The 115,343-nt window shown below is 49.4% G+C and carries 108 protein-coding genes and 1 pseudogene; 50 read left to right on the forward strand and 59 right to left on the reverse strand.

Annotated features, from left to right (window positions below; all coding sequences use genetic code 11):
- The 3 genes and pseudogenes from H6F93_RS12130 to H6F93_RS12140 form a co-directional block, all read left to right on the forward strand.
- Positions 1–315 (forward strand): annotated as a pseudogene (locus H6F93_RS12130) (photosystem II D2 protein (photosystem q(a) protein)); the annotation flags it as partial.
- Positions 316–322: 7 nt separating this feature from the next.
- Positions 323–1,684, forward strand: coding sequence for a photosystem II reaction center protein CP43 (gene psbC, locus H6F93_RS12135; protein ID WP_242042592.1), 1,362 nt, complete (start codon positions 323–325; stop codon positions 1,682–1,684).
- A 199-nt stretch (positions 1,685–1,883) separates the two neighbouring features.
- Positions 1,884–2,069 (forward strand): PCP reductase family protein, encoded by a 186-nt coding sequence (locus H6F93_RS12140; RefSeq protein WP_190643142.1) that lies wholly within the window; start codon positions 1,884–1,886, stop codon positions 2,067–2,069.
- A 10-nt stretch (positions 2,070–2,079) separates the two neighbouring features.
- Here the strand turns inward: H6F93_RS12140 and H6F93_RS12145 are convergent, their stop codons facing one another.
- The 3 genes from H6F93_RS12145 to H6F93_RS12155 form a co-directional block, all read right to left on the reverse strand.
- Positions 2,080–2,910 (reverse strand): SWIM zinc finger family protein, encoded by an 831-nt coding sequence (locus tag H6F93_RS12145; RefSeq protein WP_190681035.1) that lies wholly within the window; start codon positions 2,908–2,910, stop codon positions 2,080–2,082.
- An 84-nt stretch (positions 2,911–2,994) separates the two neighbouring features.
- Positions 2,995–4,326, reverse strand: a complete 1,332-nt coding sequence (locus tag H6F93_RS12150) for an ATP-binding protein (RefSeq protein ID WP_190643141.1) — start codon at positions 4,324–4,326, stop codon at positions 2,995–2,997.
- Entirely contained in the window at positions 4,323–6,845 is a 2,523-nt protein-coding gene (locus tag H6F93_RS12155; RefSeq protein ID WP_190681036.1) for a tellurite resistance TerB family protein, read from the reverse strand. The genes H6F93_RS12150 and H6F93_RS12155 overlap by 4 nt, the downstream gene beginning before the upstream one ends.
- An 84-nt stretch (positions 6,846–6,929) precedes the next feature.
- On the opposite strand from H6F93_RS12155, the gene lpdA reads away from it, so the two are divergent.
- The 5 genes from lpdA to H6F93_RS12180 all read left to right on the forward strand — a co-directional run bounded on the left by lpdA (position 6,930) and on the right by H6F93_RS12180 (position 10,040).
- Positions 6,930–8,363: a dihydrolipoyl dehydrogenase gene (gene lpdA, locus H6F93_RS12160; RefSeq protein WP_190681038.1), complete on the forward strand. Its 1,434-nt coding sequence runs from the start codon at positions 6,930–6,932 to the stop codon at positions 8,361–8,363.
- 5 nt (positions 8,364–8,368) lie between these two features.
- Positions 8,369–9,253, forward strand: a complete 885-nt coding sequence (trpC, locus tag H6F93_RS12165) for an indole-3-glycerol phosphate synthase TrpC (protein ID WP_190681040.1) — start codon at positions 8,369–8,371, stop codon at positions 9,251–9,253.
- Positions 9,254–9,321: 68 nt separating this feature from the next.
- Positions 9,322–9,588, forward strand: coding sequence for a DUF5340 domain-containing protein (locus H6F93_RS12170; protein ID WP_190643137.1), 267 nt, complete (start codon positions 9,322–9,324; stop codon positions 9,586–9,588).
- Positions 9,589–9,610: 22 nt separating this feature from the next.
- The gene (locus H6F93_RS35775) at positions 9,611–9,889 is read left to right on the forward strand and encodes a DUF2887 domain-containing protein (RefSeq protein ID WP_190681183.1); all 279 of its coding nucleotides are present in this window, start codon (positions 9,611–9,613) and stop codon (positions 9,887–9,889) included.
- A complete protein-coding gene (locus H6F93_RS12180) occupies positions 9,801–10,040 on the forward strand; it encodes a hypothetical protein (protein WP_190681043.1) in 240 nt (79 codons plus the stop codon). Before H6F93_RS35775 ends, H6F93_RS12180 begins: the two co-directional genes overlap by 89 nt.
- Positions 10,041–10,079: 39 nt before the next feature.
- On the opposite strand, the gene H6F93_RS12185 is transcribed toward H6F93_RS12180, so the two are convergent.
- Positions 10,080–10,943, reverse strand: a complete 864-nt coding sequence (locus tag H6F93_RS12185; RefSeq protein WP_190681045.1) for a fructosamine kinase family protein — start codon at positions 10,941–10,943, stop codon at positions 10,080–10,082.
- A 254-nt stretch (positions 10,944–11,197) separates the two neighbouring features.
- On the opposite strand from H6F93_RS12185, the gene H6F93_RS12190 reads away from it, so the two are divergent.
- The 3 genes from H6F93_RS12190 to H6F93_RS12200 all read left to right on the forward strand — a co-directional run bounded on the left by H6F93_RS12190 (position 11,198) and on the right by H6F93_RS12200 (position 15,877).
- Complete coding sequence (locus H6F93_RS12190) at positions 11,198–12,091, forward strand: DNA-methyltransferase (RefSeq protein ID WP_190681047.1); 894 nt, start codon at positions 11,198–11,200, stop codon at positions 12,089–12,091.
- A gap of 52 nt (positions 12,092–12,143) precedes the next feature.
- The gene (locus tag H6F93_RS12195; protein ID WP_190681048.1) at positions 12,144–13,610 is read left to right on the forward strand and encodes a type I secretion C-terminal target domain-containing protein; all 1,467 of its coding nucleotides are present in this window, start codon (positions 12,144–12,146) and stop codon (positions 13,608–13,610) included.
- A gap of 341 nt (positions 13,611–13,951) precedes the next feature.
- Positions 13,952–15,877, forward strand: a complete 1,926-nt coding sequence (locus H6F93_RS12200) for an FAD-dependent oxidoreductase (protein WP_347277285.1) — start codon at positions 13,952–13,954, stop codon at positions 15,875–15,877.
- 98 nt (positions 15,878–15,975) lie between these two features.
- Here H6F93_RS12200 and mutL read toward each other — a convergent pair whose 3' ends face one another.
- Positions 15,976–18,033: a DNA mismatch repair endonuclease MutL gene (mutL, locus tag H6F93_RS12205; RefSeq protein WP_242043418.1), complete on the reverse strand. Its 2,058-nt coding sequence runs from the start codon at positions 18,031–18,033 to the stop codon at positions 15,976–15,978.
- A gap of 249 nt (positions 18,034–18,282) precedes the next feature.
- Here mutL and H6F93_RS12215 point away from each other — a divergent pair, with 249 nt between their 5' ends.
- Positions 18,283–18,765 (forward strand): rhodanese-like domain-containing protein, encoded by a 483-nt coding sequence (locus H6F93_RS12215; RefSeq protein ID WP_190681050.1) that lies wholly within the window; start codon positions 18,283–18,285, stop codon positions 18,763–18,765.
- 293 nt (positions 18,766–19,058) lie between these two features.
- On the opposite strand, the gene H6F93_RS12220 is transcribed toward H6F93_RS12215, so the two are convergent.
- The 4 genes from H6F93_RS12220 to H6F93_RS12235 form a co-directional block, all read right to left on the reverse strand.
- On the reverse strand, positions 19,059–20,780 hold the full coding sequence (locus H6F93_RS12220; RefSeq protein WP_190681052.1) for a DUF3352 domain-containing protein: 1,722 nt from the start codon (positions 20,778–20,780) through the stop codon (positions 19,059–19,061).
- Positions 20,781–20,976: 196 nt separating this feature from the next.
- Complete coding sequence (locus tag H6F93_RS12225; RefSeq protein ID WP_190681054.1) at positions 20,977–21,552, reverse strand: GNAT family N-acetyltransferase; 576 nt, start codon at positions 21,550–21,552, stop codon at positions 20,977–20,979.
- 160 nt (positions 21,553–21,712) lie between these two features.
- Positions 21,713–23,440 (reverse strand): ABC transporter ATP-binding protein, encoded by a 1,728-nt coding sequence (locus H6F93_RS12230; RefSeq protein WP_190681056.1) that lies wholly within the window; start codon positions 23,438–23,440, stop codon positions 21,713–21,715.
- A 47-nt stretch (positions 23,441–23,487) separates the two neighbouring features.
- Positions 23,488–24,144 carry a phosphoribosyltransferase gene (locus tag H6F93_RS12235; RefSeq protein WP_190681058.1) on the reverse strand — a complete coding sequence of 219 codons (657 nt, stop codon included), beginning with the start codon at positions 24,142–24,144 and terminating at the stop codon, positions 23,488–23,490.
- A 535-nt stretch (positions 24,145–24,679) separates the two neighbouring features.
- Here H6F93_RS12235 and H6F93_RS12240 point away from each other — a divergent pair.
- Positions 24,680–25,435 carry a DUF502 domain-containing protein gene (locus H6F93_RS12240; RefSeq protein ID WP_190681061.1) on the forward strand — a complete coding sequence of 252 codons (756 nt, stop codon included), beginning with the start codon at positions 24,680–24,682 and terminating at the stop codon, positions 25,433–25,435.
- Between the two features lie 186 nt (positions 25,436–25,621).
- Positions 25,622–26,257: a transcription antitermination factor NusB gene (gene nusB, locus H6F93_RS12245; RefSeq protein ID WP_190681063.1), complete on the forward strand. Its 636-nt coding sequence runs from the start codon at positions 25,622–25,624 to the stop codon at positions 26,255–26,257.
- A 42-nt stretch (positions 26,258–26,299) separates the two neighbouring features.
- Here nusB and H6F93_RS12250 read toward each other — a convergent pair whose 3' ends face one another.
- The 4 genes from H6F93_RS12250 to H6F93_RS12265 all read right to left on the reverse strand — a co-directional run bounded on the left by H6F93_RS12250 (position 26,300) and on the right by H6F93_RS12265 (position 33,853).
- Positions 26,300–30,742, reverse strand: a complete 4,443-nt coding sequence (locus H6F93_RS12250) for a PAS domain S-box protein (protein WP_190681064.1) — start codon at positions 30,740–30,742, stop codon at positions 26,300–26,302.
- A 689-nt stretch (positions 30,743–31,431) separates the two neighbouring features.
- Positions 31,432–32,409 carry an alpha/beta fold hydrolase gene (locus H6F93_RS12255; protein ID WP_524537936.1) on the reverse strand — a complete coding sequence of 326 codons (978 nt, stop codon included), beginning with the start codon at positions 32,407–32,409 and terminating at the stop codon, positions 31,432–31,434.
- Positions 32,379–33,485: a phospho-N-acetylmuramoyl-pentapeptide-transferase gene (gene mraY, locus H6F93_RS12260; RefSeq protein ID WP_190681066.1), complete on the reverse strand. Its 1,107-nt coding sequence runs from the start codon at positions 33,483–33,485 to the stop codon at positions 32,379–32,381. Before mraY ends, H6F93_RS12255 begins: the two co-directional genes overlap by 31 nt.
- A 134-nt stretch (positions 33,486–33,619) precedes the next feature.
- Positions 33,620–33,853: a DUF3134 domain-containing protein gene (locus H6F93_RS12265; protein ID WP_190643121.1), complete on the reverse strand. Its 234-nt coding sequence runs from the start codon at positions 33,851–33,853 to the stop codon at positions 33,620–33,622.
- A gap of 420 nt (positions 33,854–34,273) precedes the next feature.
- On the opposite strand from H6F93_RS12265, the gene H6F93_RS12270 reads away from it, so the two are divergent.
- The 7 genes from H6F93_RS12270 to H6F93_RS12300 all read left to right on the forward strand — a co-directional run bounded on the left by H6F93_RS12270 (position 34,274) and on the right by H6F93_RS12300 (position 39,752).
- Complete coding sequence (locus tag H6F93_RS12270; RefSeq protein ID WP_190681068.1) at positions 34,274–34,858, forward strand: PAP/fibrillin family protein; 585 nt, start codon at positions 34,274–34,276, stop codon at positions 34,856–34,858.
- Between the two features lie 52 nt (positions 34,859–34,910).
- Positions 34,911–35,738, forward strand: coding sequence for a PD-(D/E)XK nuclease family protein (locus tag H6F93_RS12275; RefSeq protein ID WP_190681070.1), 828 nt, complete (start codon positions 34,911–34,913; stop codon positions 35,736–35,738).
- Positions 35,739–35,849: 111 nt separating this feature from the next.
- Positions 35,850–36,227, forward strand: a complete 378-nt coding sequence (locus H6F93_RS12280) for a rhodanese-like domain-containing protein (RefSeq protein WP_190643118.1) — start codon at positions 35,850–35,852, stop codon at positions 36,225–36,227.
- A gap of 120 nt (positions 36,228–36,347) precedes the next feature.
- Positions 36,348–36,986, forward strand: a complete 639-nt coding sequence (locus H6F93_RS12285) for a histidine phosphatase family protein (protein ID WP_190681072.1) — start codon at positions 36,348–36,350, stop codon at positions 36,984–36,986.
- Between the two features lie 110 nt (positions 36,987–37,096).
- Positions 37,097–38,149, forward strand: coding sequence for a glucokinase (locus H6F93_RS12290; protein ID WP_190681075.1), 1,053 nt, complete (start codon positions 37,097–37,099; stop codon positions 38,147–38,149).
- Positions 38,150–38,153: 4 nt separating this feature from the next.
- A complete protein-coding gene (locus tag H6F93_RS12295; protein WP_190681078.1) occupies positions 38,154–38,309 on the forward strand; it encodes a hypothetical protein in 156 nt (51 codons plus the stop codon).
- A 24-nt stretch (positions 38,310–38,333) separates the two neighbouring features.
- Positions 38,334–39,752, forward strand: coding sequence for an MATE family efflux transporter (locus H6F93_RS12300; RefSeq protein ID WP_199313663.1), 1,419 nt, complete (start codon positions 38,334–38,336; stop codon positions 39,750–39,752).
- Between the two features lie 208 nt (positions 39,753–39,960).
- On the opposite strand, the gene H6F93_RS12305 is transcribed toward H6F93_RS12300, so the two are convergent.
- A complete protein-coding gene (locus H6F93_RS12305; RefSeq protein WP_242043419.1) occupies positions 39,961–40,881 on the reverse strand; it encodes a LysR family transcriptional regulator in 921 nt (306 codons plus the stop codon).
- Between the two features lie 134 nt (positions 40,882–41,015).
- On the opposite strand from H6F93_RS12305, the gene H6F93_RS12310 reads away from it, so the two are divergent.
- Positions 41,016–41,507: a redox protein gene (locus tag H6F93_RS12310; protein ID WP_190681082.1), complete on the forward strand. Its 492-nt coding sequence runs from the start codon at positions 41,016–41,018 to the stop codon at positions 41,505–41,507.
- A gap of 217 nt (positions 41,508–41,724) precedes the next feature.
- Here the strand turns inward: H6F93_RS12310 and H6F93_RS12315 are convergent, their stop codons facing one another.
- Together H6F93_RS12315 and tmpT are read right to left on the reverse strand one after the other, a co-directional pair.
- Positions 41,725–42,285 (reverse strand): cysteine hydrolase family protein, encoded by a 561-nt coding sequence (locus H6F93_RS12315; RefSeq protein ID WP_190681193.1) that lies wholly within the window; start codon positions 42,283–42,285, stop codon positions 41,725–41,727.
- Between the two features lie 32 nt (positions 42,286–42,317).
- Positions 42,318–42,953: a thiopurine S-methyltransferase gene (gene tmpT / locus H6F93_RS12320; RefSeq protein ID WP_190681084.1), complete on the reverse strand. Its 636-nt coding sequence runs from the start codon at positions 42,951–42,953 to the stop codon at positions 42,318–42,320.
- Between the two features lie 564 nt (positions 42,954–43,517).
- On the opposite strand from tmpT, the gene H6F93_RS12325 reads away from it, so the two are divergent.
- Positions 43,518–44,261: a DUF8692 domain-containing protein gene (locus tag H6F93_RS12325; protein ID WP_190681086.1), complete on the forward strand. Its 744-nt coding sequence runs from the start codon at positions 43,518–43,520 to the stop codon at positions 44,259–44,261.
- A 311-nt stretch (positions 44,262–44,572) separates the two neighbouring features.
- Here the strand turns inward: H6F93_RS12325 and H6F93_RS12330 are convergent, their stop codons facing one another.
- The 4 genes from H6F93_RS12330 to H6F93_RS12345 form a co-directional block, all read right to left on the reverse strand.
- A complete protein-coding gene (locus tag H6F93_RS12330) occupies positions 44,573–44,812 on the reverse strand; it encodes a hypothetical protein (protein WP_190681088.1) in 240 nt (79 codons plus the stop codon).
- 240 nt (positions 44,813–45,052) lie between these two features.
- Positions 45,053–45,298, reverse strand: coding sequence for a hypothetical protein (locus tag H6F93_RS12335; RefSeq protein WP_190681091.1), 246 nt, complete (start codon positions 45,296–45,298; stop codon positions 45,053–45,055).
- A gap of 435 nt (positions 45,299–45,733) precedes the next feature.
- Positions 45,734–45,916, reverse strand: coding sequence for a type II toxin-antitoxin system HicA family toxin (locus tag H6F93_RS12340; RefSeq protein WP_242043420.1), 183 nt, complete (start codon positions 45,914–45,916; stop codon positions 45,734–45,736).
- 21 nt (positions 45,917–45,937) lie between these two features.
- The gene (locus H6F93_RS12345; protein ID WP_190643109.1) at positions 45,938–46,141 is read right to left on the reverse strand and encodes a type II toxin-antitoxin system HicB family antitoxin; all 204 of its coding nucleotides are present in this window, start codon (positions 46,139–46,141) and stop codon (positions 45,938–45,940) included.
- 120 nt (positions 46,142–46,261) lie between these two features.
- Between H6F93_RS12345 and H6F93_RS34640 the strand changes: the two genes are divergently transcribed.
- The gene (locus H6F93_RS34640; RefSeq protein WP_277882173.1) at positions 46,262–46,387 is read left to right on the forward strand and encodes a hypothetical protein; all 126 of its coding nucleotides are present in this window, start codon (positions 46,262–46,264) and stop codon (positions 46,385–46,387) included.
- Here H6F93_RS34640 and H6F93_RS12350 read toward each other — a convergent pair.
- The 3 genes from H6F93_RS12350 to H6F93_RS12360 form a co-directional block, all read right to left on the reverse strand.
- On the reverse strand, positions 46,379–46,588 hold the full coding sequence (locus tag H6F93_RS12350) for a YgiT-type zinc finger protein (RefSeq protein ID WP_199313664.1): 210 nt from the start codon (positions 46,586–46,588) through the stop codon (positions 46,379–46,381). The two genes, H6F93_RS34640 and H6F93_RS12350, sit on opposite strands and share 9 nt — an antisense overlap.
- Positions 46,589–46,704: 116 nt before the next feature.
- A complete protein-coding gene (gene arr / locus H6F93_RS35780; protein WP_524537939.1) occupies positions 46,705–47,175 on the reverse strand; it encodes an NAD(+)--rifampin ADP-ribosyltransferase in 471 nt (156 codons plus the stop codon).
- Between the two features lie 546 nt (positions 47,176–47,721).
- Positions 47,722–49,446: a DUF262 domain-containing protein gene (locus tag H6F93_RS12360; protein WP_190681095.1), complete on the reverse strand. Its 1,725-nt coding sequence runs from the start codon at positions 49,444–49,446 to the stop codon at positions 47,722–47,724.
- A gap of 589 nt (positions 49,447–50,035) precedes the next feature.
- On the opposite strand from H6F93_RS12360, the gene H6F93_RS12365 reads away from it, so the two are divergent.
- From H6F93_RS12365 to lepB, 5 genes are all read left to right on the forward strand, one after another.
- On the forward strand, positions 50,036–50,275 hold the full coding sequence (locus tag H6F93_RS12365; RefSeq protein WP_190681098.1) for a hypothetical protein: 240 nt from the start codon (positions 50,036–50,038) through the stop codon (positions 50,273–50,275).
- Positions 50,276–50,299: 24 nt separating this feature from the next.
- Positions 50,300–52,237 carry a S9 family peptidase gene (locus H6F93_RS12370; RefSeq protein ID WP_190681101.1) on the forward strand — a complete coding sequence of 646 codons (1,938 nt, stop codon included), beginning with the start codon at positions 50,300–50,302 and terminating at the stop codon, positions 52,235–52,237.
- A 316-nt stretch (positions 52,238–52,553) separates the two neighbouring features.
- Positions 52,554–53,405: an ABC transporter ATP-binding protein gene (locus H6F93_RS12375; RefSeq protein WP_190643101.1), complete on the forward strand. Its 852-nt coding sequence runs from the start codon at positions 52,554–52,556 to the stop codon at positions 53,403–53,405.
- A 65-nt stretch (positions 53,406–53,470) separates the two neighbouring features.
- Positions 53,471–53,965 (forward strand): SMC-Scp complex subunit ScpB, encoded by a 495-nt coding sequence (scpB, locus tag H6F93_RS12380; RefSeq protein WP_190643100.1) that lies wholly within the window; start codon positions 53,471–53,473, stop codon positions 53,963–53,965.
- Positions 53,966–53,997: 32 nt separating this feature from the next.
- Positions 53,998–54,537 (forward strand): signal peptidase I, encoded by a 540-nt coding sequence (lepB, locus tag H6F93_RS12385; protein ID WP_277882844.1) that lies wholly within the window; start codon positions 53,998–54,000, stop codon positions 54,535–54,537.
- A 362-nt stretch (positions 54,538–54,899) separates the two neighbouring features.
- On the opposite strand, the gene H6F93_RS12390 is transcribed toward lepB, so the two are convergent.
- Positions 54,900–56,087 carry an NAD(P)H-quinone oxidoreductase subunit H gene (locus H6F93_RS12390; protein ID WP_190643098.1) on the reverse strand — a complete coding sequence of 396 codons (1,188 nt, stop codon included), beginning with the start codon at positions 56,085–56,087 and terminating at the stop codon, positions 54,900–54,902.
- A gap of 283 nt (positions 56,088–56,370) precedes the next feature.
- Between H6F93_RS12390 and trxB the strand changes: the two genes are divergently transcribed.
- Positions 56,371–57,762: a thioredoxin-disulfide reductase gene (trxB, locus tag H6F93_RS12395; protein WP_190681106.1), complete on the forward strand. Its 1,392-nt coding sequence runs from the start codon at positions 56,371–56,373 to the stop codon at positions 57,760–57,762.
- 135 nt (positions 57,763–57,897) lie between these two features.
- Positions 57,898–58,209, forward strand: coding sequence for a hypothetical protein (locus tag H6F93_RS12400; protein WP_242043421.1), 312 nt, complete (start codon positions 57,898–57,900; stop codon positions 58,207–58,209).
- A gap of 122 nt (positions 58,210–58,331) precedes the next feature.
- Here the strand turns inward: H6F93_RS12400 and H6F93_RS12405 are convergent, their stop codons facing one another.
- Together H6F93_RS12405 and H6F93_RS12410 are read right to left on the reverse strand one after the other, a co-directional pair.
- Positions 58,332–58,928, reverse strand: coding sequence for a DUF4126 domain-containing protein (locus H6F93_RS12405; protein WP_190643096.1), 597 nt, complete (start codon positions 58,926–58,928; stop codon positions 58,332–58,334).
- A gap of 138 nt (positions 58,929–59,066) precedes the next feature.
- Positions 59,067–59,798, reverse strand: a complete 732-nt coding sequence (locus H6F93_RS12410; RefSeq protein WP_190643095.1) for a TVP38/TMEM64 family protein — start codon at positions 59,796–59,798, stop codon at positions 59,067–59,069.
- A gap of 651 nt (positions 59,799–60,449) precedes the next feature.
- On the opposite strand from H6F93_RS12410, the gene H6F93_RS12415 reads away from it, so the two are divergent.
- From H6F93_RS12415 to H6F93_RS12425, 3 genes are all read left to right on the forward strand, one after another.
- A complete protein-coding gene (locus H6F93_RS12415) occupies positions 60,450–61,613 on the forward strand; it encodes a septal ring lytic transglycosylase RlpA family protein (RefSeq protein ID WP_190681108.1) in 1,164 nt (387 codons plus the stop codon).
- A 254-nt stretch (positions 61,614–61,867) separates the two neighbouring features.
- Complete coding sequence (locus H6F93_RS12420; protein ID WP_199313665.1) at positions 61,868–63,484, forward strand: bifunctional pantoate--beta-alanine ligase/(d)CMP kinase; 1,617 nt, start codon at positions 61,868–61,870, stop codon at positions 63,482–63,484.
- Positions 63,485–64,113: 629 nt separating this feature from the next.
- Positions 64,114–66,480 (forward strand): Calx-beta domain-containing protein, encoded by a 2,367-nt coding sequence (locus H6F93_RS12425; RefSeq protein ID WP_190681110.1) that lies wholly within the window; start codon positions 64,114–64,116, stop codon positions 66,478–66,480.
- Between the two features lie 131 nt (positions 66,481–66,611).
- Here the strand turns inward: H6F93_RS12425 and H6F93_RS12430 are convergent, their stop codons facing one another.
- The 5 genes from H6F93_RS12430 to H6F93_RS12450 all read right to left on the reverse strand — a co-directional run bounded on the left by H6F93_RS12430 (position 66,612) and on the right by H6F93_RS12450 (position 71,484).
- Positions 66,612–66,809: a heavy metal transport/detoxification protein gene (locus tag H6F93_RS12430; protein ID WP_190643092.1), complete on the reverse strand. Its 198-nt coding sequence runs from the start codon at positions 66,807–66,809 to the stop codon at positions 66,612–66,614.
- Positions 66,810–66,922: 113 nt separating this feature from the next.
- Entirely contained in the window at positions 66,923–67,825 is a 903-nt protein-coding gene (locus H6F93_RS12435) for a hypothetical protein (RefSeq protein ID WP_190681112.1), read from the reverse strand.
- A gap of 61 nt (positions 67,826–67,886) precedes the next feature.
- Positions 67,887–69,419, reverse strand: a complete 1,533-nt coding sequence (locus tag H6F93_RS12440) for a DUF697 domain-containing protein (protein ID WP_524537937.1) — start codon at positions 69,417–69,419, stop codon at positions 67,887–67,889.
- A 319-nt stretch (positions 69,420–69,738) separates the two neighbouring features.
- A complete protein-coding gene (gene rpsU, locus H6F93_RS12445; protein ID WP_190643090.1) occupies positions 69,739–69,918 on the reverse strand; it encodes a 30S ribosomal protein S21 in 180 nt (59 codons plus the stop codon).
- A gap of 285 nt (positions 69,919–70,203) precedes the next feature.
- Positions 70,204–71,484 (reverse strand): Sll1247 family protein, encoded by a 1,281-nt coding sequence (locus tag H6F93_RS12450; RefSeq protein WP_190643089.1) that lies wholly within the window; start codon positions 71,482–71,484, stop codon positions 70,204–70,206.
- An 858-nt stretch (positions 71,485–72,342) separates the two neighbouring features.
- On the opposite strand from H6F93_RS12450, the gene H6F93_RS12455 reads away from it, so the two are divergent.
- Positions 72,343–73,494 (forward strand): pyridoxal-phosphate-dependent aminotransferase family protein, encoded by a 1,152-nt coding sequence (locus H6F93_RS12455; RefSeq protein ID WP_190681114.1) that lies wholly within the window; start codon positions 72,343–72,345, stop codon positions 73,492–73,494.
- 201 nt (positions 73,495–73,695) lie between these two features.
- Here H6F93_RS12455 and H6F93_RS12460 read toward each other — a convergent pair whose 3' ends face one another.
- The 5 genes from H6F93_RS12460 to H6F93_RS12480 form a co-directional block, all read right to left on the reverse strand.
- Positions 73,696–73,893: a DUF2949 domain-containing protein gene (locus H6F93_RS12460; protein ID WP_190643087.1), complete on the reverse strand. Its 198-nt coding sequence runs from the start codon at positions 73,891–73,893 to the stop codon at positions 73,696–73,698.
- A 507-nt stretch (positions 73,894–74,400) separates the two neighbouring features.
- Positions 74,401–74,967 carry a DUF192 domain-containing protein gene (locus tag H6F93_RS12465; RefSeq protein WP_242043423.1) on the reverse strand — a complete coding sequence of 189 codons (567 nt, stop codon included), beginning with the start codon at positions 74,965–74,967 and terminating at the stop codon, positions 74,401–74,403.
- Positions 74,968–75,663: a response regulator transcription factor NblR gene (gene nblR / locus H6F93_RS12470; protein ID WP_190643086.1), complete on the reverse strand. Its 696-nt coding sequence runs from the start codon at positions 75,661–75,663 to the stop codon at positions 74,968–74,970.
- A 72-nt stretch (positions 75,664–75,735) separates the two neighbouring features.
- Positions 75,736–76,656, reverse strand: coding sequence for an NAD(+) kinase (locus tag H6F93_RS12475; protein WP_190643085.1), 921 nt, complete (start codon positions 76,654–76,656; stop codon positions 75,736–75,738).
- Between the two features lie 22 nt (positions 76,657–76,678).
- Positions 76,679–76,918 carry a hypothetical protein gene (locus H6F93_RS12480; RefSeq protein WP_206755726.1) on the reverse strand — a complete coding sequence of 80 codons (240 nt, stop codon included), beginning with the start codon at positions 76,916–76,918 and terminating at the stop codon, positions 76,679–76,681.
- Between the two features lie 71 nt (positions 76,919–76,989).
- Here H6F93_RS12480 and H6F93_RS12485 point away from each other — a divergent pair, with 71 nt between their 5' ends.
- The 4 genes from H6F93_RS12485 (at position 76,990) to H6F93_RS12500 (ending at position 79,603) form a co-directional block, all read left to right on the forward strand.
- The gene (locus H6F93_RS12485) at positions 76,990–77,538 is read left to right on the forward strand and encodes a LeuD/DmdB family oxidoreductase small subunit (RefSeq protein WP_190643083.1); all 549 of its coding nucleotides are present in this window, start codon (positions 76,990–76,992) and stop codon (positions 77,536–77,538) included.
- 220 nt (positions 77,539–77,758) lie between these two features.
- Positions 77,759–78,550 (forward strand): LmeA family phospholipid-binding protein, encoded by a 792-nt coding sequence (locus tag H6F93_RS12490; protein ID WP_190681116.1) that lies wholly within the window; start codon positions 77,759–77,761, stop codon positions 78,548–78,550.
- Positions 78,551–78,567: 17 nt separating this feature from the next.
- A complete protein-coding gene (locus H6F93_RS12495) occupies positions 78,568–79,218 on the forward strand; it encodes a MotA/TolQ/ExbB proton channel family protein (protein ID WP_190681117.1) in 651 nt (216 codons plus the stop codon).
- On the forward strand, positions 79,202–79,603 hold the full coding sequence (locus H6F93_RS12500) for an ExbD/TolR family protein (protein ID WP_190681119.1): 402 nt from the start codon (positions 79,202–79,204) through the stop codon (positions 79,601–79,603). Before H6F93_RS12495 ends, H6F93_RS12500 begins: the two co-directional genes overlap by 17 nt.
- 34 nt (positions 79,604–79,637) lie before the next feature.
- On the opposite strand, the gene tsaE is transcribed toward H6F93_RS12500, so the two are convergent.
- Both tsaE and H6F93_RS12510 read right to left on the reverse strand, forming a co-directional pair.
- A complete protein-coding gene (gene tsaE / locus H6F93_RS12505; protein ID WP_190681122.1) occupies positions 79,638–80,120 on the reverse strand; it encodes a tRNA (adenosine(37)-N6)-threonylcarbamoyltransferase complex ATPase subunit type 1 TsaE in 483 nt (160 codons plus the stop codon).
- Positions 80,121–80,270: 150 nt separating this feature from the next.
- Positions 80,271–80,495: a Calvin cycle protein CP12 gene (locus H6F93_RS12510; RefSeq protein WP_190643078.1), complete on the reverse strand. Its 225-nt coding sequence runs from the start codon at positions 80,493–80,495 to the stop codon at positions 80,271–80,273.
- Between the two features lie 467 nt (positions 80,496–80,962).
- On the opposite strand from H6F93_RS12510, the gene H6F93_RS12515 reads away from it, so the two are divergent.
- Positions 80,963–82,207, forward strand: coding sequence for an FIST signal transduction protein (locus H6F93_RS12515; protein ID WP_190681130.1), 1,245 nt, complete (start codon positions 80,963–80,965; stop codon positions 82,205–82,207).
- Here the strand turns inward: H6F93_RS12515 and H6F93_RS12520 are convergent.
- A complete protein-coding gene (locus H6F93_RS12520) occupies positions 82,204–83,322 on the reverse strand; it encodes a metallophosphoesterase family protein (protein WP_190681132.1) in 1,119 nt (372 codons plus the stop codon). The genes H6F93_RS12515 and H6F93_RS12520 overlap by 4 nt on opposite strands.
- A 375-nt stretch (positions 83,323–83,697) precedes the next feature.
- On the opposite strand from H6F93_RS12520, the gene trmB reads away from it, so the two are divergent.
- Complete coding sequence (gene trmB / locus H6F93_RS12525) at positions 83,698–84,330, forward strand: tRNA (guanosine(46)-N7)-methyltransferase TrmB (RefSeq protein ID WP_190681133.1); 633 nt, start codon at positions 83,698–83,700, stop codon at positions 84,328–84,330.
- A gap of 11 nt (positions 84,331–84,341) precedes the next feature.
- On the opposite strand, the gene H6F93_RS12530 is transcribed toward trmB, so the two are convergent.
- Both H6F93_RS12530 and eno read right to left on the reverse strand, forming a co-directional pair.
- Complete coding sequence (locus tag H6F93_RS12530) at positions 84,342–85,856, reverse strand: dolichyl-phosphate-mannose--protein mannosyltransferase (RefSeq protein WP_190681135.1); 1,515 nt, start codon at positions 85,854–85,856, stop codon at positions 84,342–84,344.
- A gap of 183 nt (positions 85,857–86,039) precedes the next feature.
- Complete coding sequence (gene eno, locus H6F93_RS12535) at positions 86,040–87,332, reverse strand: phosphopyruvate hydratase (RefSeq protein WP_190681136.1); 1,293 nt, start codon at positions 87,330–87,332, stop codon at positions 86,040–86,042.
- Between the two features lie 200 nt (positions 87,333–87,532).
- On the opposite strand from eno, the gene gloA reads away from it, so the two are divergent.
- Complete coding sequence (gene gloA, locus H6F93_RS12540; protein WP_242043424.1) at positions 87,533–87,970, forward strand: lactoylglutathione lyase; 438 nt, start codon at positions 87,533–87,535, stop codon at positions 87,968–87,970.
- A 203-nt stretch (positions 87,971–88,173) separates the two neighbouring features.
- Here gloA and hpsU read toward each other — a convergent pair whose 3' ends face one another.
- The 4 genes from hpsU to H6F93_RS12560 form a co-directional block, all read right to left on the reverse strand.
- A complete protein-coding gene (gene hpsU / locus H6F93_RS12545) occupies positions 88,174–88,923 on the reverse strand; it encodes a hormogonium polysaccharide biosynthesis acetyltransferase HpsU (protein ID WP_524537938.1) in 750 nt (249 codons plus the stop codon).
- On the reverse strand, positions 88,889–89,818 hold the full coding sequence (locus H6F93_RS12550; protein ID WP_190643071.1) for a glycosyltransferase family 2 protein: 930 nt from the start codon (positions 89,816–89,818) through the stop codon (positions 88,889–88,891). The genes hpsU and H6F93_RS12550 overlap by 35 nt, the downstream gene beginning before the upstream one ends.
- A gap of 155 nt (positions 89,819–89,973) precedes the next feature.
- Positions 89,974–90,927, reverse strand: coding sequence for a glycosyltransferase family 2 protein (locus H6F93_RS12555; RefSeq protein ID WP_190681140.1), 954 nt, complete (start codon positions 90,925–90,927; stop codon positions 89,974–89,976).
- A 309-nt stretch (positions 90,928–91,236) separates the two neighbouring features.
- Positions 91,237–91,989 (reverse strand): hypothetical protein, encoded by a 753-nt coding sequence (locus tag H6F93_RS12560; RefSeq protein WP_190681142.1) that lies wholly within the window; start codon positions 91,987–91,989, stop codon positions 91,237–91,239.
- Positions 91,990–92,213: 224 nt separating this feature from the next.
- Here H6F93_RS12560 and cobU point away from each other — a divergent pair, with 224 nt between their 5' ends.
- Positions 92,214–92,804, forward strand: a complete 591-nt coding sequence (gene cobU, locus H6F93_RS12565) for a bifunctional adenosylcobinamide kinase/adenosylcobinamide-phosphate guanylyltransferase (RefSeq protein ID WP_190681143.1) — start codon at positions 92,214–92,216, stop codon at positions 92,802–92,804.
- Between the two features lie 103 nt (positions 92,805–92,907).
- Positions 92,908–93,351, forward strand: coding sequence for a hypothetical protein (locus tag H6F93_RS12570; RefSeq protein ID WP_190681145.1), 444 nt, complete (start codon positions 92,908–92,910; stop codon positions 93,349–93,351).
- Positions 93,352–93,359: 8 nt separating this feature from the next.
- On the opposite strand, the gene ftsE is transcribed toward H6F93_RS12570, so the two are convergent.
- The 10 genes from ftsE to H6F93_RS12620 form a co-directional block, all read right to left on the reverse strand.
- Positions 93,360–94,136 carry a cell division ATP-binding protein FtsE gene (ftsE, locus tag H6F93_RS12575; RefSeq protein WP_190681147.1) on the reverse strand — a complete coding sequence of 259 codons (777 nt, stop codon included), beginning with the start codon at positions 94,134–94,136 and terminating at the stop codon, positions 93,360–93,362.
- A 191-nt stretch (positions 94,137–94,327) separates the two neighbouring features.
- Entirely contained in the window at positions 94,328–95,029 is a 702-nt protein-coding gene (nth, locus tag H6F93_RS12580) for an endonuclease III (protein ID WP_190681149.1), read from the reverse strand.
- Between the two features lie 106 nt (positions 95,030–95,135).
- Positions 95,136–96,227 carry an RIP metalloprotease RseP gene (gene rseP / locus H6F93_RS12585; protein ID WP_190681151.1) on the reverse strand — a complete coding sequence of 364 codons (1,092 nt, stop codon included), beginning with the start codon at positions 96,225–96,227 and terminating at the stop codon, positions 95,136–95,138.
- Positions 96,228–96,328: 101 nt separating this feature from the next.
- Positions 96,329–97,948 carry a response regulator gene (locus H6F93_RS12590; RefSeq protein WP_190681153.1) on the reverse strand — a complete coding sequence of 540 codons (1,620 nt, stop codon included), beginning with the start codon at positions 97,946–97,948 and terminating at the stop codon, positions 96,329–96,331.
- Positions 97,949–98,117: 169 nt separating this feature from the next.
- On the reverse strand, positions 98,118–98,573 hold the full coding sequence (locus H6F93_RS12595) for a response regulator (RefSeq protein WP_190681155.1): 456 nt from the start codon (positions 98,571–98,573) through the stop codon (positions 98,118–98,120).
- Positions 98,573–100,594, reverse strand: coding sequence for a DUF4118 domain-containing protein (locus H6F93_RS12600; RefSeq protein ID WP_206755727.1), 2,022 nt, complete (start codon positions 100,592–100,594; stop codon positions 98,573–98,575). Before H6F93_RS12600 ends, H6F93_RS12595 begins: the two co-directional genes overlap by 1 nt.
- A gap of 375 nt (positions 100,595–100,969) precedes the next feature.
- A complete protein-coding gene (locus H6F93_RS12605) occupies positions 100,970–102,988 on the reverse strand; it encodes a ribonuclease catalytic domain-containing protein (RefSeq protein WP_190681160.1) in 2,019 nt (672 codons plus the stop codon).
- 93 nt (positions 102,989–103,081) lie between these two features.
- Positions 103,082–103,297, reverse strand: a complete 216-nt coding sequence (rpsR, locus tag H6F93_RS12610) for a 30S ribosomal protein S18 (RefSeq protein WP_190643059.1) — start codon at positions 103,295–103,297, stop codon at positions 103,082–103,084.
- A 61-nt stretch (positions 103,298–103,358) separates the two neighbouring features.
- Positions 103,359–103,547: a 50S ribosomal protein L33 gene (gene rpmG / locus H6F93_RS12615; RefSeq protein WP_190643058.1), complete on the reverse strand. Its 189-nt coding sequence runs from the start codon at positions 103,545–103,547 to the stop codon at positions 103,359–103,361.
- A gap of 48 nt (positions 103,548–103,595) precedes the next feature.
- Positions 103,596–104,135 (reverse strand): RDD family protein, encoded by a 540-nt coding sequence (locus tag H6F93_RS12620; protein WP_190643057.1) that lies wholly within the window; start codon positions 104,133–104,135, stop codon positions 103,596–103,598.
- Between the two features lie 282 nt (positions 104,136–104,417).
- Here H6F93_RS12620 and H6F93_RS12625 point away from each other — a divergent pair, with 282 nt between their 5' ends.
- From H6F93_RS12625 to H6F93_RS12650, 6 genes are all read left to right on the forward strand, one after another.
- Entirely contained in the window at positions 104,418–105,683 is a 1,266-nt protein-coding gene (locus H6F93_RS12625) for a molybdopterin molybdotransferase MoeA (RefSeq protein WP_190681161.1), read from the forward strand.
- A 221-nt stretch (positions 105,684–105,904) separates the two neighbouring features.
- Positions 105,905–106,573: a hypothetical protein gene (locus H6F93_RS12630; protein ID WP_190681163.1), complete on the forward strand. Its 669-nt coding sequence runs from the start codon at positions 105,905–105,907 to the stop codon at positions 106,571–106,573.
- Between the two features lie 74 nt (positions 106,574–106,647).
- Entirely contained in the window at positions 106,648–106,908 is a 261-nt protein-coding gene (locus H6F93_RS12635) for a BolA family protein (RefSeq protein ID WP_190643054.1), read from the forward strand.
- 66 nt (positions 106,909–106,974) lie between these two features.
- Positions 106,975–107,298 carry a Grx4 family monothiol glutaredoxin gene (gene grxD, locus H6F93_RS12640; protein ID WP_190643053.1) on the forward strand — a complete coding sequence of 108 codons (324 nt, stop codon included), beginning with the start codon at positions 106,975–106,977 and terminating at the stop codon, positions 107,296–107,298.
- Between the two features lie 142 nt (positions 107,299–107,440).
- Positions 107,441–108,103 carry a hypothetical protein gene (locus H6F93_RS12645; protein WP_190681165.1) on the forward strand — a complete coding sequence of 221 codons (663 nt, stop codon included), beginning with the start codon at positions 107,441–107,443 and terminating at the stop codon, positions 108,101–108,103.
- Between the two features lie 127 nt (positions 108,104–108,230).
- Positions 108,231–109,202 (forward strand): M48 family metallopeptidase, encoded by a 972-nt coding sequence (locus H6F93_RS12650; RefSeq protein ID WP_190681167.1) that lies wholly within the window; start codon positions 108,231–108,233, stop codon positions 109,200–109,202.
- Between the two features lie 7 nt (positions 109,203–109,209).
- Here H6F93_RS12650 and H6F93_RS12655 read toward each other — a convergent pair whose 3' ends face one another.
- From H6F93_RS12655 to trpS, 4 genes are all read right to left on the reverse strand, one after another.
- A complete protein-coding gene (locus H6F93_RS12655; protein WP_190681169.1) occupies positions 109,210–110,667 on the reverse strand; it encodes a carotenoid oxygenase family protein in 1,458 nt (485 codons plus the stop codon).
- A 49-nt stretch (positions 110,668–110,716) separates the two neighbouring features.
- Positions 110,717–112,924, reverse strand: a complete 2,208-nt coding sequence (locus H6F93_RS12660; protein ID WP_190681171.1) for an ATP-binding protein — start codon at positions 112,922–112,924, stop codon at positions 110,717–110,719.
- A 386-nt stretch (positions 112,925–113,310) separates the two neighbouring features.
- The gene (locus H6F93_RS12665) at positions 113,311–114,255 is read right to left on the reverse strand and encodes a methylenetetrahydrofolate reductase (RefSeq protein WP_190643048.1); all 945 of its coding nucleotides are present in this window, start codon (positions 114,253–114,255) and stop codon (positions 113,311–113,313) included.
- 71 nt (positions 114,256–114,326) lie between these two features.
- Positions 114,327–115,337 carry a tryptophan--tRNA ligase gene (gene trpS, locus H6F93_RS12670; protein ID WP_190643047.1) on the reverse strand — a complete coding sequence of 337 codons (1,011 nt, stop codon included), beginning with the start codon at positions 115,335–115,337 and terminating at the stop codon, positions 114,327–114,329.
- Positions 115,338–115,343: the final 6 nt, after the last annotated feature.

A 115,343-nucleotide genomic window follows, 5' to 3' on the forward strand; every position in this document is an offset into this window, starting at 1 on the left:
GCGAACCGCTTCTGGTCGCAGATTTTCGGGATTGCCTTCTCGAACAAGCGCTGGTTGCACTTCTTCATGCTGTTTGTGCCGGTCACAGGCTTGTGGATGAGTGCCGTTGGCGTCGTTGGCTTAGGCTTGAACCTGCGGGCATATGACTTCGTGTCGCAGGAGATTCGGGCGGCGGAAGACCCTGAGTTTGAGACGTTCTACACCAAGAACATTCTGCTCAACGAGGGCATCCGCGCTTGGATGGCTCCTCAAGACCAGCCTCATGAACACTTCACTTTCCCTGAGGAGGTACTACCACGTGGTAACGCTCTCTAGTAATTCAATGGTTGCAGGCGGCCGCGACCAGGAATCCTCCGGTTTCGCCTGGTGGGCTGGTAATGCTCGTCTGATCAACCTTTCCGGTAAACTGCTTGGTGCACATGTTGCCCACTCAGGTCTGATCGTCTTTTGGGCTGGAGCAATGACTCTGTTTGAGGTTGCTCACTTTGTTCCCGAAAAGCCCATGTATGAGCAGGGATTGATCCTGCTGCCTCACCTGGCTACCCTTGGTTGGGGAGTTGGTGCAGGTGGTGAAGTAATTGATACCTTCCCTTACTTTGTGGTTGGTGTTCTGCACCTTATTTCTTCTGCAGTTCTAGGTCTAGGCGGCATCTACCATGCCGTTCGTGGTCCTGAAACTTTGGAAGATTACTCAGCCTTCTTTGGCTACGACTGGAAAGACAAGAACAAGATGACCACCATCTTGGGTATTCACTTGGTTCTACTAGGAATCGGTGCTTTCCTGCTCGTGCTGAAGGCAATGTTCTTCGGTGGCTTGTATGACACTTGGGCACCCGGTGGTGGTGATGTCCGCGTAGTTACAAACCCAACCTTGAACCCCGCTGTGATCTTTGGCTATCTGCTTAAGTCTCCTTTTGGTGGCGAAGGCTGGATTGTCAGTGTCAACAACTTGGAAGACATCGTTGGTGGTCACATCTGGGTTGGTTTCACTTGCATCTTTGGTGGAATCTGGCACATCCTGACCAAGCCTTTTGCTTGGGCACGTCGTGCTTTCATCTGGTCGGGTGAAGCTTACCTGTCTTACAGCCTTGGTGCGCTAGCTCTGATGGGCTTCATTGCTTCCACGATGGTTTGGTACAACAACACTGCTTACCCCAGTGAGTTCTACGGTCCCACAGGTCCCGAAGCTTCTCAGGCTCAAGCACTCACCTTCTTGGTGCGTGACCAGCGCTTGGGTGCAAACGTTGGTTCTGCTCAAGGCCCCACTGGTCTAGGTAAGTACCTGATGCGCTCTCCTACTGGAGAAATCATCTTTGGTGGTGAAACGATGCGCTTCTGGGACTTCCAAGGTCCCTGGTTGGAGCCACTACGTGGACCTAACGGTTTGGACCTAGACAAGATCAAGAATGACATTCAGCCTTGGCAAGCTCGTCGTGCGGCTGAATACATGACCCATGCTCCTTTGGGTTCACTCAACTCGGTGGGCGGCGTTGCGACCGAAATTAACTCGGTCAACTTCGTCTCTCCTCGTGCATGGTTGTCAACTTCTCACTTTGTCCTCGGTTTCTTCTTCTTAGTAGGTCACCTGTGGCATGCAGGTCGCGCTCGTGCGGCTGCGGCAGGTTTCGAGAAGGGTATCGATCGGGAAACTGAGCCTGTACTCTCCATGCCTGAACTTGACTAGTTTTAAGCTAGGTTCCGGTTAATAAAAAAGCTCCTGCCTTGGCAGGAGCTTTTTTATTAGCTTGGATTGGGGTAAGGCTGGCGAGCTAAACTTCTTAACCATTTGCTGGATTTAAGCCGCTGTAGAATTAGGCAGAAGTTTTTACTGAAGTAGTGGGCAATTAACGAGTTACCCACTGCTAGAGGCTCAAATTATTAATATGGCTAATTCTGATTTAACGGATGCTTTGGAGTGGACTCCTGAGGCAGAGACAAAACTCAAAAATATTCCTTTCTTTGTTCGGGCACAGGCGCGACAGCGAATTGAGGCAATGGCAAGAGAAGCTGATTTAGAAACGGTAACGGCGGAGTTGGTTGAACAAGCTCGAATTGAGTTTGGACAGTAGGTAATTCAAGCTAGGAGTCCTGATTGTTGCTGGTCATGGCAGCAATAACGGCTTGCTGTCCGACTTTTTCATAGAGTGTTTTGAGGTATTCGGCGATCGCTTGCCCTCCTCCACCTGCCCCGCTCCCTTCCTTCAACGGAATTGGGCCAAGAATGTCTAACACTGTGTTGCTGCTGGGCGGCGGTGCAATTACGACAAGAGAAGATTCTAGCTGGTCGTTGTACTGCCAAAATTGCTGCAAGTTGAGGGTTTGGGAATCGGACGCTTGAGTAGTTGATTCGTCTATCTCAGCGGGAGTGTCGTCGGTGCTGGTGCTGCGGGTTTGGCGCAGGGCGGTGATGATTTCTTCTTTAGTGCGGCCTCGAAGCTGAAATAGGACAAAGGGATCTTCGCTGAAGCGATCGCCCAACAGATAATAAACCGCCCCAATGTGCTTACAGGGATTAGCTGGATCAGGACAAGAACATTTGCTGTGAATGTCAAACTTGGTCAGCGGGAACAAGCTCAACCCGTTTGAGGTAAACACTTCCTCAATGTTTTGCGGCATCTCACCTGCCAGCAGCTTGGCTGAGAAAATTGCCCGTTGAGCCATCGATTCAATCACATACTGCCACTGCTCATCATCAAACGGATCGAGGGAAAGCGAAACCTTGTAAGGTTCGGGTGCTGTTCCCTGGACACGGGCAAACACCTTTGCACCACGAAACTCAATTTCTAGTACATTTCCTTCACGGGCATAGTTGCGGGCACGGGCGAGGCGGCGTACCCAGCCAAAGGATTCCAGCACATCAACCCATCGCTGGGCCCACCATTCGCGGCTTGGTTGAGAATCCGTCATCATAATGTCTTACCTTAAGTTTCAGAAGGGGCTTGGCATTGCCAAGCCCTTACAGGAGCGCTAATTTGCTTTGTATGGTTTCTTCCTCTAAAGCCTAAAAGATGCCAGATCGTCATCTTCGGCCGATATGACTACTTTGCCATTTCCCTGAATTTGAGCGGTAAGCAGGTCAGGATTTGCTTCAGTGGTGATGTTGACCTGAGCAACGAGATCGGTCCAGGTGATCTGTTTGTTCTGATCCAAAACGGACAGCAGATCGATGAAGGCTTTAACTGTGTTGCGGGGAGTTCGGAAGTAAGCATCACCGATGCGCTGAGAGCAGTGTGCCATAAATGCTTGAATTCCTGCATCGGGAAGAAGGTACTGACCGGGATCGCCAGAAGCAAACACATGACGAATTTTACTCAGCAGCACGAATAAATCTTCGGGGCTGAGGTTGCCCAAGCGCAGGACGGGGTTGTTGTAGTCCACCAAGCCATTCACCGCAAAAGTATTTTCTGCTAAACGAGACTGCAAAGCAGGGTAGCTGTACAGCCCCCGTCGGGTATCCATGAGAAAGTCAGGAGTGCCGCCTAGCATGAAGCCTAAGCCAACTGAAGTTCCCTGGAGGCAGTCGTTGAGGATGCGGAGAATCTGTTCGTAGTTGCTTCTTCGGGCTTGCGTGTTAGCGAGTTTGTAGAGGTTGACCAATTCATCCAGACAGATCAGGAAGCCTGAGTAGCCTGCTAGCCGAACAAGCTGGGTAAAGAGCTTAAGCTGGTCGTAAACGTTGGCATCGTCAACAATAGTTCTTACGCCGAGGGCACTGCGGGCATCGGTACGGGTGGTGTATTCGCCGCGCAGCCAGCGGATGGCACTAGCTTTGAGAGCTTCGTCGCCGCTGTCGTGACCTCGCCAGTAGGCGGCAATCACTTCTGCAAAGTCGTAGCCGCCAACCATTTCTGATAGGTGAGCTAGCCGTTCTCGAATCACCTCTTCGGGGTCAATGTCGCGATCGCGCCCTTCACTGATGGCTGAGGTCACAAACCGCTCGACCACGCTGGGCAATGCGCCACCGTCGGGCTTAGTACGAGTGGACAGGTTTTGCATCAGTTCGGCATAGAGCGATCGCGCCTGTCCTGAGGTGGCGTGAAGACGGCGATCGGGAGTCAGGTCAGCGTGGGCGGTCACCAGTTTTTTTTCTAAAGCGATCGCCCTCACCAGTGACAGAAAAAAGGTTTTGCCGGAACCATATTCACCAATCACAAAACGGATGGCAGAACCTCCTTCAGCAATCCGATCGAGATCTCGAATCACGGCTTTGGTTTCCTCGACCCGCCCGACCTGAATCAAATGCTGTCCACGACGCGGCACCACGCCAGCCTGCAAAGACTGAATCACGGTGTCGCGGTCTTTGGCTTTGATCAATCCATTGGTCATGCAAGTAGTTTCCGTAACACGTCTGAATTCACTTCGACTGGGTCATCTCCTTCAGTTACTGCTTCGTCACACCGATCGAAGGCTGCCTCATTGATGACTTCTAGCGCCCCATCTAACATCAAATCAAGCTGAGCGGCGATCGCTTCCAGTTCTTCCCGTTGCCAATGCGCTTGCTTCTGCAAAGTAAACAACAGTTCTGAATGAGCCTGATCTAAACCTGCAACTTGAATGATGGGTGTTGCTAGTTCAGAGGATTTGGACGATTTGGATTTAGAGGACTTGCGGCGTTGAGTCGTTTTGGAGTGAGGACGATCAGTTTTCGTCGTGGAGGGAGAAGGCGATTTGGCAGATGGGGAAACCTCTTCATCGACAAAGATGTCTGCCAAAATGCTAGAAATTTCCTGCGACTCTGTCAGCTTGGATTGTACCAGGGACATATCGAGGGCGAGTTCTTGTTTTTTAGAATTTCCTTTCGGCGGAGCAGGAATTTTGTGCCCCTGGGTGGGAGTAGCTTTGCGAACGGTGACAGGTTCACTAGCGGGCTGAGATGAAAGAGGGGAAGGTGTGCTACCACTTGTGCTAACCGCATGAATATCGCTATACAGCGTTTGAGAATCAAGCTCTAGCTGTTTATAAATTTTCTCCAGAACCTGAACTTCTTGGGGAGTCGCCTGTCCGTCAGCGGTAGCGACCTGGACGACAAATTGAGCAAACTCTTGACGCTGGGCTGGCTTTAGTTTTGCAATTCGCGCTTTGAGTCCTCGCAGATTTGATTCGTGTAAAAGCAGATGCAGGTGGGCGCTGAGGCGCGATCGCTCCCATTCCTCAACTGCTACTACTGACGCTAAGTGAGTTTCCAAATACTGCTGTTCGATTGCATTGGGAGTTTCGTCACCACTGGCAGCGGCGATCGCCAACTGCATCAACAACGTTGCCTCAACGTATTCCTCTGACAAACCATCGGACAGCTCTAACTCATCTGAATTGTCAGAGTCAGGTATTCGGCGAAAAAGGGCAAAGCTATTCTTCAATGTTGGCAGTGTGCCAGTCAACTGAGGATCGGGTTCAATGCCATAGCCCAGACGAGTTAGCGTATTGGCTAATCCATTCGCCTCAGTTTTGGTGAGTTTTTCGGGATTGCTGCCTGACCAATGTTTCAGCACCTCTTTGCCCGAAACGACCGCAACTTGAGTTTTAGGCTGAGCAAAGTTCTTATCCAGCCAGGTTCGCAGGTTTTGGAGAACATCGCCCCCATAAAGGGGCAAAAGATCGGCTGGAAGGAGAGCGATCGCCGCCGCTGCCTTCTGTGCATCAGGATTGCGGGCGAGAAAGCGACTGAGCGGGTCAAGTTCCTTACGGCATTGCAGCATCACTTCCCCAATCTGTGTGACTTTAGCGGTGAAGCGGCTGATGTCGGGAAGGTCGCCCACAGGAATCTCAAGCGATCGCCCAAACGACGGATTTGACGGAAAGTAACTTGTTTTTAGCTTAGTTTTACCGGGTTTGAGCTTGATTCCCTCCCCAAAGTTTTGCTGATAGCGCAGTTGAAACAGCGTCTTAAATTCATCTGTACAGCGAGTTGCCGCAGTCGGGAGGGCATTGTTTGCTAGACGAGTGTACCAGGCGATCGCCCACTCCGCCGGAAGTGGCTGTCCCTGTTTCACCTTTTGCCCTAGGCCAATCTGTAGCGCAAACGGCTTTGCCGCCATTGGATCAATCAGCTCTTCTGGCAATTCGGAGGAGCGAATAAAACGACAAATTTCCAGGAAGGTTTCTGTCTTGTTTGCAAAAGACCAGTTTTCGCGCGGATTGCCATAGATATCTCGTAACCGCTTCACCTCAGCTACAATCTGCTCAAATTCCGGCAAATCCTCTGGTGCGATGGTAGGGCGCTCATCGAGCAGATCATGCAGTACTCGTCGCTCTAGCCCGTAGAAAAATAGCCAAACGTAAGTGCCGTAGACTTTGGGGGCGTTTCGTCCTTCTGACAGCCATTTTAGGTAAGCCGCTCGTTCAACCGCTTCCAGTTGGGTGTAGGACGTGCTGTATTTTTTAGGAACCCTTTCATAGTCAGGCTTCCTGCTTTTTGCTCTCAGCATTGGGCGAATAAGGCTTGGCTCCACTCCGTAGCGCCCAATCATAGGCAAGCTATCTCCGACATACACCATGCCCGGAATTCTATAGCCTGCTACCTCTACCGTTTCACCAGGCGACACCCAGCAGTTCTTAGAAGTTGAAACTTCATCTCGCAAACTGGTTGGAAGCTCGCCAAACTCAATGGTTGCGTCTAGCAAATCGAGCATTTGCTCAACTTCGTGACGTTGAGGTCTCGCAGCACTCCTTCGCTGACGCGGATTTTCAGCAGGCGTGTTGAGCTGCTTTTGCCGATTTGCAAGTGAGTTGGGTAAGGAAATTCCTAGCTTGTCGAGCAGTTCCCAAAAGGGGTGAAATTCCATCAGGATATAGAAGATGCCATATTTTGACCAGTGTACCGTCTTATGCTTTGTGCCGTTAACCAAGAGCTGGGTGTTGTCTAATTGACCGACTCCAGTTGAGAATTAAATAGGATACTTGATACAGCGCGACTGGACGGAGAGACGGAAGTGAGTCATGGATTTGATTACGACTTGGTGATTATTGGCGCAGGTGTGGGGGGACATGGAGCCGCCGTGCACGCCGTTAGCTGTGGGCTAAAGACTGCCATTGTAGAAATGGCGGAAATGGGCGGCACCTGTGTAAACCGGGGCTGTATTCCGTCTAAAGCGCTGTTGGCGGCTTCGGGACGGGTGCGCGAGTTGCGAAATGCCCACCACCTCAAGGCACTGGGCATTCAGGTTGAGCAGGTGTCGTTTGAGCGGGAGGCGATCGCTGACCACGCCAACAACTTGGTGAGCAAAATTCGCGGTGATATGACCAACAGCCTCAAGCGTCTGAGCGTAGATGTGATCTATGGCCGGGGTAAGCTGGCTGGAAATCAGAAGGTGGCGATCGCCACTCCCGAAGGCGAAAAAGTTGTCACTGCTCAAGACATTATTCTCTCCCCTGGCTCCGTGCCCTTTGTGCCATCCGGAATTGAGCTAGATGGCAAAACCGTTTTCACCAGTGACGATGGCTTAAAGCTCGACTGGTTGCCTTCCTGGGTGGCGATCGTAGGCAGCGGCTACATCGGGCTGGAATTTTCCGACATTTACACTGCCCTGGGTAGCGAGATTACGCTGATTGAAGCACTCGATCAGCTCATGCCAGGGTTCGATCCTGACATTGCCAAACTGGCTCAACGGGTGTTGATTACTCCTCGCGATATCGAGACAAAAGTGGGGCTGCTAGCAAAGAAAGTAACGCCGGGATCACCTGTCGTAATTGAGCTAGCAGATGCCAAAACCAAAGAAGTCGTAGAAGTTTTGGAAGTGGATGCTTGTCTGGTGGCAACTGGACGAATCCCTGCCACGCAAGATTTGGGCTTGGAGTCCGTTGGGATTGAACCCGATCGCCGAGGATTCATCAGCGTTAATGATCAGATGGCGGTTCTCTCAGAGGGTCAACCCTTGCCGCATCTGTGGGCAATCGGTGATTCGACCGGCAAGATGATGCTAGCTCACGCTGCCTCGGCTCAAGGAGTCGTTGCCGTAGAAAACATTTGTGGACGTTCTCGTGAGGTCGATTACCGCAGCATTCCCGCCGCCGCCTTTACCCATCCCGAAATTAGCTTTGTCGGCTTGACAGAACCCGCCGCCAAGGAACTCGGCAAGGCGGAAGGGTTTGAGGTAGGGACGGTACGCTCCTACTTCAAAGGAAATTCTAAGGCGATCGCCGAAGGTGAAACGGACGGTTTAGCTAAAGTTATTTATCGTCAAGATACGGGCGAGGTGCTAGGCGCACACATTCTGGGCTTCCATGCCTCTGACCTGATTCAGGAAGCCGCCAACGCGATCGCCAAACGCCAATCCGTTCACGACTTGGCCTTCTTGGTTCACACTCATCCCACACTCTCGGAAGTGCTGGATGAGGCCTACAAACGCGCGATCGCCACTCATTAAGAAACATGCAAATTCGTCGTCGTCCTCCCAATCCCGCAGTTGCCGTCCAAAGTCTGCGCTATCAGGTTACTGTGCCTGATGCGGCTCCTCGCCATATCTTGGAGGAAATTGTCTGGCACAAGGAAGCTGAAGTTGACCAGATGCGCGAACGCCTGCCGCTGGTCAAACTTCAGCAGCAGGTAAAAGCCGCTCCTCCACCCCATGATTTTGTCGCAGCGTTGCGCCAGGGCAAAACTCAACCTGCACTGATCGCTGAGGTTAAAAAAGCATCACCCAGTAGAGGCGTGATTCGGGAAGATTTTGACCCGGTGGCGATCGCACAGTCCTATCAGCAAGGTGGCGCAGCCTGCATCTCTGTCCTGACTGACCAAAAATTCTTCCAGGGCAACTTTGACTATTTGCAGGAAATTCGAGCCGCAGTTGATGTGCCGCTGCTATGCAAAGATTTTGTGATTTACCCTTACCAGATCTATATGGCAAGGGCACAAGGAGCGGATGCGGTTTTGCTGATTGCCGCTATTCTTTCAGACAAAGATCTGCAATATTTTCTTAAAATCACCAATGCCTTGGGAATGACTGCCCTGATCGAAGTTCACACTTTAGCCGAAATGGGTCGCGTGTTAGCCTTACAGGGCGTTACCCTAGTGGGTATCAACAACCGAAATTTAGAAGATTTCTCTGTTGACTTGCAGACGACTCGCCAAATTATGGCGGCAAAGCTTCCAGTGCTAAAAGAGCGTGGCATTTTGACGGTCAGCGAATCGGGCTTGCACACGTTTGCAGACCTGAAGCTGGTTGGTCAAGCAGGGGCTAACGCAATTTTAGTAGGTGAGTCTCTGGTGAAGCAGGCTGATCCCGCTGGGGCGATCGCCACCCTATTCTCTGAGTAACTTGCCCTGACAAGACGTTTTACTCAGCGTATCAACATACGTTAAACCGTTATTTGGACTGAGCTTAAATGGAGCCGATCCCTCTTCCCTCGCACATTCACTACGAATTACTGTTGCAGCTCTTAGAACGCCAAACCGTGTTTGCTGTCGGTCAACGTAACCCGCAGCAAGAGCAAGTCCATGAACTGATCATCACTCTGCGAAAGGCGCTTTCTCAGCAAAAGCAGCTAGAGGAAAGCTGTCGGCGAACTGACCTACCCATCGAATATCGCTGGTCATTAAACAACTCTAAGTCTGAGGCAGCTACCCCTTCAGATTTACTGAAACCGCAGTAACCAGGGCACGAGAACTGATTCTCTGTTCTACCGTCTGTTTCAGCGATCGCCCAGTATCTTCTTTGAGCTAATTGGGCAAACCGCTAGCGAAGCTAAGAACTATGGGTTTCGCTCTGTGGAGATCAAGCAGACCGCTTTCCGCATTGACGGGGTGCTGCTACCCACCGGTACCACTAAGTGCCCCGTCTACAGACTGGAAGGAGATTCGGACAATGCTAGGACTAGACATCATAAAACACAGCAGAGCCTACCAGGAAGCTGTACAAGAAGGACGACAGGAAGGACGACAGGAAATTGTTGAAAATTTGCTCAAAGCTAGGTTTGGAAGTTTGGATAAGGAATTGACTAGCGTTGTACAAGTCGTAATCAACCTACTGCCTGAAAAATTTACGCCGCTCCTGGTTCAGCTATCCCGTGAAGAATTGCTCAATCGTTTTGGACGGAAGCCATAGGCGCGGTACCGAGAAACCTGTATAGATACAGCTACGGAATTACCCAAGTAGTGAGGCGATCATGCGATTTGCTTGACCTTCGTAGCTGCCACCAAACTGATTGAAGTGATTGAGGATGTGGTATAGGTTATAGAGCGTTTTGCGTCGTTCGTAGCCTGGCTCCAGCGGAAATGCTTTGTCGTAAGCGCGGTAAAACTCATTGGGGAAGCCACCAAACAGTTCAGTCATGGCGAGGTCTACTTCACGATCGCCAAAATAGGTTGCCGGGTCAAGAATTACAGGCTCTTCTAGCTGCGTCACTGCTGCGTTACCCGACCACAAATCACCATGAACTAGAGATGATTGGGGATTGTGCCCTGCAAGGAGTTCTGGGATCGCTGCCAGCAATCGCTCTTTGTTAGGGAAATTGCCGCCTCGCCGCTCTGCAAGCTGAAACTGATAGCCAATCCGCTGCTGTACAAAAAATTCTGTCCAGTCGGTCGTCCAAGGGTTGACCTGAGGCATAAAGCCGATTGTGTTTTGCTGCTCCCACCCAAAGCCGCGATCGCTGCTCACTCGATGCATTGCTGCCAAATTGCGTCCCATTTCTTCCCAAGCTCGATGGGTGCCATAACCCAGATCGAGCCATTCCAGCACAATGTAAGCCGAGCCGTCTACCGTTCCCCAGCATATGGGTTTAGGCACTCGAATTGTTTTAGTGCTAGCAATCTGCTTTAGCCCCAACGCCTCCGCCTCGAACATGGCAATCCGGGTTGCTTGGTTGATTTTGACAAAGTAGGACTGACTGCCACTGGTCAGTGCATACGCCTGATTTACGCTGCCACCGCCAACTGGACGGCGTTGTGGCTCCTGGAAGGTTTTCCCAGTTGTTTGGCTGATCTGTTCAGCAATGCGGTTCCACATGGGGGCGTTGGGGATTAGGGGTTAGGGATTAGATCGATTAGAACCTGACTACTACTCGACAGCACCAGATGTCGATCAATTTGATTCGCCTAAATTCATTACTTTTTGCGCTGTTCAATCGTATCGCTAATCCTCATTCCGACGATCCTGAACGACTCTGTGATTTGAATCGCTGCGCTGACGGTATGACTACTCAAACCAGGATTGCTCCGATAGAATCTACAGCAGTCGCAGACAGATTAAACTCGTAACCAATGAAGCAACAGTTAAATCCTCTCACTCAGGGGTTTCAACTGCACTACTCGCATCTGCATGGACAGCTCTATCAAGGCGATTCTATTGATTGGCTAAGATCCCTTGATGCTGAAAGCGCTGACTTGATTTTTGCCGATCCGCCCTACAACATCAAAAAAGCGGATTGGGACAATTTTGAAACTCAGGAACAGTACATCAAATGGTCGCTGCAATGGATTGGTGAAGCTTCCCGCATTCTCAAGCCAACGGGTTCTCTCTACATCTGTGGCTTTTCTGAAATTCTGGCTGATCTCAAGTATCCGGCTTCTAGATACTTCAAAGGGTGCCGCTGGTTGATTTGGCACTATAAGAATAAGGCGAATCTGGGCAAGGATTGGGGGCGATCGCACGAGAGCATTATTCACTTTCGCAAATCAGAAGCGGTTCGGCTCAACCTCGACGATATCCGCATTCCCTACGGCGCACACACGTTGAAATATCCTTCACATCCGCAAGCAGTGACCAGCGCGTATGGCAAGGGCACAACCAAAAAGCGTGATAACTGGATGCCGAACCCAAAAGGGGCAAAGCCCAAAGATGTGCTCGAAATTCCGACGACCTGTAACGGCATGGGAGAAACAACTCCCCATCCCACCCAAAAGCCTGAAGAGCTACTTAGAAAATTTGTGCTTGCGTCATCCAATCCTGGAGATCTAGTCATTGATCCATTTTCGGGATCAGGCACAACGCTTGTGGTGGCGGAACAGCTCAACCGTCGCTGGATGGGATGTGACCTGAATCTGGAATACAACGATTGGGCAGTCAAGCGAATCGAAAATGTGCGCCGAATGACGCAAGCGGAATGGATTGAGTGCGATCGCAAAAATTCAGCCAGAAGAGAATCTATCCGCTGAACCTAAAGATTTTTTAAGCCAAAATAATGGCGATCGTTTTTTCCAGAGCATCATGAATTTAACTTTAGTTTGGACAGCGGTAGCAGACCCTCGTGGTGTGAATGGAACTTCTGAAACTGTAGAGTTTTCTCCTAAGGGCAATTTGATTGTCTCTGGTGGTGGAGACGGCAAACTGAGGCTCTGGCGAGCTAGCACTGGCAAGCTGATTCGGGAAATGGTTTATCAGACTGGCTCCTCAGCCAATAAGCGCGGAGAAGTCGAGGCTGTTTACTTTTCTGCCGATGGTCGGCAAATTGCCGCATCTGGCAACAGCGCTGGGGTCAAAATTTATCGCACTAGTAACGGCAAACTGCTGAAATCACTGGGTGGCAGAGGGGCAGATGGAATTGCTTACTCGCCCGACGGCAGGTATTTTGTAGCTCCCGATCGGGAGGATGTCAGAGTCTACAATGCTGGCAATTTAAAGCTGCGCCACGAAGACCGAATTGAACATGGTCGAGAGATCAATTCGATCGACTTCACTCGCGGCAGCAGGCTGGTCGTAACGGGTGCTGCTGACCAGACCGTGAAGGTTTCTGTTGCAGCCAATGGTCGATTGTTACGCACGATTAGGGCGGCTCGTGGAGAAGGATCGATCAAATCAGTCCGGGTTTCACCCAATGGTCGGTTGATGGCAACGGCAAACAGCAGAGAGAATGTCGTTAAAATCTTTGACTTTGGCACAGGCAAATTGCTACGAGAGTTAAGGCATCGCACATTGGTAGAAGCGGTCGCCTTCTCTCCAGATGGTAGATATTTGGCAACGGGTAGTGGCGGTGGTGATAGATTGCCACCTGGTGAGACAGGCTTCAGGCTATATCGAGTTTCAGATTTTAAGCTGCTAGCCAGAATTCCTGGACACACTCGCGGCGTTGAGTACATTGATTTTTCAGCGGATGGTCGGCACGTTGTAACAGCCAGTGAAGACGGCAGGATCAAGCTGTGGCGATTGTCATCCTCGCGCGCAACTGCATCCCCTCGTGCGGAAACAGTTGTTGCCAGGACAGATAATTCAATTAGAGCATTAGAGATCGAGGGATCAACGGGGGATGATGTTTTAACAGGGGCAGCGTTGGGCGATCGCCTCACCAGTAAAGCAGGCAACGATATTCTCAAAGGCGGGGATGGAGCCGACGAACTGATTGGTGGGGAAGGCAACAATACGCTGATCGGCGGGTTAGACCGCGATTTATTGCAGGGTGGAGTTGGGCGCGATCGCTTCGTCTACTACAGCACCGCTGAACGAGGTGACACTATCATCGACTTCGACCCCGCTGAAGATGTAATCAATTTGAGAAGAGCCTTAGTTGAAGAGGATTACTCTAGCTCAACTTCCTTTAATGACCTGATTCAGCTTCAGCAAAATGGAGCAGACACCGTTGTGCGAATTGACCTGGATGGCTCAGGCACCTCCAAACTGCTCAACATCTTGCAGAATACGATCGCAACTGATCTCAATCCTCAAAACTTTGTTTTGTAAAGTGGAATGTTGGCGGCGAGGGATTCGGAAGTAGAAGATAAAAACTTAAAACCTGAAGACCAGAACCCGGAGTTTCAGGCTCAGAGTTTGGCATTTCAAGCTCTGAGTTTGAAACTTCCAGTTCAGAACCCGAAGCTTCTAGGTTGGAACAAGAACACTTTAGGTCAGAACAAGAACGTTCCTGTTCAAAGTGAGGCACTTCCAGATGAAAACAAGAACGTTCCTATCCAAAATGAAAATGCTCCAGTTCAAAACGAGAACATTTCCTTTCCCCCGACCAAAGTTGACAGCCTACCCGCAAAGCGTGCTAAAAACCTTGCGGTGACGTATAGGAAATCGACGTGAAACGATCCTCTTCAAAGCGGATTTTGGGAGCTACCTTAGGCTTTCTTGTCATAGCAAGCATCGCAGGTTTCTTGCTAGGGTTTCCTCAACGCTTTCAGAGCCAATCTGACTCCGATCCAAGCGACGTTCAACCCACTCCTGCCTCAGACGTTTCGTCCTCTAATCCAGCAAATGGTAGACCACAGCTAAACCCACTTCCAACCGCTGAGGCGGTGTGGGAATGTGAAGTGGTCGTCGTGGGTGGTTCCCTGGGTGGGGTGGCAGCAGCGGCTCATGCAATGCAGTCGGGCGCAACCACTTGCCTGATTGAACTTGCTCCTTGGTTGGGCGGACAGATTAGCGCTCAAGCTGTTTCTGCGATTGATGAATCGCTAACCATGCGGGCAGAGCAAAATTTTTCCCAAAGCTGGTTTAAGTTCAAGGATTTGATTGAACAGCAGCCGGTCACGTTGCCCGAATGGACAAATCTGCCGCAGCCGCAAAAAGTTGCAGACATCAATCGCTGTTGGGTGGGGACGCTCTGTTTTCCGCCCAGGGCAGGCGCTATGGCGGCAGAGCAGTTGCTTCAAAGCTCCATGCAGCAGGCTCCGGGTAGCCGCTGGCAGACTTCTACAGCTTTTAAGGGAGCGGAGTTTGATCAGACGGGAACAGAAATCACCGCTATCTATGCGGTGCAGCGAGTTTCCGAAGATTCTCGTTATGTTCCCCAGGGGCGATTCTCGCAAGAGATCGCGGACTGGTATTCCTGGTCAGACAGTGAGGCATTTAGCAAAATTCCGTTGCGGCTCCAAGCACCAGCAGGGAAGCGGCTGATCGTAATTGATGCTACTGATACGGGAGAATTGGTTGGCTGGGCGGATATTCCCCATCGGCTGGGATCTGAGGCACGGGCAACTACTGGGGAGGCGAATGCTTCTGAGCGAGACAATCCAGCCTGTACCCAGGCGTTTACCTATCCGTTTGCGATCGCCCTTCACGATGATCAGGGTGAAAGTTTGCGATCGCTAGCTCAAGTGCAACCAGAATATTCCCGTGAAGAACACCGCCGGGAGTTTGCTCTGGAAGGGTTTCCAGTCTTTTCGGGACGCAGTTTTTTTCACTATCGCCGGATTGTTAGCACGACGCGCAACGATCCTTTCACCACAACGCCTGCCCCCGGTGACATCACAATGGTCAACTGGAATCGGGGCAACGATTGGACGTGGATGAATCCGCCTTTGATCTTGACTGACGCGGAACTGGATGGCTCTGGGCAACGCCAAAACTGGTTGGGAGGAATTTCGCCGATCGCCCTCAAACACGCTGAAAATCACGCTTTATTATTTGCCCAATGGCTGATGGAAACGCAGTCTCAGCCTGACTTTCCGCTAGCGTACCTGTCAGGAGCGGATGCCCCAATGGGCACTGTTTCGGGGTTGAGTATGGTGCCTTACATTCGCGAAGGTCGCCGGATTTTAGGGCGACAGGCTTATGGTCAGGATGAATTTATGATGCGCGAGTCTGATTTGAGAATGGACCAGGCGGGTGGGCGTGAGTTTGGGGAGACGGCGATCGCCATCACTCATTACGACATTGATATTCACGGTTGCCGCTACCGCAACTGGGAACCTTCCTGGGAAGCAGGCAGCGCTCCCGCCCGCGAATTTAAGGTGCGACCAGTCGTGATTCCGCTGGAGAGCTTAATTCCGCAAGGTGTAGACAATTTGATCATTGGCAGCAAGGGCATTGCCGTTACCCACATTGTCAATGCCCTTACCCGCATTCATCACAGCGAATGGAGCATTGGTGCTGCTGCTGGATCAACTGCTGGTTGGCTTGTCACTCAGGCGCAACCGACCCTCACCCCTGCCCAAATCCCTCAACAGCACATGCCAGAACTTCAGCAGCATTTTCTCGATCAGGGGTTGCGGTTGGACTGGTAGGGGCGTGGCATTCGGGCAAGGATTTTCGGTCTACTCCAGGGTCTACTTGCCGAATGCTACGCCCTTACAGAGGATATTCGCTACTGTTCAAACGCCCTCTAAATCCCATGGCTCTTGCCAATGACCCAATGCCGCCGAAAGAACCGCGACAGGCTCGATTCTTCCAGGGAAAGGTAGATCGGGCGACCGTGGGGGCAGGTGCGCGGATGGCGGGTCTGCTGCCACTGGTCTAGGAGCGTCTGCATTTCGGTGAGGCCGAGGGGAGTGCCGTTGCGAATAGCGGTGCGGCAAGCGGTGGCAACCAGGGCAGATTCTAAATTGCCGCCCAGACTTAGCTCAATCAATGCTTCTGCACGGTCTTCTCTCAGGGCTAATGGCTCTGGTGCAGTGCGAACAGCCCAAAGATTTTCGCCAAATAGCTCGACTTCTAGCTGAAGTCGCTGAAGTTGCTCCCGTTGAAGCTTAGAAAGCTGGTTCAAAATCACGGGTGGCTCCAGGGGCACAAGCTGCCAGCGATCGCACAGCCGTTCATACAGCACCCGCTCGTGGGCAATGTGCTGTTCGATCAGCCACATGCCGCTGGGATGCTCGGCAAGGATGTACATGTTGTGGACTTGGGCGATCGCTTTGAGGGGGGTGAGGGGTTGGGATTGGGGAGTTGGGGTTGGGGATTGGGGGTTGGAGTTGTAAGCGCCTTGGGCTTCGGCTGTTTTGAGGAGATTTGTGACTCGTTGGGAATGGGCGGTTTCAGCGAGGGCGTTGGGAGTGAGGGTGAGGGTTTGAGCGATCGCCTCGGTCACGATTTCCTGCCATTGGGTCATCTGGTGCAGGTAAATTTCTGATTTGGCGGGGTGGCGGTTCCAGTCGATCTGCTCAGGGGCGACTTGAAGGTGCAAAAAACAAACGGGATGGCGATCGCGCGGCAGGGTTCTGCGGAATGCTGCCAAAATAGTCTGCTCTAGCTCTGCCACTTTGACGACTCGCCCGTTAATTGCCACTTTCACCCAGTCGGGACGGTGACGATGACAGCGATCGGGGAGTCCGAGCAGGAGGAGGGAGGAGAGGCTAGGGGCTGGGGGCTGGGGGCTAGGGGTTAGAGCGGAAGTTTGAGATTTGAGATTTGAGGTTTGGATAGCGGGTTTGGGGGTGAGAACGGGAACGTTCTTGTTCTCACCTAGAATGTCCTCGTTTTGAACTAGAACATTCTTGTTTTGAACTGGAACGTTCTTGTTTTGACCTAGAATGTTCTCACTTTGAACTGGAACGTTCTCATTTTGGATAGGAATGTTCTTGTTTTGACCTAGAAGTTCCGGGGTCTGAACTGGAAAGTCCGAGCTCAGAGCTTGAAGTGCCGAGTTCTGAACCTGAAACTCCGGGTTCTGGTCTTCGGGTTCTAAGTTTTTATCTTCTACTTCTGAATCCCTAGCCCCTAGCCCCCAGCCCCCAAGCCCTTCTTCCGCCCCTCTAACCCCTTCAAACTCGCTCTCTCTTAAATCTCCAGGCTGCACTTCTCTTAAAAACTGCGGCAGGATTTGCTGAGGGCTGTGATTTGCCCAAATGGAGAACCAGGGACGGTCACTCTGCTCGACTTGCCAGGTGATGTGGGGGTGGCAAAGGGCAATGTGCTGAATTGTGGTTTGAACGGCGCGAAGCTGTTGGGCAGGGGTGGGCAATCCCTGGCGACGGGTGGGGATAGTTTTGAACAGGTCGCTGACGGTGACAATAGTGCCGGGGGCGATCGCTACAGCTTCAACCTGCACGGGTTCTCCCTGTGTGTCATAAGCAATTCGCCAGCCCGAATTTGCCTCGGCTCGGCGGCTGCAAATGTCTAAAGAGGCAAGTTGGGATAGGCTGTGCAGCGCTTCACCTCGAAAGCCCAGACTGTGGATTTGCCAGAGGTCTTGGCGATCGCGAATTTTGCTGGTGCTATGAGGGGTCGCTGCCTGCTGCAAGTCGGCTAGCTCCATCCCAGTACCGTTATCTGCAACTCGAACTCGCCATTGCTCAAGCCAAAGTGAGACTGTAATTCGGGTTGCCCCAGCATCGATTGCATTTTCGGCTAGCTCTCGCACAACCGCAGCTAAGGAGTCAATTACCTCTCCAGCCGCAATCAGATGCACAACCTCTGTTGGTAAAGTTTGAATTCTGGATGTCATGAATCCAGTTTAGGTCGGCAGATCTAATTCAGTGAATGCGAGCTGATCTACCAGACTCTACTATCTAAAGTGAGAAGCCCAAAATTCTTTGAGCCCATTTTTTAGGCGGTCAAATCTGAATACTTCAGAATGGGTTGTGCCTAAAGAAAGATTCTGGTGGGCGTTCTCCCTCAGGGGGGACGGTCACTTTTAATTGGCTTGTTAGGTTGCTGTAAGAAACATCTTTGAAAAAAGAGAGGTTAATTTTTTATGGCAGACTTACAAGACGCTATTGCAAACGCTAAAGATAAACTTCCAGATGTAACACCTACCCCCCCTGGCTTTCATCCCCAAGCAACCGCAACCGAGTTAAAAGGACGGTTGCAGTGGGGCGAACCTGCTTTGACCATCGTTGATGTGCGCGATCGCGATTCTTTTAACGCTTGCCGCATCATGGGCGCAATCACCATGCAAATGGATGCGCTAGCAGACAGAGCAGAATCTAGTCTGGAGCATAGCCGTGACATTTACATATATGGCGCGAATGATCAAGAAACGGCTGCCGCTGCTAACGCTTTGCGTCAAGCTGGGTTCCAAAAGGTTGCCGAACTGCAGGGCGGCATGGATGCCTGGACAGAAATTGGTGGACCAGTTGAAGGAACTGGCACTGACGATCACCCCGTTAGCTCAGGTGAATACAACGTTGTCTCGCGCATCGCTGAGTTCACCGAAGAGCGGAAAAAGGAAGGCTAGGAACTAGGGCACTGCCTTAAAGATTAGATCTCCGATTTCTTCAAAAAGTCGGAGATCTTTGCTTATTACAAGACATTCTCTTGTCTTTAGCCCTGTTTACGAGGCAGAGCCTTACTAGCGCATCAAGCTTAGAATGTTGGGTTCCGCTGCGCTTCACCCAACCTACATAACCTGCATATAGTAGACCTGTAGGTTGGGTGGAGCAGGGCGAAACCCAACACTTGAGAGTTGCTGCGCCACTACTGTGGGCGTTCCCAGTTTTACTCGGGAATGAGGTTAAGAGGCTCAAGCAATCATTTCAACCGAACGAAGACGGCTCCACGCCGCAAGTTAGCTTCGCTGCCATAGCTGCTGACGGTGAGCGATCGCACATGATCAAAAAACGATTTGCCTGCCAGTTCTGCTAGCTTCACGATTGGGAAACGTTGCTCGACCAGTTCGTGGACAGACTGCCAGTTGAGATAAAGGTAGCCGTCGTTTGCGTCTGCGAGAGGAGCGATCGCCTGCTGAAACTCTGAGTCATTGAGTAAAGGATTTTCGGTTGCCTGAAGTACTTGGTTCATCGCCTCTACGGAGGTCGCAAAAATTTCGTAGTTCCCCACGGTTGTGTGGATTCCCTGCACTTCTGCACTCAAGGTGACGGCTTCTGCATCGCGATTGCGCTTACGAGTAGGGCGACTGGCGGCAGTGGTTGTAAGTTTTGTCCAGGCGGAAGTTTGCTGGTCGCCTAGAGTCAGAGTGCCAAGGCTGAGCCCTTGTTGCTGGGCGATCGCATCCAGGTGATCAACCGCTTCTGCTGCACCATCCGCCTTCTTTGCAACAAAAACCCAGTCGGGTTGCGGCTGGTCAGCGCGAGGCAACAGACCTAACGCATATTCATCCTTCACCCAGCTAAACATCTCTTCTGGCAGGTCAATTCCCCACTGGGCTTGTAGTTCAGCAAGGGGCTGATTGATCAAATTAGATAGCCGATCGTAAGCCGTTACGCCGTTAGACAGTTCATTCCAAAACTGCTGCAAATCAGTCCCCGCTGCTGTGAGTGGACTGGTTGCAGGAATGAAATCTAACGCACCGACGGGTTTCGACAAAGCAGGTTTAGCAGGCGTTAGCTTCTCACCCGGTGAAGTTAACAGTGCGGTTTCCGCCAACAATCCTTGACGATCTAGCTCTAGTGCCACGACCAAGTCTTCGTAGGGAGAAACGGTTTCGGTAGTGCGTTCCCCGTCTAGCCACTGCGACAGTTGGGGCAAGTTGACAAACGCTAGACCAATTTGACTATCGGGCAACCGTTGTAATGCCTGCTGGTAAGACTTGCTGTTGCTCAGACTCAATCCAGGAGCCTGAACATTATTAATTGCAGCTCGCAGAACTTTGGGATGGTTGGCGAAAAGGACGAAGCGATCGCCTACTACAGCCGTGGCAAGGGAGGGTTGGGGGTCAGGGGTTGGGGATTGAGGGTTAGGGGTTGGGGAAGGTTGGCTGTAGATTAACTTGATTCCAGCGTATTGCTCGAAGACTAAATCCATTCCAGCGATCGCCCGTTTTTGCCAGAAAAGCTGAAGGAATTCTCGCGATCGCTCTGGGTCTTGAGTGGCGATCGCCACGAGATATCCAACTTGCGCTCCGTTTTCGTCGTCCCGGTCAAAGTCGGGCGTAGTGACGGCAAAGGTGACTTCGTCGCCGAGCCAGGGCTGAACGTCTTGCTCGTAGTCTAAGCCCGTGCTGGTGAGCAAGCTGTTTTTAAGCTGATTGATTTCTGTCCGTGCCCGTCTGCGCTCTGACTGGGGGGCGATCGTCAGCCGAAAAGATTCCAGGCGATCGGGTTTGACCAGCAGCGACACCATTAGGGGCGACTGCTTGGGCACAAACATTGCCGCCGCCGGACTTGCTTGCCCTCCGCCCTGCAACAGCGACAGCGGACTGTGTGCCGCGATCCAAAAGAATCCGCCAACGGCGACCAGCAGCAGCACCAGCACACTACCAGCCAGAGCATAGAAAAAAGTACGAAGCTTCATGGGGGCATTTAATGGACAGGGCGATTTGAGGCATTCTCCAGGTAAAACAACCTGTGTCAGACACCGAGATGCCAAGACTTAGTTTAGTACGGCAACCTGCCCCAAATCTAAAATGGCTGGCTCTAAGAAAACCTTTGTCTTACAACTGCCATGTGCCGCAAAATCAACCTCAACTGGGCAAGGCAAAATTAAACCGCTAACTCCTACTTCTACTGCCGCCGCGAACCAGTGATTTCGCCATCAAAATATCGGGTTTCCCCAATCCGTTCGCGTCTGGCACCACTCCCATGATGACGAAACCGCACTCTTGGTAAAACTCATAGGGATGCCCCTTCAAATTCTGAATGCGGGCGATGTGATCTAACACGTTTGGGTAAAGGTTAACGCCTGCCAAAGTGGTCATGTCATCCTCATCGTCAGTGCCTACCCACAACGTTAACCCGCCTCGTTCTTTGGCGCGTTCTGCTAAGTCGGTGACGAGCGATCGCCCAATTCCCTGCCCTTGATACGCTGCGTCAACCACTAAGGGATGCAGTTCCCACACCTTGCCGTCATACTGCTCAATTCCCCCAATCCAGCCCAGCACCTTGCCCGATTGATCTACTGCAATTCGGCTAATTCGATCCTCCCCAAACGATTCCCTTACTTCTGTTAGGGCGCTATCTAGATCTGTCCAGGCAGTTTTCCAGTGCTGTCTAAATCCTTCAATTAGAAGTGTGGCGGTTTGGGCGATCGCCTCTTCTGCATCAGGCTGTAAATCAATAATTTCCATCCCGTCGTAGAACCAATAGCTAAAAGAATTAATCCTGTAAGCCCAACCGAACTGTGAATAGTGATTGCGAAAATGATGGATACGAATCGTTTAGTATTAGCCGTTGTATACATCTCAATGCTCCGACAGAGCAGTTCAACGGAGCAAGGGCAATCATGATCTACCTCTCAAACTGCTGGGCGTAGAAGCGGGCGTAGCGATCGCCCTTCTCCAACAACTCCCCATGCGTTCCTGATTCTACGACTCGCCCCTTTTCCAGTACCAGGATGCGATCGGCCCGGCGAACGGTGGCGAGGCGGTGAGCAATAATGAAGACCGTGCGATCGCGCATCAATCGTTCTAGAGCTTCCTGCACCAAGGCTTCAGATTCAGAATCCAGGGCAGAGGTCGCTTCGTCTAGGATCAGGATTTGAGGATTAAGTAAGACGGCACGAGCGATCGCCACTCGTTGTCGTTGTCCGCCTGACAGGTTTACGCCTCGTTCCCCAACCCAGGTTTGGTAGCCATCGGGAAATTGAGTGATGAACTGGTGGGCATTGGCAACTTTGGCAGCTTCCTGAACGGCTTTGAGGTCAAACTGGGGCTGACCAAAGGCAATGTTTTGGGCGATGGTGCCAGAAAAGAGGATGGTTTCCTGCGGCACAATGCCAATTTGACGGCGCAGACTGCGAAGCGTGACATCGCGGATGTCCGTGCCGTCGATCAGGATTTGTCCGACTTGGGGTTCGTAGAAGCGAGGCAGCAGATTTACTAACGTCGTTTTACCTGCACCAGAGGTGCCAACCAGGGCGATCGCTTCTCCTGGAAATGCCAGTAGGCTCAATTGCTGCAACACGGGCTGATCAGGTTTGTAGCTGAAGCTGACGTTGCGGTATTCCACCTTGCCGGTGACGGGAGGAAGGGCGATCGCGCCTGGTTTTTCGACTACCGCAGGGCGGAGGGCTAGCAGTTCAAAGATGCGATCGGAGGAAGCTTCCCCTTGCTTAAATTCGTTGTAGTTGTCGGTTAGGTGGGCGATCGGATCGATCAGCATGGCAACCGCAAACACGTAGCTGCCAAATTCTTCGCCTGTGAGGTTGTTCTGGGAAATTTGCCAGCCGCCCAACAATAGCAGCAGCAGCACGCTGAGGGCATACAGGAAACCCACAACCGGATATTGCACTGCTTTTAGCCAGGCAGCAGCGTATTTTGCCCGTCGATTTTTTTCAGCTTCCTGAGCAAAGCGCTCAATTTCATATTCCTCAGCGGCAAAGGCGCGAATCAATCGAATGCCGCTGAACACCTCAGTCAACTGAGAGGATAGATCTGAGATCAGGGTTTGGCTGCGGCGAGAGAAGACTAGCATTCGTTCGCCAAACCAACTGATCAACACACCCATGAGCGGCACGACAACCAAACTGGCGAGGGTAAGCTGCCAGTTGAGGTAAATCATGTAGCCGAAGACGGCAATAAGTTGCAAAACGCAGGGTGTGAAGTCATGAAAAATTTTGTTGACGACTTCTCCAACGCGATCGATGTCTTCGGTGAGGCGATAAGCCAAATCTCCCGTTTGAGAAGTTTCAAAGTAGCTAAGGCTCAGGGTTTGCAAGTGAGCGTAGACTCGCTTTCGCAGGTCAAGGGCGATCGCCAATGCCGCCTTCGCCATCTGAGAGTCTTGCCCGTATTGAGCAATTTTCTGCACTAAGAAAATGCCTGCCAGGACTCCGGAGAGCCGAGCGAGGGAGGGTACATTTCCCTGCACCAGAAAGCCCAAGGCTTCACCTGCTAGCCATGCCAAAATAGGCCAGCAGGCAGTAAACACCAGGGTGCAAAGTAGGGCTTGAGCGATCGCCCGCCAGTGGGGACGCAGGTAAGGCAACAGTTGCCAATAGCTAGAGCGAGTCTTCAACCGAGTAACCCAAACAGAATTGCGAAAACAGGAATGGGTTTAGGCTATCAGCTTTTGGTTGAACCAACTGCACATTTTAATTTGAGCAAGTTACCCACTTCTGCATCGCTTACTTGTGGGAAGCTTTCATACCAGAGCCCAACGCTGTAGAAAGGCTCTGGTGTCATTGCACAGACAACCTGGTCAACTTCAGCCTCCATATCGTGGCAGGTTTCAGCCGCGGCAACGGGTATAGCGACCACCAGACGAGCCGGATCTTGATGTCGAATAGCCATGATGGCCGCTCTCATGGTGGCTCCAGTTGCCAGTCCGTCGTCTACCACGATGACGGTAGCTCCATGCAAATTCAGAGGAGGGCGATCGCCCCGATACAGCTTTTCTCGCCGCTCCAATTCTCGCTGCTCACGTACGGTCGTCTTGTGGATTGCTGCCTCAAACAAACGGTGGTTTCGCACCACATCAGGATTGAGGACTCGTACACCACCCGAGGCGATCGCCCCCATAGCCAATTCCTCTTGCCCAGGTACGCCCAGCTTGCGGACTAACCACACGTCCAGGGGAGCGTTTAGCGCTTTTGCAATCTCAAAAGCAACGGGCACCCCACCTCGTGGCAAGGCTAAAACCAGCACATCTGAGCGATCTACATACTCTTTAAGCTGCTCTGCCAACAGTTGTCCTGCTGCAGTGCGATCTTTGAATAGCATTGTCTTTATCCCAACACTGCCTTCATTTTAGAAACCTGAAAGCCTCCTCTCCTCTGGCTAACGACTGAATACAGAGACAGGAATATCGAGTAAGACAAACCGTTTTGAAGATTACGCAACCTCAGGGGATCAAACGGGAATGTTAAATGGGATACTAATTCTTTAGTCAGTTGCTTTAGGAGATCGCCTCACTCTGAACCTTCTGTAAATCAGAAATAGACTGCTTGTAATGAGCGAAAATAGCAGAATCCTACTTCATGCTCATCAAAGAATCTTAGCTGTAAGAAATCCAATGAAGTCGTGTAAAGTTGGCTTTAGAGGTTGAAACATTTCTTTACAAGCCTTACAAATAGAGAGTGTGGTAATCCTGCCCAATCATTTTTAGTCAAAATGTGTAGCCTGGAGGCATGGGATCAAATACGGTGACTGGAGTTTCTGTACAAGCGCGGACTGTCTCAGCGATCCCCTGATGAGGTGGAGTTTGTGAAGGCAGCAGCGTTATTTTCCCGAACAGCCAAAGGAGAGTGGGCTATCTGTGATCCAACGCTTCAAACAAGACCTGAAAAATGACCTGATTGCAGGTTTGCTGGTGGTAATTCCGCTGGCGACTACAATTTGGCTAACCATCACCGTTGCAACTTGGGTGATCAATTTTTTGACGCAGATCCCCAAGCAGGTCAATCCCTTTAATGACCTCAACCCAATTTTAGGAAATCTGCTGAATCTGGTAGTTGGACTGGCTGTGCCGCTGCTTTGCATTCTGCTGATTGGCTTGATGGCGCGCAATATCGCTGGACGCTGGCTGCTCGATTTTGGGGAGCGGTTGTTGCAGGCGATTCCGCTGGCAGGTTCGGTTTATAAGACGCTAAAGCAACTGCTGGAAACGCTGCTCAAGGACACAAACGGCAAGTTTCGGCGGGTGATTTTGGTGGAATATCCTCGGCGTGGAATATGGGCGATCGCCTTCGTCACAGGCACTCTCAGTCCGCAAATTCAGCCTCAGTTTTCGGAGACAATGCTGAGCGTCTTTATTCCCACGACTCCAAACCCAACGACGGGTTGGTATGCGATTGTTCCAGAGCGAGACGCGGTTAATCTCTCGATGTCGATTGAAGATGCCTTCAAAGTCGTCATCTCAGGCGGAATTGTTGGACCTGGCTCATCTAGCGCCGCTCTTCCCCCTGCAAACTTTGAAGAGCGAAAGCTGGAACCTGTGCTGGAGCCGTTACCTGAGATGAAGCAAGAGGTGAAACGGCAAACCTATTCCGTGCTTCCCTCTGAGGAAGACTAGGGATGAGTAGGTTGGGTGGAGCTTGGCGAAACCCAACACTACCAGGAATTGTGCCTTGTTGGGTTCCGCTGTGCTACACCCAACCTACGGTTTTTCTCGACGTGCTAGTAAGTTGGGTTTTATGCCTCAACCCAACCTACAATCTTTCTGATTAGACTTTTATTGAACCTTGCTAATTAATTTGCTATGCAAGCCCGCCGAATTGCCCGTGAACTGGCTCTCTTGAGCATTAGCCAACTTTCTGCCAAGCAGGAGCGCCTGCAAGCCCAGCAGTTGCAAAGTATTGTCTTAGCGGCGGTACGCACGCTGACCACAGAACTCCATGATTTGCTAGAAACCGCGTCAGCAGAGCTAAAGCGGAGTAGCGATCGCCTCCTCTCTAGTGAAACGCGGACGAGCGACTTGCAAAGTGCAAAGGTAATGGTGAATGAGTCCATTGATTTGACGCAGACTGCAATCAATCGTCTGGGTGCAGCAGTTGAGCTACCCGAATTTATTCAGCTTGCCAATCAGCAAGAAGTTAGAGCTTATGCGATGGAGCTGTTGAGCAACGTGCAGGCTCATCGTGAGGAGATTGACCAGCGGTTAGGAGAAGCGATGGTTTCGTGGCAGGTCAACCGTCTACCTCGAATTGATCGGGATATTTTGCGAATTGCGTTGACCGAAATGCTGTTTTTGGGGGTGCCCGATCGCGTTGCGATCAACGAGGCGGTTGAGTTGGCAAAGCGTTACAGCGGTGAAGAGGGTTATCGGTTTGTCAACGGTGTGCTGCGGCGAGTGAGTGAGCAGGCTAAGGATGAGCCGCTGGTTGAGACAGAGTAGCTCTTATAGGCTCGATATTCACCTTGATATTCATCTTGATATTCACAAAGCGCAGAGGCAAAAGGTATTGCGTCCCTGGGCTTTTGCTTGATAGAGCGCTCCGTCGGAAATAGCAACCAGGGCATCTGGCAAGACCTGCTGCACAGGAACGGTAGTAGCAATTCCAATGCTGACAGTGAGGTAGGGGGAAACGGGCGATCGCCTATGTTCAAGCTGGAGTTGTTGAACTCTTGATTGAATGAATTCGGCAATCTGGACAGCTCCCTCAGCGGTGGTATTGGGCAGAATGACAGCAAATTCTTCACCCCCGTAGCGAGATACCAGATCGCCAGGACGTTTTAAGATTTCGGCGATCGCTTGGGCAATTTGGCGAAGGCACTGATCCCCAGCAATGTGTCCATAGGTGTCGTTGTAGAGCTTGAAGTAATCGATATCGCATAGCAAGAGTGACAGTGAGGCTTCTTCGCGGGTCAGCCGATTCCACTCACGCTGGAGGTGTTCGTCAAAACCGCGACGATTGGCAATTTGGGTTAGTCCATCCAAATTGGCAAGATGGTGTAGCTCTCGATTTGCCTCTTCTAGCGCCAGGATAATTTGTTTGCGATCGCTGATATCTTGTCCAATCCCGATGTTGCTGCCATCAGACAGCTTTACATTGGCCCAGGTTGTCTCAATCACTCTGCCCGATCGCGTGCGAATTCTAAAGTCTCTCCAACGGCGATCAGCTAGCTGAATAGAATCCATCACCTGCTGACGATATTCTGGGTCAGGATAGAATTCTGCCATTGGGTTATGACGTTCTCTTAATTCTTCAACGCTCCAGCCTAAGACCGTTTCAAACTCATGATTTGCCCAAATTAGCTGACCCTCAGCCGAGAAAAACGTCAGCATGACGGGTACATTATCGAAAATGGTGCGGAGCATTTCTTGCTGTTTCAGCAAAGTCTCTTCTATAGCTTTTTGCTCAGTTACATCTTCTGAGATGCCAACGTGCCGGAGGAGGTGACCCTGCTGATCAAAAATTGGAAAAGTCCGGGCAAAAATCCAATGAACAGAGTCATCCGGTTTGACAATTCGATATTCCTTTGAAGTTCGCTGTCCTAGCTGCTGCTCAGACAGGGTTGCTAAGACAAGCTCACGGTCATCTGGGTGAACCAAGTTTATCCAGCCTTGAGGTTCGCTGTAGAGGCGCTCGCGACTACTACCATAAATCTCCTCAAAGGCAGAGCTAGTATAAAGGGTTTGAGTTGCATCAGCGGTTTCAACAAAGAAAACATCGTGGATATTCTCTGTGATTTCGCGAAACTGTTTTTCGCTTTCTTGAAGTGCCAGATCAAGCTGCTTGCGTTTAGTGATGTCGGTTGCAACGGTCGTCACAACCCAAGAATTTGTTGCCTCATCCCAACGAGAAGACAGATTGGATGAGATCCAGCGGAGTCTTCCATCTGGGTGGAGAAATCGATATTCTGCTGTAGCTACCCGTTCAGCAGTAATTTCTTCAAACAAAGGAACCAGGATATTTTCTTGATCCTCAGGGTCTACGTTTGCCGCCCATAGGTCAGGGTTTGCCATTAACTCCTGATTGCTGTAGCCAAAAATCGCTTCGCAGCCCAAAGAGATGTAATCGTATTTCCAGGTTTTGTCAGGAAATACGCGAAAACTGGTGATTGAGGCGATCGCGCTATCAATTAGGTCGCTAAGTTTGGTTTGGGTTGCTTGTAGGGCAAGTTCAAGCTGCTTGCGATTGGTAATGTCAATCTCAATAGAAGTGACAATCCAGGAATCAGTCGTTTCATCGCGCTGTGAGGTAAAGCTCACCGCAATCCAGCGGAGGTTCCCGGCTTTGTCTCGAAAGCGATATTCTGCTTGAGAGGAACGTTCAGCAAAAATGTCTTCAAACAATGGTGCCAGCACAGTTTCCCAATCTTCTGGCACAACTTCTGAGTAGAAGAGGTCAGGGTTTGCCATAATTTCCTGCTGGGTGTAGCCATAGACTGCCTCACAGCTTTGGGAAATGTAATCGCATTGCCAGGTACGGTCGGCAAAGATGCGAAACTGCATGATTGAGGCGATCGCACACTTGAGGATATTGTTTACATTGGTTTCAGAAGCTTGCAGGGCGAGTTCAAGCTGTTTGCGCTCTGTGATGTCAGTGTCTACTGCCGTTACCCTCCAGTAATCTGCTTCATGGCGGGCAATAGCTGTGCTGCGAATCCAGCGCAATGAACCATCTTTATGCTGAAAGCGATATTCTTTGTGAGCGATCTGCTTGGTAAATAAAGCGTCAAAAGCCGGAATGATTACCGTTTGCTGATCTTCTAGCGGAACGCGGGAGATCCAGAGGGTGTGATTTGCCATCAGTTCTGCTGGAGTGTAGCCAAAGATCGTTTCACAGCCTGCGGAAAAGTAATCATACTGCCAGGTTCGGTCAGGAAATAGGCGAAAGCTGAGGATCGAGGCGATCGCACTATTGAGAATGCTACCTAGTTTTGCTTCAGAAGCTTGCAGCGCTAACTCAAGCTGTTTACGTTCAGTAATGTCTTCGATTACGCAAATTGCATAAAGGGGAGTTTCTGCTTCGTCGCGCAGGAGAGATACAGTTACGTTTGTCCAACAAACATGTTTGTCCTTACAGATGTATCGCTTCTCCAGTGAAAAAGCTGGAATTTCACCTGTCATTAATTGCTGGAAATGTTCTAGCGTTTTGTCTAGATCATCGGGATAGGTAACTTCGTGAAAAGTTAGCTCTAGAAGTTCTGCTTTGGAGTAGCCTAAAATTTCGCAATACCGCGAGTTTGCGTTGAGATATTTTCCCGTCAACGATATTTCACCAATTCCAACGGCTGCTTGCTCAAAGATCGCGCGAAAGCGAATTACATTTTCTCGAATGATGGCTTCGGTCTGTTTGCGATCGGTAATATCTAAAACCGTACCAAACAGCTTAACCACATTTCCCCGGTCATTGAGGGTGACTTCTCCTCTGGCTTCTACATAGCGAATTGAGCCGTCGGGTCGAATGATTCGGTGATCGATTTGATAGGGCGCTCCTTCGGCAAGGGTGCGATTGTCGGCTTGTTGAACTTTTTCTAAATCGTCTGGGTGAATAAACTGCTGGAGCATTTCAGCCCGTGTTGGTCTGGGTTGGTTGGGGTCAAGCCCAAAGATGCGAAACAGTTCTTCTGACCAACTGCCGCTGAAGTTTTCGATATCAACTTCCCAACTGCCGACGTGAACCACTCGCTGAGCCGCAAGTAGGGCCGTTTCACTCTGGCGCAGTTTTGTTTCTGCCAGTTTGCGATCGCTCACGTCAGCAATAAATCCAATTACCCTGACCAATTCTCCAGAGCTATCGGTAAAAAATCGGCTTTTGTCTTCGATCCAGATGTACGTTCCGTCTTGACGGCGAATTTGGTATTCCGCCAGGTAAGAATCGTCCTGGGCGATCGCATTCTCAATTTCAGACCGCAAAATCTCGGGATGTTCTGGGTCGAGCAGTTCCATCCAACCATCCAGGGTTTGTGGCATCTCGGCAATGGTGTAGCCCAAAATTTCTTTTGTGTTGGGCCCCCAAGTAATGCGTTCAGCATTAATATCCCATTCATACAGGATTTGCCCGCTGGCTTGACCTGCTGCTTCGTAGCGGGTTCTCCATTCAGTTAACTCTGTGAGGTACTGTTGCTGAAGCGTAAATCGTTCTTGTAAGAGTCTTTCAACCAGTTTGCGATCGCTAATGTTGCGCCGAATTGCTAAAACGCAGGCTTGACCATCCAGGTCCATCACCTCGGCGGAAAGCAGGATAGTTTTCGTTTCTCCAGACGCAGTTTTGATGTTGAATTCGAGGTTGTCAACGGTGCCTGCTCGCTCAAGCTGCTCTTTGAAAAGCGATCGCTCTTCTGGAGATTGCCAAAAGTTGAGTTCTGTTGTGGTGCGTCCAACCGTTTCCTCATGGCTGAAGCCGTAAAAATCCAGGAAGCTATCGTTTACTTCTACAATCCGCCCTTCTGCCAGAGTCGTAATCGTCATCGGGTCAGGGCTATATTGAAAAACTTTAGTAAATTTGGTTTCTGACTCCTGAAGGGCAGCTTTAACCTCCTCAAAAGAGTTTTGCAACCGCTGCGCCATCTGGTTGAAAGCCTGAGCCATCGTCTCCAGTTCGCGGATTTGAAGACGGGTGGGAATCTGCTGGTCTTCGCCATCAGCGATCGCTTTTGACGCTTTGCTGAGCTGCACAATGGGTTTAACCACCAGGCAGGCAAAGACCAGGCTGAGGGCGATCGCTCCTACTAAAGTAATCAAACCAAGCAGTAGAGCAGTAAAGAGGTCAATTTGCTGATTACTGCTCCAGGAGAGAAAATAAATTGTCCCCGTTGCCGTCATGATCCCCAGCACGAAGGGTGCTACTAAAACAAGCTGAAGGGGCACTTGGTAGTGACGTAGTTTAGATTGCCAACTCTGAGAACCGGCACGGAGACTAACGATTGGCATTGGTGATTCCCCGGAATCAGGCAAGGTTACTATTTTGAGGTAGATAGCAATTGCACCTATTGCGATTCATTCATTTTCAGCTGACCGCGCTCCTCACCTGTATCTATCGCAATCCTAAACGGGTTGTAGAAGCACACTCTGGGTAATTGCTCTGGCTACTGAAAGAATTGCACCACGGAATTAGTCAATCGGCCGCTCAAGGTTGCTATGGTTATTATGCTTTGCCAACCCCTTTGACCAATGTTTGAATTATCTAGGATTTGTACACAGCTCAATTCATACTCACCCCATCATGCCATTGGGTCTTAAGTGTTAAGAAACTTCAGTTATATTTGGTAACACATCGTTTATGACTTGCAATAAAAATTAAGAGCAGATGTATAACGCAACACAAAATTTTTATTGATGGCCGTTCTATTCGATCGCGGATTTTATGAGTTAAAAGCTTCGTTTGGGTTATGCAAAAGTTGATCTGACTAAACCGTTACTAACAGTTTGCTCAACAAATAATGCTTCAGTATATACGAGGATGTTTGAGAAGTAGGTAATGCCTTGCGTGAGTCGAAGCATTCGTCCAGCAATATTTGGAATAACGAAAAATCGTTGCTCAAAGGATTTTCCCCTACGAATCTCTCGGACAGATTAAGGCTTTTCAAATACTCTCTAAAGCTCCGACAGGTGCAATTTGCTTACTTGCCGATCGCTTCCGCTTCGCTCCCAAGACTCTGAATAAAAGGGGCGATCGCTTCAACAAATTCTGTAGTTGATTCGTAAGGCAACACGTTACGACCTGCTAGCTGAATGCCTTGAGCATGAGGTAGCCGTTTCAGGTAGTCTGCCATGCGCTGCTCTGGTGTTTCTGCTTGTCCAGAGCGGCTGATGCTGGAGGCGGTGTTGCCAATGACGACCAGGGTGGGTTGAGTGAGGTGAGCGATCGCCTGCTCGTAATTTTTACGCCAAAAACCTGCCAAAAATGAAAAAACAGCGTGGCGGCTCTCCGGATCTTTTGCCCCAGCAATTAGCTCATCCAGCCATTCTGCATCGACTGCATCGGCAGTGGCAAAAAGTTGTTTGGTGGAAAAAGAACGCAAAAACTCGCGCCGTCGAGCATAGCGATAAAAAGCATTACCTAGCGGTGAGTCAAATAGATTCCAGCTTAATTTTTGCTGCCAGGGTGAGGTTGCCTGAGTCATCACTTTCCAGGCAGGTGGGCCAGCCAAAATCAGCCCCCGAACCAGGTTAGACGAATTGGACTGAGGTGAAGCCTGTAATTGGGTGAGGGCGATCGCCACTGGCAGCAGCGCCCCTTGGACTACCACTACCACGGGTTGCTGTACCACCGTTTGCAAAAAGTGCTGAAGCTGAGCTGCCCAATCTTCAGGTGTGTAGGCGACGTGGGGCAGAGCGCTTTCCCCGCAGCCCAGCAGATCAGGCAGGTACAGCGAATTGGGCTGACCCTCAAACCAGCTTTGGCAGAACCGATCCCAAAAGCGTCGGGACAGACCCACCCCAATCGGATGAATTAGCAATAACGGAATTTGTCCAGCATCAACTCCCGCCCTACGAGTCTGAACTTCATAGGCACAGCGGAAGCCTTGCCAGTCATAATACTGAGTTGATGCTGGGGTAATTACCTTCATCCAAAAACCGGGTATAGCACCAGACACAACATTGCCAGGATGCCACCAATCGTGTAGAACCAGGCAACAATCTGTGTCTCTGACCAGCCCGTCAGTTCTAAATGGTGATGGAGTGGAGCCATTTTGAGCAGACGTTTGCCGATGCCGTTTGCATCTTTGGTGGCTTTGTAGTAGCTAACCTGAGCAATGACTGAAAGGGTTTCGACAAAGAAAATGCCGCTAAGAATGAGTAACCCTAGCAAATTGTTGCTGAGCAGAGCGACGGATGCGAGTGCGCCCCCCAATGCCAGAGAGCCTGTGTCGCCCATAAATACACTGGCAGGATTGCGGTTGTAGGACAGGAAGCCGAGACAGCTACCGCTCATGCAGGCACAAAACACCATCAGTGCGGGAGAAGTTGGAGCCGCTAATACGCCTAGCCCCAATAGAGCGATCGCACCTGTGCCAGCCGCCAGTCCATCTAACCCATCGGTGAGATTGGTGGCATTACTTTCGGCAACGAGCGCAAACCAGCCCAAGGGAAACAGCAAAAAGCCCAACGGCAAAGAAAATCCGAAGGGCAGCGCTAGGTTTGTGATGCTAAAGGGTTGGCTCCACAGCAGCCAGAGGCAAAACAGACCGCCAAAGCCGATTTGCAAAGCGAGCTTGAGCTTGGGAGAAATGCCTTTGTTGGAGCGGCGACGTAAAATTTGCCAATCGTCGAGCCAACCAATTGCCGCATAGGAGAGAGTGAGTGCAGAGACAGCGACGACTTCCGAGGCAAAGCCTGACCAGAGCAGGGCGATCGCCACCCCAACGGGGACAAAGAAGATGCCGCCCATCGTTGGCGTTCCCGCCTTTTTCAAATGGGCTTGAGGTCCATCTTCACGAATGACCTGCCCTGCCTTTAGTTGTCGTAAGAGCGGAATCGCCCAGTATCCGAGGGCTGCGGTTGCTAGGGTACAGACCCAAAGTGGGGCTGTTAAAGAAGCTCCTAAACCGAGCGATCGCCCCGCCAACCAATCTAGCCAAAGAGATGCACCGCTGAGAGCAATGCTTAAACTCAAAAACAAACCCACGCCGGAAAACCCTACGGGCTTGTCAGAAAATAGCTTAGCGTCCACAACTGTCTCACTTCACTCCACACCAGGTATATCCAAAGACTTACAAATTGCCTCTGGTTCATCAGGATCAAACTTTGTGAGTTGATCCAGCTTAATCGTTCTTTACCACTGCCGGGATTATCCCTCAATCTGTGTTAATCGTCTAGCTCTACTACATCATCATCGTCATCATCATCAAAGCTGCTATCATCGCCTGCCATCAGTTCATTGATTTCTTCTTCTTCTTCACGATAGTCCGGCTCTTGCACTTCACGGGCTAGGAGCCGACCTGTTCCCTCGAGCCAATCTAAAATTGAGGCATCCTGCTGAGGTGGAATTACAGGAGCGGGTTGACTACGAGGATATTGACGAAGCGCGGGATTGTACATACTACTTAGCAAATGTTGGTAATAGATTAAATCACTACACAATCGAACTCTTGGGCAACTCCCTCATTGGAATGAGGAAATTCAGATGGCAACTGCTAGATCTTAGAGTCAAGCTTCTAAGATGTGGGTGAAACCTCAGCGTAGGTAAAACCTTATATAGATGAAGTTTTAGTAAACGGTTGATCAACCGCCCTACCCCTGCTTAGTACGCCTGATAGTGCTAGCTCAAATTTCATCTTAGGTCAAGAAAGTTGTCAAGACATCTTTAGGTTGAAATTGGCGGGTTGTGTCTTACTCAAAGCGAAATGGTTTAAACAATCCATCGTTAAACAGTTAAGAACTCAACAAGCGGTATTGAAATAACTGGAATTTCTAGCGTTCAAATTTCTCACGATTACATCTTATGTGGAGGTCAATTAAATGATTGCGAAAGCTAAGCTGCTGGAGGCGATCGCGGGTAAAAATCGAGGTTTGCTGACGACCGAATCAGACAAGCAAGCCATTTTATCTGTTATTGCTCAGGTAGAAGACCAGAACCCTAACCCACGCCCCCTTCAAGTGCCCAACAAGCTTGACGGTAATTGGCGATTGCTTTACACCACCAGTCAGGATCTATTGAGAATCGAGCAATTACCTTTGTTTAAGCTGGGACAAATTTATCAATATGTTCGGGCGAGAGAAGCGAAGATCTACAACATTGCTGAAGTCTACGGGGTGCCTTATCTGGAAGGCTTGGTGAGTGTTGCGGCTCGGTTTGAGGCGGTGAGCGATCGCCGCGTTCAGGTGAAATTTGAGCGATCGATTCTAGGGTTGCAACGCCTAATTGACTATCAGTCTCCCGTTCACTTTATTGAGGCGATCGAGGCAGGTCAGAAATTTGCGGCGATCGACTTCAATATCACCAACCGAGATCAGCAAGGCTGGCTAGACATTACCTACCTGGATGACGATCTGCGGATTGGGCGAGGGAATGAGGGCAGTGTATTTGTGCTGACCAAAAATTAATCCGTCTGAAATATTTGCTGGGAACATTTGCCAGGAACATTTGCCGAACGCTATGCTCATCCGCCTGTCTCAAGCTCAGCTCAACTTGCTAGAAACCTGCCCCCGCAAGTTTCAGCAGGTTTACCTCGATCAGCTGGGTACTCCAATCGCCTCAGAACAGCAAGATCAGATGAACTGGGGCAGCCGGTTTCACCTGCTGATGCAGCAGCGTGAATTGGGACTACCCCTGCTGACGGACACGACCGATCCGTTGCTGCAAAACTCGGTAGATGCATTCATTCAGGCTGCACCAGAGCTATTTCAACAGCAAGCGGTTTTTCGCCAGAGTGAACATCGTCGTACCCTGGAGCTTGAGGGCTATTTGCTGACGGTGGTGTATGACCTGCTGATTCTCAACCCGCAGCAGGCGCAAATTTTAGACTGGAAAACCTACCCTCTGCCTCAAAACCAGCGTTGGCTGGCAGAAAGTTGGCAGACTCGGCTATACCCCTTTGTGTTGGCAGAGACCAGTGACTATTCACCCGAAGACATTTCGATTACCTACTGGTTTGTGCGGGCAACCCAATCCGCTTCAGAGACATCAGACTCAGAGATATCAAACTTAAAGACAAGTGAGACAAAACTTCAACCACAAAGTCTGAGATTTAACTACAGCACTAGCCAACATCAGGCAATTCGCTCAAAGTTGGGGGGTCTACTGGATCAACTGACCGCATGGCTGAAGGACTATCAGGCAGGAACGCCGTTTCCACAAGTAGAAGCGGCTGAAGATCAGTGTGGGTTTTGTACTTTCGATGTTCGCTGCCAACGTCATCAGCCCGAGACCCCCGTTTCTGAGGAATTGCTTACCCTCGCCGAGATTCAAGAAGTGGCGCTGTGAAATCTCAATACATAAAACCGCTTCCGAGTAAAGATTCGACCTATAAAAATTTGCAAACCTTAAGATTAGTTGTTACATTGCAAGCAACCCACCTCCTCGCGGTAGCTCCTCATGAAATTCTTCGGTATTCTCCCAACTCCTCCGTCACTCAAGTCCCGATCGCGTGTGCACGACCTTAAGGCTCGTTTGGATTGGGGAGAGCCTGCGTTGACGATTGTTGATGTGCGCGATCGCACTCAATTCAACTCGCACCACATCATGGGGGCAGTTTGTATGCCCATTCACGAGTTGACTCACCGTGCCATGACAAGCTTAGAGCTTGACCGCGATATCTACATTTACGGCGAAACAGACGATGAAACGGTTGAGGCTGCGGCACAGCTCCGGCAAGCAGGCTATAGAAACATTTCTGAACTGAGAGGCGGGGTAGCAGCCTGGAAGGCGGTTGGTTATCCAATCGAGTCTGCTGCGTTGCTCCTGTCTGCTTAAACCTATACAAGTTGAGTGGGTTGAGGGGTGTACCCCCTCGACCTATTTAGAATTGCTATAGTGACCCTCGTTTGCAGCGAGTAAGATGAGATGAGGTTTTAGCTAACTCAGTTTCAGTTGATGAGCCAGACTGTTTGGATTGCAAGGCACGGAAACCGTCAGGACTTTGTTGACTCTAGCTGGCATCGCACTGCTGAACGACCCTTTGATCCGGGGCTTTCTGCTGATGGAATTTTGCAGGCAAAAGAGCTAGGAAAGCGCCTTCAAGGGGAAAAGATTGTCCACATTTTTGCCTCCCCTTTTTTACGCACGATAGAAACTGCTCACTATGTCGCAGAAGCGTTAGACCTTTCTATCAAGGTTGAGTCTGGGCTGAGTGAGTTTCTTAACCCTAATTGGTTTTTTTCAACGCCTGAATGTTTAACGATTGACTCCCTATCCCAACTGTTTCCGAGAGTCGATCGCAGCTATATTTCCCGCGTCATTGCCGAGTTTCCTGAAACAGAGCAGACGGCTTTGCGGCGGGCAGGAAAAGTTGCTCGACACTTGGCGACTGAGTTTCCGCAAAACCTTCTGCTGGTAGGACATGGAGCTTCTGTCTTGGGGGCAACTAGAGGGTTGCTAGAAGACCCCGTTCACGTCAGTTGTCCACTTTGCGGACTGTTCAAGCTGGTCAAGCAGGGGGATGAATGGCTGATGGAGTTGAGCGGTGATGTCTCTCATCTCAGCCGAACTGAGCAAAATATTCGCTACATCTGATTTAACGGCTGCAAATCCCTGTAAATTTGCTGAAGAACTGCCTCAAGAACGAGACTGTGAGAGACAGCGGAAATTAAACTGTTATTGACAATGGGTTAAGTTCTGAAAACATGACACAACTACTGGCAGGGGATATCGGCGGCACTAAAACTATCTTGCGGTTGGTAGCGCAGGTTGGTGCGACAGCGGCAACCGCAAAACTGCATACTCTTTATGAAGCCCGCTATTCCAGCCCAGAATTTCCTGACTTAGCGCCGATGGTACGCAAGTTCTTGAGTACGGCGCAGCAGGAGTTGGGAGAGGAGCCTAACCCCAAAAAGGCTTGCTTTGCGATCGCCGGTCCCGTAGTTAACGATACGTCTGCCCTGACTAACCTGACCTGGTCACTTGATGCTAGACGGCTAGAGAAGGAGTTGGCGATCGCCAGTATCACTTTAATCAATGACTTTGTTGCAGTTGGCTACGGCATTTTGGGTTTAGAGGAATCAGATTTGCATACGCTTCAGGAGGTTGAGCCTGTAGCAGATGCACCGATCGCTGTTTTAGGGGCGGGAACGGGTTTAGGAGAGGGCTTTTTGCTGAAGCAGCCAGATGGCTATCACGTCTACCCTTCCGAAGGCGGTCATGCAGATTTTGCTCCTCGCTCTGAACTGGAGTTTCAACTGTTGAAATACCTGTTGGATAAGCACGATATTCAACGAATCTCGGTTGAGCGAGTGGTGTCTGGTCAGGGAATTGTTTCGATTTACCAGTTTTTGCGCGATCGCCAGTACGCTGAGGAATCTCCCAAGGTTGGCGATGTGATCCGCAAATGGGAAGGCGAGAAAGGGCTGAGTGAAAAGACGGTCGATCCGGCAGCGGCGATTTCAATGGCAGCTTTGGAAGGAAGCGATCGCCTCTCCGTTCAAACGATGGAAATTTTTGTTGCTGCTTACGGGGCAGAGGCAGGCAATCTGGCCTTGAAACTGTTGCCCAATGGTGGACTCTATTTAGCAGGCGGAATTGCTGCTAAAAACCTCAGCTTGATGCAAGATGGTACCTTCCTCAAAGCCTTTTTGGATAAGGGCCGGGTCAGTCCATTGCTAAAAAAGGTGCCGATTCACATCATTCTCGATCCCCATGTGGGGTTGGTGGGTGCGGCTGTGCGAGCGGCTCAGCTTTAAGTGAGTGATCAGTGATTGGATCTCCTCCATTCAGGTGATGCAAGTGGAGGAGGTGCGATCGCCATTACAAAATGTAATTTATTTAACAGATCGCCGTTATTCAAATCCTTGGGATGTCATGTCAGAAGACACTAGGGATTGGCTTGATGGTGGGTGGTAGTGCATGGAAGGGGTGAATCAAAGAATGGCTATGGGTCGCAATGCACTCACCGTCTATTCAAAATCAAGAATTCTATCTGAACTTTGGGCCTGTTTGCTGCTGTCAGTGCCTCTTGCCGCAGCGCAGCTATCTCAAGCGGGGACTGCCTTTATCGATACGGTGATGATGGGTTTGCTGGGCAGCCAAACTTTGGCCGCAGGCGGTTTGGGAGCAGTTGTTTTTTCTACTTTGCTGCTGATCTGTACCGGGGTTGTCTCGGCAGTAGGTCCACTGGTTGCAGAAGCTTACGGGGCGGGTAATACCAAGGCGATCGGACGAATTGCCCAACAAGGAATATGGCTATCGCTGGTGCTGTCGCTTCCCTGTATTCTACTGATCTGGAATGGAGATTCGCTCTTGCTGATTCTAGGACAGGAGCCAGACAACGCGATTTTGGCGGGGTCTTACTTAAGAGCAGTAATGTGGGGATTCTTTCCGGCGATCGCTTTTGCTAGCCTCAAAAACTTTGTTGCTGCGCTTTCACGTCCCCGTTCTGTGATGGTGATCATGCTCTGTGGGCTAGTCTTCAACGGTATCGGCAACTATGTGCTGATGTTTGGCAAACTCGGCTTTCCAGCGTTAGGTTTAGCGGGAATTGGTTGGGCTAGCAGCATTTCTCTTTGGGGTATGTTCATCGCGCTGGTTAGCTTTATTTTGAGCCAGCGGTTTTTTGCGGTCTATCAAGTTTTCCACCGTGTCCGGTTTGAAGGCGCTGTTTTTTGGGAATTGGTGCAGACAGGTTGGCCGATTGGCGTGCTGTTTGGGGTTGAAACCGGGCTGTTTGCCATTACTGCTTTTTTGATGGGGCATCTGGGTACAACGACTCTGGCAGCACACCAAATTGCTCTGCAAACCGCCGCTTTAACGTTTATGATTCCGCTGGGAGTTTCCTATGCTACGACCGTACGAGTTGGACAACTGGTTGGGCAGGGTGACCCGCAAGGAGCAAGGCTGGCTGCTTACGTTGGGCTGGGATTGGGCGGTACGTTTATGAGTATGATGGCGATCGCCTTTTGGATTTTCCCGGAAGCGATTACCTCGGTTTACATTGACGTTCGCGACCCGGGAAACGCCGCTGTGGTGCAAGTAGCAAAAGCGCTGCTGGGCGTTGCGGCAATGTTTCAGCTTATAGACGGAATTCAGATCATTGCAGCAGGCGCGCTGCGCGGCTTAAAAGATACTCGCACGCCAATGCTAATTGGCATTTTCTCCTACTGGGTTGTAGGGTTAATCAGCGGCTACGTGCTAGGCTTTCAACTCAATTTAGATGGTGTTGGATTGTGGTGGGGGTTAGCTCTGGGCTTGCTTAGTGCCTCTGTGATTTTTACCTGGCGATTTAATGTTCTAATTGCTCAATTGATTCGGCGATCGCCCACTCCAAGTCCAGTTGCTCACTGTAGGTGATAACGCAAAACAAACGTAATAGCGCAGCAGGTCTAAGGCGTTGGGTTCCGCTCTGCTCCACTCAACCTACGGTATCATCTGTCATTTGCGTAGGTTGAGTGAAGTGCAACGAAACCCAACACCTTGCTTGAAGCACCAGTAGGACGATCTAAAGAGTATTAACTTGTGCTCATTTGATGAGTAATAAGATAGGCAAAGCTTGCTCGTCTTAAGTCAGATCTTGCCTAACTTCAGGTGTATCTCGCTTGCCTGCAAACATCCCTGTCCCTTTCAGCACATCCAGGAAGGTGAGTACAGCAGGCGAAAAAAGCACATTCGAGAGAACGGCTGCACCAATGATTCTGACTAGAGGAACGGGCAGCGACCTGACCTGAACGCCTTCTGGAATCGGCAAAGCTGCTAAACGAGGCAAAATTGCCGCGCCTAATCCCTGAGCTACCATGCTGACAATGGTGGAATCTTCCTTAATTTCGTAAGCGACTTTGAGCGACTGTCCCCACTCAAGCCAGTGATCGCGAACGGCTGAGGTACATTCAGCATAGTTGTACAGGATGAAGGAGTGCATTGATAACTCCTCCCAAGTTAGTGTTTTGGGCAACGGTTCTGCGGATTGAGGCAACAGCACAACATACTCATCTCTGGCGATTTCCCAGGTATCAAACTCTTCGGAACGAGGAAGAGGGACGAGTCCGATATCGACCTGCCCTTCTCGCAATGCCTGCTCAACTCCGGTTGGATCGTCCTCTGTGAGTGTTACTTCCACCGATGGAAAGCGATGACTGAAGCGGGCAATTTTTGGCGGCAATAGGTGAGTGGCAGCGCTGCGAAAGGAGGCGATGCGGACTCGTCCACCATGTAGCCCTTTTTCTAGATTAATTTCATGCTCGATGTCTTCTCGCGCCTGCACGATTTGACGGGCGTAGTGCAGGACGCGATCGCCAATCAACGTCGGACGTGCGCCAAAGCGACCGCGTGAGAGCAGGGAAACGCCCAGCTCTTCTTCGAGGGAGGCGATCGCCCGACTCACTGCCGACTGCGAAATATCCAGGTTCAAAGCTGCTGTAGAGAAATTACCGTATTCCACAACCGCCAGAAAAATTTGTAAATGGGCAATGTTCATCGAATTCATCTATGAATCCATCTATTCAGATTCTGCATAGACACGAACCGTTATCGGTTTTGATCCACAGCATGACTCAAAGTTAAGGTACGAAAAGCTGATGAATAGCTCATCCAACACGCTGGTTTCTCAAGACTGAACCTATGTTTGAATTGCTGCCTTACCAAAAGTTTCGCGATACCCCAAGCGTTCGTTTCTTTAACATTACGATCGCTAATTCTAATGCACGAGATCTAGTTTTTCATGAAGGGCCCGCCATTAGCCCAAACAACAGCCCCACTGGACACTGGCAGTTTTATCTCCATCCCCATCAGGAAGATAATTTGCTGGCGTTGACAGGCGGACGAACCTTTTACCTGGTCAACTTTGAGTGGAAACATCCCTTTCACATTGTCCGGTTAGAAGCAAACCGTGAAATTTTGCGAATTCCCCCCGGCACCTTCCATCGCTCTGAGTCTGACCCCAAGGGTTCACTTGTGTTGAATCAAGCTGTTCGCACCCAGAATGCAACCGTCGAGCGGGAATTCCGGGTTTACAACAGCAGTGAAATTCCGCGTCTGCGCTGGGTTACGTCTCAGTCTGCTCCGCCACCAATCCTGCATGGTTTTGAGGAATTTCATCAGAGAGTTGCCTGACGGTTATTGCCGATACGGTAATACAAATTCTCTAAAATAAGGCAACAGATCGGGTAGGGGCGTTTCGCAAAACGCCCCTACAGTTGTTTGCAGAATTTACTCTATGCGACTCAAATCAAATTGGGATAACAGTTTCAACTTAGCAGCAGTAGATGACCTTAAATTCACCACTGGCGGCTCTTATTTGCCTGCTGTGTGGAGGTTAGAGATGCGAAAGCTATAGGCTTTGTAGCAGGGTTTGTGTATCAATTACTGTTGCATATTCTTGATGCATGTTAGCTAAGGAAAGGGCATGAACCTGCTCGGCTGGGTGCAACTTCTGCTCTAGATCCATCTTGTCAAACGTCGCTGTGGCATCTGAAACAACGTATGTATCAAAGCCAAGATTGCCTGCTACTCTAACTGTTGTCTCAACAGAGTTGTTTGTGATCACACCTGTCACAACTAAGGTTTGATAGCCACTGTTTCTTAACCAATGCTCTAAATCAGTGCCAATAAAAGCGCAATTCACCTGTTTGCTAACAATTTTTTCACCTGCATTGGGAAGCACAGGGTCTTTGAAGTCACATCCTTCCTGTCCTGGACGATAAGTTGAGTCTGGTTCGACTGAAAGGTGACGAACATGAACCCCTGGGCGCTGAGTTTCACGCCAAGCCATTAGCAACTGTGCAATATTTGCCTCAGCTTGCTTGTTGTTACGTCGTCCCCAGCTAGGATGATCGATCGCCTTTTGCACATCAATGATGATGAGGACTGCGTTGGGTGGAATGTGCGTCAATTTAGCTTTCACCTACATGAGTATACTCATAGTTAATTCTGCAACAGCCAGACGCTCTCTTTCACATCATATTTTCCTTTCAATCCACCAACAACATCAGTACTTGAGATAAGAGACAAACTGTAGCTGTCGCTGTAGTGTTTGTTTACTTCTTCTTGGCTGATTGAAAATGGAGGTCCTTCCATCAGGCTTTGGTCGTACTCGCAAGTCACCAATAACTGTGGCGCTTTATCCGTAATCTCCATTAGGTGTGCGGTATATCGCTTGCGCACTTCTTCCGGTAAAGCGATCAAAGCTGCTCTGTCATAGATTGCATCTACTGAACCTAGAGTTTTGCCAGATACATCAAAGATATCGCCCACAAAGATGTCGATGTCTTTAGCGCTATACAGACTTACTTCTCCGACTCTTGATATTTTTGGACTCACTTTGAGTTCTTCAAACAGTTGCTCAATTGCCAGTTCGACTAATTCAGCGCCAGCTACGCGATCGCCTTTGGAGAGCAACCAAGCAATGTCTAGAGTTTTGCCGCATAAAGGCACAAATACACGGCTACTGTTTGGTAAGGAAAGCTCTCCAAAGTGTTTTACCAGTGCTGGGTTAGCTTCACTTTTGTGGAAACCAATGTTGTTGTCTTGCCATTTCTGAAGCCAAAAATTTGAATCCATATTTATAACCTTTAAGACAGCTAGAGTAAATAAGGTTGCCCATCACCTGCCATCATAGATAATCTTTGAATTTCAACAGATAACTTCTTGGCGATCGCCATACACGAGTATTGTCAGACCATAAATTGCTGCAAGAATTCATGAACACGGTGCGTTGCTGGAAGTTTGTCGGTGGAGTAGTTGTATTTGAGAACACATTCTATAGAGATGGCGCTCGCACCTAGGTGAGGTGCAGCGGAGCCTGGCACTTACAAGATTTTAACGGTGCCGCTCTGCTTCACCTCACCTATGCGATCGCTGGTCGCATAGGTGAGGTGAAGAGTGATAGCAGTTGGATGGATTGTTCGTCAGAGGTTTGTGCATAGGCTTAGCGTGCCTATAGCGCGATTGCTAACGACATTAATAAAATCTTAAGAACAAGTTAACATTAGATTGCCGGGATTCTAAACTAAATCAGCGTATAAATGCTTTGACGGATTAGCTCCCTCTGTCAGCGTTCTCCAAAAGCTGTCTAACAGCCTCTCCTGGTTGGACGAAATTTCGAACTTTAGGCAAAACCTCACCATGAATGTTTTAGTTCAACCAAAACGAGTTGCTCAAATCCTTGCTGTTGCAGCAACCAGTCTTGCTTTAATCAGCATTGCTGGACAATTTGCTAAATACTTTCTTGGGAAAGGGAGGCTCTGGGGGTTAACAGGGCTCTTTAATGTGGATTATGAAAACAACATACCTACTTTGTTTGCTGCATTCATCCTTTTTCTAGCCTCGATTTTGCTTTTTCTAGTTGCTTCAGCTAAACGACGACAAAATGACCGCTTTACTAATCATTGGCGAGTTCTATCGATACTATTTCTATATTTATCTCTCGATGAATTGCTCAGCATTCATGAAACTATCAATAAAAATTTAGGCGAAAACTTACAATCTTGGCAGAGCGGTCCTTGGGACATCTTAAATTCAGTGCTTATCTCTATTTTCGTTTTAGCGTACATCAATTTTTTTCTACGTCTTCCTGTAAAAATTCAACATTTGTTTTTTATAGCCGGTAGCCTTTTTGTTTTGGGCGCTCTTGGTATTGAGTTAGCTTGTGTACATCATCTCTCAAATATTTGCCACGGGTCAGGCTTTACAGCAGAAATTATCATAACTGTTGAGGAGCTTTTAGAGATGATAGGCATTACTGTTTTTATCTATGCAGTTCTTTTATACATGAATTCGTTTTTAAACGAAATCAATATCAGTATTGTTAAATCGACCTCGTCGAGCACGAGAGAACTAACTGCCAAGTATAAGAACCTGCTTGACTAATAGAACTTGTCAGCTAAAAGTTGAGTGTGTCTGGAAAGGAGTAAGACCAAATCTATTACTCCCTGTAAACATCTCTCCGATGTTTGGATTGTAATAAGAGAATAATTAACTCTTTATCTCAATTTCATAACGAACGCAATAATCACCAATACGAATACGGTACTGATCGTTAATACCTTTCATTTTGACCACTCCATCAGGACGTGGATTTTCAGCAAGTTATTGGATCTTAATAGCAATGCGCTCGTAAATGTCGTTAAGCAAAGCATCTAGCTGTTTTTGCACAGCCTTAGGCGCGACTATGGTGTAAGTCATGCCGATCGATTTGCTCGCTGTGCTACGTATTGGTCAAATGTAGTGTAGTCACCAGATTTGTAGTCAGCTCGAGCAGCTTGAATTTCAGCGATATCTTCTGGAGAATCCTCATTATCAGGGAATAACTCAGCTTCTAAAAGTTCCCAGAGCTGATGCTTTTCAGCAATTTCAAGTGATGAAATTGCTTGCAGCAGTGATTCAAATGAAATATCTACTTTCATAGTATTCTTAGCCATTAGAATCCACCTACTTTTCCCTTCTTTAATTTTATCAGTGTCTACTAACTTCTCGGCGATCGCTCATGCACGAGTGTTCTTGAACCATGATTTGCTGCAAGAATTCATAAACAAGGTGCGTTCCTGGACATTTATTGGTGGAGTAGTCGTCGTATTTGGGAACGCACCCTACAGTAATGCGATCGCACTAAAGCTTGATGAGGCGAGAGGGGCGATCGCCCCTCTTACTATCCCTTTTTCTTACTCTCCTGGTCGGCGATCGCGGGTCAAGATACTCATTACCTCACCAGAGCCGGGAGCAGGTAACAATGGGCTCCACAATCCCACTTCGGCAAAGCCGCGCCGATGCAGGTCATAAATGGTTTCGGTTACGCCATCACGAGAACCGATGACCAGAACTCGTAAGCGTTCGCGCTCAGGGGCTTGAGGTGCAAAAGTTTCTCTCTCAACGGTGGGAGCGTTGGGATCTAGAAAACAGTGAGACATGAGTTGTGACTCCTTAGGGTTTTTTGAGGAAACCCAAAAACCTAGCCACCCCGCACTAGTTCACACGTTGCAGTGAGTGAGAGAACAAAAAGTGAGTTGATAGCCACTTTCATGTTCTAAAGGATAGGCAACGCTTTCTTTGACATGACAAGTCGGGGTGGCTAAGGGAGTGTTAAAATTCACCATTAGCCGCCAGACTGCTTGCTCAGTTTGGGGGTCAGTCGCTCATTGCTGGTCGCAACAGCTTTGAGCGGCGCTAGGTCTTTGAGTGTAGTGCGGTTGCCGTGAGTAAAAATAACAACCTTAGCGTGACAGCATACTGGAGTAAGCGGTATCTAGTCAAGGTAGCAGGCTGCGGATTGTTTGAAGGATGAAGAGGGGCGATCGCACTTATTAGTTCTATGCGATCGCTTAGAGTACCTCAACAATTTACGCTCAAATTAAATCTTCTTCTGATAGCTGAGCTATTTTCATCAAAGCTCTCAAGGTTCCAATTTTCAAATCTTGATTGCGGTGAACGGGGATTGACAAAAATTGCTCTATTTCAGGGTTTTCGTAAAGTGATGACTGCCAGTAATTTTCCGCAAAACCCAGCCTTTTTGCTCCACAATCTTGCACAACCGCTTGCCAGAAATGGACTTATACAGCAATTTCAACAACTTGATCGGTTGACTCGATTGCATTACGACTGTTGGCAACATCGAGCCAGCCTTCAATAGCATCTTTCAAATTTGCTATCACCTCGTCGATTGTGTCCCCTTCAGTAACACAACCGGGAAGTGCGGGAACTTCTGCCCAATAACCACCTTCTTCTGCTGGATGAATAATCGCTTTTATTTTCATACACCTGTTAAGCTAGTTGCTAAGAATATGCTAACAACCACACCTGCTTATGCTCAAATGTGGTTGGTTTAATCCAGTGCGATCGCCAACCTCGTAAGATGCGTTAGCGCAGCGTAACGCATGACTCAACCCCTTCACCTCACCACTCCCAAACTTCACGATGATGGTATCCGTTCTTCCATTCTCCAATCGATTGGATTAACGTATCCCAAAAGGTTGGCGATCGCACTGCTTTGGCTACGCTGATTCTAAATGAGAAACCGGAATTTGTTCGGTTCTCTCAGGTGCTTTTGCGCCAGTTGTAACGGCATGAACTGCATGAAGAATCGCGGCTGAGTAATATCGATTGCCACAAGTATCACAAACACCAATCGTCACATCCTCAAGAATGACAAATCCGTCTCGATGTTTAAATGCCTCGCGTTTGACAGTTTGGGGTTGAACCAAAATGAAGTCATCAGATGAGGAGGGGTATTGATTTAACTAGGTGAGGCGTTACGCTGATGCATCTTATAGGATTGGCGGTTCGTTGTTTTATGAGCAGGGTGTGGGCATCTCAGAAGTTAATTAATAATTTCTCCTTTGTTATTGGCCAACTTTTCACGCCATTTTTGGAGTTCCTCGGGTGTTTGTCTTACCCAATCAGTTGCTTCGCCAACGATTTTTAATGGTGCTTGCGAGCGGTATGAGCGTGTCGGATTGCCCGGAAATTTTTTGTCTGTAACATTCGGATCGTTTTCAAAACCCCCTGTCGGTTCAACGATATAAACACGTTCACGTCCATCGCCTTTTGCTAATGCAGCAGCTAGTCCCGCCCCATTAACAAGGGCTGTGAAATAAATGTGATTCATTTTGAGTTCAGGTTTGTAATTAGAATTGCCCCCCGCTGTCAGCAAATCGCCAACCTGCAGATCTGCTTTCGTCCCATGATAAAAAGGTCCTTTGTCAGAAGGTTTATCCTCAAACGAAGTTGCTAATTCATAATTCTTTTTTGCCTTGTCAGGTTCGCTTAAGTCCTCATAGCATCTGGCAATGTTTGAATATAGAGAAGGAAAAGCACTCTTAACAGTGTCGTTATTTATTTTTAAGGCAAACTTCAAAGCCGTTTCGAGCCATTTTAATTTATCGGAAATATTTTTTTGATGTCGGGCTACATAATGAGCTGAAATAAATCTTTCAAGGTCGTTTGTCGCTTCGTTCCAGGCTTGAAGAAATAGCTTACTTGCTTCTTCAGGTTTGCCTTTTTCTTCCATGCCCATACCTTGAAGACAGAGTTTGACAACATTGTTGTTTGGATTGAATTCCATAATTATTTTGTCTCTTAATTATTGTGATATCAACTTAGCTGTTTGTCCTTAGTAAAAGTAGGGTGCGTTGCTGCTAAGTAAACGCACCAATTCATAATGTTTGAATGTTTAATGATTGATCTAGTTGTGGCTATACATAATCAAAGGTGCATCATGACGCACCCTACAAAATGGCGATTGCGCTCTGGTTGTGGCTATACATAATCAAAGGTGGGTCATGATGCGCCCTATAAGGTGGCGATCGCACTTAGCTTTAAGGTTGATGTTGTCTCCTCACAAACTCCAAATTTGGTAATATGCTGCATAAGCCATTGACTTACCACGCTCTTCAATTTCTTTAGCAGTCCATTCAGTACTATCTAACAAGTAAGAATCAAGTGGATATTTTTTATCCTTTAATATCTCAATCTTTCTCATAAAATTGAGATCTTTGAGTTGCTCAGCATTGGTAACTCTATCTACTAATATCAAGTTTCCTATGCTGCCAACTATAGCCTCGTTTCCTATAGCTTGAGGCATTATATGTTCAATACTTGCAGAAGGGTAATCAACTGGCAGAGCATTAATATTTTCACCCATGAACTTTTCTAGAATGTATTGAATAATCTTCTTATCCCTTTGTTTGTTTTTCGTGTATGTCAAATCCAAGAATTTTACTTCAAACTCATCAAATCCAGGTAACTTCTCTTTGAGCTTTCTCAATAAAGATGTAAGAATTGATTGGATTTTATCTAGACCGTCAGTATTAGAAACTTCTTGAGCAAATTTAGAATAAAGTGGTGCGATTTGTCCAGATGATCTCTGAGATGTAATTGCATTAAAGATGAAATGAAAACATTCAATTTTCCACAGAAATTTACGCAGTATTCTCAAAGTTATTTTGCTCTCCCGATACGCCCTAACAAGAGATAAAATCATTGATGTTTGTTGCTTGACATTAAAAAGGCGCAGGGCAGACAAAGATTTCTTTACACTACTTTTTTCCTCAGGACTCCATTGATAATTATCTGGAGATAGTATGGAAACATAATAATCTGAATTTTTTTGAAGTTCTAGTAATAAGAGATTTGATTTGTTTCCAGACTCATTTCTGCTTGAAGAGTCAACATGCTTTTTGATCTCACCAAACAGATGCTTTTGAGTTGTATCACCATATTTAGAAAGCCAGTGATGATATAAAAAGCTTTCCACAATATTCTTATCCAGCCCATTATCGTCAAACTTCTCTAAAATCTTATTCCACATAAGCTTGGAAGAGTCCCATGTAATGTTGGAACTTCTCAATTTTTGCAGCAATAAGTTCTTGACTAAATCTGGTGTTGTTAAACTTTTACCCCTGGTGTTGAGTGTTTCAAAAATCAAATAAGCATCATCCTCATTATCTAATTGAATAAAGACAAGCTTTAGGGAAAGAACTTTATTTCTAATGCTCTTTAAATTTTCTAGAATTTGGTGTCTACCCTCTTGAAATAATTCATTGTTTAAATCATTCTTGTCAAACTTTGGAATTACTGAATATAGTTCTTTGTTGATTAGCTCAAAAGCAGTTTTTAGGTTTTGCTCCTCACTTCCGACAGTACACTGAATTCCTGATTTTTTAAAGCTTTGTATATATTCCTGCAAGTATGGAAAGGATGTCTCAGAATCTAAAACATACTCATTTATGTTATCTATGTTTGCTTTTTCAATATATTGATGTACTCCCTTTGCTAAGTTTTCATCTTCATAGTCTAGAAAAGCATTTCTTATGGCAGCGAGCATCAGTGTAATAGTTGTTAATCTTTGTTGTCCATCAACTATCCCATAGTAGGGTTTCTCTGTTTGATAAACGACCATTGAACCTATAAAGTAATGGCTATAGTCTTTGATGACAACATCTTCCCAAAAATTTGTAACCTCTTCCTCTGTCCATGAATAAGGACGTTGAAATCTAGGAATTTTGAAATAGCCCAGAGAAAAAATATCTCGGACTTCTTTATCATTAGCTTCAATTTTCATTATTATGACTCCGCATTGTAAGAAGGATAAGGATAAAGATCGAGGATATGTGGACAGGTATCAGTATGGAATTAAGTGACCTAAGAGGAGGTACTCGATGTGGAACAACAATAAGCTAGCAACCGTTTCGTAGCTAGACAAGCCACTAAATAAAGCTTCAGAACATGGGAATGGGTTAGTTTCGAGTTTCCCAGTTCCTAAAATAAAGCCAACTAACAATATTGGTTAAAATGATCTTTCAACCTAATACTTTCACAATTTCCAATTAGTAAAACTCTTCAATCTAGTTGGCAAATCTCGCAGTTTGAGTGAAAACGTCAATCTAAGCTGAAAATGTGAGAATTAGACTGACTGAAATTTTTCGCATGTTAGCCTCTGCTCAGAAGAACCGTCTAGATTTTCAGAAATTTTGCTGATTTGTTATGAGCTTTTTCATATCAGTGTATTGAAAGCGATCGTCCCTACCTCCTCACACTAGATAAACACAAGCAAAATGAGGCAGAGCCTTCTCAGCATTGCTAGCCAGAGTCCAACACTCTGAGTCGTTGTCACTGCAAAAGTTTCTGACTTGTTTACAGAAGTTTCTGACTTGGTCTCAAGAACTTCTGACATCAATACAGAAGTTTCTGACATCAATACAGAAGTTTCTGACTTGGTCTCAGAAGTTTCTGACATCAACACAGAAACTTCTGACATGGTTACAGAAACTTCTGACATCATGTCGCTATGGTTTTGTTTGACTTTTAAGCGGGCGGGCTGGAGTGCGGGTGAGGGGGCGATCGCCTCTTCACTAGATCAGATCAGCAAGAAGCATTTATGCTCAAGCTAGAGATCTTCTTATTAATAGCTACCCATGACTGACCCGCTTGTCCCCTATGGCTCCTGGAAATCGCCCATCACCTCAGACCTGATTGTGCAAGGAACCATCCGACTAGGTGAAATCAGGCTAGATGGTGACGATATTTACTGGAGTGAAGGTCGCCCGTTAGAAGGGGGGCGATCGGTTGTTGTGCGCCGCACTCCTGATGGCACCACAACAGACATCACCCCAACCGGGTTTAATGTCCGCACTCGTGTGCATGAATATGGCGGTGGGTCATACATTGTGGCAGACAGAACAGTGTATTTCTCTAACTTTGCCGACCAGCGGCTTTATCGTCAGGCTGTAGGCAGCGAACCACAGCCGCTTACGCCAGAAGTCGATTTGCGTTACGCCGATGCCGTAATCGATCGCCAACGAAATCGCCTAATCTGCATTCGAGAAGACCACACTAATTCAGAGCGAGAAGCCGTCAACACCGTTGTGGCAGTCAGTTTATCAAGTGACTCTCCAACAGCAGGAGAAGTGCTGGTTTCCGGCAACGACTTCTATTCATCACCCCGCCTTAGCCCAGACGGAACACAATTTTCCTGGTTGACCTGGAATCATCCCAACATGCCCTGGGATGGCACCGAGCTATGGGTCGCTGAGGTCAAAGAGAATGGGGAATTGGGAGATCGCCACCTAGTTGCAGGTGGACTTACCGAATCAGTCTTTCAACCCGAATGGTCGCCCGACGGAATACTTTACTTTATTAGCGATCGCACCAACTGGTGGAACTTGTATCGTTGGCAAAATGGGCAGGTCGAGCCACTGTGCGAAAAGGCCGCCGAATTTGGCTTGCCTCAGTGGGTTTTTGGCATGTTCACCTACGGCTTCGACCACGATAGCCTGATTTGCACCTACACCGAAGACGGCATTCAGCACCTTGCCCGTCTCAACACCCAATCCTTAGAACTGAGCGAAATCGAAACCCCCTTCGCCAGCATCGGCGGCATTCAGGTTGGAGCCGGACAAGCCGTTTTTGGTGCAGGCTCCCCAACCACCCCCGGCGTAATTGCTCGTCTTGATCTAAAAACAGGTCAAACCGAAGTCCTGCGTCGCTCCAGCGAAACCGAAGTTGATCCGGGCTACCTCTCCGTCCCTGAAACCGTTGAGTTTCCCACCGAAAACGGACTAACCGCCCACGCCTTCTACTACCCACCCAAAAATCGAGACTGCCAGGCTCCCGCCGATGAACGTCCGCCGCTGCTCGTCAAAATTCATGGTGGTCCTACCGCTGCCACCTCCGCCACCTTCAACCTCGGCATTCAGTACTGGACAAGTCGCGGCATTGCCATTCTCGATGTCAACTATGGCGGCAGCACAGGCTACGGACGCGACTACCGAGAACGGCTAAAAGGCAACTGGGGCATCGTCGATGTCGATGACTGCGTCAACGGCGCAAAATATTTAGTCGAACGAGGAGAAGTCGATGGCGATCGCCTCACCATCGATGGCGGCAGCGCCGGAGGCTACACCACCCTTGCCGTCCTTGCCTTTCGCGACACCTTCAAAGCCGGAGCCAGCTACTACGGCGTCAGCGATGCCGCAGCCCTGGCAGAAGACACCCACAAATTTGAATCCCGCTACCTCGACGGACTGATTGGCCCTTACCCCGAACGTCAAGACCTATATCGAGAGCGATCGCCCATCCACCACACCGACCAACTGTCCTGCCCCGTCATCTTCTTCCAGGGCGACGAAGACAAAATCGTACCCCCCAACCAAGCAGAAAAGATGGTCGAAGCCCTCAAAGCCAAAGGCATCCCCGTCGCTTACGTTCTATTTGAAGGCGAACAACACGGTTTCAGAAAAGCCGAGAATATCAAGCGATCGCTCGACACCGAACTCTACTTCTACTCCAGAGTCTTCGGCTTCGAGCTAGCCGACCCCGTAGAACCCGTAGAAATCGCCAACCTACCCCAATGAACATTCTGATTTTTGTGTAAGTGCAGGCATTTTGCCTGCACTTACACAAAAATCAAATCAGTCCCCAGTAAACAAAAGCGATCGAAGTACCCTCGCCACCCAACCAATGCGAAGCGCGTCATGCCACCCACCCTCAAACCCTTGCAGAGGGGGTCTGGGGGACGTGCTTCGTCCCCCAGTGGGGGTTCGGGGGCAAAGCCCCTGAAAAAGATTCTGCTTGAGAGACAGAATTCAAAAACAATCTTCAAACGATATCAATCAAGCTGATGTAAGTTTGAAATAGCCCGAAATTAGCATTGCTTTACATTCAACCCCTATGATCGCTGCGGTTTGTCTTCAGAGCGTTCACAAAGTTTACAACAACACCTCCGTTGTCAACGACCTCACCCTAACCATCCCATCAGGCGAAATATTTGGACTACTCGGCCCCAACGGAGCAGGCAAATCCACAACGATCCGAATGCTCACCACCCTCACCCAACCCACCCAGGGAGAAATCGTCGTCGCCGGATGTGACGTAGTACGACATCCCTTCGGCGTGAAAAAACAGATTGGCGTAGTCCTTCAGCAAACCAGCGTTGATGGTGACCTAACCGTTTGGGAAAACATGGAATTCCATGCCCGAATGCACCACATTCCCAACGCTCGACGGCAACACGAAATCAACCGCTGGCTAGAATACGTCGAGTTAATCGATCGCAGCAACGACCTGGTCAAAACCCTATCCGGCGGCATGAAACGACGACTTCAGATCGCCAGAGCCTTACTACACCAGCCCCAAATCCTATTTCTAGACGAACCCACCGTCGGACTCGACCCCCAAACCCGCCGTCGCCTCTGGGAAATCATCAAAGGACTCAACCAACAGGGCATGACCATCCTACTAACCACACACTATATGGAAGAAGTTGAGTATTTGTGCGATCGCATCGGCATCATGGACAGCGGCAAACTGATCGAAATTGGCACCTTACCAGAACTGCGCCAAAAACACGGCGAAGGACTACTGATGAAGCAAATTGGCGATCGCTGGGAATACAAATTTTTCCCTGACATGGATCAAGCCAACACCTACCTCGAACAGCAGCCCGACAAAACCGGCATGATGATCCGCCCCTCTAACTTAGAAGACATCTTCGTTGAACTAACCGGACGGAATCTAGATTAAACCTGTTAACGAAGCTGCACGAGCGTGTAGGGTAGTAAGAATTCAAAATTCAAAACTTTTCCCTCATGCCTCGTCTCGCCAGCAAAATCGAAGCGATTCTCTATCTCAAAGCTCAGCCCCTGCCGATCGCCAAACTTGTTGAATATGCAGGGTGCGATCGCAAAGAGATCGAAGAAGCCCTGATCGAACTAATCACCGACTATGCTCATCGAGACAGCGCCCTAGAAGTCGTAGAAACCTCAGAAGGCTACTGTCTACAGCTACGTGATTCATTTCACGATCTGGTGCAGAGTTTGATTCCGCTGGATTTAGGAGTAGGAGCTTTGCGGACACTGGCGGCGATCGCCCTAAAAGGACCGATCAGCCAAACCGAACTGGTCGAATTGCGCGGCTCTGGAGTTTATCAGCACGTTCCAGAACTGGTGGGACTAGGCTTCGTTCGCAAACGAAGACAGGCTGACGGGCGATCCTACTGGCTACAGGTGACCGAAAAGTTTTACCAATACTTCCAGGTTGATAAACTACCCCAGCCCTTTGACTCACCTGCTTCACCGAGTTAACGTCGTGGAGCTACGTTGCTGCAAATCAAATTATGCTGTCGCGCTTCAATAAAAGTCGGCTCATTGCTTGGGTAAGTCTGTCGCTGAGCCTGGGGTTATTTCCTGCTTGTGCAAGTAAGGTTAAAAGCTTCTATATTCCGTCAGAGTCAATGGCTCCGACACTTGCTGTGGGCGATCGCATCTTTGCAGATCTATCCATTTACGAAACAGAGCAGCCTCAACGGGGAGACATCATCCTGTTTCGCCCCACGGATACCATGATTGCCGAAGGTGCCGCTGATCCAGATGTTCCCTTCATTGCCCGAGCCGTTGGTTTACCTGGAGAAACCATCGAAGTGAGAGAGGGCAGCGTTTACATCAATAGCCAGCCGATTCAGGAAGACTATATTGCCGAGCCACCTGCTTACATCTGGGGTCCAGTTACAATTCCTGCCAATTCCTATGCCGTCCTGGGAGACAACCGCAACAACTCCTACGACAGTCAATTCTGGGGATTTGTCCCTCAAGACCATCTACTCGGAAAAATTACCAGTCGATATTGGCCACCTGGAAAAATAGGAAGTATTGAGTAAATAATACCGAACCCTTTATGGAGTAGCGCTATACCCCTCTTTCATCACTTTTGGAGAAGATTCTCTCTAATCTCTCTCGTTCCTGGCTTTTAGCTAGGAATGCAGTTTCTGGAGGCTCTGCCTCCGCTCTATTGTCAATGGAGGCAGAGCCTCCGAAGTGGCACTTCCAGGCAAAGCTTGGAAACGAGACGCTTCTAGGATTTTTGTACTGGGAAAGTGATGGAAGAGGGATACACAAAGATAGTGTCTCTTTACCAAGCAGATTTCCTATGAAAACCCAGAGCAGTAGTTTTGGTGCAAAGACGGAAAAGAGGAGACAAACAAAGCTTGCCTCCTCTACCAATAACAACTTGAAAGCTGTACTAGCGATCGACCGATCCCATAATCACGTCGATGCTACCTAGAATCGCCACAATGTCAGCCACTTTCACGCCACGTAGTAGGTAGGGAAGAACTTGCAGATTGTTGAAATCTGCCGCCCGAATCTTCCAGCGCCAGGGAAACACACTATCGTCTCCGATGATGTAGATTCCTAGCTCGCCCTTGCCGCTTTCCACACGAACATAGTGTTCGCCTTTAGGAATCTTGAAGGTAGGAGCAATCTTCTTACCAATGAACTGGTAGTCAGGATTCTTAGCCCATTCAGACTTAGGTCCTTCCGCTACACGCTTCGCTTCCAGGTTCTCAAATGGGCCACCCGGTAACCCTTTGAGTGCCTGACGAACAATCTTGACCGACTCACGCATTTCGCGAATACGGACGAGATAGCGGGCAAAGCAGTCGCCTGCCGTTTCCCACTGTACTTCCCAGTCAAAATCGTCGTAGCACTCGTAGTGGTCAACCTTACGTAAATCCCACTTCACTCCAGACGCTCTTAGCATCGGGCCAGAAAGCCCCCAATTGATCGCATCTTCACGACCAATCGTGCCCACGCCTTCAACCCGCCGCCGGAAAATCGGGTTGTCAGTAATTAGACGCTCATATTCATCAACTTTGGGTAGGAAGTAATCACAAAAGTCTTCACACTTGTCTACCCAACCATAGGGCAAGTCAGCCGCGACCCCACCAATGCGGAAATAGTTGTTGTTGACCATGCGATAGCCCGATACAGCTTCCCACAGGTCATAGATCATTTCCCGTTCCCGGAAAATGTAGAAGAAAGGCGTTTGGGCACCCACGTCTGCCATGAACGGGCCAAGCCACAACAAGTGGTTGGCGATCCGGTTCAGTTCCAGCATGATTACGCGAATGTAGCTAGCGCGTCTGGGAACTGGAATGTCTGCTAGTTTTTCGGGAGCATTAACGGTAATTGCCTCGTTAAACATGCCCTCAGCGTAGTCCCATCGGCTGACGTAAGGGACATACATCGTATTGGTGCGGTTTTCGGCAATCTTTTCCATGCCCCGATGCAGATAGCCAATGACGGGTTCGCAATCGATCACGTCTTCACCGTCCAGGGTGACAATTAGGCGCAACACCCCGTGCATAGAAGGGTGATGCGGACCCATGTTTAGCACCATGGGTTCGGTTTTGGTTTCAATCATTGCCATAGACAAGCAATCTCCCGATTAAAAATCGTTAAGCAGCCACGCATCATGCCGCACCTTACGACGTTGACTTTTGTTGCACTGCTTTTTCATTATATTGGCCTAAGCTCCGTCTACCGGCGCAAACTACACCAAAAATCTAGAGAATTTTCTGATGCGATCGCCCTAATTATCCTTATAGGCAAAACGGACAGAACAGACAAATAGACCTATCTGCAATGTCATTAGACTTTTGTTAAGAAGTTAGACTATACTAAGCGTAGTCGTTATGAGTTTATCTAGATCTATGACAAACCCAGCGGTAGAAAACTTAGTCATTATCGGTTCTGGTCCGGCTGGATACACGGCTGCCATTTATGCTGCGAGAGCAAATCTAAAGCCGTTTGTATTTGAAGGATTCCAGGCAGGTGGGCTACCGGGCGGACAGCTCATGACCACTACTGAAGTTGAGAACTTCCCTGGTTTCCCTAGTGGCATCACCGGGCCCCAACTGATGGATCAAATGAAGGCGCAAGCCGTGCGCTGGGGCGCGGAGTTAGTAACAGAGGACGTTACTTCAGTTGATTTTAGTCAGCGTCCGTTCGTGATTCGCTCTGAAGAGCGAGAAGTTAGAGCGCACAGCATTGTGATCGCTACTGGAGCAACCGCAAGACGGTTAGGATTGCCTTACGAAAACCAGTTTTGGAGCCGAGGAATTTCCGCCTGTGCAATTTGTGATGGTGCAACGCCAATCTTTCGCAGTGCCGAGTTAGCGGTTGTCGGTGGCGGTGACTCAGCCGCAGAAGAAGCAGTTTACCTGACAAAGTACGGCTCCCACGTTCACTTGCTGGTGCGAGGCGAAAAGATGCGAGCTAGCAAAGCCATGCAAGACCGTGTTTTAAGTAATCCCAAAATCACCGTTCACTGGAATACCGAGACGCTCGACGTGTTTGGTGAAGAAGACCACATGAAGGGGGTCAGAATCAGAAATGCCCAAACCGGAGAGGAAGACGAACTTCACGTTAGAGGTTTGTTCTACGCGATCGGTCACACTCCAAATACATCCTTATTTAGAGGACAACTAGAACTGGATGACGTGGGTTACGTTGTGACCAAACCTGGCTCAGTAGAAACCAGCATAGAGGGAGTCTACGCGGCTGGTGATGTGCAGGATCATGAATTCCGTCAGGCCATTACAGCAGCAGGTACGGGCTGTATGGCGGCAATGCTAGCTGAGCGCTGGCTCTCTGTAAACGGCTTAGTGCAGGAGTTTCATCAGACCGAAGCATCCGAAAAACCTGCGGCTGAAGCGGCTCACAAAAAAACTGAAGATGAGCAGGCAGCAGAGTTTGACGTTAATAGAACTCGTCATGAAGGGGGGTATGCCCTGCGTAAGCTATACCATGACAGCGATCGCCTAATCGTAGTCAAGTATGCTTCCCCCACTTGCGGACCTTGCCATACACTCAAGCCCATCCTGAGCAAAGTCGTGGATGAATTCGACGGTCAGATTCACTATGTAGAGATCGACATCGAAGCAGACCCAGATATTGCCGAGTCAGCCGGAGTGACTGGTACTCCAACCGTTCAATTCTTTAAGGACAAAGCTTTGGTTGAGCAGCTTAAAGGAATGAAGCAAAAGAGCCAGTACCGGGAAGTGATGCAGAAGTATGTTGCAGCTGCTGTTCCCGTTAGTTAAGCGATCGCTCTTACAAAACTCAGTTTGATTCATTAGCGGAAGTGCGGCTAAGCTGCGCTTCCGCTTTGCATAATCTGGGCTTTATTTGGGCTTTAATAGATCTGCGATCCTAAAAAACGGGTTTGGAATACTCTCATGCTTCAGATTCAGCGCAGTTCTCTTGGCATGATTTTGTTACTTCTGAGTAGTGTCAGCGTTGCACCAGCCCTGGCACTGCCACCTGCGGAAGATGTGCCTGAAGAGGTGCTGCGAACAGAGATTATTACAGAAGCGCGATCGCCCGTTGATGGCGCTCCACTTACGGCAGCTGAGTATGCTGAGCTACAGGCACAGCTTGAGGCAGGTCCCGATACTCGTCCCCAACTTTCGCCCCGAGTTGAGAACACGATTATATTGCTACGCGTCCGCAGAGCCATTCGCAGCGTTTTTCCATTCCTGCTTGAATAAAACACTGATCAAATCAGGTATACCTTTCTCAACTCTTAGGACAAAAAGAAGGGCACGGGGCGAAGCCCCGTGCCCTTCTTTTTGTCCTAACCTGTATGGCTATAGCTATAAAGCTGCTTTAGCTAATCGGGATCTCGTTTGTTCCACCGAGGATTTTTGCGGTTTAGAGCACTCGCTTGCTGCTGATACCAGCTTTGCCACACGCCCGAACTACGAATTGCTAACCAGAGCAACAGCAGCGCAATCAGCCCACCTTGTTCAGGTGCGTCAAACGCAAGCAGCACCAGCGCAATACACAAAAAGTCTTGCAAAAAAATTACCCAGGTCGGGAGTCCTCGCAAGCGGTAAAACCAGCCCACCTGCACCAATTGCAGCACAAAAGCAAATAGTCCACCCACCAGACCGAGCAACATTGCCATTGCTCCGGGCACCTCAGCAGAACGGGCAACCGTAATTCCGGCGATCGCTCCCACAAAAGGGCTAAACAGCAACTGCACGATCTGCAAAAAACGCTGTCCCAAACGTTCTTTAGAAATTAATAGCTCAACCAAAGACCAACTCACCAATACTCCCAGCACAATTCGTGGGGGAATGTGGGACAAGACAGGCACATCTGCCCAGAGATTATCGCTATAAAGTAGCCCAATCATCAAAAGAGGTAGGGCAATTCTCATTCCCACTGCTGCAGATGCTGAGAGCGCGGCAAGGAGCTCAATCATAATGGCGGCTTTCTCTAAGCTTGCAGCCTGTATAGTCCCTCTTTCAGTTTGACATTTTCCCCACTATTCAATCTGAATTGAGAATTACAGGCGCTTTACACCAAACCGGCACAACCAAACTGACCCATCAGGAACGGATTACTCTACACGAATGATGTCCTTCATACCCAGCCAGTTATATCGCTGGATTCCCCAAGGCAGTCCCACAAACAAGATTAGGAACAAACCAGCCATAATTCCTAACATTGTTTTGTTTAGTGTGAAAGCTGCCCCTAAGTGCGTCAAAAAAAAGTTGCAGGGAAATGCCCCTAACAAGCTGGCACTGGCATAGATTGGCAAAGAGAGTTTAGCTAAACCTGCTCCATAACTCATGAAGTCAAATGGAAGCACTGGAAAAAGACGGGCAAAGAACATGATTAGCCCTAGATAAACCTCTCCTCGATGTTTAGAGAAATAGATAATTTTACCTGTTAAGACTTTAACTGCCGATCGCCCTAACGTTCTACCAATAAAGTAAGCAATTAGCCCTCCCACAAAGCTACCAATTGTTGCGTAGATAGCAGCAGGAACCGGACCCCAAATCGCTCCGGCTGCAATAGTCAAAGGTGTTCCAGGAATAGGGCTAATAACAATAGCAATAATAATAGAGAGGATATAAATCAGAATTGCTGAAACCCCCATTTCTCGGGCAGCTTGAGCCAACCCTTCTGGGGTGAATATATTGATTTCTAACGCTGTAAAGAGCCACCAACAACCCAGCAAACACAGCAGGAAAATGGATAAAGCAAGAATATTTTTTTTGCTGATGCGATCGCCAACCCGACTGAGTAAGATACGAAGCTTCCTTGAACGTCTTCTTGGTCTATTCATGAGGCGTTTCAGATCTTTAGCATTCCAATTTAGGACTTACAAGTTCAGTTTTTGAAAACTTACTCTCCTAATAGAAGATAACTTTTCAAAAATCAGACGGATTTCCAACAAGACAAGTCCATTAAACCTCGTTTTTCTCCATTACGCTTCACCCTGGCGGGTCGAACACCTGTTCGCCACCCTGCTTGAGTCCACACAGGCTGCTGAGCGCAGCAGTCAAGAAACTCAACAACGTGCTCCTAATGCTCTTAACACGGGCGTAGATCTTAAAAACGGGAAAACCAAGAACAGACTGTCTTATCCCTTAACTTCAGTGATTAAAACAACTGAGTGTCGGAAAACCAGAAAAACTGTAAAGTAATTGTAAACTTTATGTAAAGTTTTCGAAAACTATCCTGACTCCCCAAGCTCTTGGGAAAACTTCGATTCAAGCAAGTTGTCCTCGAAATACTGATATGAAGTTTGTGTAAAGTTGTAAGGGGTTTTTGCTCAACCCTGATCCCCAACCCAAAAAGTTCGTGTTACTCTGTTGCAGTTCCACAACCATAACGTGAACACGTAACGAGTACGAGTTAGGCGTTCGCAGGACCGCATCTACGTGGCCCCAATCAAGTCCTGGCTCTAGCTTTCAGTGACCTTCACAATGGACGTATGAATCAACAACTTTGGAGCGGTCTAACCGCTGCCTTGATTATTGCGAGTCTCGGTACAGCGTCTTCTAGCTACGCTGACCAGCCCCCGGCAGACCAACTTACGACAACAGACGAAAGCTTGGAAGCAGATGTTTCCGTCAACGAGCCTCAACCTCAGCAAACTGCCTCCGGTTTAGCTCCATCTGAGCCATCCGAACCAGTCAATCCGGTTGAAGCAGCATCGTCAGATTCTTCCCTTGAAGCAGTCAAAGTCGGAGAGCATCAATCTCAAGCAGAGGTTGACACGGTCGAGGAAACAGTCGCCAGCATTCATCCCCATGAGATGGATGGACGGCAAGCGGCTACGCTTTATGTTCGAGGCATTCCTGTTCTCACCTTCTTAGGTTCCGATGCAGCTGAGCAACCTGCTCAATCCAGCAGTTCTACTGGTTCAGAGGTCAAGGTTGCAGCTACCCAAAGCAGCGACTCAGCTGAATCTTCGGCTAACCAGGCGACTGAGGCATCAGCAAATGCCGATTCTGATGACTACACCTCTGATCCAGTTTGGCGGGCTACCTCAGTTGCTGCTCGACTCAACCAAATGCATCGGGACAGCGTCAACGCTGAAGACATCACAGTTAGCTGGGATGCTGACCAAGAGCGCTACCTCATCAAGGTCAATGATGAAGAATTGGTCGAAATCAATCCTGAAACGCTTCTCCCTGGTTCCACGAACGATTTAGCGGAAGACGCCCTGCAAGTTACTAACCGCTTGCGCCGACAAATGGGCGATGCGCCTCCACTCCGTGAGGTCGCAGGTCGGCCCCGCCCGGCTCCTCAAGAAGTTTCCGTTGGACCTATTCAGTTCAGTATGCGAGGAATGGCATCCTGGTATGGCCCTGGTTTTCATGGCAATCGTAGTGCTAGCGGTGAAGTCTTCAACCAAAATGCACTCACTGCTGCCCATCGCAATCTGCCCTTCGGTACCCAGGTTCGGGTAACGAATTTAAACAACGGTCAATCGGTTGTTGTGCGAATTAACGACCGAGGGCCCTACAGCGGCGGACGTGTTATCGATCTGTCTGCGGCGGCTGCCCGAGCAGTCGGATTAATTCAGGCAGGAGTGGCTCCGGTTAGCGTCGATGTATTGGGCGTTGCCCAAACTGCTGCCAGCCAAAACTAGCGAAAACTGACAACTAACGAAAACCAATAGAGCGTCAAAATGCTGTTTTCATAATTTGGGGTGAAGAGATGGAGGCACAATGCGTCTCCATCTCTTTGTGAGGATTGGGTATCAGGCTTTGAGGGTGAGGAAGCGCCTATTGCAACATTTCCTCACCCTCAAAAATTTGTTTTTACCTGATGGAGCTAAGGTATAAGCAGGTGGTTTGTGGAATTTTGTAAACTACTAGGCGGGAGTAGAGTCAAACCCGGGAGATGGTAGTGCGCCTGTTTACAACGGTTGCTGGATTACGCTGTTATTTGAACTTCAAACGGTCTGAGCAGGGGCTAGCTGAGCAAAAGCTGGCTGCTATGAAGGCTATAGCATTGGGGTCCGTAACAGGGGGGGGCGTAACAGTGGGACTAGTGCCAACAATGGGAGCGCTGCACCCAGGGCACCTAAGCCTGATTCATCGGGCCCGGCAAGATAACTATCTGGTTATTGTCAGTATTTTTGTTAACCCGCTGCAGTTTAGTCCCAATGAAGATTTTCAAAAATATCCTCGGACACTATTGCAAGACCAGCAGCAGTGTGAACAGGCAGGTGTTGATGTAATTTTTGCCCCGACTGCTGCCGAGCTATATGGTACAGTTCCCCCTATAAGTGAAGCTCTGACTCAGGTGCTGCCTCCTGCGACAGCGATCGCCCGTCTGTGTGGACGCTTTCGCCCTGGACATTTTGAGGGGGTAGCAACGGTAGTCGCCAAGCTACTCAATCTGGTACAACCTGATCGAGCTTACTTTGGGCAAAAAGATGCTCAACAGTTAGCAATTTTGCAGCAGATGGTAGCAGATTTGAATATTCCCGTAGAGATTGTGGGTTGTCCGATTGTGCGAGAAGCAAATGGACTGGCGTTGAGTTCACGCAATCAGTATTTGACAGATGCAGAGCGATCGCAGGCAACCGTTCTTTACCGCAGTTTGCAGAAGGCTGAACAACTGTTTCGGTCAGGCAATCTAGAGTCCGCTGCTTTGCTAGCAGCGGTTGAAGCAGAGCTAGCGACTGAGCCCGCCGTCAAACCTCAATATGCGGAGCTAGTTGACCCAGTCACCCTAGCGCCATTAGAACGGGTGGAGGAGTCAGGACTGCTGGCGATCGCTGCTTATCTTGGCTCAACCCGACTGATCGATAATCTTGTGCTGCGAAATCGTCAACCCATTTTGGCGATTGATGGTCCAGCCGGGGTCGGTAAATCTACTGTAGTCCGCCAAGTGGCTCAAAATTTGGGGCTACTTTATCTAGATACGGGAGCGATGTATCGAGCAGTAACCTGGCTCGTGCTGCAATCGGGTATTGCCTTAGGTGATCAGCCTGCGATCGCCGAGTTAGTTAGCCAGTGTCAGATTGAGTTAGAAAACCAAGTCAAAAATTTGCCATCTACACCTAGAGTTTGGGTGAACGGGCAGGATGTGACTCAGGAAATCCGCAGTGCAGAAGTGACCGCCCACGTCTCGGCCGTTGCAGCTCAACCCGCTGTGCGGCGATCGCTGGTAAAGCAGCAGCAGCAGTATGGGTGCAAAGGTGGAATTGTGATGGATGGTCGCGACATCGGCACTCATGTGTTTCCTGATGCCGAGCTAAAAATCTTCTTAACTGCTTCAGTGCAGGAGCGGGCACGACGGCGACAGCTTGACCTAAAGAATCAGGGACAAACAGGAGTCAGCCTGGAAGAATTAGAACGCGCTATCTACGAGCGAGATCACAAAGACAGCACTCGTAGCATTGCCCCTTTACGGAAGGCAGAAGATGCGATCGAAATTCAAACTGACGAACTCACCATTGATGAGGTTGTTGCTAAGATCGTCAGCCTTTATCACCAGAAATTGGGGTAGCTTCCGAAGATTCACTGAGTACTAAATCAGGGATATCTCTGATGTGAATGAAAGGTTTTATAAATTACAACAAAATAGCTGCAACTACTGAAGAGCTCTTTCGGTAGAGAAGAATCTAGCAAGACCAATCTCACAGTTGAAAGAGCAGTGTTAGGCAAAATAGAGTGCATTTAACCTAGAGTAAATTTTGCTGCATAGTGCTGTGGCTATTTGATAGCGGCTTTGGAGAAGGAGCTTTTTTTGATGGCATTGTCCAAAAGATGGAATCTCAAAAATATCTTCGGGAACATTCTCCCTCCAAAGTAAGACTCAACTCATGAGGCGAAAATTACGCCTGGGGTGTTGAAGCCAGCAGCGTTAGATCAGGTCTGAGATCACGGCTGAGTCTAGACCCAACAAGCCAAGCATTTACCGATTCTTCTAAAGCGCTAGCTATTAGCATCGCTGCCAAACCCAGAGGTGATCTTGCCTCATGAGTTTGGAGAAATTTTGTTGTGCGCTCATAGCCCTGATATCACCGACAAGTTTTGTCAAGACTGACTCACCTGCCTGCTTTTTCAAAGTGTTCAGGGTCATGCCTTTCGTAAATCTTTTGGCATTTAACATCCAACAAACTTGGAGGTATAACCTTGTTTTCTACGGAATCTGATACAGCTCAAACCCCTAATTTAGCTCAGATCCCCAATACGCTGACCCCTAAAAACGAGATTGCTTCCATCCTCAGCGTCAATGGTGCAGGCAACGCCATTACTCGCGCCGATTATGACAACATTGACAATTGGATCAAAGGTGGTTCGGGTAACGACACCCTCACTGGCAACGACAGTAGCAACTCCATTTTTGGAGACAAAGGCAACGATACCCTATCAGGTCGGGGTGGCAATGACCTAATAAAAGGTGGCGAAGGACACGATCGCCTCTATGGAGATGCTGGAAACGATCAGCTTATCGGTGACAGTGGCAATGATGCCTTGGTGGGCAGTGATGGTCGAGATATCTTGGAAGGCGGCAGCGGTCGAGAGCAGCTGGATGGCGGCAAAGACAAAGACATTCTGACAGGCGGCGGTGACCGAGATAAATTTGTTTTTAGCTCGGCTGATAGTGCCTCAAGGTTAGAAGATGCTGACGTTGTCACCGACTTTGAAAACGGTCGCGACAAGATTAAAGTGACAGGTGGTGTTACGTTTGAGCAACTCAACATTGCTCAAGGAAGCGGTAGTTTTGCTGAAGACACCGTTATTCAAGAGAAGCGCTCCGGCAAATTTGTCGCAGTGCTGAAGGAAGTCAGCAGTAGTGTCATTAATCGAGATGATTTCACGGGTCTAGCTGCTTTCATGCCCAAGCCCACTCCTGCCCCTATTTCTAGCCCAACTCCCAGTCCAACCACAATTCAGCCTCGTAGCAGCGGTGACACGATTCGCATCGAAGCGGAAAGTATGAACTTAAGCACTTACCGCAAAGAGTCAAACTGGGCTGTTTCAAAAGACTCCCTCATTACTCTAAAGGGAGGAAGCAGCAGCGAGTCAGGTAAGGCGACTCGCAGCTTTAGTGGTCCTTCAGGTACCTACAAGGTTGTTGTCGGTTATGTTGACGAAACCGATGGAGTGAGCCAACTGCAAACTCGCGTTGCTGGGAAAACGCTCAATACCTGGAATCTGGATAAAAACTTGGGCAGCGACGCAATTAGCAGCAGAAACTTAGTGCGCCGCACGGTTGCTGAGAGGGTTTCTGTGAAGCAGGGCGACCTGATTGAGATTCTGGGTAAGGAAAATAAAGGCGAACATGCTCGCGTAGACTACATCGAGTTCATTCAGACTGAAAATAGCTCATCTCCCACGCCTACTCCAGCGCCCACACCTGCTCCGGTTCCAGGGCCCACTCCAGCGCCCGCTCCCACGCCTACTCCAGTTCCGACACCTGCGCCCACTCCTGCCCCTTCGTTGAGCAAGGGAACTTTGGCCTTTAGCTCAACTAACTTCAGTGTGAACGAGGATGCCGGAACAGCAACCATCACCGTCAACCGTACAGGTGGTGACGATGGCGAAGTTCGCATCAACTACGCAACTGTAAGCGGTGGCACTGCTAAAGCGGGAGAAGACTATAGCGGCACTTCTGGCACTTTAGTCTTTGCCGATGGTCAGACTAGTAAGAGCTTCACCATTAGCATGAGGGATGATGATGGCGTTGAGGGCAATGAAACCGTCAAGCTGTCTCTTACCAATGTGATTGGGGCGAAGCTAGGTGATGCGAAGGAGGCGACGCTAACAATCGCAAATGATGACAAGCCTGCGGACAATGGCGGCTCAGGTGGCGGGCCTATCGGCGGCGGACAATCTTCGCTAAACAACAAGACGGTCAAGTTTAGCGGTTCGGATGGTCAGGCGGCGATCGCCTCTAGCGGTGCAGCCAAAGTCACTATCGGTAGCCAAACTATCTATATTGGCTCTCAGCAAGTCACCAGCATCAACCAAAACCCGATCATCGCTAGCTTTGACAGTCAAAACCCCGGCAACAACTGGGTCAAAACCAACTACGAGACAACGGGCGCTGACGGTCGCGGTTATGGACTCTTCTGGGACGGCAGTTCGCTCTACGGCGTTTTTAGCGTAGACGGCACGCAAGGTTCATCTAGCCAAGATTTCCGCCGTGCTTCTTCTGATGCTACTCAACAGTGGCTGAGAAGCTATGGGCAGGGTGGTGGATCTAAAGTTGCCGTGCTAGCGCGGATCGATCCCAAGACAGGCGACATGGTGGATGCAGCTTATCTTTCGGCTGTGTTGAGCAGCGGCAAGAGTAACTCACTCGCCGTTACTGGCATCTCTACTAACTCGAAGGGCAATCTGGTTGTCAAAGCACAATCCTACTTTGCTCCTCGTCGTCCCGACGGAAAAGCCATGACTCAGACAGGTTCAGTTGGTTCACCGTTTGACTATACGGTTGAAATCACTCGCGACCTGAAGACTGTAGTTAACACTTCGGCTAACGGTTGGCGTTAGGAATTTGCTTTAGTCGCTCAGTGAAGTGAAATTGCCATCAGATTGCTAAAAGCCATCAGGTTGCTAAAAAAGGGCAAGGAGCTTAAGCTCCTTGCCCTTTCGCACTGGGTCTCGTTCACTTGTCCAAATCCTTACGAAGAAATGGTATGTCCAGCGGCAACAATTAACTGTTTAAATGTTTCCTCAGATGCTTGAGAGTTAATGGTAACGGTCTTGGTGTCCACGCTCACTTCAACATCAGCATCAGGTTCTGTGGTCAAAATTGTCTCCTTAAGCTGTTCCGCAGAATCAGGACTATCAATAGATGGAACGTGTAATTTCAGCGCCATAATATCTCTCGTAATTTTACTATGGCTATTTTTTACCGTTTGCCCTCGTCTAGGTAGTAGCTAGAGACAGATTTTTGTAGTGCGATCGCCCCTTCCCTAAGCCGTAGGAACCCCTAAGGCGTGGGAAAGTGAATCATCACATCATAGTTGTCCCAAAAAGATTTTAGATCCCAGCGAAAGTTGTATGCAGTAGGGGCGATCGCTTTCGTATCAGGAAATGCCAGTAGTTGGTTATCTAACCCTGCCTTTCGCATTGTTAGGGCAAACAGATTTGTTTGTTTCGCAGAAATAATTAGCGCACTCTTCATTTGCTCTCGTGCCGTCAAAACACCTGCCAGGTGCAAGAAGAAAGGACGTGAATTGCCCAAACCCACGTCGTAAAGCGAACAGTGACTTCCACCAAACAATGCCACATGCCGCGAACCAGGGCGAAACTGTTGACGAATATTTTGGGCAATAAACCCATCGCGGCTGAGTCGCTGACGCTCGGCGTGAACTTCTTCCAGATTTTTCCAGGCGGTTTGCTGCGCTGTTTCGTCTACACCTAGAACCTGTACATCGGGATTTCTGGCTTGCACTGCACGGATCACAGCAGCAATATCGGCACCAAACAGGCTAATAGAGGGAATTCCTGCTTCTACTTGACTTAGGAATTGTTCAACCTGGGGTGGGTCTGCCTCCAGCATCAGCACATCCACATCAAGTTGTGAAAAGATATCCTGTGCCAAAAACTGGCGGAATGCCTGGTTATGGATTTCGCCTAGACAAAGAAATTCAAGATTTGACCGGTTGATCGATTCAATCCATTCACTCAAAGCAACTTGGTGAGCATTGAGTTCTGCCTGTAGGTCAAGCGTATCGGCTAGCCAAAACCTGGGGTCGAGATTTTCTGCTGGAGAAACTGCCTCAGAGGAAGGTGAAGCCGGGACAGAATTTAATCCAAATCCTGGTCTAGCAAAAATCACGACCAGCGTCAGAACAAGCAGAAATAAAGCGCTTTGGACCGTCTTAGGCATGTGTCCTCTGATAAGCCAGGTTTGTCTCAAGGGCTTGTTTTCAGGACTGGACTTGGTCCGTTTAAGGTTGAAGCGTTTGAGTATTGCGCTGCTGTAGGTCGAGTTTAGCCCGCAATTCACCTTTGATGCGGCTTAAGATAGAAGCCTCATCCAGGGAAGCCAGAATTTTGGTGACGACTGCTTTAGGTCCGTCCGGTCCCCAAGAGGCTCCATTCGCTAAATAAGCTTTGGTAACTTGCCCAATGCCGTAGGAGGAAACTCCGGCAACTCCAGCTTGGGTCAACGCAACCGAGAGGTAGGGTAGCAGGGAAGCTCCTCCAGTTGCAGGCGCAGAAAGCCCTAATAGTCCCTTAAGCGAACTGAGTCCAAAGGTGGCGACAAGTTCACTGGCGGTGATGCCACCCATGCTGACAGCAATTTTTTGTAGCAAGCTGACTGCGCCCTGCTGAGTCATGACGATGCCATATAGTTTTGATAGGGTCAAAATCATTGCTACATCGATTACGGTGCCGCTGAGTAAGTCGAGCGCTGTAACTGGGTTGAGGGCGATCGCCACTGCCTTTGTCATCACCCCATTCCAGATAATTTGATTGGCACTGCGATCGCGAATTTCCATCTTGCGCTGCACCAGTTGCTCATTCACATCATCGGCGTAGAGCATCGTGTTCAACGCCACGAGTGCTTTACCTTCGCGGTGCAAAATCTCCAAAATTTTCAGCTTCAATTCATCAACCTGGGGCATACCCTGACTGAGATTTGCTACTACTTTACCGTCAGGACGACGAACTGCCCTGGCAATCAGGGGGGAGGCTGCCGTCATCACAATTTCGTCGGGCGAAAGCAGTTCACGCACCCGCTCATCTCGAATTTTGTGGTAAATCGCCAATCGGTCAGCCTGAGGATACTGGTCGATTTTGTTTAATACCAGGAGAATTGGCTTGCTGGCTTGACGTAACTCTGAGAGAGCCGTGTACTCAACCTGGGTCATGTCTCCAGCAATCACAAACAGAATCAGATCCGCCTGTTTTGCCACCTGTCGTGCCAGTGCCTCGCGGCTTTCGCCATGCACCTCATCAATGCCGGGGGTGTCAATTAGCTCAACTTGGGAATTGCCCAAACCGGGTAGTGAAACTCTAAGTAGGGGGCGATCGCTTCCCTCAACTGCTTCCCGGCGTAAGTTCCAACTGGCGCTCTGCATCTGCTGCGTTACGCCATGAGTAGGTCCAGTCGTAAATACAGGTTGACCTAGGAGCGCATTAAGCAGCGAAGACTTTCCCCGTCCTACCATGCCAAACACAGCAATGTGAACAACCTGGCGATCGAGCTTATCTAACATAGATTCCAGGCTGTAGATCTCTGTTTCCAGACCGGCCCGTTCTCTCGCTGTAAGATCCAGAGTAGTCACCAGTTCACGTAAAGCCTCTTGAGCCTGCCTGTAGTGCAACTCTGCCTGGATGTCTTCAAAACTGTGAATTGTTTCTTCTAGCTCAGTATCCAGTCTCGCCTTTTGCTCAGATGATTCTGCTGCATTCACCGCTGACAAAGTGGGATCTGGGGTTGAATTAAAGTCAGGATTGGACGAAGAACCAGGCAAAACCGAACCTCCAGAAGCAAAAAGCCCTAACACTCCTCATACCATCTTCAGCAGAGCGCTGGTTCAATCCTAGCTATTTCTCCAAAACTCTTGGAATAGACAACGGCTGATTTAGGAATAAGTTTGACCACTGAAGTGATGAAGGTGCTTTTAGTCAGATGTGAGAGCCGCACTCAAATCAATGCAACTCTCACAACAAACCTGAAACGATAAGCCAGATTCAGACATTTCTAAGAATCAGAAGACAGCGATGCTGCAATCGCTCACTAAGAGACATCTCCTGAAGCACCAATGCCTGACAAAGAGCCTGAACCAATACTTAGCGGAAACGCCGCTTGCGCCGGGCCATAACTGCCTTGCGCTTACGCTTCTCTAATGGGGTTTCAAAATGACGATGGCTCTTTACGTCTGCCAAGATTCCTGCTTTGGAAACCTGCCGCTTAAACCGTCTCAGAGCTGACTCGATACCTTCGTTCTCACCTAAGAGCACTTGGGTCATTACTTGCTTCTCCTTAAAGCTAATCTTCACTAATCATTTTACTCAACCAGGGCGATCGCTCGACCCTTCCCTACCTTGGATAAGCTCAGCTATTAGAAACAGAAGCTATACCACCTACACATTCTAAAGCTACAGCCAGTATCAGGTAAATATTAGCTCCAATGGTATTTCAAAATTTCATGTAGCTTGTCACAAGCCTTATACCAATTCTCGTTAAGGCAGCATGTTTGGAACATACCGCGTACACGTGTGCTTCAAAATATGTAGCCTCATGTAGAGCCAGTCTTAGCAAACAAAAGATAAGTCAACTGCACCAAAGTGGGTACTTAAGGCCACATTCAAATTCTCAAGCGCCTTCACCAGCCAAGCTACTGCATCACGAGTATAGGCTTCGTAGTGGCTAAATAAGATCGAAAAGCGCCGCTCTAAGGATGGCTTGACTTTACGGCATAGCAGCACAATCTTAAGCAGCAGCCCAGTCGTAAGAACTGGCCCCAAATTAGTGAGCAAATCCACAAAGACAAAATGCTGAGGACGCTGAGGACTTTCAACCACAAGGAAGTTGAGCAGTTGGCTGCAAGTCCGCACCACCAGAAAATCGTCTAGAGGTTTGGAGTTGCTGTCAGGCAGCGTAGACTTGAGATGCTGATAAAGCTGATTGTTAAACTTCCGTCTTCCGTATTCTGGATCGACCGAGGAAGTCATGTATTGATAGAGATCGTCCTTAAACGTTTTGTACGTTACTGCCTGACCGCTATGTGCCAAGAAGCTATAAGCCAAATCGCGATAAGTACTCGATCCTTCAACCTTGCCAATGTAGTGTCGGATTGCTCTACCTAACTCCTGATCATTGAGCAGCGTCGGATTAGCGACGGGTTGAATGATTCGCTGGGCGGTGGGTGAAGATAAGCGAGACGCGATTTGCGATCGCCGCATTTGGTAAGTCACATACTGCGACAGATCAATCTCAAACTGCCGCTGTACTCTGAACTGGATCTGTTTGACAGTATGCTGATGCTCTTGAGTGCTATCTTCACTCAAAAGGCAATGTTCGTAGAGATAGGGGTAGCGTCTAATTAGCGTACCGAGAGGGCGATTTCCTGCATTGGCGTTATTTTCGGCTTCCTGCACTACCTGAGCTAAGCGACGCAGTGTCAGGTATTGTTCAGTTTCAGTAAAAAGTTTGACGAGTTCTCGCAATCGGCGAACAGAGCGCGATCGCTTGATGCCGGTGACGGGCTCAGCCGGAATTGTTTCAAATAGCCCAACCAACTCAGGAATGGCCATTTGAAACTGCGAGCGTGCCTGCCAGCGGTTAATCAGAATGTGGCAGCAGCGGTTTAGGACGTACCGAAATTCCTCAGAAGCCAACCCTGACGCTGTCACAGCATCAAGACTGGCTGCAATGTCAGCATCAGGATATCCTGTGCCATCAATGAATAGACAGCGAAAGCGTTTGATCAGTCGATCGGGAGGCTCCAGTTCGATCCAGTGGAGCAAATGATCGTAGATTTCCTGCTCGTGCCGCGTGATTTGTCTGTTACTGCAGCCTGTCCATGTAGTCACAACAGTTGGCGCTCCTCGGCCCAATCACCAACAGTAAATCCAACCCAATGTCTATCTAATAGAACCATTCTGTCAAGGTAGAAAACCCTAAACCAGAAAACCGACCAACAGAGATATGGATTTAACAGCTTCTTGTATATATGTCTCCAATACTACTTAAGCTGCGTCCTGGAAAATTGTGATTTCAATCACTTTTACTTTAAAACTTTGATGAACTTCCCAAAGAACAAGACTCGGCTGAAATCTAAAAGTAGACTTCTTACTGACGTTTCTACGCATATTTACTTGATCACCTGTATAAAAATACGCATTCCGAAACTTGGTGAATAGCCCCCTTTAAGAAAATATATTAGGTTGAGCGGTTTGAGCAGCGTTTCACTTTACTAAATCTTTAACTTGCCTCCCATTAATTTGACAAATTCTCAGGACAGTGTAAGGCATGGCGCGAGCAACATCATCCGACACCTTTCAGCCGCATTTCGGGTGATTGAATGGTGCTATCGAACCTCCATCAACTTAAATAACGATCTTTCCGGTGCTGCACTGTGGCTAGTCTTGAGAGATTTGAGCTTGCAAGCTTTCTAACTCTGCTTGCTGTGCTTGCGTTGTTGATTCTGTCATTGGCAGACTGGCTGTTGAGGATTCGGTTTAAAACTATAAGAAAATTAATTCAATCTGCTGACGCACTTTCAGCCCAGTAGGAGGTCAATCTGCCAAATCAACCTGCTAGATTGCGTAGATTTAGCAGTTTATGAATCACATTTCCGGGCGAAGACAAGCATAAAGTTGTGGCATTCTGGATCATACGCCAACCACTACATATTCCTGGCAGACAACTCACACAGGTAGGGCAGATTGATGGACGATAAGTTGATGTTGATGATTCCTGGACCGACTCCTGTGCCGGAACAGGTTTTGCTGGCGCTGGCGAAGCATCCAATTGGGCATCGCAGCGGTGATTTCAATAAGGTGATGGCGGAGGTGACGCAAGGGTTGAAGTGGCTGCACCAAACCCAAAATGATGTTTTGGTCTTAGCGGCTAGTGGTACGGGGGCGATGGAAGCGGGAATGATCAATTTCCTGAGTCCGGGCGATCGCATTTTAGTAGGCTGCAACGGCAAGTTTGGCGAGCGTTGGGCAGAGGTAGGCAAGGCTTACGGACTGAATGTAGAGACAATTACATCTGAGTGGGGCAAACCGCTGAACCCGGATGAGTTTCGCGTCAAGTTAGAAGCTGATACCGACAAGCAAATCAAGGCTGTCGTTGTCACCCATAGCGAAACTTCAACAGGTGTGTTGAACGATTTAGAGACGATCAACCGCTATGTTAAAGGACACGGCGAAGCGCTGATCATTGTTGATGCTGTGACCAGTATTGGAGCTGTACACTTGCCCATAGATGAATGGGGCTTGGACGTGGTGGCTTCCGGTTCCCAAAAGGGTTTTATGATTCCACCAGGTTTGGGATTTGTTGCGGTTAGTCCAAAAGCCTGGGAGGCTTACGCTCACGCTAAGTTACCGCGTTTTTACCTTGATTTGGGCAAATATCGCAAGGATGCTGCTAAAAATAGCACTCCCTTTACACCGCCTGTAAACCTATTTTTTGCGCTTCAGACTGCGCTGAAAATGATGCAAGCAGAGGGCTTAGAGAATATTTTTGCTCGTCACCAGCGTCATATGCACGCTACTCGTGCTGCGATGAAGGCGCTGAGTCTACCGTTGTTTGCGGCTGATCAGGCAGCGAGTCCAGCGATTACGGCGATCGCCCCTGCCAACATCGATTCTGAACAGATTCGTGGCATTCTCAGGAAACAGTTTGATATTGCGGTTGCAGGTGGGCAAGACCATCTCAAGGGCAAGATTTTCCGTATTGGGCATCTTGGCTTTGTCAGCGATCGCGACATTCTCACTGCCATTGGTGCTTTGGAGTCGGCGCTTCAATCTCTGGGGTACGACAGCTTTACGCCTGGTGCAGGCATCGCAGCGGCAGCAGCAGTCTTTGCTCATTAGGTGACTACCGCTCATTAGGTGACTATGAGCTTCAAGCGTCCTAATCTCCTAATTAGTTCACTAATGCAAAGAGCGGGTCGATAGTTGACCCGCTCTTTTGCGTTGAGATATTAAGCTGTAATCGCTCCAGGTTATTCGATTGTCTGTCCAACTGATGCCGCAGTGCCACAGATTTAAAGTCATGCATTCCTTGGAGGTGATTTAAGCTTGAGTCGTCTCCATCCAATCAAAAATGCGATCGAGTTGTTCTAGCGTTACCAGACCGTACTGCCACAAAATCATGGGCAATGGTCCAGGGTCTTGCTCACGATGTCGCAGAGCGATCGCAATAGAAGAAGCAGAGAGCGCTAAATCTTCTTGTAAAAAGTGAATAAATCGAGAGTGGGTTGTGGGTGTCATATTGTGAGTTCACCTCCTTGCTGTGACCTATTGTGAAATTTGTATTTGAATCTGTGAGCAGCCGATAGCCACTCTTTCATCTGTCCTCTGCCCAATTTGACTAAGTTTCCTAACTGACCTAACTAGATTTAGCAAGTCAACAAACGACTTTTGGCAATTTGTTGTTTACTCTACTCGTTTTGCAGTCAACACCCGGTCAATCTGGATAATTCAGCTGAAAGTTTAACAATTTACCTCTTTAGGCTCGCTATCGCTGAATTACGACAACTAAACCTTGAGTGCTACCTTATATCTTCCGCAAGAGTACTCTATTTTCCTAATACAGACGTAAAGAACACTCGTAGAAACCAGGAGACTTTGTAAACGTTATATAAGTATCCCTGCCGCTTTAAAGCTTCAGGGAAGAATAAACTATCAAATCCACATGAGCTTGTACAGATGTATTCACCCTAGATTTAGCAATCAGGGCAATAAGTTTTGTGAAATCGCGGAACTTTAATAAGTGGGCTAATTCGCTTCGCTTTGCAGAAACTCGATCGCAACCTGATCGCCAACCTGTAGTCCTAGCTCTGCTGCACGTCCGCCTCGCAACTCAATCACCTGGTTGACAGAACCTTCTGGGCCGTAGGTGGGGCAAGTCGGGGTGGTGCAGGGAGGGACGTTGGAGGCGATCGCCTGCACTTCCTCATTTAGCAAAAAAACCATGTCTAGCGGAATTAGCACATTCCGCATCCAAAAATTAACTGGGCGGGGAGGCTCAAATTCAAACAACATTCCCCGGTCATCTGCTAGTTCGCTTCTAAACATCAGCCCGGTCGCCTGTTGCTGAGGGGTACGAGCCACTTCGAGCTGAATCTGCTGATCGCCAACAGTAGCTTGAGCTGAGATAGGCAAAGATTGTCCTGAGTTAGACTGCGAGGTTTCAACGGGGGTGGGTGACTGAGCTGATTCTGAGGGACTGCTAGTCTCCGGTGGAGTGGAGGGATAAGTGCAGCTCATAAGCAGCACACTTAACCCAATGGTGAATGTGCTAACTAAACACAAACGATTCATAAAAAATTTGGCGATCGCCATCTAAACTTCTCTTAAAACGTAACCAACCCCGCGTACGGTCTGAATCAGGCGCTTTTCGCCTTCGTCTTCGATTTTTAAGCGCAGATAGCGAATGTAGACCTCAATTACGTTGGACTCGCCCATAAAGTCGTAGCCCCAAACATTCTCTAAAATCTGTTCGCGGGTCAGCACCTCACGCGGATGCTCCATTAAATATTTTAGTAGCTCAAATTCTTTCATCGTCAGGTCAATCGCCCGTCCATACCGCAGCGCCCGACGAGTTGCCAGATCCAGCACCAGTTCGCCGAATCGCAGTTGCTCAGCACTCACGGTATCTGGCTGCAAGTAGAGCTGCACCAGCTTTAAAAATTCCTCAGTCCGGTAGGGCTTAAGAAAATAGTCATCTGCCCCAGCTTCTAGGCAAGCGACGCGGTCATCCACCGTGTCGCGCGCCATCAGCAACACTACAGGCATTCGCACTCCAGCCGCTCTCAAGTTGTTGCAGAGCCACAGCCCAGACTCGCCCGCTAGCATCCGGTCGATCACAATCAGCGACGGTTGAAACTCGTTCGCTTGATGCAAGCCACTTACTGCGTCGTAGGCGATCGCTGTTTCATAACCAGACTCTCTCAGATCCGCGCTGACGTGCTGAGCCAGAGATTCATCTGTCTCAACGAGCAGCACGCGAGGGCTGTGGTCAGGAGTTGCTGTGTTCATAAGATGCGATAAGCATTAATACCCTGTTTTAGCACGTTCAGGACAGAATGACTTCACCGCTTTGGGTAGTGCTTAAGGTAACTCAACAGAAGTGGGCTTAGCGATGTGTGGCAGCCCCCAGCCTAACTTTTCGCGCAGGACGTGGAAAAACTCGGTCGGCTGAAGGCGAATGAAACGGGCGGAATGGGGCGATCGCTGCACTTGCACCCGATCTTCAGGCGAAACGTAGCAGCCTGCATTCCCATCCACTACCATTACCAGGCGATCGGGATTGGCTGGGTAAATAGTCACAGGCTCGTTGTCCGCAAACACCAGCGCACGCGAGGCTAAAGAGTGCGGACAAATTGGCACAAGCTGTAGGGCTGGAACACCCGGTGCGACAACCGGCCCACCCGCCGACAGTGAATAAGCAGTGGAGCCTGTTGGCGTAGAAATCATCACCCCATCTGCGGCAATGTCAATTGGGGCGTGTTTGCCAATCTCAATCTCAAAATGGCACATGCTGGTCAGGGGTTCCCGGTGGATCACCATTTCGTTCAGACAAAGCGCTTCCCAGGTCAGTCCATCCCGGCCCTGGAACACCTGCACAGCAAGCATGGCTCGCTCTTCGACTTCGTAGTTTCCCTCGATCAAAGCCTCGATCGCCTGAGGCAATTGGCTGATGTAAACCTCAGTCAAAAAGCCCATGTGCCCCGTATTTACGGTTAGTAGGGGAATACGACTGGGAGCAACCTGACGAAAGGCCGACAAAACCGTGCCATCGCCTCCCAAAACGATCGCGAAAGCCATTTCCTGGTCAAACCCAGGCGGAACAAGCTGATCAATCGGGGTGTGGCAGATGGGACGATCAGGGCTAGAGTAGCCCAAGATGCCGCCAGCACCCGTTGTCAGGTAAACATCCCAGCCGCACGTTACCAGCTTGGCTCTTAACTCCTCGGCAACGCGACAGGCAACGGGCTTGATATCGTTGTAAATAATGCCAGCTTTGGGCACACTCAGCGTCCAGATTCAGGGTTCAAAATTGCAAAAGCTGCAACTGATGCAGAAGAGGGCGATCGCCAGGATTGCCCTTTTCATAGCTTAGTGTGTTGAGCAATTCTTGAACAGCAGCGAATGCAGATTGACCTGTGTTGAGCAGGATTTCTGCCGATTTTTTTGTTAGAGCCGACAACTTTTGCCTTATGAGCACCCTATTTGCCTTTCCCAACTCCTTCACGTTCTCGATGGGACAAGCCGCAGCAATGCAGTGATCCACAGTAATGCAGTGATAAAGTGGAAGACTAACGTTCCTTCGATTTACTCAAGTCAGAGAGGAAAACTGTCAGCATGGGCAAAACGATTCGAGGCTTGATTTTTGTTGTAGATGACAACATCGATACCGACCAAATCATTCCGGCGGAATATCTGACCCTAGTCCCCTCAAAGCCCGATGAGTATGAAAAGCTGGGCAGCTATGCGCTGATTGGCTTGCCCGATCGCTACGGCAAATTTATTGCCGAGGGCGAGATGAAAACTATATACCCGATCATCATCGCTGGGGAAAACTTTGGCTGTGGCTCTTCTCGTGAACATGCACCGATCGCCTTAGGAGCAGCAGGAGTAGAGGCAGTCGTGGCTCAGTCCTACGCCCGCATCTTTTTCCGCAACTGTACAGCAACGGGTGAACTGTATCCTTGGGAAGTGGGCGATCGCCTCTGCGACCAATTTGAAACAGGGCAAGAAGTCACAATCGACTTTGAGCAGAATCGGCTGATCAACCACACGCTCAACCAGGAATATAGTCTTCAACCGTTAGGAGATGTCGGTCCTGTCATTGATGCAGGTGGAATTTTTGCCTATGCCCGTCAGACTGGAATGATTGCAACTAAAGCCTAGAAATAGCAAAGTTCAAATGCCTTCTGAAGCGGCAAAACGCTTGCCTCATCAAGGATTGAGAGATTACGCCTTGCATGAATAACCTTGTAGCTTTTCGAACATATAGGATTTTCATAAGCAAAGAATAAGTGCAACTAATCGTCATAAAAGTTATACAACGGTTGTCGAGTTCTTTATATTCTGTTACAAAGGATGAGAACTCTCGTGAACGCGCATTCGCATGTTTGGTGGTTTTACTGGTTTGACTAATCGTCCTGGCACAGACATGGGTGAGCGCATGCTCAATACTGTCGCCAGTCAGTCTATCCGCCACTTGTTCACCCAAAGTGAGTCGGTTGAAGTTGATATTCGCTGCTATCCCTCTAGCAAGCTGCTGCAAGGCAGTATTGACAGCTTTAAGATGAGCGGTCGAGGATTGACAATCCGCAGACAGTTTCAGGTCGAGGAAATGTCCTTTGAGACTGATGCTGTTTCAATTGACGTTGGCTCGATCATGGGGGGGAAGATCCGTCTGAAGCAGCCGACACAAGCCGTTGCGCAGGTCACTCTTTCGGAAGAAGCAATAAATCGGGCATTTGAGGCTGATCTGGTAGAAAAGCGCCTCAAAAACGTTGAATCAGAAACTTTAACTAACCTTTCGGGCGGGGAAGCCATTTCTTTTAGAGCAGTCAAGGTACAGCTGTTGCCTGACAACCGGGTACAAATTGCAGCGAAGACCGACCTGCCAAACCGGAGCGACGTGCCCATCAGCATGACCGCGACGCTGACAGTTGAAAAACGCCGCCGAATTTCTTTTGCCAACCCTCAGTTTGAGCCAGAAGCGGTGCCTGAGGACGTGCGCGGGCTGTCTGAAGTTCTAACTATGGCATTCGCCGAGATTTTGGATAGTATGGTCGATCTAGATCGATTTGACTTGGATGGCGTAATGCTCCGAGTTAATCGTCTAGAAACTCATGGAAAAAAGTTGGTCTTTAGCGGTTACGCTCAGATTGACCACTTTCCAGGAACTTGATCAGACCGAAAAAAGGCATGTCAATTAGCAACTTATTTGTCCTAGGTGGGGTCGTCATGTGGCCCCTACTAGGACTATCAATCTTGGCAACAGCGCTAATTCTAGAGCGTGTTGTCTTCTGGTTCCAGGTGGCTCGCCGCCAAGATCGGGTAATCCGCGAAATTTTAGCGCTTTATCGTCGTAGTGCTCGTACAGCATTCCAGAAGTTAGAGCAGAATGCAGATTTGCCGATGGCCCGAATCTTCATAGCGGCTATGGAGCTAGAGCAGGCGACTCCAGATGAGTTTAGGCTGGCGTTGGAAAGCGCTGCACAGGCAGAACTGCCGCTGCTAAAGCGCTTTAACACGATCTTCGAAACGGTAATCAGTGTATCCCCGCTGCTAGGTCTGCTGGGCACCGTTTTAGGCTTGATCAATTCATTCGCGTCTTTGCGCGTAGGAGACTTGAGCAGCACTCAGGCAACCGGAGTAACGGCAGGGATCAGCGAAGCGCTAATTTCAACTGCTTCGGGCTTGGTTGTGGCGATATTTACGCTGCTGTTTGCCAATATGTTTCGCGGACTATATCTAAGGCAAATGGCTCTAATTCAAGAGTATGGTGGTCAGTTAGAGCTACTTTACCGCCGCCGCTATGAGCGAGGAGGTTTGCCTTATGCGCCTACCCAGTGAGCCAGACATACCGCCGCAGATTAACATAGTGCCGATGATCGATGTGATCTTTGCGATCTTGACGTTTTTCATTATGTCTACGCTATTTCTGACCCGCTCTGAGGGGCTACCGGTGAATGTGCCTGGAGCTGCTACCGGTGAAGCTCAGCCGCAGAATCAGATTGTAGTGACCATTAACCAGGGGGGGGAGCTTTTTCTCGATCGCCAACCTGTTGTGCTGGATGACCTAGCAGCGCAAACACAGACGTTAGTAGCATCGGGACAACCCCCGCTCGTGGTGATCAACGCCGATGCAGCGGTCGATCATGGGCAGGTCGTAGCGGTAATGGATCGGCTACGGGCAATTGAGGGAGTGAGGCTGGCGATCGCAACTCAGCGTCCCTGATAGCAGGGGGCATAGGTTAAAAAACTCGTTGCTCTTATATCGGTTCATACATTGCCAGCAGTTCCGAAAGCCTGATAGGAGGTTGTCCAATTCCTTTAAGGTATACCTGCCGATCAGAGGTTTCTGCACCGGTTAGACGAATTTGCAAATAATCTGACGGTCGCTGTTCTAGACGTTCTGCCCATTCGATCGCGACGATGCCCAATGGGTTTTCTATCTCATCCCAATAGGATTCCAGATAAAGCGCCGCAACTTCTGAGGGTTCCAACCGATAGAGGTCGAGGTGGTAGAGCGGAATTCGCCCTTCTAAATATTCATTCACCAAGGTAAAGGTGGGACTGGCGATCGCCTCTACAATTCCCAGTCCCTCACCGATCCCCTGAACTAGAGTTGTTTTGCCGCTGCCCAAATTTCCTTCTAGCAGAAGCACGGTGCCTGCTGGTAGCGATCGCCCCAGCACATTTCCCAACTTACGGGTCGCGTTGGCATCAGGTAGAGAAAGTGCGATCGATGTCATCACATCCCAATAGTCACAATTCCAGCCACAACTCACTAGCAGTTATAAAAAGCAAGGGGATGCAGTAGCCTGCACCCCCATCCAAGTAATCTAAGAAACTGTACGGCTAAGGACTTAATTTCAAGACAGATCTTGAAACTAGGTTCAACCTCAGGTGTCGTATACACGACATTCGTCTGCATCAGGGTTAGCGTCGCAGTACTGCTCCAGGGAGTTTTTCTGAGAACCCTTTTGGCGCTGGTGAGACGCCTCAGCCTGTAGCTCTTCGACTGCATCCCAGGCAGCAGCACATTCTTGAGAATTACCACCACTTATTTCACAAGCAGCACGAGCCTGTTCACGCTCTTTTTCGATCTGGCTTTGAATATCGCTCATAGACTTTCCGGTTTCAATCAGTTTTATCGTTGAACTTTGAGTTTTCCTAACACAGATTAGCTTAACAAACTGTTTTGTTAAACTTTCCAGAGAAACATGACTTAGAACATAACTTCTACCTTCAGTAATGCACGAGGTCAGCAGAACGAAACCAAATTAAGCCCTATTTTTTAAGGTTTGGCTCGTTGCTCCCTTGCACAAGCTATCTCTAGTCAGAATTTCCTGTGTCGCATCTGTTAAGACTGGCATAGCCATCTAATGCAGATGCTTATAGGAAAACATACTCACTCGTCTACCTTCAGTTTAGCAAGATAGTTGAGATTGCCATAGCGCATCCTAGAACGAGGGACATGTGTACTTCTTTCGGAAGGGGCTTCCAAGGCTCTCAATCCCACAAATGATTTAGGATTGCTGTGTAGCATTGATGTATGTTGGGTAACAGTAGCGCTACCAAAAGGGTAGAACTCATGACTGACCAGATGAAATGGGCTAGTGCTTTGTCAACTCGCCCGTCCTTGGAGGCAGCAGTCGGAGAAGTAGTCGAGCAGGCGCAGCGATCGCTGCAAGCTCCGGCAGATTTGGGGTTAGTATTCATCTCCTCGGCGTTTGCCAGTGAATATTCCCGGCTGTTGCCTTTACTGCAAGAACGGCTCTCTCTGCCGGTTCTAATTGGCTGTAGCGGCGGCGGCGTGATTGGCATGAATCAGTCAGGTGAAGCTCAAGAAGTTGAGCAGGAAGCTGGCTTGAGTCTCAGTCTGGCTCATTTACCTGGCGTAAAGGTACAGCCATTTCATATTCCCTCAGATGAATTGCCTGATCTGGACAGCCCTCCGTCTGCCTGGGTCGATCTGACTGGCATTTCGCCTGAGGATGAACCTCAGTTTGTCTTGCTATCTGACCCTTTCTCTTCGGGGATCAATGATTTGCTGCAAGGGTTGGACTATGCCTATCCGGGTTCTGCGAAGGTAGGTGGCTTAGCCAGCGTTAGCTCAATTACCAACAGCAGCACGCTGTTTTTCAATGACCAAGTACTTTACGAGGGAACGGTCGGTGTAGCCTTGAGTGGCGACATTGTGATGGAAACGATTGTGGCTCAGGGCTGCCGTCCAATTGGGCAGACTTACCGTGTCGCTGAGGGTGAGCGAAATATTGTCCTGAGTATTGAGGAACAGGTTGATGCGGATGCTTTAGCTTGCGGCATGGCAAAGACTCCGCTAGAGGTGCTTCAGTCACTATTTCAAGATTTAAGTGATGAAGATAGGGCGTTGGCGCAACATTCCTTGTTTGTGGGAATTGCCCGCAACGAATTTAAGCAGCGTCTGGAACAGGGAGATTTTTTGATTCGCAATTTGCTGGGCGTTGACCCGAAGGTGGGAGCGATCGCAATTGGCGATCGCGTCCGTCCAGGGCAGCGCATTCAGTTTCATCTGCGTGATGCCCAAGCCTCTGCCGAAGACCTGGAGATGATGTTAGAACGCTATCAGCAAAACACTCAGGCAAACTCTGAAGCAGCAGGTGCGCTGCTCTTCTCGTGCGTTGGACGAGGACAAGGACTCTATGGACAGCCCAACTTTGACTCTCACCTGTTTGGTCGCTACATCCATAATATTCCGGTCAGCGGCTTCTTTTGCGGTGGCGAAATTGGTCCGGTCGGGGACGCGACTTTCCTACATGGGTACACTTCTGTCTTTGGCATTTGCCGTCAGCCCTAGTCCTTCCCTTCCAACATCAACGTCGTGCAATTATCGATCAAAGCTGGACTGCCCAAGGGATCTTTGGCGCTAAACCGCTCAAAATATCGACGAGCCGCACTTGGGAACTGAGGAAAGTTAAATAGCGCATCCCCGTCGGCAATGTCAGCCCAGAAGTAGCGTAAACCTGGAACTAAGGCTTCTGCTTCGGCAAGGGAAAGGCTGAGGGGTGGCTGAGTGAGGAGTTTGAGCATGAAAGAACGAGAGCGATCGCCCATCCACTCCCGTGACGAGCTTTGCAAATCTTCCCATCCGGATACAGCAGCAACGCGATCGGACTCAATCTGAAGTTGTTGTTTACCCTGTTCATCCTGTCGGAAATGCAGCACTCGGTAAGGGTGAGGATAACTAACTAAAGAGCCAGTGGTGATGTCATAGATTCCTTCATGGCAAGCAATATCTTGCACATGGAGGTGCCCTGTAAAAATTAACTGCACGCCAGCAGACCGGAGTAATTTCAGTAGCCTGGGTGCATTCTTCAGCATGTAGCGACGACCCAGCGCATCGCTAGACTGCCCTGGTAAATGTTCTACGACGTTGTGGTGAATCATCACTATGACTAATTCACCTTTGGTTTCTGTCAAAGTTTGCTGAAGCCAGTCAAACTGTTCATCGTCCAGGTAGCCCGTACAAATTTGCTTTCCTTCAAAGTCAAAAAAGTTAGAGTTTAGCCCGATCAACCGAACTCCTGGCAAAATTTCATGGCTGTAGTAAACCTGCGTTGGGTCATCGTAGCCAAATTTTGGGTAATACAAAGGAAAGTCAGCCAGCCCAATTGATCGCTCCGTGGCAAACCGTTCTGGCACATCATGATTTCCTGGAATCACATAAACTGGGTAGGGCAGTTTCGCTAACCGCTCAGCTAGCCAGCTATGATTTTCTGGTTCCCCGTGTTGAGTCAGATCTCCCGGCAATAGCAAAAAGTCTAGCTCTAGCTGCTCCAACCGCTCCAGCACTACCTCCAGCGCAGGAATGCTCACTTCAACTAGATGAAAGCGAGTGGGATGATCCCAAATCGTGTGGGGAAGGGCGATGTGAAGGTCGCTGGCGATCGCAAACCGAAAATCTAAACTCATAAGCTGGCTCAATCTGGTGAAGGATGAAGGATGAAGACAGCCCCATCCCGCAAAACTGCTAGGAAAAAGTTTTAAGCTGGTTTTCTCAACTAAACGCTCCTGCCCTGCTGAATATAGCGTTTACATACAGCAATCCTAATGGGTTGTGAGAGGCGCACCCCGGAGGGGTGCGCCTCTCACAACCCGCTCGTCTTACAACTGATTTAGGACAGCTATAGTCAGGTATAAATTAGGCATAAACATGCTTGCTCGGGATAAGGATCTTTGCCGCAGGGCTATGATCTATAACGATCAGAATTCGTCTGATCCTCAAATTAAGGCTAAACCTAAACCTATTGGAATCAGCCAGACTTTTACAGCATAGGAGTATTTGCCTTGCCCCTCGTTCGTGTGCGCCAACATGTTAACCCGCTAAGCGATAAGTATCAGCAACCCGTTACCCCGCCTAACTGGGAAAAGATTTATGCTGACCCGACGCAGCCTTTGCATTTAGATATTGGCTGTGGCAAGGGTTATTTTGTGCAAGACATGGCGCAGCAGCAGCCCGACTGGAATTTTTTGGGGCTAGAAATTCGGCAACCGCTGGTCGAATATGCCAATTCGCGGCTAGAGGAACTAGGTCTTACGAACCTGCACTATTTGTTCTGCAACGTGAATGCTTCCTTGCATCTGCTGCTCAATTCGCTGCCGCCGAACACGTTGGAAGGGGTCACGATTCAGTTTCCCGATCCCTGGTTTAAGAAGCGGCACCAGAAGCGTCGCATGGTGCAGCCGGAGGTAGTAGAAGAATTGGCAAAACATTTGGTCAGCGGCGGCTTAGTGCTGCTCCAGTCAGACATTGAGGCAGTTGCGATCGAAATGCGCGATCGCTTCTTAGAACATCCTGCCTTTACTCCACAGAATGACGAGTGGCTTCCTACCAACCCGCTCCCCGTCATGACCGAGCGTGAGCAGTCTACCCTATCGCGAGGAGAGCCAGTCTACCGCGTCCTGTTTCAACGCCAATAGTCTTCAATCCCTTAAATCCAAGAATCAAGCCAGCGACGTAATTCCAATCCTTCCATCGAAAGCGGTAACCCCAGATAAAGTGGTAACCAGAACACAAACGCCAGCGCAATTAAGAAAATTGCTGTAATGCCTGCGGCTCTAAAAACTGCTTGGGGATGCCAGAGCCAGCGATCGCTGAGGTAGGCGATCGCCAGCAGCCCAAACACCGACGCTCCCATGTAGTGGTAGATAAACACACAGCGAGTCACCTTTGCCCAGGGAAGCCAATTCGCACTGTAGTTGAGCAGCAAGTATAGGGCAATGAGGTAAGGCGCAGGGGAGGGGTGAGAGCGAAGGAAGGATGGGAGGGGAGGAGGAGTAGAAGGATTGCTGGGGTGAAGCTTTAAGTTAGGAGCAGTAAGCCATTTCCAGGCTTGATAAACCAGTACGCCGATCAGAAAAATTAGTGCGGCTGTCGAAAACCACCAGAGAATTGGATTTCCGAGTGCGTGGACATCGTAAATCACAGTTCCCGTTCCGTCCGGGAGGGGCGGACCTACAACCAGAACGGGTTCGCTGGCAGTTTGAGCGGCTTTGTAGAAATAGGCAACCGGACGTAGCATGAGCGGCCAGGTATACCAGGGCGAACAGTATGGATGGGCATCCATGCCGCCAACCCGCCCGTGATATTCCAGAATCGTAGTTTGCCACTGCCAGAAGTTGGTGCTGGGATCAAGCCGGATAAAGGGAATCCAACTGACGTAATAAATCAGGAAGGGAATCAGCGTTAGGTTCGGCAAAATGTGCCAAAGTTTTAGCTGTGTTAAATGTTCTAGAGCAGTTTGGTAGGTAGCTTTAGGCGAAAAGGCTTTTGGAAACAACTGGTTGGTCCACTGAAGCACCCAGGCTGCACTCCAGGTCAGGTAAGCACCAAGCAAAAAGCCCAACCCATTCCACTTAACGGCAACCGAGGCTCCAAAAAATGCGCCTGCGATCGCCAACCTCAGCCAGCGTCGGTAAGACTGGACCTTCAGCGCCAAGAGCAAAAATAGCTGCCCCAGTAGCCCAAAAATTACCAGGTAAACGTTGATCAGAGCGTAGCGAGACTCGACTAGAAACAAACCGTCTAGCGCCGCAAACAAACCCGCGATCAGGGCAAAACTGCGGCGATCGTTGAGTTGATAGGCGATCGCTGCCACCACCAGCGGGATTAGCGACCCTGTCAGCGCATTAAACCAACGGTAGCTCACAGGCGATAGCACTAGCCCCGTTAGCCCATTTCTCAGATTGCCATCCCCGATTGGCGTGTGCCTCGCAATCCAGATGCCTAGCGCAATCAAGTAGGTACTCAGGGGTGGATGTCCTTCAAATAGCGGAATTCCTCTCAAGTAACCGCTGGCAAACTTAGCAAAATAAACCTCATCAAACACTAACGTGTTGAACCGACCCAAGCCCCAAAAGCGCAGCAAGACTGAAAGTAAAAACACCCCAGCCAAACCAAACCAAAACCAAGGGAAGCGGTCGATAGGTTTACGGTGCACAGTCATACGCCATTCGAACCTGCAACAGGCACACAAATTGCTATAGCTTAAACGCCCAAGCCAGAAAAATGTAGCCGCAAAAGAATTTTGGGTTTCTCTCGTTACTTTCTCTCGTTACAGGGCTCTGCCTCCTGTACCGTCCACGAGGCTAAAGAAGAGTACCCTGCAACGAGAAAAGCTTTAAACCGTCTACCCTATGGGACCTAAACCGACTGCACCTGCATACAGCGCTTGTTCTCCCAATTCATCCTCAATCCGCAACAAGCGGTTGTATTTGGCAACTCGTTCGCTACGACAGAGGGAACCCGTTTTGATCTGTCCGGCACGAGTCGCAACTGCAAGATCGGCGATCGTGGTGTCTTCCGTTTCTCCAGAACGGTGGCTGATCACAGAAGTGAAGGCATTGCGTGTTGCCAAATCAATAGTGTCCAGCGTTTCGGTTAAAGAGCCAATCTGATTCAGCTTGATCAGAATGGAGTTAGCTGAAATTTGCTCAATTCCCTTCTTTAAGCGTTCGGGATTCGTGACAAACAGGTCATCCCCAACCAGTTGAACGGTATTTCCCAATCTCTCAGTCAGAAGTTGCCAATGTTCCCAATCGTCTTCGTGTAGCCCGTCTTCGATGGAGATAATGGGATATTGGCTGACCAGGTTTTCCAGGTAATCAATCATTTTAGTCGGAGAATGGACAGAACCGTCGTAAGTATACTGTCCATCCTTGTAAAGCTCGGTGGCAGCAACATCCAGCGCCAAAGCAACCTCTTCTCCTGGCTTGTAACCTGCCTGTTCGATCGCCGCAATCAGCAAATCAAGTGCAGCCTGGTTAGACTCCAGGTTAGGCGCAAAGCCGCCTTCGTCTCCCACGCCCGTCAATAGTTTTTTGCCCTTCAAGACTTTGCTCAAGCAGGCAAACACTTCTGCCCCCCAGCGCAGTGCCTCCCGAAACGATGAGGCTCCCACTGGCACAATCATGAATTCCTGGATATCCACGTTGTTGTCAGCGTGGGCACCGCCATTGATCACGTTCATTAAAGGGACGGGCAGCAGGTTAGATAGTGGTCCGCCCAGATATCGATATAGCGGAAGTTCTAGCGCATTCGCGGCTGCTTTTGCCGTTGCCAAAGAAACTGCCAGGATCGCGTTTGCGCCTAAGTTGGACTTATTCGCAGAGCCATCCAGAGCAATCATGGTGCGATCGATTAGGGACTGATTAAGGGCATCTAATCCCAATAGCTCAGAGGAGATCTTTTCTTCGACGTTTTCTACTGCTTTGAGTACGCCTTTGCCGTCGTAGCGATCGCCATCTCCGTCTCGCAGTTCATGTGCCTCAAAGCTGCCCGTAGAAGCACCACTCGGCACTTGAGCCAATCCCATCGCGCCACTCGCTAAATAGACTTCAGCCTCAACCGTTGGACGACCTCTCGAATCCAGAATTTCCCTTGCCCGAATTTCTTCAATCGTCGTATCCGAGATGTCAATCATCCCTTTCTCCCCTACTTGGAATTACTCACAGGCTTAATCCTATAGCAGTTCCCTGTTCCCTGAAGCGCAGTTCGGGGATTTTTCTGATGGGTTGCTGGTCATTGGTTGTGAACTGCTGACGAAGGGCAAATGGTGAATGACGGATTACAAAAGTCTGCTTCAAAATAAAGGGGACAATGAGAAACAAATGGGAGAACACAATGCGATTACTCCACACGATGTTGCGGGTTGGCAATCTGGAAGAGTCCCTCAAGTTCTACTGCGATGTTCTGGGAATGAAGCTACTACGGCAGAAGGAATATCCAGGCGGCAAATTTACGCTGGCGTTTGTAGGCTATGGTGAGGAATCAGATCACACGGTTTTGGAACTGACCTATAACTGGGACACTGACCGCTACGATTTAGGGGATGCTTACGGGCATATTGCGATCGGCGTGGATGATATCTATGCCACCTGTGACCATATCAAGCAGTTGGGCGGTAAGGTGGTACGCGAACCCGGACCGATGAAGCACGGCTCTACTGTAATCGCCTTTGTGGAAGACCCGAATGGCTATAAGGTTGAGCTAATTCAACTGGGAACGCAAGGAACACCTGCCCCTCAGCAGGAATCAACACTTCAAGTGGCTTCTCGTTGATTTTAGGAGGTGGGGCAATCGCCCCTAAAACCAGCCGCAAACAAAGACTGAGATTCAACTTTGGCAATTCATCTGCCAGAAACAAAATCAATTAAGTCAAAGCCTCCAGCAAGCTAAAATTGCTGGAGGCTTTAATTCTCGCTGTGGCTAACCATGCCTCAGACGCAGACATGACGATTTTGCGGGTTCGTTGAACTGACCGTCTAATTCATCTGTCGAGGATAACGAGGACGGCAGGGTGTCCCCAGGCAAACCTGCTGATTCGGAATGTTGCTAAAGACGCTGCTGCGGGCACCAATCACAGCATTTGCACCAATTTTCACACCAGGAGCAACAAAGCAGTCAGACGCAACCCAGGCTCCGTTTCCGATCGCAATCGGTGCAGTTTTTAGCTTAAAGGACGGGTCGCTGATGTCATGACTACCTGTGCAAAGGTAAGTTTTTTGGGAAATTACACAGTGTTGACCAATCTTAATCTGGTCTAGGCTGTACAGCACCACATCGTCTCCGATCCAGCTATAGTCGCCGATGCTGACCTTCCAGGGATAGGTAAAGCGGGCGGTAGGGCGAATCAAAACGCCTTTGCCAATTTGAGCGCCAAATCGTCGCAGTAGCCAAACCCGGATACCGCTTAAAGGGTGAGGGCTAAGCGGGAAGGCGATCGCCTGCACCAGCCACCACAGCAAAATAAACCAGCCCGGTCGCCCCCGGTCAAACCACGATTGGTCATACAAGCGCAGGTCTGCCAGAGGGGCAGCATCGAGAACTGGATTTTCGGCGTTGGGGGTTGATGCGGACGTTGCAGGAAGGCGATCGCCCGCATCAGCGTTCAGTTGTGGAGCAGTCATAGCCTGGGAAGAATCCTGGGAAGGGTTTAAGAATCGCCAGGGTTGAAGGAAATCGGGGATGGGTAAGAATTCAGGCATCAGGTTGAGGAACAGGTTCAGGGGCACTGGTTGGTGCAGGGGTGGTGTTCAACCGTCCCCCAAACTGCCGTAGTTCAAACAGTTTGACCCCGATTTGATACTCATACTGGCTCAGCAGACGACCGTAGATATATCCTGCTTTGCCATCTAAGAAGCCCAAGCGGATGAAATAGAACAACACAAAGCGCAGCAGAGGCTTGAATGGCAGGCGCACCCATACTTTCTTGAGGAATCGCTTGCGCTGCACCGAGTCCCCAAACAGGTTTGCGCCAATCGTGCCGCTTTCACCCATGCCAGTTAGCAGGTTGTAGTAAACTCTAGCTTCCCAGTTGGAGTAGCGGTTGTGGCGTTCTAGCCAGTGGAACAGGTCACGGAAGTCGATGTGCAGCATATCTTCTTTGAGATAGCCAACCTTGCCTTCTAACACGACGTGTTCGTGGACTTCGTTGTCGCCCGTGTTGCGGATTTCCTCAGTGCCCAGGTTTTCGTAGCGACCTTTCTGATGGCGGAACAGGCGCAGGTTCCAGTCAGGATATTTGCCGCCATGCCGAATCCATTTGCCCAGGAAGAAGACGCGACGGTTGAGGTAGTAGCCGTTAAAGTCTGGATTTTCGATGGCTTCCGCAATCTCGTCCCACAGTTCAGGCGTAATCCGTTCATCGCAATCGACGATCAGTACCCACTCGTTGCGGAAGGGCAAATTTTCTAGTGACCAGTTTTTCTTTTTAGGCCAGCGACCGTTGAAGTGAAACTGAACGACATTCGCACCCAAGTTTTCGGAAATCTCGACGGAGCGATCGCTACTTTGGGAATCGACTACAAACACCTCATCCGCACGGGCAACGCTAGCAAGGCAAGCGGGCAAATTTTCTTGCTCATTCTTAGCGGGAATGAGAACCGACACGGGAAGTTTAGAGGTCATAGTCATCTCAAGTCAAAGCGGGTTAACAACTGAAACAGAGGAAAAAAGGAAAGTTAAACGGGACAAACGAATAACCAGACGGAATTTTTATCTGAAAGTTACAAAAGCTTGAATGACGATCGAGCTAGGAACTTGTACAGGCTGTCATCAGCGGGTCAGGAGGATTGCTGCGATCGCTTAGACCATTCAGGGGCAGACACCATTCCTTGAATCGCAGATTTTAGATAGCCAATTTGCCCATAAGCATAAACGAAGTTGTCAAACCGCTGCGCCGGATCGCCAATGTATTTTACAGAGCGAACAAGTCCGCGCAGGAAACGTTCACCGCCTCGGTTCAACTGTCCCAATCCAGCCCGTCCGGCCAGCTGTTCTCGGTAGCATTCGCTGATCCCCTGCCACCAGCCCCGGTTTAGGAACCAGGAGCGCTGTAGCCGTTCTGGAGCGACATTGTGAGCCACCAGGGCATCGGGTAGGTAAGCAACCTGCCAGCCTGTTGACAGAGCCAGTTCTGTCACGTGCAGTTCTTCGTTAGACAGCAGGTTCTTGCCGACTCGTCCCAAATTCACATCAAATCCGCCGATCTGGTCTAAGAACGAGCGGCGAATGGAATAGTTTAAGCCTCGGGGAGTCAGGCCGGGTTTGTCGATGTAAACAACCTCATCTCCCAGGTCATAGGCTCCTAAATTACCTGCCAAACCGGAAGAAAGCCAGCGGGGAGGTTCCACTCCGGGTGGCCACAGCAGCGTTACTTTGCCGCCTGAAATGGCTAGTTTTTCGTTGGCTTCGTAAGCGTTGTACAGCACTTGCAGCCAACCTTTGCTGGCAACGGCATCATCATCCAGATAAGTGAGAATGGCGCTACGAGCAGCTTTGGCTCCCGTGTTACGGGCAACCGACAAGCCCGTAACAGATTCGTAAATGTAGTGCAGGCGAGGGTGAGGCAGACGGGCTTCGACGACCTCACGGGTGCGATCGCTCGATGCATTATCAACCACGATCACCTCAAAGTCGCCTGCAAACTCTTGCTCCAGCAAACTATCGATCGCGGCACCGAGGTAGGCATCGCGGTTATGGGTGCAGATAATAGCAGAAATCTGCGGCTCAGACATAGGTTTGAGTTCTGATAAATCAGCGGCTCAGGCTGCTGTGGACTAGCTCAACCAAGCTACTCTTTATTTAGCCCATAAACCTATAGAGCCTCATCAATTTTCTATGAAGAAGCCGAGAATGAAAATAAATTTCTCGGTATTCTTACGTCCGTAACCTAGTAGCTTTGCTGGAGTTATACCAATTCTAAAAATTAGGGCTACAGAAATTAGGGCACCCCGCAGAGCGGAGTGCCCTAATTTCTGAGATTGGAATTTAAGTATGTTTTGGAGCGCAACTCTTTGATTTCATATTCCAAAACTTATCTAACTTCACTCTTTGAGAGCAGGGTCGTGTAGGTGTCCGTGCAGCGCAATTAGCGTTTTAGCAAGTTGACTCAGACGTGCTTCTAGGTATTGTTTGCGTGCCAGTAATTGCCGCAGTTTTTGGTAACGGGCGATCGCCAAGCTAACCTGGGCAATTTGATCGGGTGGGCAAGGACGTGACCAAGACTGCCCATCTTCTCCCAGCCCACACAGCCGATAGCCTGTGCGTGGAGATTCACAGGCTATCGGCTGTTCGGTTCCAGGCTGCACGTTACAAATTTCCTGCACATAATCCATCAAGCGGTCAACTTCAGCATGACGAATAACGGCTGAAGTGCCTGTGGCTGAGGGATTCGATTGAGGCTCATGGGGATGCGATTCTAGCCATCCATCTACAATCGGACCTTCCAGGTAAAGTGCCTGAATTTGCAGCAAAATTTGCTGGAGCTCTGTCTGCCAGCCTTCTACGGTGCCCTCTAGCTCTTTGAGCAATCCCATTGCCAGCGCAGGATTGGCGACATGACGGTGGCTGCTAAAGCTCGGCAACTTGAACTTTGGCAGATTGGGAATTTCAGCACTGCTTTTCTGAGCGGGGAAGGGGCGCACTTGCTTAGCTGCCATTCCTGAACGGCTGGATGGCGTTGCAGCAGAAAGTTTGAAGGAGAATGCGCGATCGCCAGCCTGGTCAGTGGTAGCAACACGCTGGGTTTGAAGTTGCTCCAGGGTTGACTCGATCCGTTGCAGACCTGGTTTTCTCATCGGCTACTTCCCTCTAGGAAATTAAAAAACTATAAGCAATCAGACTACAAGCGATCAAATGTAGAGATACAAAATTAGTGCAACCTGAAATTTTTACTGGCTTTCTAACCGAGGTATTTCTAAGTAGTACTCGTGAAACTACCACCCGTGATAATACCCGATAGATACCCTGTTTCAACAGGTTAAAATACTTTCGTAAAGTGCAATCTTATCAGTTGCAAACCGTGTCATCTAACCTAAGGCAGTTGATTTTGGTGACTGGACCTGCTCGTTCCGGCAAAAGTGAATGGGCTGAGCATTTAGCGGAGAAATCGGGCAAATCAGTTGTGTATGTTGCTACAGCCCAAGAGCTTGCAGATGATGCAGAGTGGCGAGCCCGAATCGAGCAACATCAGCAACGCCGCCCTGCCTACTGGCAGACCCGACTCGTTCCCATAGAGTTAAGCAAAGCAATTTGCGCTGCTGCCCCAATAGAATGTTTGCTAATTGATTCTTTAGGTACCTGGTTAGCAAATTTGTTAGAGCAAGATGAAATTCTCTGGGAGCAAACTTTAAAGGAACTGTTGACGAGTTTAATCAACACAACAAGTGACGTAATTCTTGTCTCTGAAGAAACAGGCTGGGGAGTTGTACCTGCCTATCCAATCGGGCGAACTTTTCGCGATCGTCTGGGCAAATTAACCCGTGAAATTGGGGCGATTGCCACCTCAACCTACCTGGTAACAGCAGGACACGTGCTAAACCTGAGCCAGTTAGGTTCGCCCTTGCCTAGATTCCACCCTGTTGGAGATGAAATTGACTCCGCAAAACCTTAACAATAGATGCAGATTCTAAATTGATAGTGCTCCTTGCTGCCCTGTAGCATTGATTGTAGAGGGGTGGGTTAATTGCGTTAGGTAACGGGTTCGACTAAAAGCTATGGCATCCCAAGATCAAGTCAGACAATATCTCGCCTATTGGTTTCAGTTGGGCAAGAAGGTGTTAATTAAGAATGGGCAAACAGCACTTTTGCCTCAGCCCGTGATTCGGGGCGATCGCTACAGCGCCGAATTTGAGGAGTGCTGGCACCAAATTGTGTCGCCCGACTCAAAGGACTGCTATTTGGAAGGAACGCATCAAACCATTGCTGAACTGCTCAGCCCATCTTGGGAGATCGACCCCTGTGCCCGTTGTGAAATGCCTGTCCCGGTGCCGAATATGGGGATGCCTGCGCTAACTTGCCCTTGCGTCGATCTGCCAACTTGGCCCGATACCGCAATGCCCCAGCCGCGAGCGCCCATCAGCACTCAGAGCCAACTCATTCAAATACGCGATCGCCTGATGCAGGCTGGTAAGCGAGCCAATACTAAAGGCGAGGAATAACCGAAGAATTAATGGCGGGGATGATACAGCCTACCGTTGCGAATTTGCACAACCGGATGGTTAGATAGCCGCACGAGATGCTCGTCGTGAGTCGTCATAACCACCGTAATCCCGATTCCATTTAGCTTTCTGAGAATCTTGATTACCTGCCAGGAATTGTCAGGATCAAGGTTTCCAGTTGGCTCATCAGCTAGCAAAATTGGCGGAGTGCTGACAATTGCTCTAGCGATGCTGACGCGCTGCTGTTCGCCGCCCGAAAGCTCGTCTGGGAAACAGTTTGCCTTATCCTGCAAGCCAACCATCTTCAGCGTGGGCAGCAGGCGACGATGAATTTCCTTGCGGGTAAAGCCCTGCGCCCAAAGGACAAAGGCAACATTCTCAGAAACAGTGCGACGTGGGATCAGCTTGTAGTCTTGAAAAACAACTCCGATGCGTCTTCTGAGCATCGACAGATCGTTTCCTTTGAGCTGCGACAGGTTACAGTCATTGACCATAACCTCGCCCTGGTTCACCTTTTCCTCGCCATACAAAAGCTTGAGCAACGTTGATTTACCAGAACCAGACGGACCCGTAATGAATAAAAAATCTCCCTGCCGGATTTGCAAACTCACGTCTACCAGCGCTCGGCTGCCATTTCGATAGACCTTGTTGACTCGTTGTAGGCTAACGATGACTTTAGCAGTGTTATTTGAGTGAGACGGAGATGCAGCCGTGACGGGATCACTAGGAGAGTCAGAGGAGCCAAAGCCCGAATTCAAAGGTGGTTCGGTAGTGACGTGAGCCATAGAGCAGGTCTATAGAAATGAGTAGATTATTGGGATAGAGCGGGAAGCTGAACCAAAATGCTCTGATGGTTGACTGGAGGCCAGGACTGCTCCACGAAGGCTAATTGTAATAGCTGTTGCTACTAGAGTCACTACTTTGCCAGACATTCGTCAGAAATACAAGTCAGTAGCGCCCCAAGCACCTGTCTGACTCAACTGGGCGAGAAGGTGGCAATGCTAGTGGGGGGAGGAGTAATTTTGGAGAGATCGGCGGAGGGGCAAAGGTCAGCCAGTGAGCAGCGATCGCAAGCCGGGTTTCGTGCCATGCACACCGCTCGTCCGTGATAGATCAACCGGATTGACCAATTTTCCCAGTCGGGCTGGGGCAACAGCTTCATTAGATCCCGCTCAATTTTGACCGGATCAGTTTCGGTCGTTAAGCCTAGCCGTCCACTCAGCCGCTTGACGTGAGTATCTACTGTTACGCCAGCGTTGATGCCATAGGCATGAGCCAGCACAACGTTAGCCGTTTTGCGGGCCACTCCCGGCAGTTTCAGCAACTCTTCCATCAGCTTGGGCACCTGTCCCTCAAAGTCCGAAACAATCATGCGGCAAGCTGCCTGAATGTTTTTTGCTTTGTTGCGGTAGAAGCCGGTTGAGCGAATCAGGGTTGCGATTTCATCGAGTTCGGCTGAGGCTAGAGCAACTGCATCGGGAAAGCGGCGAAATAGCTCTGGCGTAACCTTATTCACCCGCTCGTCGGTGCATTGCGCTGAAAGAATCGTAGCAACTAGGAGCTGTACAGGAGTTTCGTAGTCAAGCGAACAGGTTGCGTCAGGATAGAGACGTTTCAGACGCACCAAAATTTCTAAAGCCAGCTTTCGTTTAGCTGCAATTTTGCGAGGTGTACTCACAGAAGCAAGTCAGAAGGGGTAGAGGGAATTGAATTGTAAGAGGTGTGTTTTTTCCTGCCTGGACGGGCAAGATGCCCATCCCACAGGAATCTATAGCCTATGTAGGCTACTGAAACAGCTTTTGAAACACCTCTAGCTGAGTTGTATCCCGGACAATTAAGAAAATGCCTAAGCCTAGCAGCAGTACTAATCCGGTCTGCATCACGTTTTCCTGGAGACGGTTGGGTAGGGGTTTGCCCCGCAGCCCTTCGATCAGTAGGAAGGTCAACTGTCCACCGTCCAGTGCAGGCAGCGGCAGGATGTTGATGATGGCCAGGTTGATGCTGATGATGGCGGTGAAGGGGAAGAGGCTAGCGCTATCGGAAGCGGCAAGTCCTGCACCCTGCTCAACGATTTTGACGGGACCGGCAACCTGTCCTGCAACTTCAGAGAAGTTGGTGATGAGCATAACGAATCCTTCAACAATTCTGACGAAGGTTCTCTGAAACTCTTGAGCAGCAAGACTAAAGACCTCAAGTATTTCCCGTGGACGACGGTATTCGGGAGTGCCGTTTGGATAAAGCTGTACGCCAATTTTGGCTTTGCCATCGGCTCCTGGCTCTGGAACAACGGTGAGGTCAAGCTGGCGATCGCCCCGCTGCACGGTCAAATCTATTGCTTCATCAGGGCTATCTTGAATGGTTCGCATCAGTGTGGTGAGCGCTGCTTCAGAAGAGCCGAGCGGTTCACCATCCACAGCTAAAACAATATCGCCTGAGCGAATTCCAGCTTGGGCAGCGGGTGAACTTTGAGAAATCACCTGGGGCACCAGTACACCAGGCTGAAAATTGATGCCGTCTGGAATCCCTACTGTCGTAAACTGAGTCAGAAACACCAGGTAGGCAAACACCAAGTTGGCAATCACCCCGGCACTGATCACAATGGCACGGTCAAGAATGGGGCGATTGTGCAGCAGATTGGGGTCGTCTTCGGGAATGTCACTTTCGGGGTCGTCATCCGGGAAACCTACAAAACCGCCCAGGGGAATTGCTCGAATCGCGTACTCGGTCTGGCTGCCCTGATATTTCCAAAGAATGGGGCCAAAGCCAATCGAGAAGCGATTAGCGTAAATTCCCTGAAGACGGGCTGCCATGAAGTGCCCCGTTTCGTGTACCACAATCAAAATCGCCAAAACTGCGATCGCCGCCAAAACTGACATAGGTAAATTCTGCTGAAGTTTAGCTAGGTATCTTCTCTATTCTAGGCGTTTGTATCCGTCGTAGAAACGCAATCGCTAGTGTCTTTCGCGCCCACAGGACTTTACGCTTCTGTAGGGGAGTGTCCTAGCAGATCGGCGATGGTCTGAAGCAGTCTTTCAGGCTCAATGGGTTTAGAGAAATGGCTTTGAAAGCCTTCAGCAAGGATGCGATCGCTGCTCTCTTGTCTGGCGTAACTGGTCAGGGCGATCGCCGGAATCTGCCCCCCTTGAGCTGCAGGTAAATCTCGCACGTAGCGAATCAATGCATAGTCTGCTTCGCCCGGCATCATCATATTACTGATCAACACTTCTGGATCAAACTGTCCAAACAGCTCGATCGCTTCAGACAGCGAGGTCGTCGTTCTAATTTCTAATTCACACTGCCCCAAGACCAGGGCCAGCAATTCGCAGGTATCTGGCTCGTCATCCACGACTAGGACACGCGCTCCGCTGAGCGTGCGAGAGCCTGGTAGATCAGGACAGATGCCGGTATCGAGGTTCTGAGCGATCGGACTGCTGACTGTATCCTCCCGCACTCGGGGCAGGCTAACTGTAAAAGTGCTGCCCTGTCCAGTTCCGGCACTTTCTACCTGCACTGTACCGCCATGTAACTCGACCAGGTGACGCACAATCGCTAGCCCCAATCCTAGTCCGCTCTGCCGTCGAGTGATAGAACTGTCGGCTTGTCGAAAGCGGTCAAACACATAAGGAATGAAGTCGGGATTAATGCCCTGCCCGGTGTCACGCACAACCACATTCATCATGGTTTCGGTTCGCGTCAAATTCACTTCGACTCGCCCTCCTTCGGGCGTAAATTTGACCGCATTAGAAAGCAAGTTCCACATGATTTGCTGAAGCCGCATTGAGTCTCCGACAACGGGTTCAGCTTGGGGATCAAGCCACAACTGTAGGGCGATCGCCTTTGCCGCTGCCGCTGGGCGAATGCTGTTCATCGCGGCTCTAATCACGGTAGCCAAATCGGTTGGCTGCATGAGCAGTTGCAGCTTACCTGTGATAATGCGTGAAACATCTAGCAGATCTTCGATGAGCCGTGTCAAGGCTTGAGTGTTGCGCTCAATCGTCTTCACCGCACGCGCATGATTAACTTCATCAATGTTGCCCATTCGCAAAAGCTGCACCCAGCCCAACATTGCATTTAGCGGCGTTCTTAACTCATGGGACAGGGTTGCTAGAAACTCATCTTTGAGACGATTGGCAGTTTCAGCCTCAGTACGGGCAGTCCGTTCCTGCTCTAGAAGCTGCGATCGCTCTGCCTCAAGCCGAATTTTGGCACGACGGGATTCAGCCCGTTCTAGAGCAATGTTCACTGCAACAGGTACTCGCATATAGCGGTTTGGTGCTTTCACAATGTAGTCATCTAACCCCGACTTCATTGCCTCTACCGCGATTTCTTCATTGCCGGTGTTGGTAAACATCACCACTGGGCAATCTGGAAATCGGCTTTTAACAGCGTGCAGCAACTCAATTCCGGTACTCCAACCCAACTGGTAGTCGGTAATCACCAGGTCAAATTCCCACTGATTCAATGCTTCTTCAAAACCTTTGGCATCTAGAATTTCTCTGACTTCAAGGTCAGAAAACTTGCGCCTCAGCTCACGCAGGGTTAAAAAGCGATCGTCTTGATTATCGTCAATTAAGAGAATATGTAGTGGTTGACTCACAAGCTATCTCTGAAATGAGGTTTAACGGGATTCGGGGTTAGAGATTGAGGATTGGAGAAGGGTTAGAGGTTGAAAGTTTTGAAATTTGTGCAGACGCAGTTCCATCGGCGCTCGTCTCTTCAACGAACCTTGGGGGACAACCACCCTTTATCGTTGCTCTACAGCCGCTTCAGCCGTTCTCAACATTTGGCTTTTCATTCAGCGTTAGCCAATAGAGGTCAAGCATTTTCACCATTTCGAGCAGTGCATCTGGGGCAACAGGTTTAACCAGATAGGAGTTAGCGTTCAAGTCGTAAGCGCGGTTAATGTCGATGTTTTCTCTGGAAGAAGTCAGAACGACAACCGGTAAGCGACGCAGTTCGGGTTGCTGTTTGAGCCATTCCAGTACTTCCAAACCTGAGCGCCGAGGTAGTTTGAGGTCGAGCAAGATTAGTGCAGGCAATGGATGGCGATCGCGATCGCTATATTGATCTACACCTGCAAGGTAATCGATCGCGGTGTCTCCATCGTTAACGATGTGCAGTGGGTTGAGCAGCTTTGCCCGACTAAATGCGCGCCGAATCAGCAGAACGTCATTCGGATCATCCTCAACTAACAAAACGTCGGATTGCGCCAGGTTGATCATCAAGTTCCTCTCCGTAATTCAATCCAAAATTGGCTGCCTTCTCCGATTTGGGACTCTAGTCCCATCTGTCCGCCCATTCGTTCTACACCTTTGCACACAATAGCTAAGCCGATGCCCGTACCAGGATAGACTTCTACTCCATGCAGCCGTTCGAAGATTTGAAAGATGCGGTCTTGGTGCTGGGGTGCGATGCCAATGCCGTTATCGGCAACCCAAAGGCGCACCCGATCCTCTCGCATTTCTGTCCAGATTTTGATTTGGGGAGTTCTTTCAGGCGGAACGAACTTGGCTGCATTGCTGATGAGGTTGCTGACAATTTGAACCAGGGTAGAACGATGACCCAGGACGGACAGCAACGGCTTTTCGACGATGACCTGAGCCTGCTGCTCTTGCAAGCTAGCTCCTAACTGTGTCAGGACATCTTCTACAACAGCAGTTAGGTTGATGCGTTGAAGCTGTAAGTCGGTGCGGCTAACGCGGCTATAGTTCAACAAGTCTTGGATCAGGGTGTCGAGGCGGGCGGCGGCCGTAACGATACGTTGGGCATATTCCTGCCCCAAATTGTCCAGGCGATCGCCATAGTCTTCTAAAAAAGCCTGAGCAAAGCCTTGAATGGCCCGCAGAGGTGCCCGCAAATCGTGAGAAATGGAATAGGCAAAAGATTCCAACTCCTGGTTGGCTGCTTGCAATTTAAGCGTTCGCTCAATCACACGCTGTTCCAGTTCGTCAGCTTTTTGCTGAATCTGGTTTCTGAGTTGAGACTGACGGAGGGCAATCGCCAGTTGGTTTGCCACTTCAGTCACGATGTCCTGATATTCGTCGCTCCACTCTGTCGTCGCAGTCACAAACAGCGTTAGCTCACCCAGCAAAATTTCGTCAGACACTAAGGGCACTCGAATACAGCTTCCTTGAGCTGACAGCGATCGGGTGAGGGAAATTGGACAGATTTGAGCAGCCGTTATGTATTCAACCTTCTGCTGTAGGTCTTGTTGGAAAACCCGCTCGGGCAGGAAAAAGACCAGGGGCACAACTTCAGGGTTAGCTTCGCCTTCACTCCTAGCTTCCTGGAGAATCTGAGCGGTGTTTGTCTCAAAGTCGAATAGAGTGGCGATCGCCCGCTCACAAGGCACTAGTTGACTCACCCGGTCCAGGGCAGTACCAATCGGTTCTCCACCAAACTCAGTAGCTAAAATAGCACGGTCAATTTCATGTAGTGCCTCCAGACGGTGAGCAGAACGAATCAAAGACTCTTCTGCCTGTTTGCGCTCAGTGATGTCACGCGTGATCCTGGAGAATCCACGCAGATTTCTGGTTTCATCTCGCAAACCCGTTGTCACAATGCTCGCCCAAAACAAAGAACCATCTTTGCGCTGCTGCCAGTCTTCACTGACGAAACGCCCTTCGGTGGTGGCAATTTGCAGTTCTTGCTGAGGCTTTAAGTGATCAGCCGCTTCTGAAGTTTGAGAGGACGAGGGATAGAGAATTATCAGGTGCCGCCCTAAAATTTCACCCACTCCATAACCTGTGATTCCCTGAGCTCCGTCATTCCAGGTGACAATGCGTCCATCTAAACCAAGCATGAAAATGGCATAATCTTGCACACCTTCAATAATTAAACGAGACTGCTCTTCACTCCGCTTAAGCGACAGAGCAGTTGCCTCAGATCGCTGCTTACTGCGCCTCAAAGACTCATTCAAGGCGCTAATCAAGATCCCTTCGACCAAAAATATGCTGCATCGAATCGCGTCTGCTAAGTCGGTAGGGACAAAGCTGAATATGGGTGGAATAAAAAAGTAGCTCCCTACCAGGGCACTCAAAATAGTTGCCAATATTCCAGGCTTAAAACCTCCGTACCAGGCACTCACCATGACTGGCAAGATAAAAAGCAACAGCGGTGCTTCACCCTGTAGGATTGGCTCTAGCAGTAGGCGAAACAGTAGTGCCAGTAAGCTGGCTAGTACAGCTACGCCATAGTGAATTAGCGGTAAACGGTTTACCCTCAGCATGTTTAGTTTTGCCAAGAAGGTGATTGCTAGCTTTGATTAGAACGGTAGCGATCGCCCATCAACAACCTCAGTAAACTGCGACATCACTGCTACAAGCTAGGTAGGCCTGTCGAAAAGCCGACCAACAGCCCCTCCGTTGGCTTACTCCTAATTGATTAACTATGTCGAGTTTAAGCTTTGCTCTACTTGCCTCTTATATATAGGTGGACATAGTCAGAAGGGTAGATATCTGTTTCGCGTCAAGGGTCAGGTTGAGGCTTAGCAGCTCAAAAAGTGGAAATTGTCTCTATTGTCTAGAGCAACTCCCTGACTAAAAGTAGAGGTGAAATGTACCAATCACCTCTCTACTTCTGTTTAATTCAAACTATAAGAATTGCAGCTTTAGAGCAGTCAAGTTCCTACAGGTTGGGCTTCGCGCTCGGTAGACTCGGCAAATTGAATTACATCTTGCCGGGGGTCCGCATAAGTTACTTTTACGTCCAGGCGATCGCCCGGTTCAATCGGACGGTTAAACCGCATCGCTAGCTCTAGGCCCAATTCTTCAAGCAAGACTAGCCCAAGGTTTTCATGTTCCCGTAGCCAGCGCAGCATCAACGCCTGCCAGATTTCGTTGGGATGGCGGCGTAAATACTCTAGTCCCCAATAGCGATTGGTCTGACGTTCAACCAGCGTTGCCTCATAAGCAGCCGTACTCACGGATAGCATCAGCTCTTTCATCGTCTCTGCTGATAAGGGCAGCGCATCTCCACGCAAATGCGCTTTGATTTGAAAGTGCGCCAGCAGATCGGTGTAGCGACGAATGGGAGAGGTTACTTGAGTATAGGTATCTAAACCCAGACTGGCGTGACGCAGCGGCGTAATGCTCATTTCGCTGCGCGGCATACAGCGTCGTATCGCACAATATCGAACGGGTCCCGCTGGCAACAGCAGGAGCTCTTCTTCAGAAGGCAATTCTGGCTGAGCTTGTCCCCGGTAGGGCAGAGGTAGCCCGTGTTCGCGTCCATAACGACCTGCAACCTCACCCGCCAAAATCATCATCTCTGCGACAAGCTGACGGGAGATCGAGTTGTCCAGGACATCGATGGTGATCTCATCGTCCTGCACTTTAATCGACGATTCGGGCATGAGAATTGTGATTGCCCCCTGGGACTGCCGCCAGGTTTGGCGGCGTTTTGCAGATCGGGCAAGTGCCTCTAGTTCTGGCTCTGCTTGCACGCCCAGTTCTAAAATTTCATCTACATCTTCGTAGGTGAGGCGATAGGTCGGCTTTACCTGACTGGCATGAATGCTGTAGTCCTCGATCGCCCCCTCTGAGTCAAGCACCACTCCAAAACTCAGTGCCGTACAAATTCGCCCCTGAGTGAGGCTCATTGGCCCAGTTGCTAGCTCCTGCGGAAACATTGGAATCATTCCAGTCGGCAGGTAGAGCGTTGTGCAACGCCGACGAGCTTCTAAGTCAAGCTCATCTTCTGGGGTAATCCAGCGAGTTGGGTCAGCAATATGGATCCACAAGCGCTGCTTGCCAAGCTCCAAAAACTCAACGCTCAGCCCATCGTCAATTTCACGAGTACTCTCATCGTCAATGGTGTAGACCTTGAGATGGGTCAAGTCCAGACGATCGGGATCAAGGTCAAGTGGAGGATCGGCTAAGCGGCATTGAGCCATTTCTAGTACCCTGCTGGAGAACTGTGTAGGAATTTGACTCCGCCGCAGAAATAGGTTTTCGTGAGGACTCCAGAGTCCAAGGTCTACCAATAGCTGAAAGGCGGCTTGGGTCGTCTCAGCTCGTCCAAAAGCGGTTAAAACTTCCAGGGCAGGAGTCCGATTTTTGGCTTCTTCCCCAAAGGCAGCAAACCTTTCCAAGGCTTCAAGACGAGGGCGATCGCTATTCTGCCATTCTACCTGTTCTCCCTGGAGAGCCTGGTTGATTCGCTGCAAGAAGCCTTGCCATTCTTGAATTCGCTGACCCTCTACAGTTAGCTGGTGTTTCAGCTCTGCAACCTGAGCTTTTGAGCGAGGTTCATAAGAATCGGACTTCTGTTTGAAATAAATCTTATCTTCCGACAGCAAGCAGTGCGCTGCATAACACAGCGCTGGGCTTTGGTCAGAAAATAGCAGTAACGCCATGCCAGAGGGGTCAGCTAATTCGCTGTCCTCCACAAGCAGTTCCCAGGCAACTTCCAGACTAGAAGGATCAAGATACGGCTGAATTTCTGCTCGAAAGCTAGAGATGTCTCCTGACTTAAAGGCTTGCCCCGTGACGACGTAGGTAACCTGGCGAGGATGTAGCGTGTAAGGCTGCCCCCGCTCATCAACCACAACCCAGTGTTTTTTTCCCTCTGGGCGGTCTACTACTGCCAGACGGCGATCGCCATTTAGCCGAAATTCAACAAGTGTTCCCTTCTCCATTGAGGCCTGGGGGTAATGTTATGGGTCAGAGGTTGAGAGGTGCGGCTACAGGTGAAACTAAGTTTCCATGCACTGCCCCAGCACCCCAGCCTCTTAACCTTCTTGGTTGACAAAAGGAAGCAAAGCCAAAATTCGTGCCCGCTTAATGGCTTGCGTCAAATCGCGCTGCTGCTTTGCGGTTAAGCCGGTAATGCGACGGGGCAAAATCTTACCACGCTCGGTAATAAACTTGCGCAGCAGGTCAACGTCTTTGTAGTCAATGGGGTCTTCCGGTTTGATCGGTGAAACACGACGACGATAGTAGGTCATAGTTCGAGAGTTAAATCTTTGAAACTTTGCAAGTCAGATTGGAAATCAAGTCAGGCTGAACCTACTTGATTTCTTTGTGGGAAGTATGTTTGTTGCAATGGGTGCAGAACTTGTTGAGCTCTATCCTTGCGGTCGTGTTGCGACGGTTTTTGGTGGTCGTATAGCGAGAAACCCCTGGCGATCGCTTGTCAGGGTTGGTACGACATTCCGTACACTCTAGCGTGATGATAATCCGAACGCCCTTAGCCATAATTCTACAAAATCAAATTTGCGGTAAAGAGTTAAGCACAAACCCTAATTATTTCACACGACGCTTCGCTTCAGCAACCAACCGTTTAATTTTTAGGTCTAAAGAATAGCCCCGTCGCGTCTGCACGACTAAAGTTCGGCTAATTTGGTCGTGAAAGGCTTGACGTTTGACCCGGTCTGAAAAAGCAAGGCTACAGTCGGCTGGCAGCGGCAGAAACAGTATCAGTGCCCAAGCTGCCCCAGAACCCAACGTGAGCAAACTGACTAAGCCTACATAAAACAGCATTGCACCCGCTCCAACTAGGGCTTCTCGCTTCAAGAGTTCCTGTAAACCAGGCGTGCCGCCCACGCGCGCATCCACCACTTTCATATCCAGTGCCCATCTGCCCAGGCTTTGCCCATGATTTTTAGACACCCAAATGACGCGCATTCCCAGCCAAGCCACGATAAATACAAAAGCCACTGCGGTGATGCTGCCCCCAATCAAGGAGCTAACAATGCCGACAGCAAATAAGTCAATTAATAGAGCGGCTCCTCTTCGTTCGATTGGAACTTTAGGATAAGGAGGTGGAGAAGGATCTGGGCGCATGGGAGAATTGAGATTGGGGTTTGGGAGCTAGAGGCTAGGGTTTGGGGACTAGGGGCTAGGGGCAAATCCTATTTCAATACTAGGGTTTTAGGTTTAATCAGACTTTTGCAACGCGATGGATCATGTGTTGCCAAAGATGTTGCCAGGGAAAAGCGCATCTTTGCGGGATATTGCAGAATGCAGGCTGGTAATCTTACACGGCGGTAGTCCTACAATTTGAATCAGCTTTTCAGTCCCTTGTTTCAGGACTACTCATTAAATCAGGACCATCCATTAAACATTATGCTGCCCGCGCAACAAGCAGAAGACCTTATTTTGAGCCTGGTGAAACCGCTAGATGCCCAGCAGGATAGCGAAACGGTGAATTTGCTGGCAGCTTCGGGACGAATTTTGGCAGAGGCAGTTATAAGTCAGCTTGATTTTCCGCACTGGGACAATTCCGCGATGGATGGCTATGCGGTGCGGTTTGCTGATGTGAAGACCTGTAGCGCTGAATCGCCTGCTGAGTTGCAGGTGATTGAAGAAATTCCGGCAGGCTATATGCCTCAGAAAACGGTGCAAGTAGGGCAGGCAGCTCGGATCTTGACGGGATCGATGATGCCAGCGGGAGCAGATACGGTGGTGATTCAGGAGGTGACGAAACGGGAAGGCGATCGCCTCTCCATCTTTTCTGCGCCTCAGCCCCAGGAATTTGTTCGGCATCGAGCAGCTTTCTACAAGGCGGGAACTCCGCTGATGCCTACTGGCTTAACATTATCTGCTCCAGAAATTGCGGTTTTGACAGCGGCTCAATGTACGCAGGTGAAAGTTTATCGCCGTCCACGGGTAGCAATCTTATCGACTGGAAGTGAACTGGTTGAGCCCGATCAGCCCTTGCAGCCTGGACAAATAGTAGACTCCAATCAGTATGCGCTGGCGGCACTAGTTGCTCAGTCCGGTGCAGAGCCAATTTTGCTGGGGATTGTGCCTGACCAGCCAGAGGAGTTAAAAGAGGCGATCGCAAAGGCTATTTCTACCGCAGATTTAGTATTGTCTTCAGGTGGCGTTTCTGTAGGTGACTATGACTATGTCGATCGCATTCTTACTGACTTGGGGGCACAGATTCATATCCGTGCGGTTGCGGTCAGACCGGGTAAACCTTTAACAGTGGCAACTTTCCAGAGAAACGAAAACTCTGCACCCGACGTATTCCCAATTCTCTACTTTGGTTTACCTGGAAATCCGGTTTCAGCTCTGGTTAGCTTTTGGCGTTTTGTGCAGCCTGCATTGCGAAAGCTATCTGGACAGCTACACGGATGGCAACCTCTGTTTGTAGAGGGGCGATCGCTCCACCCACTCAAATCTGACGGCAAGCGTGAGAGTTACATTTGGGGGCAACTGCATCTGGTGAATGGCACTTACGAATTTCACCTGGCAGGTGGCAGTCATAGCTCTGGCAACCTCATCAATTTGGCTCAAACCAATGCTCTTGCTGTTGTGCCTGTAGGTCAAAAACTGATTTCAGTCGGAGAACCCATTCAAATCATGCAGGTTGCTCCCCTACACTAATTCTTGACGCAAATTTTTCTGAGGAAAGAATTAGGGAACTAATTCTAACTAGCGGTGGTCTTTTTATCCTGATTAAGCTTCGGAATTTAAGTAGGCTTTGCTCATGGAATTGCTAGTAAGTTCATGCAATTCCAAAGACCTCAATAAAGAGCAAGGATGCAATGGTAAGATACCCGAAGGTTAAGCCCATCACATTTTTTGTAACATTTCAAAGTCGCTTCATGGTATTCCCTGGAACTGCCCGCTCTTCATCCTTTGTTTGTCTGCTGGCGCTGTCCACTATGGCGGCTTTGACATTGCTGCCTGTTTCAGCGCAGGCACAATCTATTTCTTCACCAGACGAAGTTGAGCAACCCATTGATGCAATTGAGGAGGGAGTAACTCCTGAATCAGACTCTAGTTCACCCGATGATCTGGAAGAATTGCGTCCTCTCTCCCAAGACGGTAGCTTGCTCAGTATTGCTGGAGGGCAGCGCTTGATGACCGAGGCAAATGATGCGATCGCCTCTCAAGACTATGCTCTCGCTACTCGCAAGCTTCAAGAAGCCCGTCAGGTTTTCAATCAGCTTTCTAATTTTTATCAAGAGTTAGCCGCTAGCTTTTCCGGCATCGACAATCGCATTGCTGATAGCCAACGCACTCAGGCATTAGAAACTGCTCAAATGCGCGACCAGGCGACCTATCAGCTTGCCCTGGTTCATCGCGCTCAAAATCAGCCTGAGCTAGCAGTTCCGCTGCTCGTACAAATCATCCGCAGCCAGCAGCCAACGCGTGAGCTAGGTCAAAGAGCTTACCGACAACTGTTTGAACTTGGGTTCGTGGATTCTCCCTATCCCAGAAACTCAGACGAGCCAACTTCCGCTACTCCTACTCCCAACGTCAACAACTAAACGCTAGATTGAACTTAGGGATTCTCCATTTTCCTGTTTAAGACTGGTTTTTAACGCGTTGGTAAGGAGGGTGAATGATTAGCCCAAGTCAAGTTGAAGCAATGATCAAAGCTGGGCTGCCCGATGCTCAGGTACAGGTTCAAGACCTCACGGGTGGCGGCGATCACTATCAGGTTACGGTAATTTCATCCCAATTTGAGGGAAAAGGGCTGGTTCAACAGCATCAGCTTGTGTATGGCGCTGTGCGGCAAGCGATGTCTTCTGAGGCGATTCATGCGTTGTCCCTGAAAACCTACACTCCTCAAACTTGGGAGTCTTCGCGGCAAGCAGTGTAAATTCGCGGCAGATAAGAATTAAGTTCCCGCTAGTATAGAACCAAGTAGTTATCCCTCCAAAGCAATATGACTCCAGAACTGCAAGAGCGCATTGACAATCTGGTAAACCAGAACAAGATCATGGTTTTCATGAAAGGCAGCAAACTGATGCCTCAGTGCGGCTTTTCTAACAACGTGGTACAAATCCTAAATATGCTGGCTGTTCCCTATGAAACGGTCGATGTATTGGCAGACCACGACATTCGCAATGGCATCAAGGAATATTCAAGCTGGCCCACCATTCCCCAGGTTTACGTTAATGGTCAGTTCGTTGGTGGCTCGGACATCTTGATTGAGCTATATCAAAAAGGCGAACTTCAGCAAATGGTTGAGGTAGCGTTAGCTTCCTAGCCTGTGAGCAGTTGCTTCAGGAAAAGACGTTAATCGTAGAGCCAGAGCTAGTCGTTTTAAGTCCCAGCAATCCACCTTGCGAAAGTGTTTGAGATAGACACGAGCCTCAACAATGGGAGGGGCGATCGCAAGGAATTTAAAAATGGGACGAAAACTTCTGCTCTGGCTAATATGGCTTAGCTTCATCGTTTATGTTTTGGTGTTTGCCCCACCGCTACAGTCGGACACCTTTCAACCCATTCAGACCTTACTTGCAGGGCAAATCCCTACCATCAATCCGGTCATCGTGTCGCTATTCAGCCTGATTGGTATTTGGCTGTTGATCTACAGTTGTCTGGTTTTTGCAGATGGTAGGGTGCAAAATTTACCTGCTTGGGCATTCATGCTGGCATCGGTGGGAACGGGAGTCATTGCCTTGATTCCCTATCTTGCTCTGCGCGAACCAAATCAGAGCTTTTCAGGTGAAAAGGATGCCTGGTTAAAGCTTTTGGATGCTAAACCAACTGGAATTATTCTGTTATTTAGCACTCTTGTTCTGCTCATTTATGCTTTAGTATTCGGGGACTGGTCTGCCTTCGTGCAGGAGTTTCTCACCAATCGGTTTATTCACGCCATGTCCCTAGCGTTTTGTTTGCTGTGCTTACTGTTTCCATATCCGACCTTGCTTAGTGATGATATGGCACGGCATGGTTTGACTAGCGACTCTCAACTGTTTTGGCTTGTAGCATTGATACCGCTGTTTGGTCCACTTGCGTACCTTTGCTTGCGTCCCCCGCTATTGTCATTTAGAAGTACTAACTCGTAGACCTTCTGCGTGAATGGTAGCGCGACTCAGCCGCGCTACCATTCACGCTTTAAAAAGTGATCCATTTCCCCGAACAAGAGGTATTGGGTTAGTTTGGATATTGGAAATTACTTAAGGAACACCTCCTATGCCAACCTACACCGGGATCTCCAGTGAAGCCTTTCGCCACCCGTTGGACTACCAGGCAGAGCAGGCATTGCGAAGCGTTCCCGGATTTGACATTGTTGCCCGTAAGTTTGTGGAATTCATCTACGAACGTCCTCGTTACGTTTACCTGATGGGCAACAGCATTGAAGTAGGGCCGCGCCAATATTCCACCGTTTACGGCATTTTTCGAGAATGCGTGCGCGATCTTGACGTGCATCCAGAGCCAGTGCTGTTTGTTTCTCAGGCTCCTATGATTAATGCTTATGCATTGGGGCAGGAGCGTCCGTGCATCGTGTTGAACACTGCTCTATTGGATTTGTTAAGCGAAACAGAACTCAGATCTGTGATTGCCCACGAGTTGGGACATATTAAATGTGGACACACGATTCTGACGCAGATGGCACTTTGGGCAATCAATTTAGTATTTGGTTTGGCAGGAGCAACCTTTGGGTTGAGTAGTTTGGTCACAACGGGTTTGCTACTGGCGTTTTATGAATGGCTCCGCAAAGCGGAACTGTCTGCCGATCGCGCTGCTCTATTAGTCATGGATAATCTGACTCCGGTGATGCAAAACATGATGCAGCTTGCAGGCGGCAGCACTCGGTACGCCAATGAGTTGAGCCTAGACGAATTTATCCGTCAGTCGGAGCGCTACCAAGAACTCGATCAAGATAGCCTCAATCAGGTCTATAAATTCCTGCTCTATAACAACCTGTCTCAGGGAATTTTTCTAACTCATCCCTTCACTGTTGAGCGGGTTCACTATTTGCGGGAGTGGTCTACTTCTGAGGAATATCGTCAGATTCGGGGTGGAAACTATCGCCGCACAAGGCAGGGAGCCGTTAATGTCCCGGCAGACGCTCCACCTAGCGAAGTGGAAAGACTACGTCGAGAAATTGAAGATTTGCAGCAAGAGATCGATCGCATTCGGCGATCGCAATCCGACGATTAATACAAAATTAAGCTGGTTTCCAGGTGCCGTGGAAACTAAGCGGAATAACGCTTGGTAGCGCCAAACGGCAGACAGGCTCGTCGTCAAGGCGATCGCCATCAAACACCCATACTTCGCTGCAACCCTGATTGCCATCAAATACGACGGTCAGTACCCAGCCTTTTGTGGGGTCTTCTGCATCGGGTGCGTAAATGGGTTCAGAGGGATAACAGTTTTCCTTCAAATGAGTTGTGGTGAAAGTGCCTGTTTGGTGGTCAAAGCGGGCGATCGCCCCAAAAAATTCCTGACTGATATCAACTCCTGGGTGATGCACGTTTAAGTAGGTGAAGCGCGACGGTTGCCCCACCTGCTGCGGATGAACGACCGGAAACTCACAGCCTTGATCCAGCAGCTCGACGGTTTCTAGCAATTGCCCGGACTGAGGATTGAGCCGTAGCCGCCACAGGGTTCCTTTGGCTGCGGTGTGCGTCTTTCCGGTGGTGACTTCTTGAAGGTATTGGTTGGTCTGAAAATCGCGATAACGCACCAGATCCACTACCACAACGCCGTCAGCATCGACGTAACCATTCCCAAAATGCCACTGATACCAGGGTTCGACCTGACTGCGGCTGACGACCTCCAGGCTTTCCCGATCGAGTACCAGAACTTGAGTCCCTTTTTCGGGTTGCCAGGTGAGTGATTCACTATAGGTCTTGAATCTGAGCAACACCGGAAACGGATTAAGGTGAACCGGAGGTGCAAAAAAGACTAGATAGCGACCTGCCAGGACAAAATCGTGAATCATCGGCAGACCTTCAAGGGCGATCGCATTTTGTTTCACAATTTGCCCGGACGCATTGCTGCGATAGACATTCAACGTTCCCGTCTTACCGTAGGAGATACCAAAGTTATAAATTTCCCCTGTATGCGGATCGCGTTTAGGGTGAGCGGAGTAGCGCAGATCTCGGTGCAGTTCGCCCAGGTCATCTTCTCCAAAGGTATCCAGGGTTTGCAAATCTAGCGCGTGAGGTTTGCCGCCTTCCCATAGGGCCAGCAGTTTATCGGGGAGAGCCAACACAGACGTGTTTCCAGCATTCTTTGCGTCACGGAGAAACCGTTGCCAAAAGCCACCCGATGGCATACTGCCGTAGCCTCCAAACAGCCACTTGCCAGCCTTTTCTTCTGCCTTGTAAGCTTCGGTCTGGACAAAGCGATAAGTTCCGGTTGCGCCTGCGGGGGTAAAGTGAATACCCAGAATTGCACCATCTCCGTCAAACCAGTGTCCTGCCTGGTATTCCCCTCTTGCTAGGCGACCTGGGCCGTTGCGGTAAAGGGAACCGTGTAACCCTGGAGGAAGTTTGCCTGATAACGCTTCCAAAGGAGTGAGTGGAAATTCTGAAATGGGAGAGGCGATCGCATTTTCAGCCGTTTGAGGAATTGCCTTAGCCCAGGCGCGAGTCTGTGTTCGGGGAGCAGTGCTAACCATGCCAGTTCCAATCATTACGACGTAACCAAAGCTTTTTTAACAAAGCTTTTTACAGTGGCAGTTTTACCCTAAAGGTCGTGCCTACATTTAGTGTACTCTCTACTTCAATTTGACCGTTGTGTAGAGCAACGCAGCGCTTAGCGATCGCCAAACCCAGCCCTGTACCTTGAATGTTGGTTACATTTTTGGCGCGATGAAACGACTCAAATAGACGCGGCTGGTCTTCTGGTGGAATGCCAATGCCCCAATCTTGCACTTCCAGCACAACTTCCGTCTCCTGATAAGTTAGCCTGACTTGAACTGTGCTGTCTGACGAGGAGTACTTGAGCGCATTGGACAGCAGGTTGCTTAAGACTGAGCGAAACAGCTTTTTGTCTAACCCGATAGAGGCAGGCAAACCCTGGCAGGTGAACTCAATAGCTCGCCCAGCACCAATGCTGCCCTGAACTTCTTCGATCAGGTCGCGACAAAACTCCTCTAAATGAATCAGCTCTAAACTTAGCTTGGCTTTTCCACCCTCGACTTGTCCTAATAGGGACACATCATCCAATAGGTAAACAATGTGAGCGATCGCCGTTTTGAGGCGGCGAAAGTGCTTTTGCTTCTTTTCTTCAGTTAAGAATTGGCTGTAGTTTTCTAACATCTCAGCAGACAGCAAAATCGTACTCATTGGAGTGCGAAACTCATGAGATGTCATGGAAATAAAGCGAGATTTGAGTTCGTTGAGTTCCCGTTCTCGGGTTAGCGCTTTGCGAATTTCTTGCTCTACTTGCTTGCGGGCAGTGATATCTCGGCTAATTCCCCGATAGCCCTGTAACTTTCCCTGCGCGTTAAAGATCGGCGAACCGCTGGTTTCTAACACAACGGATTGTCCAGCTCTGTGTAAGAGCCTCTCCTCCAGGTTGGTAAACGGCTCCTGCCTGGTAACGTAAAAGTTGATCAGAGTGGCAAATCGTTTCGCTTCATCTGGTTGCATCAGATCAAAGGCTGTTTTGCCGAGCAGTTCTTCTGGCTCGTAGCCCAACACCTGGTTGACTTTAGGGTTGATATAAACAAAGCACTGGTTGAGGTCAACTTCCCATACCCAATCGCTGGTTTGCTCGACCAGATTCCGAAACTTTTCCTCGCTTTGTTGCAGAGCGGCGATCGCCTGTCTGCGTTCGGCGATCGCTGCCGGATATTGAACTAAATCGTGTTGCTGTTGCTGAATTTGTTGGGTGTAGATTGAGAAAAAATCACCTAAACCTGGAGCTTCTGTTAACAAAACATCGAGATGGTCCTGCGCTCGCTTATCCATTTCGTAACTAACTTCAGGATGTGCCTCCATCCAGAGGTGACATGTTTTTACATACGCAATGAATGTAATTAAGTTTTGGTAGTCCCCTGCTCTCAAAAGGTGACGCAATGTGCTGTAACAAAGGGCTGCTTGGTCCCGTTTTAAGAAAATTGTGACCGAACACCAGAGCACACCCTTCTCCAAAGCAGAATTAGATTCTGGAAAGTTTGACAGTTTCGGCTGGGCTAACAAGAACTCTAAATGCTGGTTGATTTCAGCCTCAGTTGGAATTGGAGAGGCTAGCAGTTCTAGAATCTGCTGCGCTTGCCAGCCCAAGAGTCGCAAGGCGCAACTGTGACAGACCATGCAGTAGGGCACGATGCAGTAGCGCGACAGGTAAGCAAACAATTTTTCCTTGAACAAAACAGGCAGGGGATTGTCCAGGTAGAACACTAAGGTTTGCTGCCAAAGAGTTGACAAAACCTGGGAATCGTTTTGAGCAGGGAAAAAAAAAGGCGGGACAAATCCTAGCTTTTCGGCAATCTCAATCTGGATTGCTTCAATAGTGGAACTGTGATCAACTGATTCGGATGAATCTAGACACAACCTTTCAGACAATCGGGCTGGCGGCTCCTCAGAGACTCGAAAAATGCACAACCTTTCTGCATCTGTGGTAGAGCTAATGTGAATCTCAACGGTGTTGTTGTCCTGTTGTCTAACGGTTAAAACGACTTCAGAAGTTGCTTGCACAGCTTGCTCAAACTGCTGGCAGTCTTCTAAAGACCAGTTTCCCTGAACCGCTAGCTCAGAGAGAAGCTGTTGACACTGGGGCTGAGTTTGCAACCAGCTATCGGAAATTTTCCAAAGCTGGGTCAGCTTTGAGTTAAATAGCGTTAGCGTGCTAGATGAATCAAATAAAGCGATCGCATTGTCTACCTGCTCTAGAATCAGGTTGAAACTGGGGGAAAGGGGCGATCGCATAACGTTACCTGAAGTTCAAATTTTAATGGCAAGTGAAGCTGCCCGCTTTATGAATCACTTTCAAGACACGAGGGCCTGAAAATGGCTTTTTATAGGAAGATAGCTTGTAGAAGAGGGAATAATAGACCGCCAAAATACTCAAGTTTTACCAGCGATATGTATAGACTTAGTTAAGAGTCAGTGCTTTTGCGGAGGGAAATCCAAGCGGTTCTAGCCAATAGCAGATCGCCTCAACTTCTAAGGGTAATGGGCAAATCTCTAATTGGCTTCGTTGTGGCTGTCATAGGACAATAAGCAAAACAATCGCGGCAGGCTTTCATCCATTGACGATTGGAGATTTGCTGAAGCGAATGATTGCACTCGATCGCCCAACTCGCTGACCACTGTTACCCGTTCGCTTTCACCGCTAGTGGAGCAATTCCTGCCAGATCTAGAATTTGTGGAATCAAATCTTCGCGTTTGACGGCCATCATGTGGACGCCTTGACAAAGCTGACGAGCAAGCTTTACTTGCTCTGCGGCGATCGCCACACCTTCTTGCAGCGGATCAGTCGCTCGCTCCAATCGATCAATAACTGCGTCGGGAATCTGTACGCCTGGTACGTTGCGGTTGATAAATCGAGCATTCTTGGCTGATTTCAGCAGGAAAATGCCCGCTAAAACTGGTTTGTTGCAGCTCACTGCAACCTGATCCATAAACTTTTCCAGGCGATCGAAATCTGAAATCAACTGGCTCTGGAAAAACTGTGCCCCTGACTCTAGCTTGCGCTCAAACCGCCGCTGTAGCCCTGACCAACTGCCACACTGAGGGTCGATCGCCGCTCCTGCAAACAGCTCCGTCGCGCCATCAGGCAGCGGTTTCTCATTAAAATCCAATCCCTGGTTGAGCTTATCAATCAGCTTCAACAAACGCACCGATTCCAAGTCAAACACACCTTTTGCCGTGGGGTGATCGCCCGCTTTGATCGGGTCGCCCGTCAGCGCCAAAACGTTGCGAATACCGAGAGCCTGTGCGCCCATCAGATCTGCTTGAAGGGCAATGCAGTTGCGATCGCGGCAGGCCATCTGACAAACTGGCTCAATCCCCTGCTGGAGTAAAACCACCGACGAAGCCAGCGACGACATTCGCAAAACTGCCCGACTACCATCGGTGATATTGACGGCATGAACGCGATCGCGTAGTAGCTTGGCCATCTCAATCATGTGTGCCGGATTTCCCCCCTTGGGCGGCATCACCTCAGCCGTAATCAGAAATTCTTTGGCTTGAGCAGCAGTGCGAAGTCGAGAGCTAGGGGTTGAGGATTGGGGGTTAGGGTGTGGGCAATCGGACATTGCGGCAGTCAGAGGGGTAGGGAGCAGGGGAGAGAGGTGAAGATTTGTAGTTTTACGCTAAAGTCGGTCGCCTACAAGGGGGTAGAGTAGCCCAGAGCAGACTTGACTTTTGCCAGGGTGACATTGGCGATCGCCTCTGCCTGTTCTCGCCCCTGACGCAATACCGACTCCAGATACCCCTTATCTGCCATGATTGCATGATATTTGTCCTGAATCGGCTTTAGGGCGGCGATCGCTGTCTCAGTCAACAGCGGTTTGAACTGCCCCCAGCCCATTTCCCGGCACTCTTCTGCGACGGCTTCCTTTGTTTGGTTGGAAAGAATCGTGTAAAGCGTCAGTAGATTGTTGCACTCGGGACGCTCTGGATCATCAAAGGTCAGCCCGCGAATGGGGTCAGTTTTGCAGCGCTTAATTTTGTGCTGAATTTCCTCTGGCGAATCTAGCAGGTTAATCCGGCTTAGCTCCGACGGGTCAGACTTTGACATCTTCCGGGTGCCGTCTGTCAGACTCATTACCCGTGCCCCTTCCTTACGAATCATCGGATCGGGCAATTTTAGAATCGGCTGGTTTTCCTTACCAAACTGATAGTTGAGTCTCGCCGCAATGTCTCGCGTTAGTTCTAGGTGTTGCTTTTGGTCTTCACCGACGGGCACCTTGTCTGGCTCGTAGAGCAAAATGTCTGCCGCTTGCAGTACCGGATAGCACAGCAGCCCTGCCCCTACATTTTCGCCTTGTTTGATCGCTTTCTCACGATACTGCACCATGTCGTAGAGCCAGTTTAGCGGCGTGATGCAGGTCAGCAGCCATGACAATTCGGTGTGAGCAGGGACATGTGACTGCACAAAAATCGTGGCGCAGTCCAAGTCAATCCCACAGGCTAAGTAGGTTGCTGCCACTTTGTAGGTGCTTTCAGCTAAAGCTGCCGGATCGTGAGGGACGGTCATGGCGTGCAGATCAGCCATGAACAAAAAACTGTCGTAGTCGCGCTGGATCTCTACCCAGTTGCGAATTGCGCCAAGGTAATTCCCCAAATGGAGATCGCCAGTGGGTTGAATTCCAGAAAGAACGCGCTGTTTGCCCATAGGTAT

Source organism: Leptolyngbya sp. FACHB-671, from assembly GCF_014695745.1.
Taxonomy (GTDB): Bacteria; Cyanobacteriota; Cyanobacteriia; order Elainellales; family Elainellaceae; genus JAAUTN01.

What these genes read in the sequence shown, in the direction of transcription:
- scpB (WP_190643100.1), top strand. Translation starts at nt 53,471, where the DNA reads ATGCCTCGTCTCGCCAGCAAAATCGAAGCGATTCTCTATCTCAAAGCT.
- H6F93_RS12660 (WP_190681171.1), bottom strand. Translation starts at nt 112,924, where the DNA reads ATGCGATCGCCCCTTTCCCCCAGTTTCAACCTGATTCTAGAGCAGGTA.
- H6F93_RS12300 (WP_199313663.1), top strand. Translation starts at nt 38,334, where the DNA reads ATGGCTATGGGTCGCAATGCACTCACCGTCTATTCAAAATCAAGAATT.
- H6F93_RS12435 (WP_190681112.1), bottom strand. Translation starts at nt 67,825, where the DNA reads ATGCCTAAGACGGTCCAAAGCGCTTTATTTCTGCTTGTTCTGACGCTG.
- H6F93_RS12250 (WP_190681064.1), bottom strand. Translation starts at nt 30,742, where the DNA reads ATGCCAATCGTTAGTCTCCGTGCCGGTTCTCAGAGTTGGCAATCTAAA.
- H6F93_RS12650 (WP_190681167.1), top strand. Translation starts at nt 108,231, where the DNA reads ATGCCAACCTACACCGGGATCTCCAGTGAAGCCTTTCGCCACCCGTTG.
- H6F93_RS12655 (WP_190681169.1), bottom strand. Translation starts at nt 110,667, where the DNA reads ATGGTTAGCACTGCTCCCCGAACACAGACTCGCGCCTGGGCTAAGGCA.
- H6F93_RS12550 (WP_190643071.1), bottom strand. Translation starts at nt 89,818, where the DNA reads ATGACCTCTAAACTTCCCGTGTCGGTTCTCATTCCCGCTAAGAATGAG.
- gloA (WP_242043424.1), top strand. Translation starts at nt 87,533, where the DNA reads ATGCGATTACTCCACACGATGTTGCGGGTTGGCAATCTGGAAGAGTCC.
- H6F93_RS12180 (WP_190681043.1), top strand. Translation starts at nt 9,801, where the DNA reads ATGCTAGGACTAGACATCATAAAACACAGCAGAGCCTACCAGGAAGCT.
- trpS (WP_190643047.1), bottom strand. Translation starts at nt 115,337, where the DNA reads ATGGGCAAACAGCGCGTTCTTTCTGGAATTCAACCCACTGGCGATCTC.
- H6F93_RS12185 (WP_190681045.1), bottom strand. Translation starts at nt 10,943, where the DNA reads ATGTGGAACCGCATTGCTGAACAGATCAGCCAAACAACTGGGAAAACC.
- H6F93_RS12275 (WP_190681070.1), top strand. Translation starts at nt 34,911, where the DNA reads ATGCTCATCCGCCTGTCTCAAGCTCAGCTCAACTTGCTAGAAACCTGC.
- H6F93_RS12500 (WP_190681119.1), top strand. Translation starts at nt 79,202, where the DNA reads ATGCGCCTACCCAGTGAGCCAGACATACCGCCGCAGATTAACATAGTG.
- H6F93_RS12280 (WP_190643118.1), top strand. Translation starts at nt 35,850, where the DNA reads ATGAAATTCTTCGGTATTCTCCCAACTCCTCCGTCACTCAAGTCCCGA.
- H6F93_RS12305 (WP_242043419.1), bottom strand. Translation starts at nt 40,881, where the DNA reads ATGAATTCGATGAACATTGCCCATTTACAAATTTTTCTGGCGGTTGTG.
- H6F93_RS12375 (WP_190643101.1), top strand. Translation starts at nt 52,554, where the DNA reads ATGATCGCTGCGGTTTGTCTTCAGAGCGTTCACAAAGTTTACAACAAC.
- H6F93_RS12265 (WP_190643121.1), bottom strand. Translation starts at nt 33,853, where the DNA reads ATGTACAATCCCGCGCTTCGTCAATATCCTCGTAGTCAACCCGCTCCT.
- H6F93_RS12235 (WP_190681058.1), bottom strand. Translation starts at nt 24,144, where the DNA reads ATGCTATTCAAAGATCGCACTGCAGCAGGACAACTGTTGGCAGAGCAG.
- H6F93_RS12460 (WP_190643087.1), bottom strand. Translation starts at nt 73,893, where the DNA reads ATGACACCCACAACCCACTCTCGATTTATTCACTTTTTACAAGAAGAT.
- H6F93_RS12190 (WP_190681047.1), top strand. Translation starts at nt 11,198, where the DNA reads ATGAAGCAACAGTTAAATCCTCTCACTCAGGGGTTTCAACTGCACTAC.
- ftsE (WP_190681147.1), bottom strand. Translation starts at nt 94,136, where the DNA reads ATGGCTCACGTCACTACCGAACCACCTTTGAATTCGGGCTTTGGCTCC.
- H6F93_RS12630 (WP_190681163.1), top strand. Translation starts at nt 105,905, where the DNA reads ATGGTATTCCCTGGAACTGCCCGCTCTTCATCCTTTGTTTGTCTGCTG.
- H6F93_RS12620 (WP_190643057.1), bottom strand. Translation starts at nt 104,135, where the DNA reads ATGCGCCCAGATCCTTCTCCACCTCCTTATCCTAAAGTTCCAATCGAA.
- H6F93_RS12560 (WP_190681142.1), bottom strand. Translation starts at nt 91,989, where the DNA reads ATGAGAAAACCAGGTCTGCAACGGATCGAGTCAACCCTGGAGCAACTT.
- trxB (WP_190681106.1), top strand. Translation starts at nt 56,371, where the DNA reads ATGACAAACCCAGCGGTAGAAAACTTAGTCATTATCGGTTCTGGTCCG.
- H6F93_RS12455 (WP_190681114.1), top strand. Translation starts at nt 72,343, where the DNA reads ATGGACGATAAGTTGATGTTGATGATTCCTGGACCGACTCCTGTGCCG.
- H6F93_RS12345 (WP_190643109.1), bottom strand. Translation starts at nt 46,141, where the DNA reads ATGAAAATAAAAGCGATTATTCATCCAGCAGAAGAAGGTGGTTATTGG.
- H6F93_RS12215 (WP_190681050.1), top strand. Translation starts at nt 18,283, where the DNA reads ATGGCAGACTTACAAGACGCTATTGCAAACGCTAAAGATAAACTTCCA.
- H6F93_RS12400 (WP_242043421.1), top strand. Translation starts at nt 57,898, where the DNA reads ATGCTTCAGATTCAGCGCAGTTCTCTTGGCATGATTTTGTTACTTCTG.
- H6F93_RS12225 (WP_190681054.1), bottom strand. Translation starts at nt 21,552, where the DNA reads ATGGAAATTATTGATTTACAGCCTGATGCAGAAGAGGCGATCGCCCAA.
- rpsU (WP_190643090.1), bottom strand. Translation starts at nt 69,918, where the DNA reads ATGACCCAAGTGCTCTTAGGTGAGAACGAAGGTATCGAGTCAGCTCTG.
- lepB (WP_277882844.1), top strand. Translation starts at nt 53,998, where the DNA reads ATGCTGTCGCGCTTCAATAAAAGTCGGCTCATTGCTTGGGTAAGTCTG.
- H6F93_RS12570 (WP_190681145.1), top strand. Translation starts at nt 92,908, where the DNA reads ATGGCATCCCAAGATCAAGTCAGACAATATCTCGCCTATTGGTTTCAG.
- H6F93_RS12465 (WP_242043423.1), bottom strand. Translation starts at nt 74,967, where the DNA reads ATGGCGATCGCCAAATTTTTTATGAATCGTTTGTGTTTAGTTAGCACA.
- H6F93_RS12645 (WP_190681165.1), top strand. Translation starts at nt 107,441, where the DNA reads ATGGGACGAAAACTTCTGCTCTGGCTAATATGGCTTAGCTTCATCGTT.
- H6F93_RS12405 (WP_190643096.1), bottom strand. Translation starts at nt 58,928, where the DNA reads ATGATTGAGCTCCTTGCCGCGCTCTCAGCATCTGCAGCAGTGGGAATG.
- H6F93_RS12520 (WP_190681132.1), bottom strand. Translation starts at nt 83,322, where the DNA reads ATGAGTTTAGATTTTCGGTTTGCGATCGCCAGCGACCTTCACATCGCC.
- H6F93_RS12510 (WP_190643078.1), bottom strand. Translation starts at nt 80,495, where the DNA reads ATGAGCGATATTCAAAGCCAGATCGAAAAAGAGCGTGAACAGGCTCGT.
- H6F93_RS12515 (WP_190681130.1), top strand. Translation starts at nt 80,963, where the DNA reads ATGACTGACCAGATGAAATGGGCTAGTGCTTTGTCAACTCGCCCGTCC.
- H6F93_RS12335 (WP_190681091.1), bottom strand. Translation starts at nt 45,298, where the DNA reads ATGTCTCACTGTTTTCTAGATCCCAACGCTCCCACCGTTGAGAGAGAA.
- H6F93_RS12635 (WP_190643054.1), top strand. Translation starts at nt 106,648, where the DNA reads ATGATTAGCCCAAGTCAAGTTGAAGCAATGATCAAAGCTGGGCTGCCC.
- H6F93_RS12290 (WP_190681075.1), top strand. Translation starts at nt 37,097, where the DNA reads ATGACACAACTACTGGCAGGGGATATCGGCGGCACTAAAACTATCTTG.
- H6F93_RS12195 (WP_190681048.1), top strand. Translation starts at nt 12,144, where the DNA reads ATGAATTTAACTTTAGTTTGGACAGCGGTAGCAGACCCTCGTGGTGTG.
- rpmG (WP_190643058.1), bottom strand. Translation starts at nt 103,547, where the DNA reads ATGGCTAAGGGCGTTCGGATTATCATCACGCTAGAGTGTACGGAATGT.
- H6F93_RS12485 (WP_190643083.1), top strand. Translation starts at nt 76,990, where the DNA reads ATGGGCAAAACGATTCGAGGCTTGATTTTTGTTGTAGATGACAACATC.
- H6F93_RS12220 (WP_190681052.1), bottom strand. Translation starts at nt 20,780, where the DNA reads ATGAAGCTTCGTACTTTTTTCTATGCTCTGGCTGGTAGTGTGCTGGTG.
- H6F93_RS12415 (WP_190681108.1), top strand. Translation starts at nt 60,450, where the DNA reads ATGAATCAACAACTTTGGAGCGGTCTAACCGCTGCCTTGATTATTGCG.
- H6F93_RS12140 (WP_190643142.1), top strand. Translation starts at nt 1,884, where the DNA reads ATGGCTAATTCTGATTTAACGGATGCTTTGGAGTGGACTCCTGAGGCA.
- H6F93_RS12150 (WP_190643141.1), bottom strand. Translation starts at nt 4,326, where the DNA reads ATGACCAATGGATTGATCAAAGCCAAAGACCGCGACACCGTGATTCAG.
- H6F93_RS12420 (WP_199313665.1), top strand. Translation starts at nt 61,868, where the DNA reads ATGGTAGTGCGCCTGTTTACAACGGTTGCTGGATTACGCTGTTATTTG.
- H6F93_RS12410 (WP_190643095.1), bottom strand. Translation starts at nt 59,798, where the DNA reads ATGAATAGACCAAGAAGACGTTCAAGGAAGCTTCGTATCTTACTCAGT.
- H6F93_RS12390 (WP_190643098.1), bottom strand. Translation starts at nt 56,087, where the DNA reads ATGGCAATGATTGAAACCAAAACCGAACCCATGGTGCTAAACATGGGT.
- H6F93_RS12430 (WP_190643092.1), bottom strand. Translation starts at nt 66,809, where the DNA reads ATGGCGCTGAAATTACACGTTCCATCTATTGATAGTCCTGATTCTGCG.
- H6F93_RS12360 (WP_190681095.1), bottom strand. Translation starts at nt 49,446, where the DNA reads ATGAAAATTGAAGCTAATGATAAAGAAGTCCGAGATATTTTTTCTCTG.
- H6F93_RS12145 (WP_190681035.1), bottom strand. Translation starts at nt 2,910, where the DNA reads ATGATGACGGATTCTCAACCAAGCCGCGAATGGTGGGCCCAGCGATGG.
- H6F93_RS12330 (WP_190681088.1), bottom strand. Translation starts at nt 44,812, where the DNA reads ATGGCTAAGAATACTATGAAAGTAGATATTTCATTTGAATCACTGCTG.
- H6F93_RS34640 (WP_277882173.1), top strand. Translation starts at nt 46,262, where the DNA reads ATGACTCAACCCCTTCACCTCACCACTCCCAAACTTCACGATGATGGT.
- mutL (WP_242043418.1), bottom strand. Translation starts at nt 18,033, where the DNA reads ATGACATCCAGAATTCAAACTTTACCAACAGAGGTTGTGCATCTGATT.
- H6F93_RS12665 (WP_190643048.1), bottom strand. Translation starts at nt 114,255, where the DNA reads ATGTCCGATTGCCCACACCCTAACCCCCAATCCTCAACCCCTAGCTCT.
- eno (WP_190681136.1), bottom strand. Translation starts at nt 87,332, where the DNA reads ATGATTGACATCTCGGATACGACGATTGAAGAAATTCGGGCAAGGGAA.
- H6F93_RS12270 (WP_190681068.1), top strand. Translation starts at nt 34,274, where the DNA reads ATGATTGCGAAAGCTAAGCTGCTGGAGGCGATCGCGGGTAAAAATCGA.
- H6F93_RS12490 (WP_190681116.1), top strand. Translation starts at nt 77,759, where the DNA reads ATGTTTGGTGGTTTTACTGGTTTGACTAATCGTCCTGGCACAGACATG.
- H6F93_RS12530 (WP_190681135.1), bottom strand. Translation starts at nt 85,856, where the DNA reads ATGACTGTGCACCGTAAACCTATCGACCGCTTCCCTTGGTTTTGGTTT.
- psbC (WP_242042592.1), top strand. Translation starts at nt 323, where the DNA reads ATGGTTGCAGGCGGCCGCGACCAGGAATCCTCCGGTTTCGCCTGGTGG.
- H6F93_RS12595 (WP_190681155.1), bottom strand. Translation starts at nt 98,573, where the DNA reads ATGATCAACCTGGCGCAATCCGACGTTTTGTTAGTTGAGGATGATCCG.
- H6F93_RS12495 (WP_190681117.1), top strand. Translation starts at nt 78,568, where the DNA reads ATGTCAATTAGCAACTTATTTGTCCTAGGTGGGGTCGTCATGTGGCCC.
- tsaE (WP_190681122.1), bottom strand. Translation starts at nt 80,120, where the DNA reads ATGACATCGATCGCACTTTCTCTACCTGATGCCAACGCGACCCGTAAG.
- rseP (WP_190681151.1), bottom strand. Translation starts at nt 96,227, where the DNA reads ATGTCAGTTTTGGCGGCGATCGCAGTTTTGGCGATTTTGATTGTGGTA.
- H6F93_RS12285 (WP_190681072.1), top strand. Translation starts at nt 36,348, where the DNA reads ATGAGCCAGACTGTTTGGATTGCAAGGCACGGAAACCGTCAGGACTTT.
- nblR (WP_190643086.1), bottom strand. Translation starts at nt 75,663, where the DNA reads ATGAACACAGCAACTCCTGACCACAGCCCTCGCGTGCTGCTCGTTGAG.
- H6F93_RS12310 (WP_190681082.1), top strand. Translation starts at nt 41,016, where the DNA reads ATGTTTGAATTGCTGCCTTACCAAAAGTTTCGCGATACCCCAAGCGTT.
- trpC (WP_190681040.1), top strand. Translation starts at nt 8,369, where the DNA reads ATGCAAATTCGTCGTCGTCCTCCCAATCCCGCAGTTGCCGTCCAAAGT.
- nusB (WP_190681063.1), top strand. Translation starts at nt 25,622, where the DNA reads ATGCAAGCCCGCCGAATTGCCCGTGAACTGGCTCTCTTGAGCATTAGC.
- H6F93_RS12605 (WP_190681160.1), bottom strand. Translation starts at nt 102,988, where the DNA reads ATGGAGAAGGGAACACTTGTTGAATTTCGGCTAAATGGCGATCGCCGT.
- H6F93_RS12170 (WP_190643137.1), top strand. Translation starts at nt 9,322, where the DNA reads ATGGAGCCGATCCCTCTTCCCTCGCACATTCACTACGAATTACTGTTG.
- H6F93_RS12555 (WP_190681140.1), bottom strand. Translation starts at nt 90,927, where the DNA reads ATGTCTGAGCCGCAGATTTCTGCTATTATCTGCACCCATAACCGCGAT.
- tmpT (WP_190681084.1), bottom strand. Translation starts at nt 42,953, where the DNA reads ATGGATTCAAATTTTTGGCTTCAGAAATGGCAAGACAACAACATTGGT.
- rpsR (WP_190643059.1), bottom strand. Translation starts at nt 103,297, where the DNA reads ATGACCTACTATCGTCGTCGTGTTTCACCGATCAAACCGGAAGACCCC.
- H6F93_RS12325 (WP_190681086.1), top strand. Translation starts at nt 43,518, where the DNA reads ATGAATGTTTTAGTTCAACCAAAACGAGTTGCTCAAATCCTTGCTGTT.
- H6F93_RS12625 (WP_190681161.1), top strand. Translation starts at nt 104,418, where the DNA reads ATGCTGCCCGCGCAACAAGCAGAAGACCTTATTTTGAGCCTGGTGAAA.
- grxD (WP_190643053.1), top strand. Translation starts at nt 106,975, where the DNA reads ATGACTCCAGAACTGCAAGAGCGCATTGACAATCTGGTAAACCAGAAC.
- H6F93_RS12370 (WP_190681101.1), top strand. Translation starts at nt 50,300, where the DNA reads ATGACTGACCCGCTTGTCCCCTATGGCTCCTGGAAATCGCCCATCACC.